Here is a 115,343-nt window from a genome sequence, read left to right on the forward strand (position 1 = left end):
TATTCTTTCAAAAAAACTCATACTCAAACTATTGTGAATTTTTCTAACACGAAGTATTATTGTAGTTAGATTTAACGTGAAGGTTTTCACAAAGTCACGTAATCGTGAGGAGGAATTTTAATGAGTGCAATTCGAGTAGGTATTGTAGGTTATGGAAATTTAGGTCGTGGTGTGGAATATGCTATATCACAAAATCCAGATATGGAACTAGTAGCAGTATTCACACGTCGAGACCCTTCAACAGTAAACGTAGCAAGCAATGCTAGCGTATATGTAGTAGAGGACGCTGAAAAATTCCAAAATGACATTGATGTTATGATTCTATGTGGGGGCTCAGCAACAGATTTACCAGAGCAAGGTCCACATTTTGCTCAATGGTTTAATACAATTGATAGCTTTGATACACATGCGAAAATTCCTGAATTTTTCGATGCGGTTGATGGAGCAGCTCAAAAATCTGGTAAAGTATCTGTCATCTCAGTTGGTTGGGATCCAGGTTTATTCTCATTAAATCGTCTATTAGGAGAATCTGTATTACCAGTTGGTACAACGTATACGTTCTGGGGAGATGGTCTAAGTCAAGGTCACTCTGATGCAGTTCGTCGTATTGAGGGCGTTAAAAATGCTGTACAATACACTTTACCAATTAAAGAAGCAGTAGATCGTGTACGTAACGGTGAAAATCCAGAGCTAACAACACGGGAGAAACATGCTCGTGAATGCTGGGTTGTGCTGGAAGATGGCGCAGATGCAGCAAAAGTTGAACAAGAAATTGTGACAATGCCTAACTACTTCGATGAATATAATACAACTGTCAACTTCATCTCTGAAGAAGAGTTTAAAGCAAACCACACAGGTATGCCACATGGTGGTTTTGTTATTCGAAGTGGTGATAGTGGTGCAAACGATAAACAAATTCTTGAATTCTCATTAAAACTCGAAAGTAATCCAAACTTCACATCAAGTGTTTTAGTTGCTTATGCACGCGCAGCACACCGTCTGAACCAAGCTGGTGATAAAGGGGCGAAAACAGTATTTGATATCCCATTCAGTCTGCTTTCACCAAAATCAGCGGCTGAATTACGTAAAGAATTATTATAATTACAGAACTAAAACCCGATTATCATTGATTTGATAATCGGGTTTTTTATTTATCTCCATCAAAACTATTAAAATATGGTAAACTGTCAATCATTTAATAACCTGAATTTTTGTAACCTTACACTAACGGAGGTTATCGTTTACATGACAGATATTATCATTGAATCTAAATGTATAGCTCCAAATCCATCCAATTATTGTATTAATCGAGCAACTCTTATGAGAACATTAATAAAATGTCATCAGCATACATGCACACTTATTCATAGTGGAGCAGGATATGGCAAGCAACCATCCTCACTCAATTTCTATACCCGAATCTCGACGTTTTTCTTGGTATAGTATTTCCGATGAAGATGATACAGTTTTACCCTTTTTAAGGCATCTTTTTCTCAGTATACAGCAAATTGTACCTAATTTTGGTCAGACATTTGATACATGGGACCAATTATCTCGCTTTCCAAAATGGAGGAGCTCAATCGCTGGTACAAGCTGTTTATCAATTGCTTATGTAACATAGATAAGCCACTCCTAATTGCTCCGTTGTTGGCTATGAGGATGCCTTTCCAATCATAGGAAAATTCCCAAAAGCAACCTTCGCAATATTAGATATGGCTGGTCATAATTTGCAAATTGAACAACCTAAATTGTTTACCAATCTAATAAGTGAATGGTTGGATTGTGTGAAGGGTGGAAAAGGGAGGCGTCACATACAATGATAAAAATAATGAAATAGGACTAGTAGGTGACACAGTAATTTTACGAGAATTCAATGAACATGACTGGGCAGATGTTCATCAATATGCCTCACAAGAAATTGTCTGTCAGTATCAAGTAAAGACGGGGGTTACTGTATTTTAAAGACTATATCTTTAAAAATTCTCCATTAGTAGAAGTTAAAAAAGCCAAGATAGCTGCTTATCGCTTATTAGTGGAACTACCAAACACATCTACTACCTCTTTAGCGAAAACCCGAAAGATATAATCGATTTCCTGTTCTTTTGTGGCAATTCCATAAGCGATCCCACCTTGCTTTGACCCTTGAAGATACCACATATCATTATGGTCTTGGTCTACAGATGAAAAATCACCGTTTTTCCAACGATTCAATACATCCAAATATTGTTCACTATGTTCGTAATCATCCATATTTTCCTCTACCATTTGCAGCAATGTGTCAATTCTTTCAGGCGTAATCATAATAGATGATTCTTTCTCATCAGCCATTATTTTTTGATGCGACATTTGTTGAAGTACTTCTTCTACTAAATTGTCAACAAATGGTTCATCTCCACTTTTCCATTCATCCATCCTTTTGGAGAATACTGGGTTTTCCCAACCGAAGTTCGTATCTACTGTCGATACAAATTCTTCCTGGACCTCCTTTTTGGAACGGTTATCTAATTCGCTGTTAGTACTTTTATTAGAGGTTGCTTGTTTATAATTCTTGTCCATTACTAAATAGGTTCCCCCTATGCTTAACAATGCCGTTACAACAACGATTCCTACTACATGTATCCATCTCATTTATTTTTTCCTCCTTTTACAATTACTACCAACATATCATGTGAATGGTCTTGTGTAAATAAATCGTCAATTAAAGCGTAGTAAAGTCAAGGACGCTTATTTGTCCACATCTCTTCCCATCAGACCAACATATCAGTAAAATAGAGTAGGTTAGGGGGATTGTCTTGTGAAAGATCAACGCTTTAAAATTGCGCATCGAGAGGCACTTATTGGAATTGGACTAGTCCTTGTGAACTTTGCGATTTGGTTTGGCTTTGCATATGGACTAGGTGCAGGGGATCCCGCAAATTATTCGTATGTTTTGGGTTTTCCTGCTTGGTTTTTCTATAGCTGTATCGCAGGGACAGGCTTTATGATCCTGCTCGTCTGGATCGTTATGAAGCTCTTCTTTAAAGAGGTTCCATTTGATGATGGGGAGGAGGAGCGCTAATGCACTGGCAAGTTGTATTTCCATTGCTATTATTTTTAATTATTATTTTTGGAATTGGACTCTGGGCCAATAAACATGTCCGCTCCTCTAACTCGTTTCTACAGGAGTATTTCCTTGGTGGTCGAGAAATGGGTGGATTTATTCTAGCGATGACCATGATAGCTACCTATGGTAGTGCGAGCAGCTTTATCGGAGGGCCAGGAGTAGCTTATACGAAAGGACTTGGCTGGGTGCTACTTGCCATGGCACAGCTACCTGCGGGCTATTTTGTCCTGATGATTTTAGGGAAGAAATTTGCTATTATTGCTCGTCGTTACCAAGCTATTACGCTCATTGACTTTTTACGTGAGCGCTATAAAAGCCATGTCATTGTCATTCTGTCTGCTATTAGTATCATTGTCTTTTTATTTTCAGCGATGATGGCACAGTGGGTAGGGGGAGCCCGTTTAATCGAGTCTTTAACAGGCTTACATTACACGGCAGCATTGTTTATATTTGCGATATCAGTATTAGTGTATGTTATCATTGGTGGCTTCCGAGCAGTTGCTTTAACAGATACTGTTCAAGGTACGATAATGGTCATTGGAACTGTTATTTTATTAATCGGAACTATTATTGCAGGTGGAGGCATCGATAAAATTATGTCCTCGCTGGTCGCAGAAAATCCCCATTTCGTATCTCCATTTGGAGCAGAAGGGGATTTAACGCCTCTGTATGTTTCAACGTTTTGGCTATTAATTGGTGTAGGTGTGGTGGGACTTCCCCAAATTGCCGTGCGTGCGATGAGTTATAAAGATTCTAAAAGTATGCACTTAGCGATTATTATTGGTACGATTGCTATTGGGACCATTATGTTTGGGATGCATCTAATTGGTGTGTTAGCACGACCTGTCCTACCTGGCATCGACATTGGTGATAAAGTCATGCCACTCTTAACATTGAAGGTGCTGCCGCCATTTTTAGCAGGGATTGTCTTAGCAGCGCCAATGGCCGCTACCATGTCCACTGTCAATGCATTACTTATGCTAGTAAGCTCTACGGTTGTCAAAGACATCTATCTAAATTACATGAAGCCACAGGCAAGTGATGCCGAAATTAAACGCGCAAGCTTTATTGTAACGACTGTGATTGGCTTAGCAGTGATCGTCTTTGCACTCCATCCACCTGATTTATTAGTGTGGTTAAATTTATTTGCATTTGGTGGGCTTGAGGCAGTCTTTATTTGGACGGTAGTTCTCGGATTATACTGGAGGAAAGCAAACAAATATGGCGCCATTGCGTCCATGATTTCAGGTATGGCTTTATATATTTTCATCGACCGGTTCTATCCGACGGCCTTCGGTATGCATACCGTTACGATTCCAATTGTAGCTTCCCTTATTATTTTTGTAATCGTAAGTCTTGCTACTAGTCATAAATTTAAGGACGAGCACTTCCTCATATAATGTAAAACAACGCCGCAAATTTTGGACTGTGGCGTTGTTTTTTATTAATGAATCATATAATCGTAGGCATTTTTTGCAAGGAGTGTCATTGTCACAATAATAAAAAGCGTCCGGACAAAGCCGCTTCCTTTTTGAATGGCCATTCGAGAGCCAAGCATAGCCCCTCCAATTTGAGCAACCCCCATGACTAAACCATATACATAATGGATTTGACCTAGGTAAGCAAACATACAAACACCTGCCACATTACTTGCTAGATTTAAAAATTTCGCATTTCCTGCCGCCTTTAAAAAATCAAAGCCAACAAGCAAGAAGCTAAAGATTAAAAATGAGCCCGTTCCTGGACCAAGAAACCCATCATAAAATCCAATAGCAAATAATAGCATCATAAATAAAAATAAGTGGGTTTTCGACAGATTTTTTACCGTTGAGACAGCGCCCCAATCTTTTTTAAAGATTGTATAAATCCCAACAGCTGCCAGCATGATAAGCATTAATGGTTTTAGTAGAGCTGGGTTAATTAAATGAACAGTCCATGCACCACATAAAGATCCAATGAAGGCGAGAGGGAAATATTTCAGCACAGATCGAATTTCAAGCTGACCAGAACGGTAAAAGGAAATGGACGAAGTAAGTGAGCCCATTGCGCCTGCTAACTTATTGGTTGCCACAGCGGCGGCTGGATTTAGGCCAACAAACAATAGAGCTGGTAAGGAAATTAAACCGCCACCTCCAACGACTGAATCGATAAATGCCGCCAGAAATCCAAACGAAATTAAAAGTATTAGAATATGTACATCCACATCAAAAACCATGTCTTACACCTCATTTTAATTAGTTACTACTGAAATAGTAACTAATTTATTTGAAGCTGTAAAGCCTAACTTTTTCATTGGCAAATGTTCACAACAGTAGCCTATAATAAAAATATGGAGGGATGATATGGATGAATTAATCGCCCAATTAAAAGAACTGGGATTGACAGAATATGAGGCAAAGGCCTATACAGCACTCGTACAAAATAGTCATGTCAGTGCCTATCAAGTTAGCAAAAACTCTGGGATTCCAAGAGCTAGAATCTATGACATATTAAATGGTCTTGTTGAAAAGGGATTCGTACTGAAAGAGGAAACGGCGGATCAAACGACGTATTCTTCTATTCCTGTCGAGATGTTTTTGCAGCAAATTCAACAGCGCTGGCAATCGAATTTTACATCGATTAGTGATCAGTTAGAAAAACTAGAAATGAAAGAACAGGAAGCGGAATCTAAAGTATTAATGCTAAAAGGGAAGCAGACGATCGTTAATTATTGTCAAACCTTATTAAAAAAAGCAGAGACAAAAGTCATCCTATCGATGTGGGAAGATATGTACGATACCTTACGTGAGGATATTGAAGAGGTATCTCAGCATGTGGAGGTGCATGGCATCACTTTATATGTCGAGGAACATCTAGCATCTATAGACATGCACAGAGCCACACACTATACGAGAAAGACTTCTACACCTCATTGGTTTATTTTATCGGTTGATGGTCAAGAAATGATTTATGGTCACTCGCCATCCAACCAAGAAACCGCATTTATAACGAATGACCCTGTGCATATTTATTTACTAGAGGATTATATTTGGCATGATGTTCTTATCAATAGACTAGTAAAACGCGATGATAATGAATTGGAGGACTGGATTGCTAAAGAACGTAAAGCATTTTTCTTAGAGTAGTTATAAGGGAAGGGGAGCATCTTGAAAAAATGGATGTTGCCAGTATTACTTTATTTATTAATGATGGGTGGATGTGATTCTGCACCGCTGCCGGTTTTTCCTAAGATTCAAGAGCTAACAATCGTTCCTGACCATATCCAACAACATATTATAGCTACAGACAGAATTCAGTTATTGTATGAAGATGACGTGACGTACTATCTTGTCATGTTTTCAAAAGGAAATGTGCTAGCAAGTGTAGCAGCTAATGAAAATAGGTTAGTCATTCATTTCAAGGAAGGAAGCGAGCAAAAGAAAGAAGCTCTACCCTATGTCTATGCCATCAACAAAAGCGCGGAGCTGACTATTATCGAACTGTATATTAATGGCAAAAGCATGCCGATAGATCGTATTACCATGCTGTAATAAAAAACCGAAATCCCTAAAAAGAGATTTCGGTTTTTATTGATATTAATAAAATACTTTATCTACATTGTATTTGGAGCGGAACGTATTAATCGCATACGTTTCATAAATTTCACGTTCCATAGGATCTTCTACTTCATAGACTTCAATTTTGAAGACCTCGTCACGATAGTTTTTCATCGGAGATACATTGTCTTCAAAATGTTTTTTTATGCGTTGGCGAATTTTACGTGCTTTGCCGACAAATAATAACTCATTCTTTTCATTATAAAATAAGAAAATGCCGCCTTTATCACGTGTGATTTTGTGGAAGTCGATGAAACCAAAGTATGGTGTAATTGGGACATCACCTGGTTTTACATCTTGTTCGCGTTGGCGAATAACTACATCTGGTTTTGGAAATTCAATATTAATCAAAGTATTCACGTTCCTCTCTATTACTAAAGATATATGGTAACATAATAGCGGCATGTTTACCATAAAATTTCATGTAGAATAACCATATACAGCAAGCTTAGTGTTTATCAAATTAATGTAGAACATGCATAGGAATAACAAAATATTCTATGAATTATTGATATTCTAACTAGTCCATGTTACAATTCAAAATAATTAAATAATCTTATCAAGAGAAGCAGAGGGATTTGGCCCGATGACGCTTCAGCAACCTCTAACAAATGTTAGAAAGGTGCTAATTCCAGCAAAGGTTTTTCCTTTGAGAGATAAGAGTGAACGTGAAAAAAATCCTTCTCATTCTATCTCATATGGAATGTGGAGGATTTTTAATTTTTTTAGAAAAAGGAGCAAAAAAGAGAGGGGAATGCTAGATGCCAATTAATATTCCGAAAAATTTACCTGCTGGGGAGCATTTACGTGAGGAGAAAATCTTCGTGATGGAAGAGGATCGTGCGAGAACACAGCAAATACGTCCATTAAACATATTAATTTTAAATTTGATGCCCGAAAAAGAAAAAACGGAGCTACAATTATTACGTTTACTAGGAAATACACCCTTACAGGTCAATATTACTTTTTTAAACACGGCTACTCATGAATCTAAAAATGTCAGTAAATCTCACTTACAATTATTTTACACAACGTTTAACCAAATTCGTCACCGACGTTATGATGGTATGATTATTACTGGGGCACCTGTAGAAAAAATGCCATTTGAAGAGGTTAACTATTGGCAGGAAATTGCTGAAATTATGGATTGGTCTAAAAAGAATGTGACATCCGTGCTACATATATGTTGGGGGGCACAGGCTGCGTTATATCATCATTATGGAATTGGAAAAATAGAGCTTTCTGCTAAATGCTCCGGCGTTTATTCTCATGTGATTACTGATTTAACAGTGGATTTAGTACGAGGCTTTAGTGATTTATTTACAGCCCCTCATTCTCGCTATACATCTGTCTCGATTGACGAGGTTCGCAATCATCCAGACTTACGCTTATTATCCTATTCAGAGGATGCAGGTGTGTTTATCGTGCAATCTAAAGATAATAAAAACATTATGATTACAGGTCATTTAGAATATGATGCGACAACACTGGCTGATGAATACAGTCGCGATGTTGCCAAGGGCATTGATATCAACGTTCCAGTAAACTACTTCCCAAATGATGATCCAGAAAAGGAACCGATGAATACATGGCGTGCCCATACACATTTATTGTTCTCCAACTGGTTGAACTACTATGTATACCAAGAGACACCATATGAATGGGACTTTGTGGACGAAATTGAATATCATATTTAAATAACAATAACAAAGTCTAATTTCTTCGCTAAGTAGCTGAAGGAATTAGACTTTGTTATTCTAAATTCTTCTTGTCAGAAACCGTAATATCTGGTTTAGCCTGATCTTTCTGATTGGAATCTGTAGCAACATCGTTAGTTGGATTATTTTGATTGGTATCCATATTATTAGGTTTCATCTGATTATCTTGGTTGGAATCTGTAGCAGCATCGTTAGTTGAATTATCTTGATTGGCATCCATTTTATCAGGCTTAGTGTGATTATCTTGGTTGGAATCTGTAGCAGCATCGTTAGTTGGATTATCTTGATTGGCATCCCTATTATTAGGTTTTATCTGATTATCCTGGTTGGAATCAGTAGTAACATCGTTAGTTGGATTATCTTGATTGGCATTCATATTATTAGGTTCCATCTGATTATCCTGGTTGGAATCAGTAGTACCATTGTTAGTTGGATTATCTTGATTGGCATCCATTTTGTCAGGTTTAGTGTGGTTATCTTGGTTGGAATCTGTAGTACCATTGTTAGTTGGATTATTTTGATTGGCATCCCTATTATTAGGTTTTATCTGATTATCCTGGTTGGAATCAGTAGTAGCATCGTTAGTTGGATTATCTTGATTGGCATCCCTATTATTAGGTTTCATCTGATTATCCTGGTTGGAATCAGTAGTAGCATCGTTAGTTGGATTATCTTGATTGGCATCCATTTTGTCAGGTTTAGTGTGGTTATCTTGGTTGGAATCAGTAGTAGCATTGTTAGTTGGATTATCTTGATTGACATCCCTATTATTAGGTTTCATCTGATTATCCTGTTGGGAATCCGTATTAGCAGGATTAGGTTGATTTCCTTGATTAGCATCCGTATTACCCACATCAGTTACTTGCCCCTGATTAGCATTCGCAGCCGCATTCCCTTGTGATTTTCGATTACGTATGACGGCTACAATAAGTAGCAGGATAGGTAATAAAATGGTAAAAATAAATGAATAGATAGGCCAAATTTCATTATTATAATTGTCGGAATGGACAATATCAGGATGAATAATTTGTGAAAGACCAATCATAATGATACCCATTGGTAAGATAAGTGGGCGGTGATCCTTCAGTTTCATAATTTGTGCAATTCCCACAACCGTTGTATAGAAGTACATAAAGGTCCGAATAAAAATAGATGTAATCCACATAAAAGCCATGATAATTTCAATACGCTGTAAAAAGTTGCCGATCGAGATTCTCTGTGCTAAAGCATAGCTAGGAAAAGTTCGGGAAGCCGTATTGGCTGCCCCTAATACTAGTATGCAAAGGGTAATCAATGTTACTAAAACAAATCCACCGAGAATCGTGCCTATGTAAAATCCTTTCTTTGAGGATTGCTGGACATTCACACTGGCAGGGTAAATCATTAATAACATAACTAGGGAAAAAGAAAAGACGCTCATAAAGCGAATAATACTATAGAACATGGATGTTTTGGATACTTCCATAATTGGTTGTATATTTTCAAACTTAATTTGTGGAGTAATACAAACAATAAAGAAAATAAAAATTAAGATAAACATAGGGAAAAGTATTTCTGCTGAGCGAGCAAAGGTCTCTAACCCTAAATAGGCAGCATACATAATAATAATGCTAAACAACAAGGCGAATGCCAGTGTGGGTGTTTCTGGCATTACCTCTGTTTTCATAAAAATGCCAATAAAGTATAATAGTTCTCCTCCCGAAAATAGGGTAAGGGACAGAAAACCAATCACTGTAATTTTTCCAAAAAAGCGACCGAAAATTTTTTCATTTGCCTCAATAAAATTCAGTGTGGGTGTTTGGTTGCCTAGCGTCAAAAATAATTTCACCACTAGTAAACTAAGGACAACTCCAATGCTGGCAGCAATCCATGCATCCTGCTTACTGGAGCTTGCAATAGTTAAAGGGATAATTAAAATGGCTGTACCGATAGAAAGGAGTGACGTAATAATTGTAAATTGTCTTGAACTAATGACTTCTTTTTCCATTTAACTGTCCTCCCATACATGTCGATGTGTCTACTATTTTGTGAGTGAAACGATAAAATCCTTAATGGGTGTAAAAATAAAAGTTACCAAATCTAAAGGGCTCGGGATATTTATTTTGAGAGCAATACCCATATTAAGTGCTGTCCCAATTAGTAAAAGAATAGAAAAAACAAGAATGGTCTTGGTTTCTTTTTGTCTTTTGAGCTTTGGGATAAATAGTAATGCAATAATGGCCGAAATAATGAAGACCGCTACCGCTAGTACCATGCTACTATTCCTCCTTTGGCTTTTTTAATAATGAATTTTGCATTGTGCCTAAGCCTTGTGTCGTTACTTTTACACGAACATGGACAGGAAGATCAGGAAAGATAGTTGGCCAATCATTTTTAATTTTTTTCCATTGTTTAGCATCTGCGCGATGAAGGGCATCCCCATAGCCTAAAACATCCACTTGGTATTGCTGCTGAATTTTTTCTAACGTTTTTTCAATACGTTCATCGATGCCTTGTGCTGTTTTTTTATTGATATAATCCATCGTTTTATTTTTTGTGAGATTAATATCACATTCGACCTCACCTACATTTTGCTCCACATCTATTTGGACATCAATTTGCGGTTTCCCATTTTGAAATGACCCCTTTACTTTTGTGGAGGATTGCGTAATCTCAGTCGAAAGAGTACCTTGTTTTGGACAGTTGACGATTTCAATGGTACTTTGTATTTTGTCACTGAGGAAGCTAATACTTTTACTTTCTCCCTCTGAAAGTAAACCAATGTATCGATCTCCTTTAAAGACAGCCAATCCTGCATATTTTAATAACACAGGAGTTTTAACACGTTGGACGTTTGTTTTATCGGCACCTAATCGTTTGTCCCCGTGAATTTCAATGGCAGAAATCAATGCGCCATTATCCTTTTCGTTGAGCCTCGTGACCAATTCGTCTATATTAATAGCAATTGTAGAGCCCCAAACTTTTTCAGAAACATTGAGCGAATTTAAGATTTTATTAGCAGGCACTTTTTCGATAGGGGTAAGAACATTTAACACTTCCTTAGCTGTAGCCTCATGAGACATAATGACATCGAAATCTTTTCTAAACTCATGGTCTCGTGCAATCAAATCCAATGAATCACTAATTCCTTCTTTGGCGAGGTCTTCACCTAAGATAACTACTTGTAAATGAGCAAAATAGGGTTTCCGAGCTGCAATAGTTGTCATTTTACGAATGGCCTCAAAAATTGTTTCCCCTCTCGAATGATAGCTAATAACTGGGGTGCGCTGAGTGGAAGCTTGTCGCATTGAAACCTCACTAGGATCAACGATTTGAACAGTAATTTCAAATTCGTCCTCTACTTTATCTATTCCAAGCGCTACGACAATGGCTAATTCATTTAATTCACGCTTACTCCAGCAGCCACTTAACAGTAAAGGGAGGATGCACAGTAAGCAAATTGTTTTTACTTTTGCCATAATTCATTCCTCACTTGTTCAGTAGTAGTTTTATTTCCTGCCTGTTCTTGTGACATATTTATGCCCTCTGACAACATTTTTCTGATTCACCAAACGTGGACGTTTTAATAAATGTCTGCGTGGGAGTAATAAAAAAGCATCTTTTTGGTCCTGTATAATGAATGGAGCAAATGGGCTTAAATATGGTACACCAAATGAACGAATGCTACATAAATGAAGAATAATAACCATAATGCCGAACATTACGCCAAATAGACCGAACATAGCAGCTAAAATCATTAATGGAAAACGCAGTACACGAATCGTATTGGACAACCCATAAGCAGGAAATAAAAAGCTACAAATGGCCGTCAATGCTACAATAATAACCATAACTGCTGAGACCACACCGGCATCTACCGCCGCCTGTCCGATAACCAATGTACCCACGATGGACACCGCTGGACCGATTGTTCGCGGCATTCGAAGCCCTGCCTCTCTTAGTATCTCAAAGGCAAGCTCCATAATAAGTGCTTCTACTACAGCAGGGAAGGGCACGCCTTCTCGTTGTGAGGCAATACTAATGAGCATGGGCGTCGGTAGCATTTCCTGATGAAACGTCGTAATCGCAACATAGAGAGATGGTGCTACCAATGCCAAACTAATACCAAAGAAACGTAAGATACGAATGAGGGAACTAATCATCCAATGTTGGTAGTAGTCTTCTGCTGATTGCAAAAAGGAAGTAAATAATGCAGGCACCACTAAGACAAAGGGGGTACCATCTACTAGAATCGCCACTTTACCATCTAATAATTCACCAGCTATCACATCAGGACGTTCGGAGTTGTAAACGGTTGGAAACATGGTGTTTTTAGAATCCTGAATAAAATCCTCAATATAGCCACTTTCTAAAATGCCATCGATATTAATGCGGTCTAACCGCGCTAACACCTCGGCCACAATTTTGTCACTGGCGATACCATGTATATACATCACAGCGACGTCTGTTTGTGTCACTTCACCAATGACACGGGACTTAATCCAAAGGTTTGGACTTTTTATTTTGCGCCGAATGAGCGCAGTATTAGTGCGTAAAGTTTCAGTAAAGGACTCCCGAGGACCCCTAATGACGGATTCGGTTGATGGCTCTGTCACAGCTCTATCTTTTGCACTTTTAGTGCTTGTTACAATGCCTTCCGCAAAGCCATCTAATAGAATAACGGTCTCACCATTCAGTATGGCATGATAAAGTGTGGTAAAATGCTCGATATTCATCACGTCACCAACAGTTAGGTAGGAACTTCGCACATATTGATTTATGGTAGTAATTTCTATTTCTTGTTCTTCCTCAATATTCGCCATTAATTTATCAATGACAGAATCCGAAATCATGGTTTTATCAGATAAGCCATCAATGGAAATAATGGCGAGCCGATGGGGTTCAGTTTCACCAATTGTAATTTCTCGTATTATGATGTCATTGCTGTGACCAAGAGTGTTTCGAATGACCTTTATATTTTTGGCAAGGGAAGTATTTAATAAATCGTCCGTTGTAAGGGATGGGGAGGGATCAATCTTATTTGATATGGACATGCGCTTTCCTCCTCAAATGAATGTTCATTATTTATAGAATGGACAACTTTATGCGGAGATAAACGAAAAAAGGAATGAAATTCTAGCTACTATTTTTCAAATAAAAAAACAGTATTTCCTTTCAAAGATTGAAAGGAAAATACTGTTTTATGTACGATACTCGTATTGTAATTCATCTAAACTAGCATCCACGTCCACATGTAAGTTATGATCGTTAAAGAACCATAAATCTTTTTCATCGATGTAATAGGTTACGCCATCTATGACTGCTTCAGCTCCAATAGCAATGGGCTCTTCTCGCGTCATACCTAGTGAAAAGCCTTCGTGAAAAGGACTTGAGCCACCATAGCGTGCATAAAAGCGAATAGTATCGCCTGGTTCTACTTCCATCTCTTGCTTGAACCATTGTAGGGCTTCATTTGTCAGTGCAATTTTCATAGCGAATGCTCCTCTCTTCCTACAGCCATTTTACCTTTGGCTCAGTGCCATTTTTAATACGTGCAATATTGGCACGGTGACGATAAATAATAAAGGTAAATAAAAAGGCTACCAAGATGCTTAATGCAAAGTCACCTGTAACAAAATAATAAACGATTGAATAGATAAGTGCTACTAAAGCGGCTATCATAGATGTTAGGCTGACGATTTTTGTGAGTTTCAATGTCACAAGAAAAGCAATTAGGAGCAAGACAAACAATGGCCATGAGTAGCCTAATAAAACACCTGCAGATGTGGCAACGGCTTTTCCACCACGGAAATTGGCGAAAATCGGAAACATATGACCAATCACTGCAACAAGACCTAGGATTAAGGGATGAATAGAACTGTCTGAGAATATGGGAAGTGCAGCTAGTAAGACAGCGGCAGTCCCTTTTAGAACATCCATCACAGTCACAACAATACCGGCCTTTTTTCCTAATGTTCGAAATGTATTCGTTGCTCCTAGATTACCGCTTCCGTGTTCTCGGATATCGGTATTATAAAAAATTTTACCTATCCATAGCCCTGAAGGTATAGAGCCGATTAGATAAGCACATAAAATAATAAGTCCATTGATCATAGTTGGACTCCTTTCATTCATAGTCCATCACTTGGTACTAATAGTTTGTAACAAGTATTTTACACTTTTTCTTGCTAATCTACAATGTTATGAAGGAGAATTCCTAAGGAGTCTTGAATTCAATACAAAAGAAACTAAATGTAAGTTGGAGATAGGCTTTTAGACATGATTGATGAAGGCACGAAAAAAGTCTTTCTTAAAATCTAGGCAAAATGGCAATTTTGTCAATCGTTCATTCCTTTGGTAGAATAGAAGTCTAACTTTATTCATTTACATGGAATGACGCAGAAACACTATTTTGCAACTAAATAAGCTACGATGCGTCAGGTGTTTACGGATACTAGTGGTTGTCTGTCTTGCTTAAATTCCAATTTTAAGCAACTGTTGAAGATGTTTACTATTGAAATGTTTATTAAAACTGTGAGCAATTTTTAAAAATTTAATTGGACCTGTCGCTAACTATTGACAGGAAATGCTATTATTATTAGGATGAGAACATAAATAGAACATGTGTTTGTTTTTTGGAGGGGAATTTTGTTGACGAATAAACAGTCACCTAGCGTCTATAATGATGACGCTATACAAGTATTAGAAGGATTAGAAGCGGTGCGCAAACGACCAGGCATGTATATCGGTTCGACAGATGGCCGTGGACTTCATCACCTTGTGTATGAAATCGTAGATAATGCGGTGGATGAAGCATTGGCTGGCTTTGGATCTCATATTATTGTCAAGATTCACAAAGACCAGAGTATTAGCGTACGTGATTTCGGCCGTGGAATGCCAACTGGTATGCATAAGATGGGTAAACCTACTCCTGAAATTATTTTTACCGTCCTACACGCAGGTGGTAAGTTTGGACAAGGTGGTTATAAAACAAGTGGCGGTTTACACGGCGTAGGTTCTTCTGTTGTGAATGCGCTATCAACTTTTTTAGAAGTAACCATCCATCGTGATGGGAAAAAATATCGCCAGCGCTTCGAGCATGGTGGACATCCAGTGACAACACTTGAAGAAATTGGTCAAACAAAACAAACAGGAACGCTTGTTCATTTCCTACCTGATGAAACAATCTTCTCTGTCACAAAATTTAATTATGATACATTAGCAGAACGTTTACGTGAGTCGGCTTTTTTATTAAAGGGCTTAAAAATTGAATTAATCGATGAGCGCGAGGAAGGCAAAAATGATGTGTTCTTTTATGAGAACGGCATTGAAGCTTTCGTTGCGTATTTGAATGAAGAGAAGGATGTTCTTCATCCTGTGAAATATGTTGAGGGTATTCAAGATGATATTGAAGTAGAGTTTGCCTTCCAATATAATGATGGTTATTCTGAAACGATTTTATCGTTTGTCAATAATGTACGTACACGAGATGGCGGTACACATGAAACAGGTGCAAAAGCAGCCTTGACGCGTGTCTTTAATGAATACGCAAGAAAAATTGGCTTATTAAAGGACAAGGACAAAAACTTAGAAGGAACGGATATTCGAGAGGGCTTAGCGGCTATCGTATCTGTTCGTATTCCAGAGCACTTATTACAATTTGAAGGACAAACAAAGGGCAAGCTTGGTACGAGTGAGGCTCGTTCAGCGGTAGATAGTGTGGTGTCTGAGCAAATTTTATATGTGCTAGAGGAAAATGCTGAATTGTCAGCGTCTCTTGTGCGTAAAGCGATTCGTGCGCAGCAAGTGCGTGAGGCGGCTCGTAAAGCCCGTGAGGATGCACGAAATGGTAAGAAAAACAAAAAGGGTAGTACGATTCTGTCTGGGAAATTAACGCCTGCACAGTCACGTAATGCGGCGAAAAATGAATTATATTTAGTCGAGGGTGATTCAGCGGGTGGTTCTGCAAAACAAGGTCGTGATCGAACATTCCAGGCGATATTACCACTGCGTGGGAAAGTTATTAACACAGAAAAAGCCAAGCTACAAGATATTATGAAAAACGAAGAAATTTCAACGATTATTCATGCGATCGGTGCAGGTGTAGGTACAGATTTTGCTGTGGAGGATTCAGCCTACAATAAGGTAGTCATTATGACCGATGCTGATACGGATGGTGCGCATATTCAAGTATTGCTACTAACGTTTTTCTATCGTTATATGCGTCCGCTCATCGAGGCTGGAAAAGTCTTTATTGCGTTACCACCACTTTATAAGGTTTCGAAAGGAACTGGCAAAAAAGAAGTGATTGAATATGCTTGGACAGAAAACGATTTACAAAAGGCCATCAAACAAGTTGGAAAGGGTTACATATTACAGCGCTATAAAGGTCTTGGAGAGATGAATGCTGACCAGCTATGGGATACAACAATGAACCCTGACACACGGACATTAATTCGTGTCACTATCGAGGATGGTGCACGTGCAGAGAGACGTGTCACGACGTTAATGGGCGATAAAGTAGAGCCACGTCGTAAATGGATCGAAGCCAATGTAGACTTCGGTATGGAGGATGATGCTAACATTTTAGAAAATGAATTCATCCAACAAGAGGAGGGCCAAGCATGAGTAGTACAGAAAAGTTTCAAGATTTACCTTTAGAAGAAGTAATGGGTGACCGTTTTGGTCGCTATAGCAAATATATTATTCAAGACCGCGCGTTGCCAGATGCACGTGACGGTCTTAAACCAGTACAGCGTCGTATTTTATATGCAATGTTTACGGAAGGTAATACACATGAGAAACCGTTTCGTAAATCGGCTAAGACAGTCGGAAATGTAATCGGTAATTACCATCCGCACGGAGATAGCTCAGTCTATGAGGCGATGGTTCGTATGAGTCAGGATTGGAAAGCTCGCCATATGCTTATAGAAATGCATGGGAATAACGGTTCGGTTGATGGAGATCCACCAGCAGCCATGCGTTATACGGAGGCAAGACTTTCTGCAATTGCTGGTGAAATGTTACGAGATATTGGGAAGAAAACGGTTGAATTCGTACCAAACTTCGATGACCAGGATATGGAACCAACTGTTTTACCAGCTCGTTTCCCTAATTTATTAGTAAACGGCTCTACAGGGATATCTGCGGGTTATGCAACAGATATTCCACCGCATGCATTAGATGAAGTGCTGGATGCTGTTTTGATGCGCTTAGACAAGCCTACTGCGACAGTGGATGAATTGATGACAGTTATCAAGGGTCCTGATTTCCCTACAGGCGGAATTATTCAAGGTGTAGACGGCATTAAAAAGGCATATGAAACAGGGCGCGGTAAAATTATTGTCCGTGCACAAGCTGTGGTCGAACCTATCAAGGGCGGAAAAGAGCAAATTGTCGTTACCGAATTACCATACGATGTGAATAAAGCGAATCTTGTGAAAAAAATTGATGAGCAACGTGTAGATAAACGCCTTGAAGGGATTGCTGAAATTCGTGATGAATCAGATCGTACAGGGTTACGTGTCGTTATCGAGCTGAAAAAGGATGTTCCTGGACAGGGGATTCTACAGTACCTATTTAAAACAACAGATTTACAAGTAGCTTACAATTTTAATATGATTGCCATTCATAATCGTCGTCCAACGATGATGACATTACCATTATTGCTGGATTCCTATATTACTCACCAAAAAGAAGTGGTCACAAATCGTTCTATATATGATTTACAAAAGGCAAAGGATCGCTCCCATATCGTGGATGGCTTAATTAAAGCCCTATCTATTCTAGATGAGGTTATTGCTACGATTCGTTCTTCTAACGATAAGAAGGACGCCAAGCTCAATTTACAGGCGAAGTTCGATTTTACTGAGGTACAGGCAGAGGCGATTGTGAGCCTGCAATTATATCGTTTAACGAATACCGATATTACAGAACTCCGTCAAGAACAGGATGACTTAAACAAATTGATTGCCAAGCTAGAAGGAATTTTACAAAGCGAGGCCAAGCTTGTACGCGTCATTAAACAAGAATTGCTAGATATTAAAAAACGTTTCACAGAGCCACGTCGCTCGAAAATTGAACAAGAAATAGAAGAAATTAAAATTACATTAGATGTCCTTGTTCCAAGTGAAGAGGTTGTAGTGACTGTCACGAAAGATGGCTATATTAAACGTACATCTACACGATCCCATGCCGCCTCCAACGGTCAAGATTTTGCGATGAAAGATTCCGATTACTTATTGTATGAAGCAAACTTAAATACACAACATCATCTATTGTTATTTACAAATAGAGGGAATTATATTTATCAGCCTGTTCATGAATTACCTGATATTCGCTGGAAGGACCTTGGACAGCATATTTCAAGTATTGTGCCAACAAGTGAAGATGAGTCGATTATTGCAGTCTATGGCTTTGAAACATTTGAACAGCCAAATATGTATATTTTAACTGCTACGAAAGATGGCCAAATTAAACGTTCGCCATTAGCAGATTATGCTGTGACGCGTTATTCGAAGCCAATTAAAACAATGAATGTTAAAGCGGGCGATGCAATGATTTATGCATCGTTTATAACTGATGATGCGGAACTGCTCTTAACAACTGATACGGCCTATGCCATTCGTTTCCCTATTGAAGAACTACCAGTTACTGGAGTGAAAACGGGCGGTGTTAAAGGTATTACGCTAAAAGATGGAGAAGCTTTAGTCGGGGTCAATGTCCTACAGCCAGACGAAACACAATATGTCGTTATTGTGACACAACGAGGGGCTGTAAAGAAAATGAATGTTGCAGAGGTAGAAATAGCAAGTCGTGCCAAGCGTGGACTTAAAGTCCTTACAGAATTAAAAGCAAATCCTCATCGAATTGTCGCTGTTATTCAAGCAACAGACGATGAGCAGGTTGTGATTGAAACTGAAAAAGGCATACAAGAGGTTATCGATGTCCAAGCATTGACGCGCGCTGATCGCCATTCTAATGGTTCATTTAAAGTGGACATTGCAACAGATGGAGCCATCTCACATGTTTTAACGGCCAAAAAAGAACAAAAACCAAGCTAACATCATGCCCAGTATCTATAAGTAGAGCTGGGCTATTTGTTTATAGTGGCACAACTATCCAAAATTAGCATCTTGTCATTTAAGATCAACTATGGGTATAATAAACATCGAAAAGTTCATAGCGAAAGAATGTAGGGGGGCTAGTTATGGCTAGCTGAGATTGTGTCCGATAGACACTGACCCTTTGAACCTGATTTGGCTCGTACCAGCGTAGGGAACATCTATTCAAAAAAGCAAATGTTTTGGAGATTGATTGCAATACGTCTGGGAGGAATCCTAGGCGTTTTTTTGTTTTCTAAGCAATATCTTACCAACCGTATAATACGCTTTCTTCTGGTGACAACATTCATTCATGAACACTTTCATATTACAAACTGGGAGGACCTAGCATGAAAAAATGGTTATTTATCCTATTAGCTACTCTATTGACGTTAGTAGGCTGTAGCGACAAGGAGGACAAGCAGTCTGCTGATACAAAGAAAAAGGTATCAGTGGTACTCGATTGGACACCGAATACGAATCATACAGGATTGTATGTTGCGAAAAAGCTCGGTTATTTTGAAGAAGTAGGCTTAGATGTTGATATTATAATGCCAGGAGAGGCAGGAGCCGATCAGCTCGTAGCTTCTGGTAAGGCAGAATTTGGCGTGAGTTATCAGGAGGGCATTACACAGGCTCGTGTTCAGGATGTGCCACTTGTTTCGATAGCGGCCATCATCCAGCATAATACATCTGGATTTGCTTCTGTAGCGTCAAAGGGTATTACCTCTCCAAAGGACTTTGAAGGAAAAACATATGGGGGCTGGGGAGCACCTCTCGAACAAGCGGTATTACAATCATTAATGCAAAAAGAAAACGCTGATATTAATAAATTAGACATTGTCAATGCGGGAGATTTAGATTTCTTTACGATGATGAAAAAGGACATCGACTTTGCTTGGATTTATTATGCATGGACAGGTATTGAGGTAGAGCTTCGTGGGGAAAAAATTAATATGCTGTATTTAACGGACTATAGTGATCAGTTAGATTACTATACACCTGTTTTAGCAACCAATGAAAAAATGATTCAAAACAATCCAGACAGCGTCAAAGCTTTTGTTGCGGCTGCATCGAAGGGCTATGAATATGCCATCGAGCATCCGAATGAAGCGGCTGATATTTTACTAGAAGCGGCACCAGACTTAGATAAGGAGTTAGTGCATAAAAGTCAAGAGTGGTTGGCTGATAAGTATCAGGATGACGCTAATCAATGGGGGGAGCAAAAGCTTTCTGTGTGGGAAAACTATGCTAAATGGATGTCGAGTAACAAAGTGTTAGAGGGCGAATTTGATGCTAAACAGGCGTTTACGAATGAGTTCCTACCGAAAAAGGAGGCCAATTAACATGGCAAATTCATTAATCAGTGTCCAAATCATTCCGAAGACAGAGAAATACGAGGATGTCATTCCTTATGTGGATGCGGCCATTGCGGTTATTGATGCATCTGGTGTGAACTATGAGGTTCATCCCCTTGAAACAACAATGGAAGGTGAGCTTACAACGCTTCTTCAAATCATTGAAAAAATGAATGTTAAGATGGTCGAGCTAGGAGCCATTAATGTCATTACACAAGTAAAAATTTTATATCAACCAAATGGGATTACCATGGCTACATTAACGGAGAAATATCATTCATGAAACGGGCATTACAAAAGGGAAGGACGATAATGTTTATCGCCTTCCTCTTATTCATATGGGAGCTTGTTGTGCATATCGCTGATGTTCCTCCCTGGCTCCTCCCAGCACCAAGCATAATCTTAAAGGAAGGCTTTCAATCATATCAAACGTTTCTGCCACATGCTCTGGCTACTGTGGAATTAGCTTTACTTGGACTTGCTATTGGGGTTGGCTGTGGTCTAACCGTGGCGATTGTTTTGCATCGTTTTACTTTCATTCGGTCGTTATTTTATCCGATTCTCATTATGTCGCAAAATATACCCATTCTTGTATTGGCGCCGTTACTTATTATTTGGTTTGGCTTTGGCTTATTACCAAAGCTCATCATTATTTGTCTAGTATGCTTTTTCCCTATTGTCATTGCGGCAATGGACGGTTTTCGTCAAACAGCACCCGAGTTAAAGCATTACTTCGAAATGATTGGAGCAACGAAGGCCCAAACGTTTTGGAAATTAGAATGGCCACATGCCTATCCGGCAATTTTCTCGGGCGTAAAAATTGCTGCTACCTATAGTGTAATGGGAGCAGTTATTGCGGAATGGCTTGGTGCAAAAAAGGGAATAGGCGTATACATGACCTTAGCACAATCTTCCTTCCGTACAGATCGAGTGTTTGTCGCCATTTTTGCGATTGTCTTGCTAAGCTTATTGTTGTTTAGTAGTATCCGCTTGCTTGAAAAATTAATGGTAAAGGGGAGAGGTTATCATGCTCAGCATTCAAAACATCGCTAAATCGTTTGACAGTCTACATGTACTTGACCATGTTTCCTTTGATGTCAAGGATGGTGAGTTTGTGGCCATAGTAGGACCATCTGGCAGTGGTAAGAGTACCCTTTTTCAATTAATTGGTGGGGTCTCTTTGGTTGATCAAGGGACGATTTTATTAAATGGAGAGGAGATTCAGCAAAAAAGAGGCGCAATTGGCTATATGCCACAGCAGCCTTGTTTACTTCCTTGGCGTACTATTTTAGAGAATGTAACAATTGTCGAGGAATTACAGCAAAATCCAAATGTTGAACGTGCAAAAGGTTGGCTTGAAAAGGTGGGGCTTGCTTCCTTTAGTCAAGCTTACCCATACGAGCTCTCGGGAGGGATGCAACAACGTGTGTCTTTTATCCGTGCCATTGTCAGTGATAAACCTATTTTATGTCTAGATGAACCATTTTCTGCGCTTGATGAATTTACAAGACTGGAAATGCAGGCATGGCTCCTGTCCATTTGGGAAGAGCATAAAAAATCTATCTTATTCGTCACACATAGTATTGAAGAGGCCCTCTTTTTAGCCGATCGTATAATTGTTTTATCGAAACGGCCTGCAACAGTGAAAAAAGAAATAATTGTGCCATTTGAGCGCCCCCGCAAAGAAGAAATTCGTCATTCTGCCACATTCACAGCCTTGAAGCAACAGTTATTCACGTATTTACAGGAAGAAAAGGGGGATTTGAATGTTGATTGATGCCCATATTCATTTAGATCAATATAAGGACGTGGAAATACCTTCATTATTGGCAGAAGTAGAGGCATTAATTGCGGTAAGCATGCAGTTGTCCTCCTGTCAAAAGACGTTGCATTTAGCGAAGGTCTATCCCAAGGTGAAGGCGGCTTTTGGGTTTCATCCTGAACAGCCTTTACTGGATGAAATAGAAGAGAAGGCTTTATTTGATTGGATTCGCGCGCATCGTGATAACATGGTAGCGGTTGGTGAGGTCGGTTTACCCTATTATTTAAGGCAAGAACAAGCCTTGGATGTTCGTCCATATGAGGCTTTATTGGAACGATTTATCGTATTGGCTAAGGAATTGGGCAAACCAATTGTGTTGCATGCTGTATATGAGGATGCTAGCATCGTGTGCGATTTGCTAGAAAAGCATCAGCTTTGTCAGGCTCATTTCCATTGGTTTAAAGGGGACGAGGCAGTCATGAAACGCATGATTCGGCGAGGTTATTTTATCTCTATTACGCCTGATGCCTTGTATGAAGAGGAAATTCAACAGCTAATTCAAATCTACCCGATTGACTTAATGATGGTAGAAACAGATGGCCCATGGTCGTTTGAGGGACCTTTTACAAATAAACCAACGTCTCCGTGGATGATGCATTCGACGATTGAGGTGATTGCAGCCATCAAGGGATTGTCTATTCAGCAAGTGGCTAAAATTATCACTCAGAATACAAAAAACTTTTATCGACTTTAAGGTAACGTGGCAATTGCCACTTATGTTTTCTACAATAATAAAAGCAGTATAGGATATCAATTAGTTATCCGTATACTGCTTTTTATGTTTAGTAAAATCATGCATCAATTTCTCTGTTTTTGTTTTGGTGGTGCGTTCATGTGTGCTGAAGGAATTGGATTGGCGATTTTTCTCTACATCCTTGCCAGCAGTTCTTTTTATATGCATCCGCTTCTTTTTCGCCCTAGATTGAGCCATTTTCATTCCCTCCTTTTAACAATTATAGTAACGAAAATGAATGAAAAAGTAAAACCTCGTAAGCAAGAACTTACGAGGTTTATGAAATCGATTTAGTGAGATACGTCCTGTACAGAAATACCTGTGTTTGCTTTAACGTCAACTTCACGATATTTTGCATCATCAGTTTCTTTAGAAAGTAATGTGCCGATGAAACCACCAAGGAAACCAAGCGGTACAGAGATTAAGGCAGGGTTCGTTAACATAATTAACGGATCACCAACAAAAATCGCCTTGCCTTCAACTGGATTCCATACGTTTGGTGACATAGCTACTAATACTAATGCAGAGATTAAGCCTGTTAACATCGCTGTAACAGCACCAGCTGTATTAAAGCGTTTCCAATAAATTGTGTAAATAATAACTGGAAGGTTAGCGGAACCTGCAATACAGAATGCTAAAGATACTAAGAATGCAACGTTTAATGTTTGTGCACCAAGAGCTAATAGAATAGATATTACAGCGATTGTAATCGAGCCAATACGAGCTGCAAGAACTTGCTCTTTTTCAGTAACTTTACCCTTTTTAATGATTTGACCATAAATATCATGTGATAGGGCAGAGGCACCTGAAAGTACAAGGCCTGCTACTACCGCTAAAATTGTTGCGAATGCTACCGCACAAACGAATGAGAATAGAATGTCGCCTCCTAGTGCTTCTGCAAGAAGAGGGGCTGCCATATTACCTGCAGCGTTAGCCGCAATAATATCTTCTTTTCCAACGAATGCTGCTGCACCGAAACCTAAGAAAATGGTTAAAACGTAGAATATACCTACAATCCAAGTTGCCCAAATAACAGATGAACGAGCCGTTTTTGCATCTTTTACTGTAAAGAAACGCATTAAGATATGTGGAAGACCCGCAGTACCTAATACTAATGCAATTAACATTGAAATTGTGTCAAGTCCCTCTGTATATTTTAGACCAGGATTTAAATAAGCAGCACCATTATCAGTCACTGTAGACATTTCCTTGAACATTGTTGCAATACTGAAGCCAAACTCTTTTAATACTAAGAATGAGATAATCACTGTACCTAGCATTAAAAGACAAGCTTTAATAATTTGAACCCATGAAGTCGCTGTCATACCACCGAATAATACGTAAGTTGTCATCATGAAACCTACGATCAATACAGCTACCCAGTAGTCGATACCTAAAAGTAATTGAATAAGTGCTCCTGCACCAACTAGTTGTGCAATCATGTAGAATAAAACAATGGTAATAGTGCTTAAAGCAGCTGTTCCACGTACTTTCGCATTATTGAAACGCGCTGTAATCATGTCAGCTAAAGTGAACTTTCCAAGGTTACGTAATGGCTCAGCAACGATGTATAATACCACTAAGTAAGCGACTAAATAACCAATAGAGAAGAAGAATCCGTCAAATCCAAATAGTGCTACTGCACCTGCAATCCCTAAGAAAGAGGCTGCCGATAAATAGTCACCTGCGATAGCTAGTCCATTTTGCCAGCCTGTTAAGCCCCCACCAGCTGTATAGAAGTCACTTGCAGAAGAAGTTCGTTTAGATGCCCACCATGTGATAACTAATGTTAAACCAACAATGGCTACAAAGAAGAATATGGCTGTAAAGCTCATTCCGTTATTCATCGGTGGCCACCTCCGTTCTCGTATTCTGCGATAATTGCTTTAGCTTCTCTGTCAAAGCTATTTGCTTTAGCTACATATAAATGACATAACCCCCATGTCATAATGAATAGCCCTGCGGAATAAATCCACACCCAAGTAATTTCCCCAAATGCCTTTTGGTGTAGAATTGTTGTGTACGATGTCAGAATTGGTAACAACATGTAGGCCAATAAAAATATGGCAGTCATAGACCAAAGAAAAGAGTTCTTTCTACGTACAAGAGACTTAAACGATTCTTGGTTTGCAATTGCATCATAGTCAATCACGACACCTTTTTTTGCTTGATTGTTCGCCATTAACATTCCCCATTTTGTGTATATTTTTTCTGCCTTAAGACTTGATTTTGCTAGTTTAGTGAATTCACATTCTCATTTTATGAAAGAGTTCACAAAATTGCAATACATTTCAGAAAAATTATGTAAAAAAAATTTTTCTGAAAATAGTCCTGAAAGAGAAAATAACCTCCTAAATCAAGAATATATAGGGTTTTAGAATATTCAGACAAATAAATGAAGCAAAGAGAAATCTAGATTCTTAACAAAAAAAGAACGATAAATTTATAAAAATGCCTAGATTTTTTATCCATATTTAAATACTATTGCCTTAGTGAAAATTGGTTTTTTTCTGTATTTTGGAAGTCAAATAATATTGTTCGATAAGTAAATTGCTAGTTGTGGAATAACAAAAAAGGCGAAAAACTCGACCAAAAATCGAATTTTTTGCCTATTTTTTTGTATATTTTGAATTTCGGTTCATTATGCATAAGGTGCATAAAAATTAATGTGAAATATCAGATACAGAAACGCCAGTATTCGCTTTTACACGAATTTCTTTATAAATACGCTCGGCCTCTTCAGTCGGTACTTTACTAGATGAAAGGACTGATCCCAAATAACCTGCAATAAAGCCTAATGGAATGGTAATAATGGCCGGAACAGCTAGTGGTACAAGTGGCTTACCAACAAAAATAGCTGCACCTTCAACAGGACTCCATACATTTGGTCCCATCGCTCCTAAGATTAAACAAGAAATTAACCCTGTTAGCATGGCTGCTACAGCACCAGTAGAATTGAATTTCTTCCAATAGATAGTATAAAGAATGACAGGTAAATTTGCGGAAGCACCAATACAAAACGCAAATGACACTAGAAACGAAACGTTTAAGCTTTGTGCAAACAGCGCCAAAACAATAGAGACAATTGCAATGGAAATAGAGCCTGTACGTGCTGCAACTACCTGTTGCTTTTCTGTTAATTTTCCACCTTTCATAATTTCTCCATATATATCATGTGAAATCGCGGATGCTCCTGTTAATACTAAGCCAGAAACGACGGCTAAAATTGTTGCAAAGGCTACAGCCCCAATAAATGCCATTAACACATCACCGCCTAAATAATGTGCGAGTAGTGGAGCAGCTGTGTTACCAGCCTTACTTTCAGCTAAAATTTGATCGAGACCGACAAAGTTTAACGCGCCGAATCCTAAAAATATAGTTAACGAGAAGAAGATAGCTGTAATCCAAGTTGTCCATGAAATAGAAGAACGAGCTGTTTTAGCATCTTTTACAGTAAAGAAGCGCATTAATATATGTGGTAAACCGGATGTTCCTAAAACTAGGGCCATCATCATAGAGACAGAATCAATCGTGCTTGTGTATTTAATTCCTGGTACAAGGAATTCCTCCCCATGATCGACTGCAATTGTGTCAAACATTTTCATTAGAGAGAAATCAAACTTCACTAATACTAATGTTGCTAATAAGCCTGTCCCGAATAATAGTAGACTAGCTTTAATAATTTGCACCCAAGACGTCGCTGTCATGCCACCGAATAAAACATAAGTAGTCATCATTACACCGACAATTAACACAGCAACCCAATATTCAATGCCGAACAGTAGTTTAATCAATGCGCCTGCACCTACAAGCTGTGCAATCATATAAAGAATCACAATAATAATCGTACCTGATGCAGCTACGCCACGAATTCGCTTTTCATTAAAACGAGCCGTTAACATGTCAGCTAGTGTATAGCGGCCTAAATTGCGCATAGGCTCAGCAATAACGTATAAAAGCACTAAATTGGCTACAACATAGCCCACTGAGAAGAAGAAACCGTCAAAGCCAGTTAAAGCAATCGCACCCGACACCCCAAGAAATGCCGCTGCTGATAAATAATCACCAGCAATGGCAAACCCGTTTTGCCATCCCTTTAATCCGCCGCCAGCTGTGTAAAAATCAGCTGCTGAGGAAGTGCGCTTTGCTGCAATATAGGTAACAACGAGTGTTAAACCAACAATAGCTAAAAAGAAACCAACGGATACAATATTCATTTAGTTACCACCTTTCGTTTGATACTCGGCTAACACAGCAGCTGCAGCTTTATCGAATGAAGCAGCTTTTTTTACATATACTGTACAGAGCACGATAGTCATCACAAATAATCCAGCTGAGTACACCCATACCCCTGTAATATTTCCGAAGAATTTTTGTTGTAGTACAGGCTGGAATGCGAGGATTGGAAGTAGGATATAAAGAATAAGAAACAGTGCTGTAATCGAAAAAAGAAAGGTGTTTTTCTTTTTCACAAAACTATTGAACGATTCCATAGCCTCGATTGCATGATAATCAATAGGTTGTGCTTGTTTTTTACTAGAAACATTCGCCATTATTATTCCCCCTAAAGTTATATATTTCTGTTTTAAACGACATATTTCTTTTTCGTTCGTCGTTATATTCACTTATTTTATGGGGGATATTCTTATAATGCAATACTAAATTTTGAGTTTTTATAATTTTTAGTCATTTCATTTTTATGGTAATAACATAGAAATATTAAGGATTTAATAGAGAAATATTGTTTGAAAGAGAGTGATTATTTTTATTGATATAATATTCTTAAAATAGCTTGCTGCTAATAAAAATGATTGCGGGAGAAAATTTGCACTTAAAAGAGAATTTTCTGTATTTTATTATTCTGCTATTAAAATTCCAGATTCATAATAAGGTGAAGAATCGTTTGTTATATAACAATCGTTATTTTCTTTGGGAAATAACGAAAATAATAAAAAAAAGCTATGAAAAAATTTCTGAAAAAGGAGAGCTATTCGGAAGAATAAGTATGATGGAGTTCCAAAATTAGTTAATGTTCACAACTTACACAAAATGCATTGCTTGCGGAAGTTCATTATCTTGTATTTGGTATCTAGAATGCATAAAATAAGGTGAAGAAATGAAGGGATGTGTGCAATACAAATGAAAAAGAAAAGCATACTGCTAGTTTTAGTACTAGCAATCAGTAGCATTTTAGCTGCTTGCGGAAGTTATAAATTTGAGCCATCTTTAAACATTGAGGTTCAAGATTTTAATGTAACCAATCAAAAAAATGAACAGGTAAGCCTGGATGATTTAAAGGGCAAGCCGTGGTTGGCTATGTTTATTTTTACAAACTGTACAACAATCTGTCCGCCCATGACATTTAATATGACAGAGGTACAGCAGGCACTGCAGGATGAAGGCCTTGAAGATTATCAAATTGTTGCATTTAGTGTAGATCCAGAAGTGGATAAGCCAGATGTATTAACAAACTACCTAAATACGTATAACGTTGCAGATGAAAGCAAGTGGCAGCTACTAACAGGTTATCAGCAAAAATTTATCGAGCAATTTGCACGTAAATCATTCAATTCTTTAGTCAAAAATGATCCTAACTCAGACCAAGTCATACATATGTCGAGCTATTATTTAGTGAATGCAGACGGCACAGTTGTAAAAGACTATGATGGCGCGACGAACGTACCAGTTGAAACAATCGTTGGAGATATGAAGGCACTTATTAAGGAGAGCAAGTAACGCAGAGGTCCATGGGACTTCTGTGTTTTTTTGTGGTCTAGGGAGTCTCCTTCAAAAATGCATTCGTCTCCATTTACTTTCTCAATATTGCACAGATTAGTCCATAAAATTTTATATTAATTGTTATGTATATACGCAAGTAAAAGCCCCTCTCGAAATTCGTTTTTGACGACAAATTTTGCTATTAAGAAGCTCTAGTATTATGATGATAATTGACTATCCCATCACATATCCTTATACTGTTCTCATATTTCATTTAGAAAAAAGGATGATTTAAATGAAAAAAGCAGTGAAAATTGCCTCCTAAATCCAATAAAACATTTTAGGAGGCGTAAAAAATGGAATTTAATTTGATTGACCGTGAGAATTGGCACCGCAAAGAGTATTTTGAACACTATTTACAACAACAAACAACCTTTAGTATAACGAATGAAATTAATATTACTGTTTTGATGGAGAATTTAAAGAAAAAGAATTTTAAGCTATATCCCGCGTTTATTTTTATGATGACTAAAATAGTCAATGCTCATCAAGAATTCAGAACTAACTTTAACGAAGAAGGGCAATTAGGTTATTGGACGGAAATGTTACCATCTTACACAATTTTTGAAAAACAGTCGTGCACATTTTCTTGCGTTTGGACATCCAATTTAACTCCATTTTCTGAATTTCACAAACAATACGAGCAAGATGTAGATATGTATAAAGGTACAGGTCGAATGTTTCCAAAAATGCCTGTGCCAGAAAACAATATCCCAATCTCTATGATTCCTTGGTGTTCCTTTACTGGATTTAATTTGAACATTCATAATGGTGGAGATTACCTACTACCAATTATAACCGGCGCTCAGTATACGCGTATAAATGGGGAGTACCACCTACCAATCTCCCTACAATTTCATCATGCCGTTTGTGATGGTTATCATGCAGGTATCTTTATGAATGAGCTGCAAGGACTTGCTGATAATAGTGCGGAGTGGCTATAGTTTTTTTATGAAAGAAGCTGTGATTACAGCTTCTTTTTATTGCCGTAAGCATAAAGCCAAGTCTAGTGAGAGCTTTCTATTTGAATGGAATTTATAGTATGCTAACCAAAAGGGAGGAGAGGAATCTATGATTAAACAACTGATTATCGGCGACACATTGCATGAATTAGCCGCTACACGCCGCATTTTGGAACGTTTGCCTGAGGAGCACCTGTCGTGGAAGCCGCACGAGAAATCGATGACACTTGGTGGGTTAGCCACACATTTAATCAACTTACTGAACTGGCAAATCGCAATACTTCAGCACTCAGAGTTTGATCTTTTGACAGTACCGCTGCGAAGGGAGCCAATAAATAAGCAAGCTTCCATTCTGAATGAATTTGATGAAAACGTAGACAAGCTTGAAAAGTTGCTAGCTGAATGTAACGAGAAGCTGCTTGCTGAAGAATGGACATTACGTCAAGGTGAACATATCATCCGCAGTCAGCCACGAGCCATGGCGTTCCGTACCTTTGGATTAAGCCATATGATTCACCATAGAGCGCAACTCGGAGTATATTTACGCCTTCTCAATATTCCGGTGCCCGGCAGCTACGGTCCCTCGGCTGATGAAGAAGCACCATGAATGAAGTTTCTTAATTCGATAAGAGCAGAATCTTAATCTACCAATGATAAAAAGGAATGTCCAAAACGAATTGTCTTAAAAACGACAAAAAGTTTTGGGCTTTTTATATTTTGCTGGATTAATAGGGTATTAGAAGTATTAGATTTACTTCGATACATGACATACCAGAGATGTTATTAGTACATAAGTGGATGGTCAAAAAAATTTAAAATTGGAGGGTGATAAATAATATAAATCCCTTATCATTGAAAGGTGGATGATAAACATCAATATAGCGTAATTACTGATTAATGAGAAATGAAATTATTAATATAGTAGTAGCTATTAAGAAAAAATAGCTGAAAGAGTTGATAGGATATGACAACGGGATTGATAATTACAATAGTGATTGGATCTATTATTAAATTGTTAATGAGCCCACCAAGTATAGCTGTGGCGTGGCTAGTAAATAAATTTGAGCTTCATAAAGAACTCGACTCAAAAGAGGTTACGATCTCATTTAAGGGAAAGAATTTAGAAGAGAGAGAAAAAATAAGATTTATAGACTTTTTTAACAAAGCTATCTTTTTGAAAAAATATTATATATTTCCGGGCAATGAAAAATTATTTTTACAGCCTGAGACGAATGTTACACCTTTTATCATCAACTTAAAAAGTGGTAAAAAAGATGTGAATTTCTTAATTTTTCCCTACGACAATCATGTGGATGTAGTCAGGAAACGTAAGGAGAAAGTGATTTCATATAGTCTAAGTTCAGAAAGTCTACAAAACTTCACTATTTAAACTTCTAATGCGATTTTCGAAAAAATAGGGATTTGGTCGTACTTCGGTTATCGGTGCGAAATCCCTTTTTTTATACGAAATTATAGAGGGATAGAATAGGACATAGTTTTGTAGTGAATGTACTTGGTATCTTAATGGGTATTCTGGATGATGCGTTCAATGTTGCTTCTATCCTCCAAAGGCTTCTACAAGAAGTGATTCATATAAAATTAGAAAATGATGGGACGGTTTGAGGTAGATGTTATGACTTTTTAAAGAGAAGAGTTAGTTTTAATATATAAGGGCGCTTTCCTGGAAAGTGCTTTTTTAGATTCATTTATTATTACTTAATATGTGAGCTTATTATAATAAGGGTAATTCCCGTAAATAGGCAAATGATTCTCGTCACAGGAATTTTATCAGCTAATCCAAATAATGCAATTGCAGTCGTGACAATTAAAACGGTTGGGCCAAACAAAGCAAGCATTGTATTAATATAGAATGCTTTTTCCAAGTTATTCAGCTTCAGCATTAACAATCCAGCACTAACTTCAATACTTCCAGATAATACACGTAAAATAACCATAGCAAGAAGCGATTTATCAATTATTGTCATCATCCTATCTTTATAGATAATTTTCGCTTATTTTATAATTTCATGATTAGGCTAATAATAGACTCCTGTTTTCAAGCAATATTAAAATCAATATATGTAGGATTCATATTTAATATTCTTTTTATCTGATACTTTAAAGTTATTAAGTTAATAGGTAAATTTCTAGTTTTATTGTAGGTAAGGTTAGAATTTATCCTAATTACAAACAAATTATTAATAGTATAAAAATCTACTTGTTTTCGAGCACAACTTTTGAAGTGATTGATACCCCTGAGAACTTCAATCATACGTCCCTAATACCTACACCCTTTTGAAGCCAAAGAATACGATAATAAAAAACTATTATTGTATTAGTAGAGGTGACTGAAATGGAACAAGATTTTAAGCTTTTAAAAGGATTAACAGGTGAAGTGATAACGATAAAAAATCCTAATTATGATGAAGCACGACAAGAATGGAATCGAGCTAATCAGAAATTCCCGCTGGTAATTGTATATTGTGAAATAAAGCAGGATGTTGTTAACGCCGTTCTTTGGGCACGTAGACATTGCATCGGAATTCGCATTAGGTCGGGTGGACATCATTATGAGGGATATTCCTCTGGTGATTTTGTATTGGTAATTGATATAAGTCGCTTAAATGCAATGAGTTTGGAGAAGAAGGAAGATGTATTAACAATCGAAGCAGGAGCAAAAAATTCAGACGTATATGATTTTATAGGTTCAAATGGATATGTTTTTCCAGGGGGAACTTGCCCGACCGTTGGAGTTTCTGGCTTTACACTGGGTGGAGGTTGGGGATTCTCCAGTCGACTTTATGGTCTAGGGTGTGACAGTTTGATTGAACTTGAATTGGTAGATTTTGAGGGAAGAATCATAAAGGCAAATAAAAATTGCAACTCTGATCTTTTCTGGGCTTGTCGTGGTGCTGGTGGAGGTAATTTTGGGGTGGTTGTAAGCATGACTTTTCAGTTACCAAAACCAATAAAAGGCCCTGTCACATTAATTAGATTCTTTTATGTAAATACTACAAAGGCTAAGCAACTAGAAGTTATGGATATTTGGCAAAACTGGTTACCTGAACTGGATAAACGAATGACTTTGGTTGCAAGCTTTTATAACACGGAGGAAGAAGGGTTAGGTATTTTTGCAACAGGATTTTTTTACGGTTCTTCAAGATTGGCAAAAAAAATTTTACAACCTTTTGCAAAAATAGAGGGATTTCGAATGAACTTAGAAGAATTATCCTTTCTAGAAGCAGTGAGAAGGGTAGAGGCAACTTATCCACCGTTTGAAAAATTTAAATCAACGGGTAGGTTTGTTCAAAGGAGCTATACATCCGATGAGCTCGAAAATATTGGAAGACTTGTGGAAAGCCCTCCCAATGGTTCAGTTTATGCAGCTATATCCTTTTATGCACTAGGGGGAGCAATCAATAACATAGATAAAAATGAAACGGCCTTTTACTATAGAGATGCCAAATATATCATGGGCATTCAGTCTGTATGGATAGACGATAGGTATGCTAAAGGAAATCAGGAATGGGTTCGTGAACGCTTTGACATTATTAAAAAGATGACAAAAGGTTCCTATGTGAACTTTCCCATTAGTCATCTTAAAAATTTTGAGAAAGAGTATTTCGGAGGCAATGCACAGAGGTTGAATCGAGTAAAAAGTAAGTATGATCCCTTGAATGTATTTAGGTTTCCACAGGGGTTAAAGTGAAATAGAAAATTAGGATAGATTTTAAAATGATAATAGTAAAGTGAACACCAAATTAACACTACACCACAGTTTAGTAGTTACTACTAACTGTGGTGTAGTTTTGCTGGGGCCAGTTTAGCCATCCCTCAGCTCTCACTCAGTTCCATTCAATAGCGAATAATGGTTCGATGTGAAACCCCGTATTTCTTTGCAATCTCCTGAGTGGTTCATTATGGATCATAAATATTTTATACATACAATGATTGAAGGAATAAATAGAACTCAATCACCTTCATTATCCTAAATAACAGTAGGTGAAGTTGAATTATTTTTTAGTTACTATATGAATACCTGCACTTGCAGTACCAATTAAATTAACTGGGAAGTTTACCATTATTGATGAGATATAAAATACCATTAATAAACAATCTCCAACTGATATAGATAAGGGTGAAATATTACTTGATGCGAAAGCAATTTGTCCGAAGGTTACTACTGGTAATGTTATAGGGGGAGTTAAATCAACAAAGGCACTTGTACCAGTGAACATATTACTTCCAACGGGTGCATGAAAAATTTGAGCTCGGATTGTAACAGATCCTTCTACTAAAGGTAATGATCCTAATGGAGAAAATGACGCTGAGATAGCTGTAATGTTACCATCACTAGGAACTGTGAAGGCTTCACTCGTGTTTCCATTTAAGTTAATGACATTATTTATAATCGAAACGGTATTTGCAGTACCGAACCCTATACTACTTGCAAGTCCAACTAGAGCTTGAATATGTGATGTTGAATTTCCAGTTGAGAATGCAATTATAGTGTTATCAGTAGGAGAAGAAGGGTTTATACAGTTGGTTTCTGTAGCCATAAATGGTCCGGAGTTATCGCATGCTCTAAATGTTGACAATCTACTATTATACCGACAATTATCCATACAAGAACTTATCCCCTTTCTATTTATAATATGTAGTAAAGAGTATTAGACATGAACAATCACCTTATGTATGGATATTTTAATGTAGTAAAAACACTTTCAAATGGTTCACAAATGAACTACATATACTATAGATAAGAAAGACCACATTGCGCGACAAGTGATCCTTCTTGTTTATACGTCCAATTAATTTATAGGAAACCCAGTTTTAGTCATCGCATGTATATTTAAATTCCGGATTAGTCTGAATAAAATAGCCACTTCTAACTTGCCCTGCCCAATTCTGCAGTGCTTCTTTCCATGCTACACTTTCAAAAAATTCATCTACTGTCGTTGTTTCAGAAAACCAAATTAATGGAGTGAAGGGTGCAAGGGGTCCCGCATCACCCCAAATCCCCCCAGCTTTAATAGTACTTTGTTTCACAAGAAGCAAAGGGAGCCCGTGTTGAAAAGACATGGAAGGTTCTATTTGCATGAAAGGTGAATAGGGCTCTAATTGATCCGTACGACGTGTTGGTTTTAAAAGGGCAGCTATAGTTCCGTAACTAGAGTTTACAATTCTACGGACATTTTCTAAAGTGGTGTTAGGATACTGGTCTGTATTTGGTAGTGTTCTAGGGAAAAGAAGCACCTCTTTTATTTCATTAAACATGCGAATAATGAATCGCTGCTCTTGTGATAATGGTGGTTGCGATGGTCCCAGAGTAAATAGGTTTTGGTGGCTAAAAAAAATGGGTATACGGAAAAAAGCACTCGCTGCCTCATTGAAATCATCTACAGCTTTATAAAATTGATCTATTTCATTATTAGTAGCATTTTTTCTAGTTTTATTCTCACTCAATTTTTTATCAACTCCTCTCCATAACTTATTCATAAGTTGGAAGTGAGGGGTGTGTTTACATACAAAGTTCACTATTCATTTTTGTATTCATGAATAATTTTAAATAGATATTTAATTCTAGAGTTATATTTTTTCATGAAAAAATATAATGAAGCTAATTATTCGTCTGTTCAACATTTTTGTTTCAGAAAAATCTTTATCTGCACATTTTATATTAATTTACATAAATTGTAGAAAGGAGTGTTGTTCTTATGATGAATCATGATCGAATGATTAAGGCTGTTAATATACCTAATCCATTATATCAATCATTACAGGGGAGATATTTTGTAGGACAAACTGAAGCGATTTGTTTCGGACAAGGAAAAAATGCTTGGGGTAGTTTAAGTAACCCCCATCATTCAAATGTAGATCTATTTGTCAATGCGTTTACCATAACGAATCACTCAAATCAACCTTTTGTAGCTGAAATCTGGTTTAACGCAATTCCACCTGGAAATCCAATGGTTTCGAAAAATGTGACACCTTCAAACACAGCCATTTCTCCACTTCCAAAGCCGGAGGTGAACATCAAATTTGCTGAACTTGTTAATGGACTACCTAAGAATGGAATCAATGCGTTTAAGCGAATAGTACCCCCGCAAAGTACTTTAGTTAGTGATGAAGATGGAAAATATATTTTCCCATCGGGTGAATCATTTGTCATTTTTTTAGTTGCACCAGACAATGAATATATTGAGGCAGAAGTTGCATTTGGATGGTTTGAAAAAACGGTTAGGAAAAAGAAAATTATTAACTAAAATTCGAATATTAATATTTACTTAGTTCATATTTTAATAAAAGAGTTCTGACGGTGGATGCTTAACCTTCTTACTTATAGAAGATTTTCCATTAGAAATAACTCCGAAAAAATGGAATAGCCTTGTGTATTCGCACCAAAAAAACAGGTATCTATAGGTTTCGTTTCAGGATGAATATGTACTTTGGTCAGACAGTAATGGAATAATGGTTAAACAAAACAATAATTTTTAATATCTATAAAAATTTTTATTGCAATTTCCAATCAGTGTACATAATATAAGTGTATAGTTATATAAAAATTTATTCACCTGAATTGGTTAGGTGATTTTATTTAAAATAATATATAAGTAAATAGTTATATAAGGAGTGCAGATACATGGAAAATACACTAATTGAAAAACAATTAAAAGCAGCAGCAGATTTGAATCGCATTAAATTACTTGCATGCATGAAAAATGGGGAGGTATGTGTATGTGATTTTGTGGAGGTGTTAGGAATATCACAACCAGCCGTTAGTCAGCATCTACGAAAATTAAAGGAGGCAGGCATTATTACGGAACGAAAAGTAGGGACTTGGAAACATTACCGTTTAGTAGAGGATCAAACGCCATTGATGAAGGGGATTTTAGAACAAATTCAACCTTTAAACGGGTGCAACTGTGGCACAGATTGTTGCCATATAGGAGGGACTGATCATGCGTAATGAATCTTTAACCAAACAGCTTTCTTTTCTAGATCGTTACCTTACCCTTTGGATATTCGTTGCAATGGGTATCGGTGTCGTATTAAGTATCACCATGCCCAATATCGGCGAAGCATTAGAGGCCATGTCTATTGGTACAACGTCCATACCGATTGCAATAGGGTTAATTGTTATGATGTATCCACCATTAGCGAAAGTAAAATATGAAGAAATGTGGCGCGTGTTTAAGGATTGGAAGGTGCTTTTGCTATCCCTTTTTCAAAACTGGTTACTCGGACCGTTCTTAATGTTCTTTTTAGCCATCATCTTCCTGCATGATTATCCTGAATATATGGCTGGACTCATTATGATTGGCTTAGCTCGCTGTATAGCAATGGTCATTGTATGGAACGATTTAGCCCGTGGAGACCGGGAATACGTCGCTGGACTCGTTGCTTTTAACTCCATCTTTCAAATCGTGACATATTCTATTTTTGCTTATTTTTTCTTAAATGTATTGCCTGGTTGGTTTGGTTTAGAGAATTTCCATGTATCCATTTCTATGTGGGAGATTACTAAGAGTGTACTTATTTACTTAGGTATCCCGTTTGCTGCAGGGTTCCTCACACGATGGATAGGGATTAAAACAAAAGGGAAACAGTGGTATGAAGAAAAGTTCTTGCCAAAGATTTCACCACTTACTTTAATTGCACTGTTATTTACGATTATGATGATGTTTGCTTTAAAGGGTGAGCAATTAGTAGAACTGCCACTTGATGTAGTGCGAATTGCTATTCCATTATTTATTTACTTTGTGGTGATGTTTGCTGTGTCATTCTTCTCTTCTCGTAAAGCAGGTGCTTCTTATCCTGTCACAGCAGCTCTTTCTTTTACAGCTGCAAGTAACAACTTCGAGCTAGCGATCGCCGTGGCAGTTGGCGTGTTTGGCCTTCACAGTGGCGTGGCATTTGCTGCTGTTATTGGTCCACTTGTAGAAGTACCTGTTCTCATCGGACTTGTATGGGTTGCCTTACGTTGGCAGAAAAAATACTTTAAAACCGTTGAATTGTAAGGAGCAATTTTTATGACAAATACACTTTATTTCTTATGTACGGGGAACTCATGCCGAAGTCAAATGGCTGAAGGATGGGCAAAAAAATTACTCCCTACTAATTGGACTGTAGAAAGTGCTGGGATCGAAGCACATGGCGCAAATCCGAAGGCCATTAAAGCGATGGCAGAGGTAGGGGTTGATATTTCGGATCACACATCAGATTTAATTGATTTTGAGACATTAAACAATGCCACATTAGTTGTTACGTTATGCGGTGATGCCGCTGATAAATGCCCAATGACTCCACCGCACGTACGTCGTGAGCATTGGGGATTTGAAGATCCAGCGAAAGCGACAGGAACAGATGAAGAGAAATGGACTGTATTCCAAAATGTACGTGATGCAATCGGCAAACGCATTGAGCAATTTGTAGCTGATGAGCTGTAATTGAATGGAGGATTAAAAATGACAGTGAATCATGCTAGCGTATGAACTCTAGACTATTTTATCGCTTATTTAATAGTTATTATGAATAGTAGAGAGCACACATTGAGTCAGGCCAAAGAGTTCGCTTTTGATTTTTTTTGAAGAAGCCTTGGATTGTTACGGCGCTTCGACATGGTTGCAATTTAAAAGTGCTGTAAAAGAAATTGATAAACGATATGTGAAATGTGTTAATTACACATGCAAAGTTTAAACGTCTAGCTAACTGCTAGACGTAAAAAATATATTATATATAAGAGAATGCTTATATAAAGAAAAAGAGGAGAAGGTAATAATGAAAACACTAAATATAATCAACCAAAATGGCTCTTGTTGTACTACTACAAAGGATATTGAAGTACAGAAGAGTGTTAATAAATCCAACAAGAATTTACCGATTGTCATAATTGGCGCAGGTCCTATTGGATTAGCTGCAGCTGCTCATTTAGTGGAACAAAAGCAAGCATTTATTTTACTTGAGGCTGGGCGTGAAATAGCACACAATATTCGTACCTGGGGGCATGTTACACTATTTTCACCATGGCGATATAATATTAATAAAGCGGCTAAAGCTTTATTAGATGACTCCGGATGGGTATCACCTAATTTAGATACGTTACCGACAGGACATGAATTAATTGATCTTTATTTAAAGCCTTTTTCTGAGCTAGTACAAATGAAGCCGAACATTCAGTTGAACGCAAAAGTAGTAGGGATTTCACGACAGTTGAATGATAAGATGAAGACAAAAAATCGAGTTGAACAGCCCTTTACTATTTATATTGAACAAGAGAATGACATCCGTATGATTGAGGCGAGAGCAGTTATTGATGCAACGGGTACATGGGGAAATCCCAACCCAGCAAATTCTACAGGTGTATGGCTACAAAGTGAAAAGGCATTAGCCAATCACATTGAATATGGTATCCCAGACATTGCTACGAATACTAAGAGATATGCCAATAAGAAGATTGCAGTTATTGGAGGTGGTCATTCAGCTATTAATACATTATTGGCGCTTGCGGAATTACAAACAGAGAATCCTGCAACCAAGCTAGTGTGGATTATGCGTAAAAAGTCTGTAGAAGAAGCCTATGGTGGCGAAGAAAAAGATGCATTAGCAGCCCGTGGCACACTTGGTATTCGCATTCATGAATTAGTGGATACAGGTAAGATTGAAGTAATAACACCTTTCTATATCTCACAGGTGAAGAAAGTTGAGAACATCCATATTGTTGGTGCAATGAACGGAGAACAAAAAGTATTAACAGGATTTGAAGAGCTTATTGTCAATGCAGGAAGTAGACCAGACCTTTCAATTAACAGTGAATTACGGCTTTCCATTGATTCAGCAACTGAAAGTGCGCATTCCTTAGCACCATTAATTGATCCAAATGTGCATAGTTGTGGCACAGTAAGAGCACATGGAGAAGAAATTCTACGCCAACCAGAAAAGGACTTCTATATAGTCGGAGCTAAAAGCTATGGACGTGCACCAACTTTTTTAATGGCAACAGGCTACGAACAAGTTCGTTCCATAACAGCTTTTTTATCAGATGATGAAGAAGCTTCAAAACGTGTGGAATTGGAGTTACCTGAAACCGGTGTATGTGGAATAAATCTTGCCGGTCCATCAAATTCATGTTGTTAATGATTCTGACTGTTAGCGAAAGCTAGCAGTCCTTTTAAAATAATAAGGAGGGAATTAGGATGGACACACTCATTATTCGTAAAATGGAAAAGAAGGATTGAAAGAGGAATTACAGATTGATAAAGAAGGAATCGAAACAGGGTTGGCAACCTTTAAAATAATTGTGCCAAGTGAACAGGTAAGGGATGAAAGGCAACATGCAACATTGCGTTTTGTTGCAGAAGAAGACAATAGGGTAGAGGGTTGGATTGGCATTTCCCCTGTCTCTACACGGTCGTCTACGATGCAACATGAAAAGATAAATCGAGGAATGACGTTTATAGAATTAGAATTTCCCTAACATTGTAATGCCGCATTAACTACATCAAGTTGTATGTGTAAAAAATCGCTTGAAAAGTGCAAAATATCTCCTGAAGCAACCTGTCCTAAATTAGAACGGGTTAGCTTTATAGATGATTATAAAAGTAATTAGCTATTCGCTACAGTGTTATATAACCCTTATCAAACTATATGGAGAAAATAATTAAAATGGGTCTTATGCTTAAAGAAGTACTTGTGTAGAAACTTTCTTAAATATAGAGCTGGGTATAGAAATAAAATTACATACAACTACGAGCTTTTAAATGGCTGAAAATTTGGTATTATTTGGTTTGGTGGGCTGTTTTTTTGAAATGAGGAGATGTTATTTTTTTAATGGGTATGGGCGTGATTATTTCAATAGCTGCCGTGATGGCTTGTGGCAAAAATAAATAATGTTTTAAGAAATAGTACTAAATTCACTACATATTCATTTTAGATAAATTTCCAAAACCAAATTTTGAATTCAATGAAATATTCTTTAAACAGCTATTTATGCAATACATAAACAGGTCTACTATAAGTACTTTTCAAGAGTATGCTGAGTGTGTACTCAGCATAGAAACCTGTATATTAGACACTTTAAAACTACATTTTTTTATCGTTCATATACTTTAAATAACAGGCATTACAGCTAAAAGGAGTGGGATGATGTTTTTCTTAACACGTGAACGTCAGGAAGTATTCAACGCAGCACAAACATATCCATTTGAAGAGGAGTTCGATGGCGAATTTGAAGATCATTTATACGAGTATTTAACTGCGTATATAGATGTCTTACCACAAAAGTTTCAATCCGGAATGATTGAACGAACTCTATTTGGAAATGATACTTTAATGAAAGAGTTTCAAGAGTGGTGCAATGTGACAATTGAGCAGTTCATAACTAAGAGTAATGCTATTTATGAAGAGCGTGAAGCAATTGTGGAAAGCTTTCATTCGTCTGCAAAAACTGTTTTTTCACAATCATTGCACGATGGAGAAATTTTGAATGCTGAGCAACAAGGAAATAATTTTATGCTTTTATTAGATATGAGTAACGGGTTTACAGTCGAGTCAATGGTCCAATTAGTTTTTCATGATGCCCATATAGAGGGTGATCTTGAAGGCTATTACGTGTATGACGAACTAATAAAGTTTGAAGGTAGATATGCCTTACGAGTTTTATCTAGCTTTGGTAGCCCTTATGCTGAATGTACGATTTTCTTCAAAGATGTGACAGCAAAATACTTGTATCGTCCTGCAGTTTATATTGAACCAGGAGGAGTCGCTACGTGGGATGATTATGTTATTGCACTAAACCTAGATGATAAACATTATATTGTAAAAGATACGCATTTTGTAGAGATTAATATGGCTAATATTTCGCAATCGGATAATGGGATTTTTGCTGGAGGAGTATTACTAGGTGATACTTTTGAGGAGGCAAGAGAGCGGATTTATTGTGCTACTTATGAAGATCCATATGCTCATTTTAGTGAGCCTATACCGGCTGATGAGCTGTTATCTGCTATGTTTGATTTAGACCAAAATATACGTGTGCGTGCCTTCAACACAATCTTTGCATTAGGAAAGGATGCCGCACATATCGCTAATGATGTGCTTCGTAAAGTCGATATAAACACAGATGAAAATATGTATTTTAATATTATTGCCAACCATTTCAATCAACTCGGTTGTTTAGAGGAGGATGTAAAACTGAAATGGCAAAGTGAATAAGAAGAGTGCTGTTCAAAACGTTCAGTGATTGAACAGCCTTTTTTAGTATTATGGATAGTTGACACAACCAATCCCTCCTCCATGCCAAAAAAGAAATTAAAACATGGTAAAATATAGAATGGTATATAGTTAGTAAATGACGTGATGAATTGTATTCAAAAATCTAATGTGAGGAGGAAAATACATATGGCGAGGAAGAGAAAAACGTTACCGAAAAATTTTAGTGAACTAATTGAAGCAGGTGATATTGCGGCATTACAAGCGGTATTTACCAAATGCGAGCTAGATGCATATGGCGGTTATAGTAAAACAACAGCCTTAAGCTTTTTCGATGTACCGGATGAATTGGTTCGCTGGCTGGCGGAACAGGGAGCAAATATAAATGCGAGAGACAATTACAAAAGAACAGCTTTACATAATCAGGCAATAAATTGGCGGGGGAATATTGAATTGCTTCTTGAGTTAGATGCGGATATAGAAGCCTTGGATTATCAAAATGAAACACCTTTATTTGCTGCGGCTGCTTTTTTTAAACCAAATGCGGTGCGCACATTGGTTTCTAAAGGAGCAAATATAAGAGCGGTAAATATGTTGAATGAGACGCCTTTGGACAAAGCTTTAGCAGTATGCAGAAATATAAATATTGTTGATCTAGTGGAAATTTCTGAGATTTTTTTGAGCGCAGGTATAGCTGTAACGCCGGAAATGAAAAATTCTATTAAGCGAATTGGAAAAGACTTTGAATTTCATAGAGAAGGTTTTAATAAAGAATATTTGAAAGAAACGGATGAGGCACTTTCCCGTCTTTATGAGCTATTTGATGTTTCACCTGTAGAGAAGCGAAAAACGCATGATGGTAAGTCTAAAATAACAGTATGTACAAAGGGCTGGCAGGCACAACATAATGAACTTTGGGATTTACTAATTCCTTCGCAAGGACATGCCCAAACTGTACAAGGAGAGGTTATTCGTATTACTGGTAAAGTCTCATACGAAATTTTACATAATGGCGGCATCAACTGGGATAATGATTTTCGTAAAATGCTCAAAAGTTTGAACCATTACATTAGCTTAGGTACACCATTACATCCCGCTGCACTTCAGGAATCTATCACTTTAGCGAAAGAACTTTACAAAGGTGATGGAGATAAGGAGCCTGCGAGACTATGCGAGTTAGCAGTGCAATGGGTACTTAGCAATCCAAATCCAATTATTTTAGAACAGCCCGAATATAAGCGCTAACATATTTAACGAATCCAATAACCATTTTTATAAACAATACTATCCACTTTTTCTAAGCACTTAACGGCAATGAAGGGCTTTGGAAAATTACCCCTTAGTTGCATAAACGGACCTTTTTTATATTGTAGAAATAATAATGTAAAGCTTATAATTTAATTAGGTGATTAAAATGACGATACGACATAAAAAGATAATCAATTTCTATAATAGGCGTATACGGTTCAATAAATATCGTAAAAATACACCCAGCGTAATCTTTATTGCCGGGTTAGGCGATAGCCATGAAACATGGAAAAAGGTCCAAGATCGAATATCGGAAGAAACGTCAACCTTGTCCTATGACAGGGCGGGTATTGGCAGGAGTCAAGACGTAGCTGTTACGCGAACTTGCTGTGATCTTGTTGAGGAGCTCTCCGAATTGGTACAAGCGCTTGATGTGGAGAAGCCTTATATATTAGTAGGCCATTCCTTTGGTGGATTGGTCGCCAGATTGTATACCAGTCTTTATCCGCTGGACATCTGTGGTATGGTTTTGGTTGACGCTGCACCGGAATATAAAGAACTTGCCTATGAAAAGGTTCTACCAGAAAATCTACTTGCAGGAAATAGGGAATATTTCGAGAACCCTATGTTAAATAGTGAGAAAATTGATAAAATACAGAGTTATAAGCAAATCGTTGATTATTCAAACCAAAGTGATATCCCTCTCTCAATTATTACAAGAGGTTTACCCGATACTAATGAAAATGAAGGTGGATGGCCCTCACAAGAAATATTAGGAATTGAACAAAGTCTACAAGCAGAATTCCAATGGCTGTCAACGTCTAGTAAGTTCCGGATTGCTAGTCGTAGTGGACATTATATACATCATGATGAGCCTGATATTGTAATAGAAGAGATTATATTCATGTTAAAGGAGATGGGAAAATGAGCGACATAAGGTTTAAACTTATGGAGGATTTACAAAGAATTGAGGAGAATGCGTATCAGTTAGGCGAAGGTGAGCAGCATCAAGATTTCTTACCTTTGTTACTTCAATATATCGGTGATCCTCAGCCAGAATTGCGGGATAACTTGATTTATCCGATGTTTTATATGTGGATTAAGGAAGAGAATAGGTTCAGTGAAGAGGAGTTGCGTAGTCTCTTAACTGTTCTGACGGATGAGAACCATTTGTTCTATAAAATTGGCAGTGAGGAGGATCAGTCAGTTTTTACAAGGACGTTTTCTGCCTTGCCTATCGCTTTGATTATACAACGCCACAGACAGAATCCATTTTTAACTCAAGAAGAAATTGAGCAATTAATGCGAGACATGCTCCGTTATTACAAGGAGGAGAAGGATCTGCGGGGTTACCTTTCAGTAGGAGGCTGGGCTCACAGCGCGTCTCACGGTGCAGATGTTTTTGTTGAGCTGGTGCAGTGCGAGGAGAGCAGCGTTGCAATGCTACGTGAGGTGCTTGTCGCTATATCTAGCATGCTCCATAATGGAATACATATTTTTAGTGATGAGGATGATGAGCGGTTGGTCAATATCGTGGATACAATGATTGACAAAGAATTACTTCCACATCAAGAAATTGCTGATTGGATTAGCTGCTTAGCGCAATGCTGCAATTTGCCGAGAAGTCGCAGTCAGGTGATTGCTCGCGTGAACAGCAAGAATTTTTTACGCAGTCTCTATTTCAGAAGGGGACAAGATAGCCGAGGAAATGAGCTTAATACTGCCATACTTGGCACTGAGGCAAAATTAAACAGGTTTTCTATCAGTTAAAGGATTAAGTGGTTGTCCTAATCCATGGATTTTGCTGAGAAGCGCTGTTTTTTGTTACATGGATGGCTAATGGAGTAGAATAATTGAATTAGGCTAAATTGCCACATTCAATTTTAGTATCGAGGAATTACGCTTTGTAGAATTAGAATTTTTCGAACATTGTAATGCCGTATTTTCTAAAATACAACAAGTGGTATGTGTAAAAAATCGCTTGAAAAGTGCAAAATATCTCCTGAAGCAACCCGTCCTAGATTAGAACGGGTTAGCTTTACAGGGATTATAAAATATTACTTCATCTGGTGGTTGTGTCTTTCTCCAGCCATAAAACTGCATATCGTCTTTTGATCATATAAATCATTTCTATTCCCACCTTTCCTGTTTTTTGAAATTACAACATTAATATTGACGAATACGAATATAATTTTCTACTTTTCTTCTGTTCTCTTCAAAGATTTTTTTCGCATTTTCATGTTGAAGTGCTTTTTCAATAGAAATCTCACGTTTTGTAATAGTTATCGTAAGAGCAAAAATGTTTAACATCATTTATTATCACCTCCTTAAATTACCATGAGGAATGAAAAAAACCGCAGAGAGACTCCTCTACGGTGAAAAAAGACACAAAAATACCGCAGGGGCACACTTCTCCCTGCGGTATGGGTATACTTAATTACAAAAAACTTAAGCGATCCATTCCGATCTGGTCGAATGTGTGATTTTCATTTTTACTGAAGTTGTAACTACCAATGACATTAATTTAGCGATAACGAACATTTCATTCGACCTCCTTAAGAATTTTTTACTTTGTAAGTATATCATTTTTTAAGTTGTTTGTAAACAACTTTTACTAAGACTTCCTGATTGTGTAAAAGTCTAGAAAAATTCTTTGCTGCTTTACATTGTTAGTTATCTGATTTTTTGGGGTAGCGAATAGAAGAAATAGTAGTCTTAAAGCCAACAAACATCATTAAGGCATTATCACTAAGGGTAAGGGTCAAGTTGTTGACAATTAAAAACAAAGTAAATAGATAAATTTTTATATAAAAACAATTTCTACTATTCTGAAATATATGGTATAGTAGGGGTATAACTGAATATAGTGTAAGAAATGGTGCCAGATGAAAGTTTGGCTTAAAAGGGAAGTCGGTGCAAATCCGACGCTGTCCCGCAACTGTAATTCGGAGCAAATCACAAATGCCACTGGGAAACTGGGAAGGCTGTGAGACGTGTTGATGAGAAGCCAGGAGACCTGCCAATTTCTAGTACACACCAAATACCTACGTGGAAATAGGTGGTGAATAGTGACCAATAGGCACTGTGCAAAAACAGATGATGTATACGGAAGTTCTTTTTTTTCGTATTGTTTTTGTATTAATAATTTTACTATGCAGCCATTTTCCAAAAAGGAGAATGGCTTTTTATCATGCTAATATTGCAAAGTGAATCCCACTGGTTTTCATATAGGGCAACGAAACTAGCATGTGGATAACCAAATTTGTAGAGCAAGCTAGAAGTAATTTTTTTGATGAAAGGGAGATGAAAGATGACTTATACTAGTACACTCATTGGCTACCCATATATCGGAGATGATCGCGAATGGAAGAAGGCATTAGAAGCATTTTGGCGTCAAGAACTAACGGAAGAGGATTTTCAGGCTACACTAAAAAGTATTCGTTTATCAAGAATTGAAAAGCAGCTACAACTCGGCATAGATGTGGTGACAGTAGGAGATTTCACATTGTACGATAGAATGTTGGATACTGCCTTAATGTTCGGCTTAGTACCGAAGCGCTTTAACTGGCAAGGTGGAAGGGTAGATTTACATACCTACTACAGTGTAGCGAGAGGAAATCATTCAGCAGTAGCTAGTGAAATGACCAAATGGTTTAATACCAACTATCACTACATTGTTCCTGAGTATGAAGGACAACCGTTGCAGCTAACAGAAAATAAGGTATTAGCCGACTTTTTAGAGGCAAAGGAAGCGTTCGGTATTATGGCGAAGCCGACACTTATTGGCCCCTATACATTTTATAAGCTCACTAAGGGCTACAATAAATTAACGCAGGTCGAATACTTATTAGCCTTAATACCTCTCTATGCCCAGATTATTCAAGAATTAGTAGATGCAGGTGCCGAATGGATTCAAATAGAGGAGCCTTCTTTAGTGACGACACTTGACTCAGCAGAACTGAAGCTAGTTCAAGAAATCTATGCTCAATTGATGATGACAGTTCCAGCAGCAAAACTAATGCTACAAACATACTTTGAAGCATTATGCTCCTATGAAACATTAATTACACTGCCTGTACAAGGATTTGGCTTAGATTTTGTACATGGCTATAAAGGGAATATGGAGTCACTTCGACAATATGGTTTCCCTCCAGATAAAGTTTTAGCCATTGGGGTGGTCAATGGTCGTGATATATGGCGTTCAAACCTAGCGGAAGCGAATGCCATGATTCAAGCAATTGAAAAACTAAGTGATGCTAAGGAATTGTGGATTCAACCTTCAAGTAACCTGCAACATGTACCAATATCTACTTCATTTGAAAAGAAGTTGGACCCTGTTCTCAAACAAGCACTGGCGTTTGCCGATGAAAAAATCGAAGAGATTACTGAGCTAACTAAATATAGAAAGGGTCAAAACGGAACTCGACGTCATAATTTCTCAGAAAGTATGAAAGCCATTGAAGCACTAAAAAATCATCCGATTCGTCAAAATAAGATGATCCAGCAAGCCGTTCAATCCGTCTCCACAAAGGATTTTGAGCGACATAGTGATTTTAGTCAACGTCAAAAATTACAGCAGCAGGCGTTAGCCTTACCACTATTCCCTACAACAACAATCGGTAGCTTTCCTCAATCTGATGAGGTGAAGAGAAATCGGAATGCTTGGCGAAAGAAACAAATATCGAATACAGACTATGAAGCATTTATTGAACTGGAAACAAAGCGCTGGATTCACTTGCAGGAGGATATGGATATAGATGTACTGGTTCATGGAGAATTTGAACGGACAGACATGGTCGAGTATTTCGGTGAAAAACTGACGGGCTTTGCCTTTACTGAAAAAGCATGGGTGGTTTCGTATGGTTCTCGCTGTGTGAAGCCTCCGATTATTTATGGAGATGTTGAATGGACTTCATCCATTACCGTGAAAGAGTCAGCGTATGCCCAAAGCTTAACGAAGCGCTTTGTCAAAGGGATGCTGACAGGGCCAGTGACCATTTTAAATTGGTCCTTTGTACGTGATGATATTTCTCGGAAAGATGTGGCCTATCAAATTGCTTTAGCACTTTGTAAGGAAGTGAAAGCACTAGAAACGGCAGGTATCTCCATTATTCAAGTGGATGAGCCAGCACTAAGAGAAGGGCTACCTCTTCGTAAAGAAAATTGGGGGGCTTACCTAGACTGGGCAATCAATGCCTTCAAACTTGCTACCTCGAGTGTAAAAGATACAACACAAATTCATACACATATGTGTTACTGCGAATTTAACGATTTCATAGAACCCATTAGTGCGCTAGATGCTGATGTGATTTCTATTGAAACATCACGAAGCCATGGAGAGCTTATTTCTTCACTTCAAGTGCATCCTTATACAAAAGGGATTGGATTAGGTGTATACGATATTCATAGTCCACGTGTGCCGAGTGAGGGAGAAATGTTAGCCATCATGAGAGATAGTTTACAAGTTTTAGACAAACATCAATTTTGGATTAATCCGGACTGTGGCTTAAAAACAAGGAAAGAGCCAGAAACAATAGCGGCTTTAGCTAATATGGTGGCTGCTACCAAACTATTGCGTCAGGAGGTGAAAGAATCTATATCGAGATAACGAGAGATAAAAGGAGTTAAGCAAAGATCAGGTTATCTGCCTGGTCTTTTTGTATCTGTTTATTATATTCAGAAAATAAAATTGACGTGAACATTTGAGCATGTTATGTTTATTACTAATTTCAAATATTGCATTACAAGTTTGAATGAAATTATTTTTCGTTCGATTAAAAGGAAAATGGGTGTAAATCCCATGCTGTCCCGCAGCTGTAAATGAGGAGTTTTGTTTCGATGACCACTGAGTTTTTTCTTGGGAAGGTGAAGCAAAATGATGATTCATAAGCCAGAATGCCTGCTTGTAAGAAGATTCATTGATGATCTACGAAAGATAGGGAGATGGATGGTAGCTTACGTATTGTAGGTTTATCTGTCCTTATTCTTGTAGAATAAGGTTTTTTTATGCCTTCTTTCTATTCAATTTGTAGATATGAACAGGGAATAGAGATAGGAGATAAAAAATGAGATGGACGAAGTATTTACTGCCTTACATGCTTGTTTTGACCTTCAGTTTTCTTGCAGGTTGTACAAGCACGGAAAAAGACAAAGGAAACTCAGCATCAACTGAACAGACAGATGAAAAAATGATTACGATTGGTTGGCCATTAGATGTAGGCCCATTAAACCCCCATACATATTTACCAAATCAGATGACTGCTCAAGCAATGGTTTATGAATCTTTAGTGGCGTATAACGATGATGGGACAATTACGCCAAAGCTAGCAGAAAGCTGGGTCATCTCAGAGGATAAAACTGCTTATACGTTCCATTTACGCAAGGATGTTAACTATTCGGATGGGACTGCCTTTAATGCTGATAATGTGATTCGCAATTTTGATGCGGTATTAGCGAATCGTGACATGCATTCTTGGATGGGCATGGTCAACCATATAAAAGAGGTCGTCAAAGTAGATGAATCAACAATACGTTTGCAATTAGACGAACCGTATTACCCTGTGTTAAACGAATTAGCCTTTGTCAGACCATTCCGTTTTTTAGGGGATAATGGCTTCCCAGACGGCGATAAGACAAATGATTCCATTCAATCAGCTATTGGCACAGGGCCATGGGTTTTAACCGACTATAAAAAAGACGAATATGCTTTATTTAGCCGTAATGAACATTATTGGGGAGAAAAGCCTCTCGTAGATAAAATAAAGGTTAAAATCATCCCAAATTCGGAATCCATTTCGTTAGCCTTTGAAAATGAAGAATTAGATGTCATTTATGGGCGAGGGGTTATTAGTTTAGATAACTATACGTATTTAAGAGATAGTGGCAAATATAAAACAGCTACATCTGAGCCATTGTCTACGAAAGCATTACTGTTCAATACACAATCTGGACCGTTAGCTGAGCTAAAGGTTCGACAAGCGATGCAATATGCTATCAATAAGGAACAAATGGTAGAAAGCATTACACATGGTACAGAAAAAGTGGCTAACACGCTATTTTGGGAAGCAATTCCATATGCCAATATTGATTTAGCCCCCATTATATATAATCCTGAAAAAGCACAGAAATTGCTAGATGAAGCTGGATGGACGCTACAGAAGGGTGAAAAAATTCGTTCAAAAAATGGTCAACCCCTTACATTAGATTTAATCTATATTGCTACTGATGCCATTCAAAAACCTATGGCAGAGTTAATGCAGGGCGAGCTAGCGAAAATAGGCGTACAGTTAAATATTGAAGGCGCCGATGTGATGGTCGGTCTGCAAAAATTAATGGATGATCAGGTTGATATTAACTTCTGGCGAACTAATGGACCGCCGACTGATCCACATAGCTTTGCAAATGAATCAGCTACACCAAATGCTAGTGGTGTTTATGAAGCAAAATTAGGCTTACCAAATACTCAAGAAATCGATACTAACATACATCAATTATTAGTCGGGACCGATGAAGAAGAACGCGTGCAGCTATACACGGATATTTTAACAATGTTCCACAAACAAGCATTGTTCTATCCAATATCGTATGAAACGAATCAAGTTATTTATCAACCATATATGAAGGATTTTGCACCACGTGCTTCTGAGTATGACATTCCATATGCACAAATGGATAAAGAAAACTAAGTATGAAAGAGAGAGTGTGTCGAACCAGGACAACTCTCTTTTTATCATCGGATGAAATAGGAAGTGACGACATGTACGAATCGACTTGGATGTTTTGTGTAAAAAGAATTCTCACACTTCCATTTGTATTAGTAGGCGTATCTATTCTGACCTTTGTGTTTATTCGTTTCGTACCAGTAGAACCAGCAGAGGTCATTCTTCGACTTGCAAGAATAGCCCCAACACCAGAGGCTATACAAACTTTACGAGAAGAATTAGGGACAGATAAGCCTTTTATCATGCAATATCTGCTATGGGTAAAAGGCGTTTTACAGCTAGACTTTGGGACATCTTTTGTTAGTAAATTACCCGTTGGTGATGAGCTATTTGCTAAGCTACCCGCTACCATCGAATTAGCTTTAGTAGCATTTATCCTTATTTTAACCTTTAGTATTCCATTAGGGGTTGTGAGCGCATTATATAAGCATTCCTTTATCGATAAAATCATTCGATTATTTACAGTCCTAAGTGTTTCCATTCCAACATTTTGGTTAGGGTTTATCCTACTTTATCTATTCAGTTTAAAACTTGGGATTTTTCCGACGAATGGAAAAGGTTCAGGAGCACATTTAGTTTTACCAGCTTTCACATTAGCTTTACCTACAATCGGATTGTTCTCACAGTTTATCCGCTCTGCCATCATTGAAGAATACGAGCAGCCCTATGTAAAATATGCACAGCTTAGAGGCTTAAAAAAATCGGTCATTCTCATCCGACACGTGGGGAGGAATGCTGCCATACCGATATCAACTTTGTTAGGGATGACACTCGGAAATTTGCTAGGTGGGGCTGTCATTGTAGAGCAAGTATTTAGTTGGCCTGGACTCGGTAGATATTTAATAGAATCCATAACGAATCGTGATTACCCCGTTGTACAATGCTATGTGTTGGTGATCGCTGTCATCTATGTGCTCGCCAATCTAGGCACAGATGTATTGCATCGTTTATTGGATCCTCATCTGATGATGAAGAATAGGAGAGAGTAAAGTGAACTTAGAACGTATACATATGAGAAGATTTATGAGTCTCACTATACTAATCATCATTGGTTTACTAGGACTGTTTGCCCCAATCATGATGCCTCATGACCCTTTAGCAGTCGATATTTCTAAGAAATTTTTAGCACCTTCATGGGACTATCCATTAGGAACAGACCAATTAGGAAGATGTGTCTTCTCACGATTGCTTTTAGGGATTCGGTATTCTTTAGGTGCGGCGCTCGTCATACAAATAGTTGCTATTGTAGTAGCGATCCTGTTGGGCGCATGGGTCTCTTTAAAAAGAGGTATAATAGATGCGCTATTTATTCGGATATGCGATATTTTATTAGCTTTTCCAACACTTGTACTAGCATTTGGGCTTTTAGGTGTATTAGGGCCAAGCTTAAAAAATGTGTTAATCGCACTTATTTTGACACAGCTTATTTATTATTCAAGACTAATTCGAAGTTTATTTATCGGCATGAATGAAAAGGATTTTATTCTAGCGGCAAGAATAAGCGGTACTACAGGTGTGAAATTAATTATTCGTCACTATCTCCCTCATGTTTGGCCTCCTATTGTAACGATTGTTGCATTAGATATGGGAAAGGTTATTTTAGAGATTGCAGGCTTTTCCTTTATAGGGCTTGGCGTGCAGGCTCCCACTCCTGAGTGGGGAATGATGGTAAATGAAGGGAAGCAATATATCCGCCAACATCCCGAATTAATGCTATATCCTGGGCTTACTATCGTTCTAGTTGTCCTAGTATGTAATGTTTTGGCAAGTAGTTTAAAGACGCCTGACCAGTAAAGGGGAAGTTATGAAAAAAGTTTTAGAAGTGAAAGACTTATCGGTCAAAATTGGAGAACAAAATATTTTAAACGCCATTCATCTGACAGCCTATCAAGGCCGCGTTTTGGGGATTATTGGCGAAAGCGGTAGTGGGAAAACCATGCTTTGCCAAGCTATCATGCAAGCCTTACCGTCTAGAGCGCAGATTATCAAAGGGCACATATTCTACCATCAACAAGATTTATTGAAGATAAATGCTGCTCAAATGAGAGCTTATCGTGGAAGACATCTATCTATTATTATGCAAAATCCTTCGACTGCCTTTGACCGTGTGCAAACCATTGAAAGTCATTTTCGTGAATCATTAAAGGCTCATTTTGTTATAACTAAAAATGAAATTAGACAAATTGCTATGGAAAGCATGTCAAAAGTTAATTTACCTAATCCCGAGAAACTTTTACACTATTATCCATTCCAATTAAGTGGGGGAATGCTACAGCGTGTAATGATTGCTTTGTCACTGGCAATTCAAGCCTCGGTATACATAGCTGATGAGCCAACGACAGCTCTTGATACAGTCAACCAAAAACAGGTATTGACATTATTTGATCGGATTCGCCTGGAAACACAGGCAGCCATACTTCTTGTGACGCATGATTTAGGCGTTATTGCTGAACTAGCTGATGATGTAGCCGTGATGTATAAAGGGGAACTAATTGAACAAGCAAATGTCTATGATTTTTTTGATGCACCACAGCATCCTTATACAAAGAAACTATTACAATCCCGAATGATGTTTTAGAGGTGAAAAAATTGAAGCTACTAGAAGTGAGAAATATTGAGAAGAACTATGCACATAGACCGTTCATATTCAAGCGAAGACAGGATGCTCCTGTATTACAGAAAGTATCATTTTCACTTCAGGAGGGGGAATGCTTAGGGATTGTTGGACAAAGTGGCTCAGGAAAAAGCACATTGGGCCGAATTATATTAGGAATGGAAAGGCCAACAGCCGGTGAGGTTCTATTTCAAGGGGTTAATCTTTATGATGCCACTAGCCAACAGAAAAAAATGATACGGAGAGATTTACAAGCAGTCTTTCAAAATAGCTATCATTCATTAAATCCAAAGCACACTATTTTTCAAATTTTAGAGGAACCGTACCTAAATTTCGAGCATTATAGCTCAGCTGAGAGACACTATAAGGTAAAGGAATTACTTAATCATGTAGAGTTAGAAAAATCTATTGCCGAAAAGCATCCTTCCCAGCTTAGCGGTGGGCAACAACAGCGGGTAAACATTGCAAGAGCGCTTGCCTTACATCCAAAATTAATTGTTTTAGATGAAGCCATTAGTAGTTTAGATATGATTTTGCGAAAACAAATCATTCAATTACTACAGACACTACAAAAGGATTTGCAACTTGCATACATTTTCATTTCTCATGACTTACAGGCTACACGCTTTATTTCAGATCGCATCCTCGTCATGCAAAATGGTCAGCTAGTAGAGGAAATCATGAAAGGTGAACCATTTAAGCATTCCGCATCACTTGAGCTATACAACGCGATTTTGCCCAGTCACCCTCGCGAAAGAATTCACAAGAATACTAGTTTGGAATGATCTGAAATGTCTTTGCGAAGAAAGTCCTTATTAAAATTCTTACATTGTTATTTGGAAAGCTTCGTAAAGGAGCTTTCGAACCCCCATATTTTGCCCTCTAGGTTGTTTAAGAGAGCGACCGTCCTCTGTTCCATATTATTCGGAAGTTCTTCCTTACTGAAATAAGTGAGGCTTAAGCTCTCACCATCCTTCATTTCCAATACACCCCTTACATGTTTAGCTCTATAAAGGTGAATGACTGTATAGATTTCATCGCCATTCGGATAACAGTAGTAATAATCAGGTCCTGAAAAAACACCGATAAACTCAAACTCTTTAGCCACGAGACCAGTTTCCTCATAAAGTTCACGAGCAGCAACCTGCTCTAATGTTTCGTTTATTTCCATTGAACCGCCAGGTAATCCCCAATCCAACGTATCTGAACGATGTTGAAAGAGTATTTTCTTATCATCATTAACAACAAGAACTGTCGAACCAACGCTTATAATTGGTCTATTACCGATAAGCTTTCTTAATTCAGTTATATAGCCCATCCCGTCACTCCTCGTTTCATCGTAATGCAAAACAAATCGCTTTTTTAAAGCAGGCTTCATAAATATAGCTCCATTGGGATTGATTAACAATCTTTTTTTGAGCGAAATAATGCTTAAATATGCAGAATAGTTCGTCAAAAATGAAAAATAGCTTTTTATAATCAGTCTTTTCTGAATTTTACCTATATTGATTGTTTGGAAACCTCTATGTTAAGGTAAAAAGACAAATTGAATATGCTAAATTTTGGTGGTTCAAATGGGTTTGATTCCATTTGATTAAAAGGGAAGTTGGTGTGAGTCCAACACTGTCCCGCAACTGTATGTAGGAGTTCCATAACGAGACCACTGTTTTGTTCTTCAAGACGGGAAGGTGTTATAGGAATGTTGATGATAAGTCAGGAGACCTGCCACTAAATAAGCATCAATTGACCTACGAGGATAGGGAGGTGTTAGCTACTGTATGATGATTGTGAATGGATGTAAGTTCACTGTTTTTTGTTCTGTCATACTTTTGTAGATTAACAACTTCTAAAGGATAGAAGTTGTTTTTTTGTTGTTCTTTCGAGTTTGAATGGTAACGCTTACAAGAATGATTAAACAAAGGGGTTGTAATCTATGGAGTTAACGTATTCACCAGGTCTTGATGGAGTTATTGCTGCGGAAACAAAACTGTCTTTCTTAGACGTAGTAGGCAGTCAAATTGTTATACGTGGCTATGATTTGATTGAACTATCTCAGCGATACGCCTATTTAGATATTGTCCATTTATTATTGCACGGAAACCTACCAACTACTGAGCAACAAGCTGACGTACAGGATAAATTGAAAGAAAACTATCACGTTCCACAAGAGCTTTTTCAAATTTTCAACTTATTACCAAATGGGACACATGCGATGGACGGCCTTCGAACTGGAATTTCAGCGTTAGCAGGGTATGATCAGCACATCCATGATCGTTCGACTGAAATGAATGTAACACGAGCATATCGACTTTTAGGTGGAATGCCCAACATCGTTGCGAATAGCTACCGTGTATTAAATGGTCAAGATGTTGTAGAACCGGATAGTCAGCTTTCTTATAGTGCTAATTTTTATTACATGATTACTGGAAGAAAACCAACACCATTAGAAGAGGGAATTTTTGACCAATCACTTGTTTTATATAGTGAACATGAAATGCCGAATTCGACCTTTGCTGCTCGTGTTATTGCCTCCACACAATCCGATCTGTATGGTGCTCTAACTGGTGCTGTCGCATCATTGAAAGGAAATTTGCATGGTGGGGCGAACGAGGCAGTCATGTATATGCTGCTTGAAGCTAAGACTGTGGAGGGCTTTGAAGCGATGCTGAAAAACAAGCTCAAAAATAAAGATAAAATAATGGGCTTTGGCCATCGTGTCTATATGAAAAAAATGGACCCAAGAGCGCAGATCATGAAAGAAGCTTTGTATAAACTATGCTTGGAGCAAGGGGATGACTGCTTATATCACATGTGCGAAGCCGGTGAAAAAGTGATGGTGGAGGAAAAAGGCTTGTATCCAAATTTAGATTATTATGCTGCGCCCGTGTACTACATGCTGGGCTTACCAATTGAATTATATACGCCTATTTTCTTTGGCTCTCGAACGATCGGTTTATGTGCACATGTGATCGAACAACATGACAATAATCGATTATTTAGACCTCGTGTTCATTATATAGGCGAGCGTCATAACCTTGAAGAATTGTCGGTATAATCAAGTTTTAACAACTCGCCATAGAGCTGATGGACATTCTGACCAATGCCCATCAGCATACAGTATATCAAATTCATACCTTGAAAGGAAGATATAGATGATTAAAACGAATGAAAAAACGATGACAGACCAGCTTCTTATTGATATTGCGGATTACGTATTAAACACAAAGATTACGAGCGAAGAAGCTTACGAAACGGCTCGATATGTTTTATTGGATACGTTAGGTTGTGGCATTTTAGCTTTACAATATCCTGAATGTACAAAACTTCTAGGTCCTGTAGTACCAGGTACAGTCGTTCCAAATGGTACTCGTATTCCAGGAACATCCTATGTCCTTGATCCAGTTAAAGGTGCCTTTAATATCGGTTGTATGATCCGTTGGTTGGATTATAACGATACATGGTTGGCGGCAGAATGGGGGCATCCTTCTGATAATCTTGGTGGTATTTTAGCTGTAGCTGATTATTTGAGTCGTGTACGAGTTGCAGAAGGGCAAGAGCCTCTCCAAATGAAAGATGTTTTAGAAATGATGATTCAAGCCCATGAAATACAAGGAATACTTGCACTCGAAAATAGCTTAAATCGTGTTGGCTTAGATCACGTTTTATTTGTCAAAATAGCGACAACAGCTGTTGTTACAAAGGCTTTAGGGGGCACTCATCAAGAGATTGTCAATGCTTTATCAAATGCTTGGATTGATAATTCAAGTTTAAGAACCTATCGACATGCTCCTAATACGGGATCAAGAAAATCATGGGCTGCTGGCGATGCTACAAGCAGGGCCGTACAACTAGCAATGATGGCTGTGAAAGGGGAAATGGGCTATGCAACTGCATTATCTGCACCAGGCTGGGGATTCCAAGATGTGCTCTTTCATAAGCAAGAATTAAAGCTTGCGAGACCACTTGCATCTTATGTTATGGAAAATGTCCTCTTTAAAGTTTCATATCCTGCAGAGTTTCATGCTCAAACGGCTGCAGAATGTGCCGTTCATTTGCATGCTGAAGTAAAAAATCGCCTAGCTGATATTGACCGCATAGAAATTACAACACATGAATCAGCCATGCGAATTATCGATAAAGAAGGGCCTCTTCACAATCCTGCAGATCGAGATCACTGCCTTCAATATATTACAGCGATTGGTCTTATTTATGGTGACATTACCGCAAATCACTATGAAGATGAGGTGGCGGCAGATCCACGAATCGATGACTTGCGTAATAAAATGGTTGTTGTGGAAAAAGGCCAATATACAATCGACTATTTAGACCCTGATAAACGATCCATTGCGAACGCTGTTCAAGTTTATTACAAAGATGGTACATCAACTGAGCTAATTGAGTGTGAATATCCTTTAGGACATCGTTTCCGCCGTAAGGAAGCATTCCCTCAGATTATTGATAAATTCCAGCAAAACCTTCGTACGCATTATGCTCAAAAACAACTCAATAAAATAAACGATGTTTGTGTAAATAAAGAGCTGCTTGAACAAATTGCTGTTCATGAATTTGTTAATCTATTTATTTAATTTAGATGGATTCCGAACGCAATAAAGAGGAGGTATTTAAAAATGACATGGATTGTCCAAGAAGCAAAGACACAAAAACAATTAGCTGAACAATTTAAAGCTCATATCGCTCGTTCAGCTATTTTGCAAATACCAGGGGTACATGATGCAATGGCTGGTTTGATGGCTAAAAAAGTTGGCTTTGAGGCATTATATCTTTCTGGTGCCGCTTATACAGCGAGTAGAGGTTTACCAGACTTAGGGATGATTTATTCAAATGAGATAGCCCAGCGTGCTAGTGATATTATTCGGGCTACAAATTTACCGATGCTAGTGGACATTGATACGGGCTTTGGTGGCGTATTAAATGTTGCCCGTACTGCTCGTGAAATGCTAGAGGCAGGGGTTGCTGCCGTACAGCTAGAGGACCAAAATCTTCCTAAAAAGTGTGGACATTTAAATGGCAAAACTCTTGTTCCAAAGGAGGAAATGATTCAAAAAATAAAAATGATTAAACAAATAGCCCCTACATTAATGATTGTTGCTCGCACGGATGCAAGGTCTGTTGAAGGCTTAGAGCAGGCTATACTAAGAGCCAAAGCATATGTTACTGCTGGTGCAGATGTTATTTTTCCAGAGGCATTACAAACTGAAAAAGAGTTTAAACAATTTGCCAATGAGTTAGATGCCCCCTTATTAGCCAATATGACTGAATTCGGTCAAACTCCTTATTATACCGCTAAGGAATTTGAAAAAATGGGTTACTCGATGGTCATTTATCCCGTTACATCTATGAGAATTGCAGCAAAAGCATACGAGCGCGTATTTGAATTAATAAAAAATACTGGAACACAACAAGAAGCAATTGAGGATATGCAAACAAGAAGCGAATTGTATGAAACGATTTCCTATTATAAATTCGAGGATTTAGATAGTGAATTAGCAAAAACCATCTTACCGAAGGAGGAAATAAAGTAGGAGAGGTAAATGGCTTTTCTCCACTTTCTTTCAAGGAGGGCTTATATGGATCGACTAAAAAACAACATGACGATCTTTACACCTGAGGATTTCCACGATGAAGAAGAGCTCATTGCAAAAACTGCTGAGCTCTTCATTAAACAGGATGTCTCACCGAATATCTCATCCATTGAACAGCAACAATATGAGATCACCCGACAATTGTTCCAAAAAGCAGGTGATCTTGGATTACTGGCCATTGAAATACCCGAAGCTTATGGAGGACTTGAGCTCAATAAAAAAATTTCTGGTCTGGTAGCAGAAAAAATGGGTTTTGGGGGTTCTTTTAGTGTCTCCTACAATATTCATGCAGGGGTGGGCACATTACCCTATATCTATTTTGGAAATGAGGAGCAAAAGCTGAAATACTTACCAAAGTTGGCTTCTGGAGAATGGATTGGAGCTTACGCCCTTACAGAGTCCGAAGCGGGTTCTGATGCACTGCGCCCCAAAACGAATGCTAGATTAACAGAAGACGGGAAAGCATGGCTAGTAAATGGAGAAAAGCAATGGATTACCAATGCTCAGCTAGCAGACGTCTTCGTTGTATTTGCCCAGACGAATAGGGGGATGACTGCGTTGATTGTCGAACGTTCCATTAAAGGGGTATCCGTGGGTCAGGAAGAAGAGAAGATGGGCATTAAAGGCTCTTCAACGGCCACGCTCATTTTAGAGGATGTTATTGTGCCAATCAATTGTGTTCTTGGAGAGGTTGGCAAAGGACATATAGTCGCTATGAACATTTTGAATATGGCACGTCTAAAGCTTGCCTTTTCTAATATAGGAACGGCCAAACAAGCATTTCAAATAGCCGTGAATTATGGGAAGGGACGGAAACAATTTGAACGACCTATCGTTGACTTTACATTGATTCAGGAAAAGCTTGCTGACATGGCCGTTCTGATTTATGGAGCAGAAAGCGGTGCATACCGAACGGCTGGGAAAGTTGATGAGGCTATTGCATCAGCAAGCAATGAAACGATAGTTCAGAAAATATCTGAATTTGCTCTGGAATGCGCACTTCATAAAGTACATTGTTCCGAAGCACTTGGAAGAATAGCTGATGAAGCTGTTCAAATACATGGTGGATATGGCTATATGCAAGATTATGAAGTGGAACGTTTGTATCGAGACGCAAGAATTAACCGTATTTTCGAGGGTACAAATGAAATCAATCGCCTTACAATGGCTAAAATGCTGTGGAAAAAATATGTACAAACAACTGCAATAGAGGGTGATTTTATTCACGCTCAACCATTAGAAAAAAATCACCATTACATCCTTCTCTCCAAGCATTTAATGCAACTAGCTATTCATGTCATTGCAAATGCACAAATTCAACTCGAACAGGAGCAAGAATTTATGCGTTTGTTGGCGGATATGGCCATGGAAACGTATGTCATGGAATCAGCCTGGCTCAGGTCGAAAAAAACTGCACATGTCCAAACAAAACAATTAATGACTGACATATTATGCCAGGATGGTTACCGCAAAATAGAAGAAAGTGCGATTACTATCATTACGGCCGCTGAAAGCAATGAACAAAAACGAGTAAGCTTGCTAAATAACATTCGACAATTAAATATTCCGCTACAGCAAAATCTCTTTATGAAAAAACGGGCACTTGCGAGAACATTCATTGACAACCCAAAAATGATTAGTTAGGAGGAGCAGCATGATCGATACATTTGTCAACGTTAGTAAAGAGGATTCTATTTCAATTATTCATTTAAATCATCCACCTGCAAACACTTTGTCATCAGCCACTATTGAAAACCTACGTCTCATTTTCCAAGAGCTAGCAGAGGATGAAGACACAAGTGCCATTATTATTACAGGCACTGGCCGATTTTTTGTCGCTGGGGCTGATATAAAGGAGTTTGTTTCAGCCTTTGGCCAACAGGAAAAAGCATTGCAAATGGCTCAAGCAGGGCAAGCGCTATGCGATGAAGTAGAAGCCATGAAAAAACCAGTTATTGCTGCCATTAATGGACCGGCTCTTGGAGGAGGGCTTGAACTAGCGTTAGGATGTCATTTCCGAATTGCTTCGAATCAAGCCATTCTCGGCTTACCAGAATTAAAGCTTGGGCTACTCCCAACATTCGGGGGGACTCAACGACTTAGCAGAATGACGAATCAAGCAACAGCGCTCCAATTAATTTTAACAAGTAAACAACTGAGTGCAGACGAGGCATTACAGCTAGGTATTATTCAACTCGTAACAGAACCTGAGGAACTTTTGACGACGGCTAAAGCTGTTGCACAGTCCTTTGTTGCGGGTAAAAGTATGATATGTGTCTCTCGTACAATTGAATGTGTGATTCAAAGCACGAAGGATAACTTACAAAAAGGACTTGAACTTGAACGAACGCGTTTTGCTGAGTTATTTTTAACAAATGATGCCAAAGAAGGTGTGCAGGCATTTATTGAAAAAAGACAGCCACACTTTAAACACTGTTAAAGGAGGGGGCCAACATGGCAAACGAAGTTTTATTTTCGGTGGAAGATGGAGGAGCAGCCTTCATTACGTTGAATCGTCCTAAAGCTTTAAATTCTCTTTCCACTAACATGCTTAACCTCATTAGAGAAAAATTAAAAGAATGGGAAGCGAATGATCAAATCTGTCTTATTGTACTACAAGGGGCAGGGGAGAAGGGGTTTTGCGCTGGAGGTGACATTAAAACACTTTATCAAGCACAATCCAGTCAAGAAGCATTTAAAGTAGCTGAAAACTTTTTTGAAGTAGAGTATAAAGTGGATTTAGAAATCTATCATTATTCTAAACCAATTATTGCTTGCCTTGATGGCATAGTCATGGGTGGTGGAGTCGGATTAACCTATGGAGCAAGCCACCGAATCGTTACAGAGCGTACAAAATGGGCGATGCCGGAAATGGATATTGGCTTTTTTCCAGACGTTGGCGCGGGCTATTTCTTAAACAAAGCGCCAGGATTTATTGGTTACTATCTGGCATTAACTGCGTCCATTATTAAAGCAGCAGATGTCCTTTTTGCGAACGGAGCAGATCATTATATGACGAGCGATAAGCTATTTGATTTCCTTCAAAGCGTTATACAGACAGATTGGCATTCTAACAATATAAACGCAACCTTACACCAACTAATTAAGAAATATTCTAGTAATCCATCCACGAACAGTGAACTTGAGAAGGTTCAAACAGTAATAAACCATCATTTTTCAAGAAATACAGTCGAGGAAATCATACAATCCTTAAACCATGACCCAAGCGAATTTGCCCGTGACACGAAGAACTTGCTTTTGTCGAAATCACCTTCCTCTTTAAAAATTACGTTACAGCAGCTTATTGACGCTCGTGAAAAAACAGTAGAGGAATGTTTGAATACAGATTTCATGTTGGCAAGAAACTTTTTAAGACATAAGGATTTCTATGAAGGTGTACGATCTGTTGTGATTGATAAGGATCGTAATCCACGCTATATCTATCAAAACCTAGAAGAATTTACAGAAGAGGAGAAGAAAAAGTTTTTTCAAGAAAATAATGTTACATGATAGACTTCATTTAAAAATCCTGTTCGTAGCAGGATTTTTATCTTTATAGAAGAAAGGGGGAAATGACATCACCCCATTCTAAGCAAGAAACAGAATATTTGGGTTTATACTAGCTTTCAATCTCTTCATTTTGATCATTTAGAGTGGTATTAGAGTGCTGTAGGAGGTTATCTAGTATTCTGCCAGTAATAGGCATAAAGAAATGGAGGATGAGCCCTCCCAAACAAACCGTTATGATTGTTCCAAAGCCAATTGGGCCTTTCCATAGTAACGCCAGCGCTAAAAACAGGAGATAAATAGTGGTTCTTGCAAAAAAGATGCTCCTTTTCGTGAGCTCTTTAATTATTAAGGTTAATCGATCAACAGGTATCGGTGCAAAATTCGTATGTAAATAGGTGGCAGTCCCTAACCCAATCACCATTAAACCTACACCAAAACTAACAACTTGACTATACCAAGCTACAGGCGTTATCCAATTGTGTAACACAAATAACCACATATCAATTCCAATTCCCGTAATAAAGGCTGTCATCAAGCCCAAGAATTCGGGCCTTTGCTTGGTTAACATAGAATTACCAACTATTAAAATAATAGCTATAATAATTTCCCAGCTACCTACAGTCAGCCCTATATTTTTAGATAAACCCACTAAAAGGGCATCGAAGGGGGAAGTGCCTAGATTAGATTGAATAGTTAAAGAAATGCCCAGTGTTAAAATGAAAATGCCTAAGACATAAAAAACATATTTCACTTTTATTACCTCCCTCCACTTTTTATTGCATATACAACAAAAATAAGTTACATTCAATATATATTCTTTTTATTGCATTTGCAATATAAAATACATAAAGAGTTCTGAAGGAGTGTAATCAATGTCAATCAAATTATCAAAATGTAGCATAGGTGATTTAAAAAAACTCCAAGAGGTGAGTATCGAAACATTCAATGATACCTTTAAAGATCATAATTCACCTGAAAATATGACCGCTTACTTGGAGAAAGCATTTACAGAGTATCAGCTGGAAAAAGAATTATCTAATAAAGCTTCAGAATTTTATTTTATCTATAACAATGATGTCATTGCTGGTTACTTAAAGGTGAATGTCAATGATGCTCAGTCTGAACCAATGGGGGATGAGACACTTGAAATTGAACGTATTTATATTCGACAGCCATTTCAAGGAAGAGGTCTTGGCAAATATCTCATCAACAAGGCAGTCGAATTAGCTGAAGCTCAAAACAAAAGCAGCATCTGGTTAGGAGTTTGGGATAAAAATGACAATGCCATAGGCTTTTATAAGAATATAGGCTTTGTGCAGACCGGGGCACACAGCTTTTATATGGGTGAGGAAGAACAAATAGATGTAATTATGACAAAAATATTAATATAAATTTTTAAATAGCAGAAATGTTGCGGTATCAACGTTTTTGCTATTTTTCTATACTTATTTTTCTACAGGTACATCGTTTGTGAAATGGCACGTCTTTCAAACCATAAGAACCTTTGTTTCATTAAACAACTATTCTTGTTTTCTTGTAATATTTAAGCTTTTTAATCCATTAAATATTAAAAATCTCTAATATGTGATGCGGAAAACGCCAACTTTTTCTATACTTTTACCTATTTCAATGGTTTGTATTGTCATATAGGTCTTTAGACAGTTGAGTCATTTCCATATTACCTATAAAATGTAATTATTAATGAAAACGATAATCATTATCAATTGTTAACAACACCTCATTTGTTTCGATTTACTTTTACTTCTCAGTCTTTCTAATAAGGGAGACTTATTTTTTCAACAGTGAGTGATAATCATTATCAATTAATAGTAAAAAGGTTCTGTGAAAGGATTGGTTTATTTCATGCAGCAGATTGCTAAACAGATTGCAAAGAATGCAACGTTTCAGGCGTTTATGAATTGTTATATACGAGAGGTGAGAAGCGGGCATTGGGTCAAAAAGGAGGAATGGATTAAGGAACAACGACTATCAGCCCTGATTACCGAGGCATATATATTAGAGCTTGAGTTACCAAGACAAAACATACGTTTTGCATTTGGCGTGGAATATAAATCTCTTGTTGGAAGACAGGTATTTGGTGCATCGTTGAAATATTGTACAAAACAAAAACAATGGCTTGTTGAGGATAAATTAACGATTCTCATCACGCTTATTCAGGAACTACATTGTACGACTAAAATGGATGGCTGTCTGAAGCTTTCTTCCCATTTTGACGAACTCATTCTTCGCATAATTGAGAGCTATCAAACAATGGCCCATTATATTGAAAAGAGTTTTGAAGGTGACAAGCAACACCGAGCTAGCGATACGTTTATTGAAGCAGAGCAGTCCCTTCTACTTGGTCATTGGCTCCATCCAACACCTAAAAGTAGACAAGGGATGGCAGATTGGCAACAAACCAGTTTTGCTCCAGAGTTACAAGGTTCTTTCCAACTTCACTACTTTCGAGTCGACCGTAAAATGGTGAACGAGGCCTCCGTATTAGAAATAAGTGCTAGTGAACACATTGCTCGATCTTTAATCAAATCACAGCCTGAATTTGTTAAGTCAGAGAATGTCTGTTTCATTCCGGTACACCCCTTACAAGCACAATGGCTTCTACAGCAACAGTATGTCAAAAAGGCGATTGCTGAAGATTTAATAAAATACGAAGGAGCACTAGGGGCATATTATACAGCAACCTCTTCAATCAGAACGGTTTACAACGCCCAGGAAGAAATGATGTATAAGTTTTCAATTCCCGTAAAAATAACAAATTCATTGAGGGTCAATAGAACTCATGAACTTAAAGCGGGGATTGCTATGGCTCGATTAATGAAGAAGATAGATTTCTTACAAAAGCATTCATCCTTTCAAATGATGAATGACCCTGCGTATATGACTATAGAGTTTCCAAATCAGACGGAATCAGGATTTGAGGTTATTTTTCGTTCAAACATATTTCCTAAGGGGCATGATGAAGGAATCTGCATGATCGCTACGCTTGTGCAAGAGCCCCTGCTAGAAGAAAAATCAAAGCTATGTCAGCTCATCATGAAAATCGCTCAATCTGAATTCCGGTCATTAGAGAGCGTCAGTTTAGATTGGTTTAAAGTCTATTGGACAAATGCTATTGAACCATTATTAAGATTATACGATGAGCATGGGATCGCTCTTGAAGCCCATCAACAAAATAGTCTGTTAAACATCTCTTCAGGTTATCCAACTACATATTATTACCGCGATAACCAAGGTTATTACTTATCAAAAGCATATAAAGATGTACTTCTTTCAATAGAACCATCTTTACATGAAACGGAGGAGCTATTTTACGAAGATGCCCTTATCCATGATAGATTTACCTATTATTTATTTATGAATCAATTGTTCCCTGTTATTGCTCGATTTGGAGCAGATCAGTTAATTAATGAAAATGAACTTTTGAAGTGGTCTATGGATCAACTGCACTTATTAGAAAAAGAATTTACAGGTTTTGGAAAAATATTCGTTCGTAACATTCTAAATCAAGAGGAGCTTGCCTTCAAAGCAAACCTATTAACAAGGTTTCATGATGTAGATGAACTGGAGGCCGAACTGGAACAAGCCGTATATACTAAAATTCCTAATCCATTTGTTATTCAGTTTGAGGAGGCAGAGTATGCAGCAGCTACAGCCTTTAGCTAAACAAGGAGAACTTCGTGTAAGGCGGCAGCTTGTAGAAGCAATGATCTTTGAAGGACTAATCAAATATGAAGAAACACGTCTAGATCAAAGGACTATAATTTTTACACTTATTGGACAGAAATACACCTATCGTTGTGAAGGTAGAAGGATGGCATTTGATCGCATTCGAATAAAGGAAGATCATATTTTTTTAGTAAGCGAAGATGAAACGGTACATGAGGCAACGCTTGAGGAGCTAGTCGATGAGTTACTGACGAGTCGTCAAGACAAAATTCGATTACTGAAAGAACTTCATGGAACGAATAAGCTTTGTGAATGGAATGAACGACATCTCCAAATGCCCATGTCGAGAAGAAAATCAATCTATGAAGAATTAGAATCGGAAATTATGGAAGGACATCCCTATCATCCTTGTTTCAAATCCAGAACCGGCTTTACAATTGACGACCATGCAGCCTATGGCCCTGAGGGAAAGCAAGCATTTACTCTTCAATGGGTTGCAGTGAGAAGAAGCTATGTACGAATCGCTGTACTTGAGGATGAAGCGAATTTTTGGAAAAGAGAGCTAGGGCATTTACTGTGGGAAACCATTCTTGACAAGCTTGCAGTATTCAAAGGAACATTTGAGGACTATACGTTCTTACCTATTCACCCATGGCAATGGCGTACCATGAAACAGGAACTTGCTGAATTAATAGAACAAAAAGATTTCATACCTCTTGATGTGAAAGGAGATTACTATAGGGCAACTCAATCAGTGCGAACATTATGGAATTCTTCAGATCCAAAAAAGGCACAATTAAAATGCTCCATGAATATGGTGAATACCTCTTCATTACGAAGGTTACATTCTCATGCTGTTTGTGCTGCTCCTCATATTTCTGCATGGCTTAAACAGGTCATTGAATCCGATGCCTACTTACAAAAGAGCGTTATTGTACTGGAAGAATATGCAGGCATTATTTTTGAACCGGATGCCACAATGCATAGTAGAAAATTAGAAGGTCAGTTTGGCACCATATGGCGAGAAAGTGTGCGCTTGTACATGAAGGAAGAAGAGAAAGCAGTACCGTTTACGGTACTCATGATGACGGAGTTAGATGGGCGTCCTTTTATTGATGACTGGCTATGCCGATATGGAACCGAGGCGTGGATAAAACGATTGATTGAAGTGAGTGTTATTCCTGTTTGGCACTTACTTGTTGCTCACGGAATTGCTGTAGAGGCCCATGCGCAAAATATGATTTTATTGCATCAAAATGGGTGGCCGACACGAATTGTATGGCGGGATTTTCATGACAGTATCGAATATACGGAAGAATTCATTGCCGATAGAAAACTCGTTCCAGATTTTGAAATGATACATGAACGCTTTAAAGATGCACCTGCCGATCAATATTATTGGATGTCTTCTGTAGAGGGTTTACGAGAGTTAGCTATGGATACACTCTTCGTGTTTCATTTAAGTGAGCTATCTTATTTGCTAGAAGAGCATTATGGATACGAAGAAACACGCTTTTGGAGTCAAGTTAACGACGGAATACAGAAGCACTTTGACCGCTTTCCATCTTTATGCCCAAGAAATGAACAGCTTCAGTTTACTAGCACACATATTTATGTTGAATCTTTACTAAAAAAGAAACTGCAAAATCAAGAAGAAGGAAATTTTCGACATATCGTCAACAATACGTTGGCACAAGCAGATGAAAAGGGGAAATAATGATGTTTTATGTTAACGATCAATTTTATACAGTAGAAAATATTGAACAACAATTTGATATATATGAAGGCTTATCTCATCTAAAGGAGTGTAGCAATCGCAGGATAGCGATTTGTACGGATGATGTTTTTCAATATATGACTCTTTGTTTATACATTCGTGAAAATGGAGGATCAGTTGTCCCAATCCATCCGGCTACGCCCAAAGAGGGGGCCATAAGGATTGCTTCTACTGCGGGTAGTCATCTGTTGTTGTTCCAATCGATTGATACGTTTATTGAACTATCCAATCATTCCAATAACCAAGAAGGGGTATTGGTTCAAATGAGCTCAGGTACAACAGGAGCTCCGAAGTGCATTGAACGAACGTGGAGCTCAGTGGAGGAGGAGATTGAAAGTTATGTAAAAGCGTTACCTGTTGATGCCATGACAAATTCTGTTGTTGCTTGTCCAGTTACTCATTCTTATGGATTTATTTGTGGGGTTCTAGCCTGCATAAGAAGAGGAGCAAAGCCGGTTATTATTACGAATAGTAATCCTAAATATATATTGAAAAAGCTAAAAGAACATCCTCAGCACATACTCTATGGAGCTCCAGCGTTACTGTATACATTAAGCCGATTATTACCGATTGATCAACAATTTGATCGTGTGATGACGTCAGGAACTGTGATGCCACATAGCTGGTTAACATCATTAAGAGAAAAATCTAACCAAGTACTACAGCAGTATGGATGCTCCGAATTTGGCTGTGTTGCGATTCACCCTCATGTGGAAGATCCAAAAGAGATGGGATATCCTCTACCTCATGTAAAGGTGACAGCTGGTGACAAACAAAGACCTAGCGAGATTATCATTGAAACGTCTACACAAACGATTTATACGAAAGACCTTGGCTATATAGAACATAATATTCTTTCTTTTCTTGCAAGAATCGATGACACAATTAATGTAGCAGGCTTGAATGTGTATCCGCAAGAAGTAGAAAGCGTGTTAATGGATGAGCCAAGAATAACAGAAGCCGTCGTATATAAGAAACAGGATAGTTTATCAGGAGAGCGAGTTTGCGCACTCTATGTGTCTTCTGAACCAATCGATACTATAGAACTTAGAGAATGGTGCCGGAAATTTCTTGCCCCCCATCAAATTCCGATTGAGTTCATATTTGTTCATGAAATCGAAAAGCTACCTAATGGAAAAGTAAGTAGAAAAAAACTTGGAGGCATCCCTGTATGAGTCGGCAACAATTGATTAAGAGCATCTATGATATTATGGAAAATTCATTAGAGTTGCAGACACTGTCTTCTTTTAATGAAGATGCCCGATTAAATGAGGATTTATATATGGATTCAATTATGGTTCTTCAACTCATCCTTCATATAGAATTGGATCTTGGCATTTCCATTCCCGATGAGGGGCTCGTTCCGAAAGATTTCAAAACAGTAGGGACTCTAGCAAGCTTCTTAGAAGAACAGCAAAAGATAGATTAATCGGAGGCTAAAAATGATAAAAGTTCATTGTTTTGTAAGCTGTGTTTGTGAGGTTATTAAGAAGACAAAGGGTGTCGATCATAGGCCTTACTATTTTGGGGTATGGGATGCAGATTTCGATGTGCTTGATAATGGTGTGCTCACATACCATTCTGAACAAATAGATCATTATTTCTTTCAAACATGGTATGAAATGCTCTATGGCATCAAGCTTTACAAATGGTATGACGAAAAACAAACCAAACAAGAAAATATCAACAAGCTACTAGGGTTATTAGCGCATAAATCTCCCCAGCAACATGTAATGGTAATGTTAGATTTATCGAAGCTTCCAGAACGAGAGAATAAATTTCATCAAAGTCCATTCCCTCATTATGTGATGCTAGAATCGACAGAAAATGAAGAAGAGTGGTTCATGTATGATCCTGATTTTCGCTGGGAAGGGTTATTACCGAAGGAAAGAATTTTAGCTGCTATCCAAGAGCCATCTGTAGGAGGAGGCTATTACTTTGATTCGGAGACAATCATTGCTCCAACTACCGAGACGGTGGAAGCCTATTTTAATACATGTATCAAGCTTCATTGTAATCCATTGACAGATACCATTGCTGAAATTATTAAAGAGCATACTGCTGGGAATGACAAAGAAAGTATATCAAAACTTCCAGATGCAATAAAACAATTGCCAGTTATAGCGATTAGAAAGTATGCATATGAGCATGCGTTTGCATTTTTTTGGGAAGCACTTGGCCGCGCTGAAGAAGGCTTTGATAAATGGTGTGATGATATTGAGCGTTTAGTGAATGGCTATACTACGATTCAGTATCGGGTGATGAAACTTGCGATGACGCAAGACCCGCTAGTAACAGAAGATATTTTTGCGAAGTTAGCAAAACAAAATCTTCTTGAGTTCAACATAAAGCAAGGATTACATGAATGTTTTCAAGCATGGTTAACACTACAGCATAAGAAAGAGGTCCAGTTATGAAACTATCTATTTGTACAATTTCGTTTCGCCACTATCTTCACTCAATAGATCAATTGGCTGACTTTGCCAAAGCTCAAGGCTTTCAAGGGATCGAGCTCTGGGGTGTTCATGCAAAGAACTTGGCTGATGACCTTCATTATGGAGCGGATTGGTTAAGATCTTTCGGTTTGGAAACGAGCATGCTTAGTGATTATTTACCATTAGATGCTCCTATTTCTGAGATGATGGCTGAAACGGAGAGGTTATCTGCACTTGCGGAACGCTGGGGAACCAATAAGATTCGTACATTTGTCGGAAAGAAGGGCAGCTCAGACACAAGTAAGAAAGAAAGAGAGGAACTTACTTTCAGACTAGAATTGCTCTGTGATTATCTTGAGTCAAAGGGACAATATTTACTTGTTGAAACTCATCCGAACACTTTGACAGATAATTTACCATCAACCATGCAGCTACTCGAAGAAACGAATCACCCAAGGCTACGAGTAAATTTTGACGTATTACATGTATGGGAATCAGGGATAAACCCTATTATCGCTATGGAGCAACTTCGTGCTTATATTTTACATTTCCACTTTAAAAATATTGCCTCCCGTACACAACTTGATGTTTTTGCACCACATAATGTTTATGCTGCATCAGGGTCTAGAGAAGGGATGGTTCCATTATTTGAAGGAGTCATTGATTATGGAGAATTCCTAGCGGAAGTAGATTCAACCATGGAGATAGATGCCTCACTGGAATGGTTTGGATCGAATGTGAAGAGTGTTTTAACAAAAGATATTCACGATGTTAAGAAGGCTTTGCAGCTGGTGCAAATATAATAAGTATAAGGCTATAGAGAATCCCAAGGAAAAATATGTATCATCTTTTCCTTGGGATTTTGTCTTTTTATTAGGGAGATACGCTTAGAGAGCTATTGATTTACAAACGTTCAGTTTTTATAGTTTCCTACTTAGCTACATAGAAATAATTTTGGTTGCCACGGTTTGCTGAAATGCCTGGTCATGCTCTACAAACACCATTGTAGGATTAAAGCTTTGGATGAGCTCTTCAATTTGCAGACGGGAATAGATATCTATAAAATTAAGTGGTTCATCCCAAATATATAAATGTGCTTTCTCACATAAACTTTTGGCAATAAGTAGTTTTTTCTTTTGTCCACCTGAATAATGAGCAATATCCTTCTCAAATTGGATTCGATCAAAATCCATTTTACGAAGGATGGATTTAAACAATGTTTCATCAATGCCGTTATCTTCAATAAAATCCGATAACGATCCCTTCAAATGGGAAGTATCCTGTTGAACATAGGATATTATGAGACCCGAGCCTACATGAATGTTGCCCGTATGCTGTATGTCGTTTCCAAGAATGAGTTTTAAAATACTACTTTTTCCGCTTCCATTTTTTCCATCAAGGACAATACGATCACCTTGCTCAACTTTAAAGCTTAATGGCTGATTAATCATTTGGTCATCATATCGAACAGATACATCGGTCAACGTCATTAGTTGCTTTGACTGAAACGTCAATGGCTCTAATTTTAATGACTCCGTCTTTTCTACATTTTTTAGCAATTTTGATTTTTCATCAATCGCTTTTTGTTGTCTTGATTCAATGTGCTTCGCTCTCTTCATCATCTTAGCCGCCTTATGTCCGACAAAGCCTTTATCTAGCTTAGAACCTGAATTCGTCGTCCCATTTTTGGAAGCCTCGACTTGGTTGGACCAGCCTGCTGAACGCTTCGAGGAATGTTTTAATCTTTCTATATCCTTTTGTAGACGATGGTTTGTTGCTTCCTCGTGCTCCTGCTGTCTATCAAAATTTAACTTCCATGAAGAATAGTTACCACTTTGAACGTCAATATTTGCTCGATTAATGGATAGGATATGGTCCACACAGCCATCTAAAAACGTTCTATCATGCGAAATCAAAATAAATCCTTTTTTCTTCTTCAAATAGTTAGCAACCATTTTTCGCGCATCTGTATCTAGATGGTTAGTCGGCTCATCAATTAATAGAAATTGGCCCTCCGTCAAGAAAAGGGCAGCAAGCAATACCTTCGTTTGTTCTCCGTTCGATAATGTATTAAAGGGGCGATACATAACCTCCGCATCTACATGTAGATACGATATTTCGCGAAGATACTCCCAATCCTCTGCCTGCGGGCAAATCTCCTCAAATATTTCATACGTAAATTTGTTTCGATCAGCAACAGGGTAGGGGAAATAAGTAAAGTCTACCGAAGCATTAATTTTCCCACTATACTCATAATGCCCTAATAATAAATGAAAGAATGTTGTCTTCCCTCGACCATTTCTACCGATAAATCCTAGTTTCCAATCCGTATCTAATTGAAAGTTAACACCTTCAAAAATAGGATCAAAGCTACCTGGATAGGAAAATGTTAAATTTTGAACTTGTATCATTGACATGATAATTCCTCCTTTGTATAGCAACACGTTTTTCTTTCTTATATACAAAGTCGGCATATCCATCTGGTGTTCATGTCTCCGCATAAGTAGGATGGATATTAACGACTTATACGGAGATTTACATGTGTAACAATTGTGTCTAAATCGCTCATTTTCCACACTCCTTTTTTGAATTTTGATGTAACTATGAGAGAATAAAAAAATCCCCCCAATTTCATTGGAAGGATTAGTCGGTTACAGGTAATAATAAAGGACCTTTTTGCCATAGGAAAATGGCGAAAAAAGTATAAACTGATTGATAAAAATGGACAGACTAATCCTATATTTTGTAGTTTGAAGTGATTGATTTCAACTTAAAATATAGATTAGTTCATCATTGTTCATCCATCAGTCCTCTCATAATTGTATATTCATCGTACCAAATTTTTTCATGAATGACAAATCAGCCTATTGTTCGCGTAACAGTAAATGAGGCACAATACGAATGTACATGATTTCTCCTATAATTTCGACAATCGTTTGTGTAACGATAATAGCAACCACAACTGTATGAATTGAATCCGGTAAAGATAAGGCTAAGGGCAGAACGACAAGTGAATTGCGTGTTGAACCACTAAAAATTAAAGCTCGACCAGATGCAAGATCAAGTTTGAAACGTTTGCCGATGTGTTTTGAAATAAATGGCATGATAAGCATAAAGGCAATATAAATTGGAATGACCTTTACAATCAAATCAATGGACGACGATAGTTTTCCAATTTGTGAAGCTACAACAACAAACAATGTTAACGCCATAAACGGAACAGGTAGCCATGCAGAAAATTGAATAATTTTTTGACCAATTATTGATTTTTTAGCTAGTAGTTGAAAAATAATAGCAATGACTAATGGGATGACGATCAGCTCTAAAAATGCCTCTAGGAAAGGACCTTTTTCAACTATTTCCGATGCTTCATGACCAATGAATAACCACAAATAGAAGGGGAGTAATAGCATTTGGGTAATGAAAAGAATAGGTGTGGAAATCAGCATAGCTTTTTCATTACCACCACCAAGTGCTGTAAAAACAATGACATAATCAATACAAGGTGTCAGTAATACTAAATAGACACCAAGTAATAAAGGCGGGTGGTTTGGTAAAAACAAAGTTAGTAGCCAAACAACAATGGGTACCGCTATATAGTTGACCGTTAGCAGAGCTCCCAAAAAACGACGGTTAGAAAAGGATTCTTTTAATGTAGTAAAAGGAATTTGTGAAAACATGCTATACATTAAAATAGCTATGACAAATGAAATGGTAATGTCTAAATGGATGCCCATCTCAGGGGCGAATAACCCTATACCTCCTGCCAACAATAAAACGAATACATACAGGGAAATCTGATTTCTTTCTAATGTTTCTCTTGCAATCATCATCATTGAACTCCTATTTTTTTAACCCCGTATATTTACTAGGGGAATTCCTCTATAAAAGTATCATATAATAGGACCTTATTGGATGATATAAGCAAATTCCTTCATAAAAACAGATTTTTAATCGCAAGAAAATACCTATCCCCATTCGGGTGGGGGTACGGAGTCAGTAGAAATCAGCTAATAGAACGACTCCATATCATGAAAGTTTGACAATGGTAGAAGCTGAAGCGCGCTTTATGAAGGAGAATCGACCAACTTCTATTATACAACGACTTATTCGCCCAGAGGAAATTGCTAATTTCGTCACGTTTTTATGTAGTCCACTGTCATCTGCCATCAATGGCTCTGCATTAAGTATTGATGGTGGATTAGTACGCAGTGTATTTTAAGAAAATTTCCATCATATAAATACAATCATTAGCCTTGGAATACTATTAAAACATAAATATTAAGAACAAAAACGCGGGTTTAGCCTCCGCGTTTCTTTAACATTAAGGATTATTCTGCTGGTCTTGGTCCTCTATTGCCCTTTGTATTTTCAGAAGTTAGAATGGGGCGAACAGTAATATCACTAATGACACGGATTTGACAAGATAGTCGTAAGCAGTCGTCATATAAATTCTCATCTATATTTTTTAAAGCGAAGGCTGTTTTTTCTACTTTTGAAATATCTTTATACTCACCAGCTAAAACCTCCACTCTACAAGTGGTACATTTAGCTTTTCCGCCACATTGATGATAAATTTCTATCCCATTTTCCTCAAGTGCTAGCACTAGTTTTTTTCCTTCCTCAACTTCAAAAGTTTTTCCTCCAAACACGGTGACAAATGGCATCTAATAATACTCCCTTCATTTTTTCCTTATGGGGTTAACGAAGTAAATGTTTTTATCAGTTTGTATGGATGCTGCTATTTTTATACAAAAATCAATTTGAACAATAATACCTAGCGAGGATACTTGTATGGTGGAAATCCTTCCAATTCATATGCTGGGAAAACCACTCTATTTAAAGGATTACGCCCAAATCCGCCGTACATGGGGGATATATTTCCCTTGGATATGGGGAAATTTTCTTGTCACTTTCTAACCTTCTATCGGTGGCAAGCACTTAAAATTGGGTTAAGTGCCTACTTTACTACTACTATTTCAGTATCTTGGATTGAAATCGATGAACGAAGGCGAATTTTTGTTTTCCCATATTGCCCCTACATACTCCATTTCTATATAGTCTCTTCACTTTATATTAACGTTTTTTGTAAAAATTAATTATTTTAAACTACATATTAATATTTTTAATTTTTTTGGATAAATAATTAAACTTAATTATTTATTTTTTAAATTATTTGTTATATAATCAAATCAACCTAAAGAAAGGAATTTCATTATGGCCTATCAAGTAATCACAAATTGTCCTGTTTGCAGTCAAACATTGAAAATTACAAAGTTGCAGTGCTCTCATTGCCACACTATAATCGAAAATGAGTTTGAATTATCGAAACTGGCCTCCTTATCAAAGGATCAGCTTCATTTTGTGGAAGTATTTTTAACTTGTAGAGGGAATATTAAAGATGTTGAAAAAGAACTTGGGATTTCATATCCAACAGTTCGAGGAAAGCTAACAGATATTATTTCATCTCTCGGACATGTGGAGAAGAAGAAGAAAAATGAAGTAGACGAGAAAAATGTTGTTACGCTGCTAGAAAAGGGTGAAATCACAGCGGAAGAAGCCATTAAGCTTTTAAAAGAGGAATAGGAGGAAATGATCATGAAAGAGGAAATTGCACGAGTGTTAACGATGGTTCAGGAAGGAAAAATCGATGCAGAAAAAGGTTCAGAACTTATTCAAGTACTGCAAGAGAAAGATGAAGCAGGAAATAAGCTAATAGATAAACCAGCTAAGTATTTAGATAAAACTTTAAAAGTTCGTATTGTCTCAACTGAAAATGATAACGTAACAGTCAATTTACCTATCAAGCTGGTCAAGGTGGTATTAATGGCTGGACATAGTATCGCAGCTAGTATTCCTCAATCGGAAAAATACGTGAAAGATCTAGATATTAATCTTATAATGGAAGCCATCGAAAACGAATTAGATGGCCAAATCGTTGATATTAAATCGGCAAACGGGGATTCCGTTTCTGTGTTCATTGACTAGTGACTGATGATACATGTCAAAGTGAAAACAAAGGATGTTCGGCTTACCATCCCAATCCCATATGCTATGTTAAATATTGTTATTTCCATTTTGTCTTCACCATTATTTCAGCGGAATATAAACAAATGGACAAAAGAATACTTTGAAAGAAAAAAACTGAACTTTACTTTGCCGCCACTAGACAAAAAAACACTCAAGCCCATTGTCCAGGAGCTCAAGCATTATAAAGGCATCGTGCTAGTTGATGTCAAAGCACAGGATGGTACAGTAGTAAAAGTTAAATTATAATTTATTGACATACAACCACTTACATCTGAAATAGTAGGTGGTTTTTTTTACATATTCGCTACCAATAAACACGTCAAAAAAAGTTTAATAGAACCACTATCCAATTCGTCCATGAATTTGTACCTATATAGGTTTTTCTGCGAAATCACCACGCTAGATGTCAGATAACCATTAAAGTGTTCTACATCTATTATCAATCATAACTTACATCTAGCTACTAAATGGCTACCGAAAATCATTGTGGAAAAATGAGTATATAAGTTGAAATAACTTCAAAATTGAACTATTCTAAAGGCGGTGATATGAATGGCAGAGATACAAGCACATGAAGCAATTTTATTTAACTCCATAATTTCTACCGCAGTACAAGATGAATTAAAACAAGAGTTAAAACGATTAGGCTACACGGACTTAGCCCCAAGCCATTTCATGCTGTTATACGTTGTGTACAAAAATGGGGGACGCATACAAATAAAATGTATTTGTGATACAATGCAAAAACAAAAATCAACGATTACTGAAATGATTCTCCGTTTAGTCAAGTCTGGTTATCTTGTAAAAGAGGGACATAGCCAGGACAAACGAGTCATGTATGTGGTTGCAACTAAAAAAGCACTGGAGGTCCAGAAATATTTTGAAGAAATCTTTGATCATCTGACAACCAAAATGTTTCATGGATTTAGTGAGGAGGAGAAAGCTACTTCTTTTACTCTACTTCAAAAAGTGTTAGGTAATTTGAGTTAGAGCAGCTATGTTCTAACTTTTATTCCCTCTAATAGTTCATAATTGAACTATTTGTATAGAATTTGTCCTCTCAACACGTAGATGTATATTAGACATAGTGAAATAAAGGACTCTTGGACTAACGAATTTTTCCCACTATGTGCTTTACAATACGTAGGCTGTTTATTGGCTATGTAGAAACAGAAGCCCATGCCAATAAAAGAGAAATGACAACATGTATTTTTACAGACGGCACTCATACGCAACTGAGGTCTTTGTGACATGTATAACACAATCATTAGATTATTGAATCGTCGATGGGCAAATTGTTGGGCTTGTGGCGTAAAAAGGCGATGATGTATGATGCAGATTCATCTTTTAATAAAATGAAGAAAAGAGAGATAATAATGAAGGATTATTTAGTAAAAGGTTTAGCCTATAACGGACAGGTTCGAATAATAGCAGCAAGGACAGTCGATACAGTAGGTGAAGCACAACATCGTCACTATACATGGCCGACTGCATCAGCAGCGTTAGGACGTTCAATGACTTTCGGCGTGATGCTTGGTTCTATGTTAAACAATGAAGATAAATTAACCATTCGAATCAATGGTGGAGGCGATTTAGGTACAATCCTTGTAGACGCTAACGCGAATGGAAAAGTACGAGGATATGTTACGAATCCGCAAACACATTTCCCCCTCAACAGTATTGGCAAATTAGATGTTAGAAGAGCCGTAGGAACAGATGGTATGGTAACGATTTCAAAGGATATTGGTCTACAACAACCCTTTGTAGGACAAGTACCTATTATTTCAGGGGAGTTAGGGGAAGATTTCACATACTATTTAGCACAGTCAGAACAAATTCCTTCTTCAGTGGGGGTAGGAGTGATCGTGAACCCTGATAATACAATCCAAGCAGCAGGCGGCTTTATTATTCAAGCATTACCTGGTACAGCAGTAGAAATTATTGAAGAAATTGAAAAGCGTTTGGACAGAATTCCTACCATTTCAGCAATGGTACGTGATGGCCTAACACCGGAAGAAATTCTAACTATGGTTGTAGGAGAGGGGAATGTAAAAATTCTCGAAACACAAGAAGTACTATTCCAATGTACTTGCTCAAAAGATCGCTCTACTAAAGTGCTAGTTAGCTTAGGAAGCGCAGAACTCCAAGATATGATTGAAACAGATGGTCAAGCAGAAACACAATGTCACTTCTGTAATGAAACGTATCAATTTAACAAAAGTGAATTAGAAGCCATGTTAGAACAGGCCGTTTAATCTTTAAAATAAGTAACCAAAATTTATACCCACATTGGTAAAATGAATGCACGCTAAAGGAACTGACTTCCGTTCTTTTTAGCGTACATTCATTTTTTTGGTTACACTTAATCATGTTCTTTATTAAGAAAAGCATTTTATTATATGATTAGCTAATAGATTTGAACTTTAGCTGAAATTAAATCTATTCAGATACCTTTCAATTAAAATCTTTTTCACAAGACATGGACTGAATAAGCAAGGATTTAATCCCCGCAACAATCCAACATAATAGCGATAGTTAAACATGTATATCGAAGCTTCTTTAAAAGGGTTTACCATAGAAATGGAGAATAACTATTGTAAACATTTGTTAGGAGAGAAGCTATGCAGAACTTATTAGGACAGGTTGTTCTCATCACAGGCGCAAGCTCCGGTATTGGGCTTGCTACCGCAGAGCTGATGGCATCTAAAGGCGCTAAAGTAATTATTCATTATCATACAAATGTGAATGGAGCCATGGAAGCTGTCCAACGTATTCAAGAAAAGGATGGAGAGGCTATGGCCATTCAAGCTGATGTTACGAATAAAGAAGAAGTGAATGCAATGGTTGACCAAGCTATTTCCTCCTTTGGTGCGATTGATGTTTTAGTTAATAACGCTGGAGGAGGTATCCAACAAAGCACATTTATGGATATAAGTGAAAGACTATTGGAAGAAACGTTCAACTTAAATGTTACTAGTGTTCTCTTATGTTCCCAAGCTGTATTAAAGTATATGATTCCTAAAAAATCCGGAAAAATTATCAATATCTCTTCGGCGGCTGCACGAATTGGAGGAGCGGGAGAAAGTATTCATTATGCATCTGCTAAAGGAGCGATAAATACAATGACGATTGGTATGTCACGAGAGCTAATTGACTATGGGATTATTGTAAATGGGGTAGCGCCAGGAATGGTAGAAACACCTTCGTATGACTTCAACTGTACCTATTAAACGGCCTGCAACCCCTGAGGAAATAGCAGAAGTAATTGCCTTCCTCACTTCTGATGCCTCCAATTATATTCTTGGTGAAATTATAAATGTTAGTGGTGGGAGATAAATAACATTGTAGAACGTGTATTTCAGGCTTTGTTGCTGCTAATAAACATGGCATAGATATCGAAATAATAGAGTTTCACCAAGAAAAACCTGCTCAAACTCGCATACCATGATGTTCAAGAATGTTTAAAGAAGAATTGGATGGCCTATTCGCATTGTAGGGCTATGAACAAGCCTGCTGTGGCTATTGTAGAAAAGATAGGGTTCCAGAAATATATGTGGTACTAGGCATTCAAGCCATTTTAATAGTAGATCATTTAAGGACTGTCAAAAGCAGTCCTTTTACTTTTGTCGTGATGAATGTACCTGTAACGAAAAAACTATTTTTAAAGCGGTGCATTGATAATGACTATACAAAATTGAAAGCTAATAATACGCAACATGAAAATTTGAATGGTTTAATAGTTTAGTTATTAAAAAGGAACTAAATTATATAGTATCTTATTATTATTTTGCTATTCCTCCAAAATCGTTAGTCTTTTTATTCGTAATATTCTAAACCTTTAATATACAAAAAATTGAAAAAATATCCACAAAGCATTATCATAGTAATCTAAAGACTTTCACATTGAAGAAGCTAGGAGGATGACCGTGTTAAAAGCATTAAAAGTAGGTCTAGTGATAGAGCGAGCGAATCGACGAAATTTAGTTGCACTAATAGCTGTTGTCATGATCGTTTTTGGCTTTATGTTTTATATAAAGGCGCAAGCCGTTGGTAATCAGCTTATTGAAAAAAAGGGTGATTATTATTCAACACAGGCCATACTATCAAAGTTTCAGGTGAAGGATGCCTCGGAAACAGGTGATGGCAGCGATATATTTAAAAATTTAACGAAGCAAAAAAGTAAGATTGCATTGCAAATAGCCACATTAACGATGGACAGACAATCCATGTATTATGAGGCGTCACTTCAGCTTGCTGAATTAAGACAAGAGGCATTCCAATTAGAAGGATACCATGATATCGCAGAATTATTACCCTCTAAATTACAAAATTCGATGGACTATCTTTATTTTAAATGGATGAATGATGCGGGAAGGGATAAAATAACTGACTTATTTCAATACATACCTTTCTTATTATTTTTCTTTAGTTACGTAGGTGCAGGCTGGTACATATTTATTAGCTTCCAAACAAGTTCTATTTTGCTAGATGATTTTGAGCATTCTAGTTTAATTCAAGGCTTTCCTGTTCGTTTTGATTCTTATATTTTATCCAAATGTATGATTTCTTTGTTCACCATCATCACAAGCTTTTTACTCATTTTTATTTGCGCTAGTCCATTGTGGGTATTAAATGGACTTGGCAACCCACAAGATCCAGTAGGCATATACGTAGGAGATGCTGTATTAATCTCTTCCATCCAATATATCGCGATGAGCCTTGGCTATATGTTCGTCATTTCCATTTTCGTCATGCTATTGTCGATTATATTAAATGTGTTACTGAAAAATATGTATTTAACATTATTTATACACTTTATTTTGTTCTTTTTACCGATGATTTTTCCATCACTAATTAGTGTATTTCCCTATAATCCTTTTAATTTCATGAACTTCAATGATATTTTACGAGGCGTACCAGTTGATTTAGCACAGCCTGTTGAGATTACGATGAATCTTGGCTTACTTATTTTGTTTATCTGTATTATTTTAATGTTGTTCACTATTAAAACGTTTTTCTCAACAGGGAAAATCAAAAGGGCATAGGGGAGGTACTCATAAGCATGTGGAGTTATTTCAAATTTGAATTCAAACAATTTTTTACGAATAAGAAAAACTTAGCCATCTATTTTTTGCTTGCTTTTGCAACCTTTTTTTATGTATTTAAATTAGCACCCGCATACGATCCGATTGAGCAAGTCGAATATGAAGAAATTGAGGCTCGCTATTTAACACGGCAAGAGTTTTTAAATTCGATGGAAGGTCGCAACTTATATAGTCTACATCCTGCCATCATTTATGCTGTTGAGATATTTGGGCAAATTAATCCACTAGATAAAGCAAGATTAGAAGCATTAGAGGAGGGGGACCTAAAAAAATATGCCGAGGTAACTCGTGATTGGTACTACTTTACGAATGCGATTACATACAAAAGTGATTCATTCTCCTATAACTCAAAGTATTTTATAAAAAATAATGATTATGCAGAAGATGATGCCTTTTATGCTTATTTAGAGCAGGCAGCCCGTTATGATACTTACGCGGAAGCAAAGTATGAATTATCCATGGACATATTCGAACAGCGGACAGCCCTTCAAACGTTAGAGCGTTTATTAAAGGGATTACTACCTGTTATTTTAATTGTGTGTGTACTACTTTTAGCTATTGATATCGTGACAAAAGATCGCCGTCATCCATCTATTATCAAAGGATTTCCTATTAGCGATTGGAAAAAGCTATTGATGAAAATGATCGTTGCACTACTAGGTAGCTTCGTATTATTTGTACCACTTTTTGCTGGGTTCATTATTATAGGCTTACAATCCGGCTTTGGAAATTTCAATTTACCATCACCCATGTATGCTCCTCATCTCGATTGGCGTCAGGAGGGTAAATTTGAACCGATGACTTTAGGGATGTTTTTAGGACAAACCCTCATTCTGCTTTTAACTTGGTTTATGGTCATCATCAACGTTGTATTATTGTTCAGTATCCTATTCCGTAACGAGATGATGAATGTCGCCATCGGCTTACTCCTTATTTTTGGGGAGAAGTTTTATTTCAGCCGATATGTTGGCTACTTTTGGGATATTCAAATTTATCCAACCTCGTACATTCAAGTCGGACAAATTGTATCAAAACAACGAAATTTTTATTATATGAACGATTATTTAGATTTCAATTTAGGATTACAGTTGTTACTAGTCTTAGCTGTAGTCGTCATTTTATTCATGCTGCTTATTGTTATGAATAGACGGTATAAGCTAATAAAATAGGAGGGACACAGGTGATTGACATTCAAAATATTACTGTGCAATTTGCGGAAAATAAAGTGTTAAATGATATCTCAATGACATTTGAGCAAGGTGAAATGATTGGACTTGTTGCACCAAATGGAACAGGAAAATCCACATTTATGAATGTGTTGATGAATTATGTAAAGCCTATGAAAGGGAAAGTAGTATTTAAAGATGGTCTATGCTACTCGAATAAATCAAATGAAGTAAAAATTCATAGTTTTGTGTCGATGATGCCAGACCAAAGTGACTTGTATAATCACTTAAGCGGGCGCGAACATTTAAAAATATTTGCAACCATGTGGCAATCCGATTTAAAACTTATAGATGAAACCATTGAAATGTTAAATATGGGGCATTATGTGAATAAAAAAACAGGCACGTATTCTCTGGGTATGCGCCAGCGCCTTTGCTTTGCTATGCAAATAGTGACGGATACGGACATTATGATGATGGACGAGGTGATGAACGGACTTGATCCAAATAATGTAGAAATTATTTCGAAGATATTAGTAGAGAAAAAGGCGGAGGGAAAGGTTATTATTATTGCCTCACATTTACTCGATAATTTAGAGAAATATGCAGATCGAATTTTCTTGTTTAACGAAGGAAAACTAGTGGATACCAATGAAATAATAGAAGGTTTCAGTCAAGCACATATTAAAACAATTCGCGTAAAAAATATGGAGCATCCTACTGAAAAACAGTTGTATGAGCTGTTTCCAAACATCAAACTTCAAACTCTTACAAATGGAATCACATTAATTCATTTACCAAGCTCTGAAGCCGCTTTATTAAGTTCGCTTACATCTTTTTTAGTGGAGAGAAATGTAGTGGATTTTGCATTTGGAAAAGTGACATTAAATGATTTGTATTCTATGTATTATCATGAGTATAAAAATGTGACCTAGTTTTTTTCAATTTTATGCTAGATTATATTAAAGGAAGATTTGAGTGAATGACGATAGATGTAGAACAATATTTAAATAAGACTTTTCCTGGACTCACGTTAACACCTAGCCTTTTTCAGCAATGGGATATTGGTATTCACGTTGAATTTGGGACTGGATTTTATCAATGGAAAAATAATGGTCGTCTAAATCTAGCCATGTTTAATGATGTATACCATCAAGCTTTGGCCGTTTTCAACGAAATTTTTTCGTATTCGGATGAGATTTTACTTGTGACAAATGTTTATCAGTATAAGCCTGCTGAAAGTAAGAAAAAGCGCATAAAGGTTTATCATCGTTATATAAAAAATAAAGAGTTAAAATACCATTTAAAACAACAAACCTTGCCGTATGTATTGGATGATGAGGATGTTTATATTTCACAATTTTCCTTAAAGTGCCGCAAACAAGATATTCACTATGTATTACTTATCCAAGCAGCCTGTAATGAAGATTTCCACTTAAAGCCTAAATTTGGTACAGGCTATAGCTATCCAGATGTATTTTTTATTAATTTGACGAAAAATGTTATCTTGTTTATTTATGATGATAGAGGTTGTGAGGTCATCGCGACGAATAAAGAAACGATAAAACCTGTAGGTCTAAAATTTAGGAACTGGATAGATAATTGCAAATGAGATGACAGCGTTACACATTCTCAATGGAATGAATAGATGCAGGAATTAATCAACATAAGCTTTTATGCTTTTGCATCCATTTCGTTATGACAAGCAAAGGGTAGGAAAAATATTTCATTCAAAATCATGGAGTTGCACCAGCAGCTCTTTTTTTATAGGGCTTACAAGGCCGTTTAATGGAAATTATGCGCTATCTCTTGAGTATGGACGAGGAGGAAACAGAAAATTGATGATGATTACTGAAAATATAAGGGGGGAACGCTATTATCAGCTTATTGATATACTAGCGAAACGATGTAGCCGCTTTGCCTTTGTTGAGAACAGACAATTGATGGAAAATGAAGAATTACGCTTAGCCGCTGTCGATGAGCTAATAGCACCTATTGAAAACCTGCTTATCGAAAGAAAGGTTCAAAATGAATGGGAGACAACAACGCTTGGCGAGCATACAGCCTTTGTTTTTTACTTTCTATTAAATGATACGACTGCTCAATTCTTGAAGGAGCATAGCGATTCACTTTTTGGTTGGATTACGCCAGAATTACCAGAGGATTTAATGTTTTATGAAGATGAACAATGTTTATTAGCAGCTTGTTCGCACGAAGGTTTTTTCTGGGTGGATGAAAAGGTATGGGACCGTTTTTTATTAAGCTAAAGATGTCGCTTATTTGATTATTTTGTGAGGCAATTCTTAATGAAAAAGGGGGTTTACGTTATGTTATTTATACGTTGTTTGTCATACCAGTATTAGGAGTTTTATGTTTTTTAAATTTCACTACTTTTTTAAAGGAACTAATAAATGGGAAAAATACGTATAACCAAAAAGGTTTAAAGCAAAAAAAGTATAAAAACGAACTATTAATCAAATACATATTTAAAATATTCGTATTTTAACCTATGAAATGCGCTTTCTCCATCGACTGGAGACCGTCCATTTTGGATTAAACACGAACATTTAATGATTATGAAGATGTTTCTAACATTCAACGATGAAAACAGTAATTTTAACAGAAAGCATTTCAATAAATGATCTGCTTATACATTTAAAGAAATAGTTTCCATTATTGATAAATAAATGTATAATACGAAATGTCAATGGGATAGGTACTAAATAGAAGGAGGCTTATGGTTAGTTGCATTCACTTTATACACCAAGCTTAACTGGTAAGAAAGTAAGAAGGACAAAAAGCTTTAGCATACATAATTTAGTCATCGTTGCCTTTATTGGAGGTCTACTTGCCATTACGATCGTTGGGTTTATAAATGCCAACGCCCTTAAACTAGAGAAGCATTACATCAGACTACTAATAGTAAGCAGTGTATTTCTCCATACGGCTACTATAATCTTTTATGTTTTCCTTCCTTTTTCCGCTGAAATGGATTTGCTAATCAATCGGTTACTGGCTGGAGTAAGTTATTTTATCTTTTTGGTGATTTTGAAAAGACCTTATAAAGAACATTTAGTATTTGTGGGGGAAACAAAATCCCTGTACTGGATAGGGATTATCTATTGTTTAATTTCCATCTTTATAGATGGTTTTCTTAGAAATAGTGTCCTAGCTAATTAGGGAAGGAATTTATGTGCATGAACAGTGAAAAAGAAAATACACCTATGGCTCTTATTGAACACTATTTTGCGATTGGAAGATACACAAATGTTATTTCCTTAGTGAAGCAACGGATGGCTGAAGATATGGAAAATAAGGAATTATGGTATATGCTAGCTGTCAGTCATTATTCCATAGGTCAATATGAAGAAGCATTTGAGCCATTTCTTAAAGCATTTCAGCTAGGATATGATAAAGGCGTCATTTACTATTTTTTAGGCGGCATCTATATGGCAACGGAACAGTGGCAAAAAGCAGAAGAATCTTTTTTGGAAGCATTACATAATAATCCAAATGATGCATATGTTTATTCAGCGTATGCAATTTTGATGAAAATGACAGGTCATAGAAAAAAAGGCAGTTTATTAGTAGAAAAAGCTCTAGCATTAGATCCTAACAGCACAGCCGTTTTATACCACTATACCCTTACTGAAATGGCTGCAAAAAAGGAAAAGCACAATACTGCACTAGCTCTTTATATGAATTCAGCGGATAGTGAGTTTGCAAAGTTAATTCATCTGGGCTGGAGTGCTGCCTTTAATAATCGATTTAAGGAAGCTAAAGAATATTATCGACAAGCTTTTCTTATAAAACCTGAGGATAAAAGAATTTTATCGAACTTAGAGGAATTGGAAATTAAAACTCACCCGCTTTTGCTTCCTTACCGTATAGTAGAGCGAATAGGCGGCATTGGATTTGTATTCATAATGTGGCTTATACTTTGCCTGCTTCTTGACAAGCTTATTTCCAATGATAACTTTGTCAATCACCTTCTTCGCTTTTCTATTTTTTTCACACTTTATTATTTTATATCTATTCCCATTGTAAAAGGCTTAAGAAAATGGAAGAGCCCTAAATAAGGAAGGAACAAAATTGAAAAGGAGACAACTAAGGAATAATGGAACATATTTATCAACCTAGTTTACTAAACGAAAATGAGGATCGAACACGAAGTTATGTTGTAAACAATTTATTTTTCGTCGCTTTTTTTGGTGGAATTTTTGCCATTGTAGTATTAGGTATGCAAAATGCTAAGTGGTTAAAGCTTGAAAAAAAATATATCCGAATACTAACGATTCTTAGTGGTTTACTAATTATAGGAAAACTAATCATGGTTTATGCCATTGGACAAGGAATCTTAGCGATTGATGAAGACTACATAAAGGTTTTTGGACGAATTATTGCAGTGGCGGGCTATTTTATTTTTTTCGCCTTTTTAAATAGGCCCTATAAAGAACATCTAGTTGTTGGTGGACAAACTGAGTCCTTATGGATGCCAGGCTTTCTAGCATGTATTGTTTCTGGATTTATCGAATTTATCGCTATAGCATTCCTATTAGCGCTTTAAAAAGGAGCTTTACTACAGAATGATTGAACGTGAAGATATTGAAATGAATGAAAACTATGAAGGGGCAACATTTGAAGTAATAGAACACTATTTTCAAATAGGGAAATATGCACAAACGATTGAACTTATTCATGAGGTGATAGCTGATCACCTTGAAAACAGTCGACTATGGTTTATTTTAGGCTACAGTTATTATCTTATGGGAGATTACAATAGAGCTGAATTGCAATTAAAGGAAGCCTTGCATTTGGGGTATAGTGAAGAAATAATTTTCTATTTTCTTGGATTTATTTATATGAAAAAGGAGCGTTGGAAGGAGGCTGAGGAAGCTTTTCTAGAAGCATTACGAGCCAATCCAGATGATGCTGAAAACCACGCTGCTTATGCAGTTCTAATGAAAAAAATGGGGCATCGAAAAAAAGCAAAGCAATTAATTACTAAAGCACGTGAGATGGCTCCTGAAAATAGTTTTGTATTGCGTAACTATTTTATATTAGAGGAGATTAATAGCCCTAAAAAACAACGAGTCCTTGCATTAGAGCAATATATGAATTCAAGTGATAGTGAATTATCTAAACTATTACACTTGGGAATCCATGCTGCCTTTCATAACAAAGAAAAAGAAGCACAAGAATATTTTAGACAGGCCTTTCTACTTAACCCTGAGGATAAAGAATTGTATGAATTATTAGAGGAGTTTGAACTGTCAGGACACCCGCTATTAATACCTAATCACCTCGTTGAAGTTGTAGGTGGTACTGCTGGTATTTGGCTGATAGGGGTGGTCATTTACTTTTCATTAATAGGTTTAGATTTTAATACGGCAGCGGTTCTATTTATAAAATGCTATATTGCATTAGCTCTATATACATGGATATCACTTCCTCTTGTAAAGGGATTAAAAAAATTAAGGGGCTACAAGTATGGATAAAATAAAATGGTTACAACAAATGGTAGATCAAAATGCTAATGATCCACAAGGTTACTTATGGCTTGGCAAAGAACTAGCTGATCAGCATCGTTGGCTTGAAGCGGTTCAAACTTATTCATTGGGTCTTTCTTTTTGCTCGGACGATGAGCTACGAAATAACATCATTCAGGAATTAACAAAGGCTAGTTTACAAATTCAACACTCTCCAAAGGATGCTAGCGCCGTTGGAATTGACGATGAAGATAAGGCTGAATTAGCTATCGTAGATCATTGTCTAGACACAGTAGCAGAGGTGGAACTGGATAATCAAGATAACATTCCTGACATACAGTTAGACGATAGAAAAGTAAAAAACCTTGAACCGAAGTTTAGGGTGATTGATGGGGATGCACCTAAAAAGGCTATAAAAAAAATCGAGGAAATAGTAACTTTTGCGGATGTTGCTGGTCTTGAGGATTTAAAGAAAACGATCAACTTACGTATTATTAGTCCATTTTATAACAAGGGATTGTTTGCAAAGTTCCGTAAAAAAGTTGGGGGTGGCGTTCTTCTTTATGGACCACCTGGCTGTGGGAAAACCTATATTGCTAAAGCGACAGCGGGAGAATGTAAGGCTAATTTTTATCCCGTTCATATCACAGATATTTTAGACCCTTATATAGGAGTAAGTGAACAGAATTTAAAAGCCATATTCGATAAGGCTCGCTTCCAAAAGCCTAGCATTATGTTTTTTGATGAAGTAGATACTATTGGCATGAGTCGTTCACAAACGTCCTCCCATGTTCGTGGCATAATCGATACGTTTCTAACCGAGATGGAAGGTGTGGATACAAACAATGATGAGGTTCTTGTGATGGCTGCTACCAATACACCATGGGATGTTGATAGCGCTCTAAAAAGACCTGGTAGATTTGACCGGCTCATCTTTGTAGCGCCACCAGATGAAAAAGCAAGAGAGCAAATTTTTAATTTGAAATTAAAGGGAAGATTTGTTGAAAATGTTGATACAGCCGTATTAGCAGCCAAAACGCCATTTTTCTCAGGCGCTGATATAGCAAATGTAGTGGAATTAGCTACTGAGTATGTGCTAGAAGAAATATTACTTTCAGGTAATGAAAGACCCATTACTACCGATGACTTAGTAAGGGCACTACATGAACTTCAGCCTTCTACATTAGATTGGCTTCGTACAGCAAAAAATTATGTTAAATACGCAAATCAATCAGGGTTGTATAATGACGTAGAAAAATATCTTCGAGCACATGCACGGTATATATAAAATGGCTATCTCCAAATATTGATAGCAAAACATGAAAAAAACCTTTTAAACATTCAAAGTTTAGAAGGTTTACTTTTTATATAAATAGTCGTTACTTTAATCGCGTGTCTTTGCAAATTACAAGTGGCTCAGGTTTGAGCATGAGCATTGCTAAATAACAAACAGTAGCCCATGGTTGAGAGAGTACTGTAATTGTATTTTAAATTTTATTCATGATGGCGTTTAATTAATTCCTCAAGAAGAGAGAAAGAATGGAAAAGCCAACAACTAATATAAGGTCTTATTTTTGTGTATTTGGAGATAATTTTCCACTAGAGGAATTCACACAAAAAATAGCAATAACACCAACAGAAACACGTACAAAAGGTGCACTCTATACAATCGGAAAAACACAACACGAAAGTTATACTTCATCGTGGACTTACGAAATAGATGATCAACGAACAAGTGATCCTACTTTACAAATAAATGAACTAATAGATATTTTCACGAATAAGGTAAACATTATCAATCACTTTAAAAAGAAATATAAGTTACAATGTAAAATAGCAGTGATCCTTGTTTTTCCTGAAACTTCCGGTCTTTTTATAAATCAAAAACTTATTAAATTTGCTTATGACACCGACTCAGAATACGATATTGATATTTATCGCGATGAAATATAAATTGCAAAAAGTAAAAAGCCTTTTATTTCGTACTACAAACAGAACTTATTTATAAAAGCAGGTAATAATGACGGAGGTACACATGAAAACACACTATTATTTAGGGTGGTTTAATGATTTTTTTCCAGAGAATCTAGGCAGGGTGTTACAGGAGGATATAACTGATAGAAAATCGCTTGCTATGATTAGCTCGAATCCACTTTTGTATGAAGAGGCGGGTGCTACTGAACGCTCATGGCTTGACCAAGCAGGTATCCTATTCGATGACTATCATTTAATTAATTATCACGTACAGAAGGAAGATGCCCAAACCTTTATTCGAAATGCGTCAGCCATTTTTTTGTTAGGTGGAGATACGCTGAAACAAAATGAGTTTTTACTAGACTATGAATTGTCGGATTTAATCAAAAAAAGCACAGCGGTTGTGATGGGAGCAAGCGCAGGAGCAATCAATATGTCCGCTAAATGGTTATGCTCAAAAAACTTTGGCTATCCAGTTGAAAAAAGCTCTTTATACGATGGAATCGGTCTTGACAATTTTTCCGTCCTCTCGCATTTTGATCTTGAAAATAACATAGAGTTGGTGCAAGACGAGTTGTCTCCCTTATCGGAAGAACTAAATATTTATGCGTCGAACAAAGATTGTGCAGTACGTGTAAAGGGAGACAGCATCGACATTTTAGGTAATGTATATGTAATTTCCCAGTCAAAAATTAAGAAGTTGGATGAGACGCTCTAGATAGGGCGAATGGCAATAGCTTACCTGAATTATTGGAAATAAGAAGAGCGTATTTGGATTTATCTTTTTCCAAAACACGCTCTTTCTTTGTTCTCCTTTATACCAGATTAGGTGTTAATATTGTAGTGAGTTTAACAGTTAGTGCGTTTACAAGAAAATTTTTCATGAAGCATGATGGGGCTTCCAACGAGGAAATCGTGGAAAGTTTACCATAATAACATTATTGATGGATTGTAGGATAGATTTACATTTATAATAGAGCCTGTGATTAGATAGCTCGCAAAGAATAGTTGAAAAAGAGCATGTTTTTGATTCATTTGTTTCAAAGCATGCTCTTTATAATTGTTCTCATCTTAAACTTTTTTTAGTAAAGGACACGCCATAGATAAAAGGTAGCGTAGGATTCCCAGTTTTTCCATGATATCGATAATTCTAGAATCTCATCTTTCGTCGGCTTTTGATTCATGTTCAGTAATATTTTGATTGAATTGATAAGACCCACATCATCGATTGGAAAGGCGGTTCGGAACCTGAGGCAGCGCATTAGCACATAATTGGCTGTCCAAGGACCAATTCCTCGTATTTTAATTAAGCTTTTTTCAGCATCTTTAAAGTTCATCTTCATTAATTTTTCCCTCGATAATTCTCCACTTGCCATTAATTTCGCAATGCCAATGATATATTCACTTTTTCTTACCGTCATTTTAATATCTGCAAGGTCAGAGGGTGTTAACTGTGCAATTCTTTCGTACGATGGGAACACCCAAAATTGCTTACCATTCCATTCGATGAAATCGCCAAATTTTTCAACAAATTGCCTCTTTAAGGTGTACGCGAAGGCTAAGTTAATTTGTTGGCCTAAAACTCCCCAGCATAAAGCTTCAAATAAATCAGGAATGCCAATAACTCGCAATCCATAGAAGCTTTCAGCAGGTATTTTTAATAAAGGATCTGCCTTTGCCATTTCATAAAAGGGTGTTAAATCGTTATGAAGATCAAACCACTCATGAATATATTTTACAACCTGTTCTCGTTGCCAGCTTTCAATAGGTCTTGTTTCATTTAAGAATTGAACAATCATTTGTTTATTCTTCATGACGTTTACCTGTACCAGAGACCGAATTTCTCCAATAGCAATCACTTTTGTAATACTATCGTTCTCTATTTCATACATGCATTCATTCTTTTCTCTTGTTAGATAGCCTAGATTGGCATTCATGTTGAAATGTTTAGGTAGGGTAATGACAATATCATTATTGACTTCATGCCATTTCATTTTTTCATTCTCCTTTACAAAATACACTGATGTCATTTTTACTTTATCACATCATCATCTTTACTAATTTTGTTATCTTGCTCTTACATTCTAAATACCTTATTTTTTTCGATTGATGAGGTTATAGTGTTAGTTATCAACAATGCTAAATAGGAGGGATAACATGGTGCAAGACATAAAGACACGTGTCGAAAGCTTAGATTGGGAGTGCATTCAAAATGAATTAGATGAGCAGGGTTTCGCAAAGCTTCCAACAATTTTAACAAAAGAGGAATGTGAATCTTTCATGGAAATGTATGGGGAGGAAGAGCTATACAGGACGACAATCAATATGACAAGATATCGTTTTGGGAATGGGGAGTACAAATATTTTTCTTATCCATTTCCTGATATCATCCAACATTTAAGAGAGTCCTTTTATTCGGAATTAGCGAAAACTGCTAATCGATGGCTGGGCTATTTGAAGAAAACAGAACGGTATCCACAACATCTTCAAGATTTTTTAAACACCTGTAAGGAGTTTAATCAAACGAGACCGACACCTTTACTATTAAAGTATGAAGCAGGCGGGTTTAATTGTTTGCATCAAGATTTATATGGCGACTTATTTTTTCCGTTTCAAGTAGTGTTTGTATTAAATCAGCGAGATCAAGACTATTACGGTGGAGAATCTCTATTAGTAGAGCAAATTCCACGTGCGCAAAGCAGGGGTCATGTCATTACGTTAGAACAAGGTAGTGCCCTTATTTTCCCCACTAACCACAGACCCGTTCTCGGTAAAAAAGGCTATTATAAAAATACAATTCGTCACGGTGTAAGCACCGTTACTTCTGGGGAACGATACGGACTTGGAATCATTTTTCATGATTCTCAATAATATTACATTTCAATATTTTGCTATTCCATTCTTTGAGATATCCATTCGAATGGATAGGGAGTATATTATAAGGTGAGGTGAGAAAATGTCAGATAGAATGGATCACGGCTACAAAGAGAGCTATGCTCAAAGTCATTTGAATGATGGAGAAATGATAACTGATGAGAAGTGGCAAGCCATTATAAATAATGATATTGCATACAATAATCAATTTTTCTACGCTGTCAAGTCAACAGGGATATTTTGTAAGCCTTCTTGTAAATCACGCGTCCCCAAAAAAGAAAATGTATGTATTTTTCTAAATGCAGAACAAGCTCTCCGTGCTAATTTTCGCCCATGTAAACGATGTAAGCCGACAAATGAAAATCTACCTGATAGTGAGTGGGTCAATTTAATTACGGAATACATTGATAAAAATTTCACAGAAAAATTAACGCTAGAATCGTTAGCATATATTTGTCATGGAAGTCCGTATCATATGCAGCGGACATTTAAAAAGATTAAAGGCATTACGCCAGTAGAGTATATACAGCAAGTTAGAGTTCACACAGCTAAAAGGTATTTGATTCAGACGAATAAATCAATTGGTGATATCGCCATATGTGTAGGTATGGCTAACACGCCTTATTTTATTACTTTATTTAAAAAGAAAACGGGCCAGACACCAGCGCAATTTCGTCAAATGAGGAAGATGGAGGAACAGTGCAATGGAAAAAATGAATAAACCAACCCTTTATTGGTCTTTACTAAAGTTTAAAGAGTGGAAATTCTATGTAGCTTCAACATCAAAGGGGCTTGTGTTTGTTGGGTCACAGAACAATCCATTCGAGGAATTATTAGAATGGGCTTCGAAACACTTTCCAGGAAGTCCGCTTGTGGAAGATGCTGAAAAGCTTGAGCCCTTTGTCGATGAAATCACTCAGTATCTAGAAGGAACGCGGAAAACCTTTACGATTCCATTTGAGTATGTAGGTACACCATTCCAGCTAGCAGTCTGGCAGGCACTTTGTGATATCCCTTATGGCGAGACGAAATCCTATTCTGATATTGCCAATGCTATCAATAATCCAGCAGCTGTGCGGGCAGTAGGCGCAGCGATCGGGGCTAATCCGGTATTGATTACTGTGCCATGCCATCGCGTAATAGGAAAGAACGGCTCATTAACTGGCTATCGAGGTGGATTAGAAATGAAGACATTGCTCCTTGATCTGGAAAAGCGAGCTTTATCAAGCATTATGTAATCTAGTTATTGCTGTACAACAAATGGAGGTACCGTCATGAGTAGTGAATTATTCTATAAAAATCCGAAAACCATTCTGAATAAAGGGACAGGCTTCCTCTCTGGCTATACGCATTCACTTAATCCCTATACAGGCTGTTCTTTTGGGTGCTCCTATTGTTATGTCCGTGAAATGCCTGTATCTCTGTTTCGGGAGGGTGAATGGGGAAATTGGGTGGATGTTAAAAATGGAGCTGCAAATTTATTAAAAAAAGAACTTTATCGAGCCAAAGCTAAAGGGAATGTAACTATTTTTATGTCATCAAGTACAGACCCATATCAACCTATAGAGCAAAAGGAAAAGGTCACGCGATCTTTACTAGAAGTAATGGTAGAAGATCCACCTGATTTTCTATTAGTACAGACTAGAAGTCCACTTGTAAGTCGAGATATCGATTTGCTGCAACAATTGAAGGACAAAGTTCGAGTAAGTATGACGATTGAGACCGATTCGGAAACGATACGAAAACACTTTACTCCGAAGGCCCCTCCCATTCAGGCACGCTTTAAAACATTGGAAAAATTAGCAGCCGCGGGCATACCCATCCAAGTGGCTATAGCTCCCATATTGCCAAGTGGGGATGATTTTCCGTTAAAGCTAAAGTCTTATGTCGATCGGATATGTATAGATGACTACTTCATGGGCGATGGTAGTGGTGGTAAACGCACACGAAAACTCGGTATTGACAGCAAATACGCCCAGCTTGGTTTAGAGGAATGGTACGGATCGGATGTTCTTAGAAAAGTATATAAAAGATTTATTGAAGTCTTTCCCGAAAATCAAGTTTATGTGAGCCAGGCTGGGTTTGTGCCCTAAAGATAGCATTTTTAATAATGAATAGAGGTAGTAAGCTACTTGATTCAGCTGTATTAAAAAATGATAGAATAATAATATAGCATATACATGAAATAGATAATAACTTTAGCTAGTTGGAATTAATAACGATTTAAAAAACATATTTAATGTTTTTTCGGGAAGATTACTAAAAAGGAGAAACCATGATACCCAAAATTCTTGTTATAGATGATGATAATGATATTAGAAATTTGATTTCTGTTTACTTAGAAAATGAAGGGATGGAGACCATTAAAGTAGCCGATGCGATAAAAGGGCTAGAATTTTTAAAATCAAATGATGTAGATTTAATAATCCTCGATATTATGATGCCAAAAATGGATGGTATTCAAGCCTGTTTAAAGATACGAGAAGAAAAAAGTATGCCTATAATTATGCTATCAGCAAAGTCAGAAGATATAGATAAGATTCAAGGACTGACTTCTGGAGCTGATGATTATTTATCGAAACCATTTAACCCATTAGAGTTAATTGCAAGGGTTAAATCGCAGCTAAGACGCTCCAGTAAATATAATGTAAACATGAAAAACAATAAGAAAATTATAGAAATAGGAAATTTAGTTATAAATACAGATACTCGACAGGTTATTGTACAAGAAAAAGAAATTAGATTAACACCTAAAGAATTTGATATTTTAGAACTTCTAGCATACAACAAAGGTATTGTACTCAGCATTCAAAAAATATATGAAGCTGTATGGAAAGAAGATTATTTTAAGTCAGACAACACGGTTATGGTTCATATCACTAATATAAGGGAAAAGATAGAACAAGATCCTAAACATCCAATATATATTAAAACCGTTTGGGGTGTGGGATATAAGATATGAAAAACATTAAGCTTAGGAACAAACTTACTGTCAGATTACTAAGTTCATTTGCAATCAGTTTATTCTTTTCATTGTTTATTTCTTTACTTACATCGCAATTATTTTTATACTATATAACTTATAAAAATATAGAAATGAACACTACTAATGCAAGTTTTTTTATTACATTCCAATTTCTAGTTATAATTTTTTCGTTTATAGCTTGTTTTTTATTTTTGATAAGAAATAAACTAAAATATTTAAAGCATATTTCTGATAGTGTACAACAAATTGCTAATGGAAACCTAGGGTTTAACATTAATATAATGGGGAAAGATGAGTTAACCTTACTTGCACAAAATATTAATTTTATGTCAAATGAATTAGAAAACCAATTCCAGCATGAAAGAGAAATAGAAAAAGGAAAGAATGAACTCATAACAAATGTCTCTCATGATCTAAGAACACCCTTGACATCATTAATCGGGTATTTAGATTTATTGAAAAAAGGGAACTACAGTGATAGCGAAAAATATAATGAGTATTTAGAGATAACCTATTTAAAGTCACAGAGACTCAAATTATTAATTGATGAATTGTTTGAATATACTCGTTTATCGAATCCAAATATAAATCTGAATTTATGTGAAGTAGACATGAGTGATTTGTTACAACAAATCGTAGGAGAGTATATCCCCATTTTTGAAAAAGAAAAATTAAATGTTATAAAGTCAATTGAAGTGAAAGCTCCTGTACTCATTGATATAGAACAGGTAGTAAGGGTTTATGAAAATCTTTTCACAAATGCAATAAAATTTAGTTTGAAGCCCTCAGAATTACAAATATCTCTACAGGCAAAGGGAAATTACGTAATTTTTAAAATTATGAATCAGGTTGAAGAAAAGCCGAGTAAAGATTTAAATAGTTTATTCGAGCGGTTTTATACTGGAGATAAGGCTCGCGTAAGTAATCAAGGGGGAGGTTTAGGACTGGCCATTTCTAAAAGGATTGTGGAATTACACAATGGGAAAATTTATGCAGAATATGATAATGGGTTTTTGAGTATTACTGTCGAATATCCTTTAAAAAAATAAAAGGCTCTTGGAATATATAAATTCCAAGAGCCTTTTTCTTAAGAATTCTTAAGGAATTTCATGATAACTACTTAAGGTTTTAAGTTTAGATTTTAAGTAGAAATAACTTTAACGCAATGGAGTGTTATCATGAAAAACCTATCTTTTATTTTTCAATATATGTTTAACCCTAGATCAGTGGGAGCAATTCTTCCAAGTTCCAAGTATCTTAGTAAAAAAATGGTTAAAGAAATCGATTTTGAACAAGCAGAATATATAGTTGAGTTTGGCCCAGGTACCGGAGTATTCACAGAGAATATTCTAAAAAAGAGGAAACAAACAACTAAAGTTGTTTTAGTAGAAAATAATAAAGAATTTTACACATTATTAAAAGCAAGATATATAAAAGAAAAAAACTTTGTAATTATAGATAGTTCTGCTGAGTATATTGAAGATATTTTAATCGAAAACGATATACCTTACGCAGACTATATAATTTCAGGGTTACCATTTGCAAGTTTGCCTAAAAATGTATCAAGTAATATATTACGAAACTCTTTAAAAGTCCTTAAAGAAGATGGGCTCTTTATAACGTTTCAATACACCAAATTTAAATTAACATTTCTAGAAAGCTATTTTTCTAAAATTGATATTAATAGAGAAATTAGAAATTTCCCACCTGCTTATATAATGAGCTGCAAAAAGTGAGAGCGGTTAGTTGTAAAAAAACTCTCTAAATAGCTTTAGTTGGAAATAATACAAAGACAGGTAATTATTTTTAATCTTACAAAAGATACTTATATGGATTTTTTATATGAAAATTATTTTCAAACAAGCTAGGTTTTTAACCCTGCTTGTTTTTTAATACGGATAGTTTGTTCATATTTATTGTTTTTTTCACGATATATACACCTATACTGAAACTCTTGATTTAGTAAAGTGGCGACAATTATAAAAAAGTTACGATTAATAACCCTGAATATTGGCTCAGTGGGCCACGTCCGAACGATGCCAGATACGTGCTTTCCTTGTAAGTCGCCGTTTACAAATGGCCTTTATTAGCTTCAGGATGCGTTTGGAAGAGTATCTGCAACCTTATTCCGGAAAGTTTCTCATCTTGTTCAAGAGCTGTTACTAGAAGATGAATTGCTTTACAGTGAGAGAACGCTTGAAAAGCGCTTTGGTAGACCTCAAGTGAAAGTAAAACATGCCCAAACGACGAAAAGAATATGAAATTGAAGTAATTTTAGAAATTACATAAATTTTTATACAGTTTCTTCTTTACTTTTAAATAATTATTTTGTAAGATAAAGCCAATTCAAAAGTGGCCAGACCACTTTTGGATTCATTCAGTAAGAGACGCCACCATCTGGAGGTGGTGGATTTTGTTTCTTTATAGTAGGTATCCAAACACCTATTGAATGAAGATAAAGCCTTAGGATGTATTGTTTATCTGCGCGAAAGGAAAGCGACAGCGATAATTATTCCACGGCGAATAGATTGACCCAGGAGTTAATCGTATGGATAAAAAAAACGAACAAAAGAAAGTGTTTTTAGATATCGTCCAACAATTACGACAACTTATTAAAATGAAAAAAACACAGGCTGGTGAAAAGGAACCTTCCGAATGAGTCCTTTCAGAACGTCTGGGTGTCGGGCGATCCTCTGTGAGAGAGGCATTGCGAAGTTTAGAGTTGTTAGGTCTTATTGAAACGAGACATCTAGCTTTTATACAAAAGCATCCGCTCGTAGAAATAAGATAAAGCCTTAGGATGCATTGTTTACCTGCGCGAAAGGAAAGCGACAGCGATATATTCCAAGGCGAATAGATTGACCCAGGAGTTAATCGTGTGTATAAAAAAACGAACAAAAGAAAGTGTTTTTAGATATCGTCCAACATTACGACAACTTATTAAAATGAAAAAACACAGGCTGGTGAAAAGGAACCTTCCGAATGAGTCCTTTCAAAACGTCTGGGTGTCGGGCGATCCTCTGTGAGAGAGGCATTGCGAAGTTTAGAGTTGTTAGGTCTTATTGAAACGAAACATCTAGCTTTTACACAAAAGCATCCGCTCGTAGAAATAAGATAAAGCCTTAGGATGTATTGTTTACCTGCGCGAAAGGAAAGCGACAGCGATAATTATTCCAAGGCGAATAGATTGACCCAGGAGTTGATCGTATGGATAAAAAAAACGAACAAAAGAAAGTGTTTTTAGATATCGTCCAACAATTACGACAACTTATTAAAATGAAAAAAACACAGGCTGGTGAAAAGGAACCTTTCGAATGAGTCCTTTCAGAACGTCTGGGTGTCAGGCAATCCTCTGTGAGAGAGGCATTGCGAAGTTTAGAGTTGTTAGGTCTTATTGAAACGAGACATGGGGTAGGTACGTTTCTAGCTTCTACACAAAAGCATCCGCTCGTAGAAAAATTGTCGATGTTTATATTAGAAGATGAAAAATCAAAAAAAGGATGTCGAATTAACGCGACAAATTCATGAAATGGAAGCCATTCGCGTTATAAGTTGTACAGTGACTCTGCGAACACTACCTATGTGGGACAGTTTTTTGTAAGCTAGAGATAGAGGTACGATTAATTGTCTGCATGTTTTACGAGAAATAGTCATCATGTCAGAAATCGTTTTTTACTTAAAGTCTGGTTTCAATTAGCAGTTAATGCCGGTGATGTTTAAATCGAAACTCAACAGAAGAAGAGAAATTAATCATTCAAACTATGTTGAAATCGATGCAGCTTGGCTATGAAAAAGAAGCATTAAAAGCTTACGAACATAAATGCTGAACAAGGCATTTAGACAAACATAGGAGGAGTAAAACATGGCAATACGTAGCTTATTTAGAAAAAAGAATGAGGACGGACAGGAAAAGGGATTTCCGGAAGGACTTATGACAAAATGTCCAGAATGCCGTCACATTCTGTTAACAAAGGAGTTAGAAAAAAATCATAAAGTGTGTACAAAATGCGACCATCATTTCAAAATGACTGCACAGGAGCGCGTAGCATATTTCATAGATGAAGGTTCATTTGTTTCAATGGATGATCATTTACAAACAAGTAATCCACTTAATTTCCCTGATTATGTAGAAAAAATTTCAGTGGCTAAACAACAAACGGGATTAAGCGAAGCTGTACTGACTGGGGTAGGTACTCTTGATGGAGAAGAAATTGTTGTAGCAATTATGGATTCTCATTTCCGTATGGGCTCAATGGGCTCCGTTGTAGGAGAAAAAATCACACGTGCCGTTGAAAAAGCTATTGAATTACGTGTACCTGTTATTATCTTTACTGCTAGTGGTGGAGCGCGCATGCAAGAAGGTATTCTATCATTAATGCAAATGGTAAAAACGAGTGTGGCATTAAAACGTCATAGTGAAGAAGGACTATTATTTATTTCGATCATGACGCACCCTACATACGGTGGCGTTTCAGCAAGCTTTGCTTCTGTTGGAGATATAAATATTGCAGAACCGCAAGCATTAATTGGCTTTGCTGGTCGCCGTGTAATCGAAGAAACATTAAGAGAAAAATTACCAAATGATTTCCAAAAGTCAGAGTTCTTACTAGCGCATGGTCAGCTTGATGCAGTTTTCCATAGGAAGGATTTACGAAACCAAGTAGCAATGCTTGTAAAAATGCATACAAAAGGCGGTGTGCAACATGTCTAAAAATTTTGCTTTTGAAGAACCAGTAGTACAATTACGAGAAAAAATTGATGAATTAAAAACGATTGCTACAGAGGCAAATGTAGACATGACAGGCGAAATCGAAAGGCTTGAAACACGTCTAACACAGCTAGAACAATCTATTTATGCCAATATGAAGCCATGGGATCGTGTACAGGTTGCTAGACATCCAGAACGACCAACAACTTTACAATATATAGAAGCTATGTGTGAAAACTTTATTGAGTTACATGGAGATCGTAAATTTGGTGATGATGCAGCTATTCTTGGAGGAATTGCTCTCTTTGAAGGACAGCCCGTAACAATTGTTGGACATCAGCGCGGAAAATCAACTAAAGAAAATATTCGACGAAATTTTGGTATGCCACACCCTGAAGGATATCGTAAAGCATTACGCTTAATGAAGCAAGCTGAGAAATTTAAGCGCCCAATTATTTGTTTTATTGATACAAAAGGAGCCTATCCGGGTAAGGCAGCCGAGGAACGCGGCCCAAGTGAAGCCATTGCTAGAACTCTCTCAGAAATGGCGATTCTAACAGTACCAGTTATTAGCATTGTTATTGGGGAAGGCGGAAGTGGGGGTGCAATTGCATTAGGGGTAGCTAATCGCGTCTTTATGTTAGAGAACTCAACGTATTCGGTTATCTCGCCTGAAGGGGCTGCATCGATCTTATGGCGAGATGGTAGCCTAGGGAAGCAAGCTGCAGAAGCAATGCGGATAACAGCACCTGACTTAAAAGAGCTTGACGTTATTGATGGAATAATCCCTGAAATAACGGGTGGAGCACACCACAATGTTGTGAAGCAAGCATTTTATATAAAAGAATGTATAAGCGTCACACTAAAAGCATTGAATTCCCTAAATGGCGAACAATTAATTGAAGATCGCTATGAGAAATTCAGAAAGATTGGACAATATACAGAAGCTTAAATTCATTTTTAGGTTTTTGGACATGTGAATTTGTTCGTAAAGAGAGAAAAATTGTTTCTTAAATAAATTAATATCCCAATGATGGATTTCGCATTTAAATAAAACCCATTCATTTTGATAAAAGTTTGATCAAAATGAATGGGTTTCTTCTATTTTTATAAAATCAACGTTTGCAACAAACTTTTAATCAAACTTTATTCCAATTAGAAAATCGTGATTGAAAGCCTAAAATATACAAAAGTTAATTATAATAATTCGATATTAAAATAATCGTTAAGTTTAGACTTTGATGTCTATGTACAAATTTCATCTCACTATTATTAGTATACTCTTAATTGATACATAACTTCCTATAATTTATATTATGTAAACTAAAATTATTTGGGCGTGGAGGAGGGCTTGGATTCGTCAACTACCCATAATATCTGTACATGTACATGGACAAGAACTTACATACACTTTAGACAAGAACTTCCGGACACTTTTAATAATAAAAAGCGTTCAAAAAACTCCTCCTTTAAATGCCAAAATGAATGACTCATTTGGTTTCCCATCCAATACATCATCCCCGTTACCGCCTATTATTTCAGCAGGTCCTCTGGGGGTTGAAAATCCACCAAGCAATTCCGGGCATACAGGTATTGTCTTATTCTCTACTATTAGTTTACTGATCTTAAGATCTAAACTATGCGTACCGTTATATCTTACCTGTAATCCTGCTAAACAAGAACTCACTAATATCATTAGTATCATCCTTTTTTTATTAGTTAGTGGAAAATTACAACTTAATTTCATACTCCATTCGTTTTACTGTCTCTACAGCTACATCTTTTCCATGCAGTCGAGATATCAGATGAAACGACATATTAATTCCTGCTGAAATTCCTCCAGATGTTGAAGCTGGATCGTACTTATTTAACTCTCGCACTCGTTGTTGAATCAGAAAAGGTTATTGTTAATCAACACTATTATAGGTATTTATAAATTAACTATTCACAAAGTTTCCTTTTCTCCTTTTATCTAATCCAAACGAAATAGATGCAGTTAATAACGCTAGTAATACTGTTAATTTTTCTGTTCCTTCATTGCACACGGGACAGTAGGGAGTAACACTAGTTAATTTTCTTTCCCAGTAGTCGATTGTGTGAATTGTGTTATCTTTTTATTAAGTGCTTTATAACTCATTCGGAACGTCAAAACAAACCGAGAAAGTTATTGATGCTCAACAATTTTCAAAAAATAGTCCATCGATTTAGTCATATATGCATCTTTTCGGCGTATAAAGACGGTTGAAATAATGCCGTATTTATCAGGAATTGGATGACAATAAACCTTGCCAGTAGTAGTAAGATGTTCAGCAGCTGATCGCGGAACAATCGTAGCTCCTAAACCAATTGCAACACTTTTTAAAATCGTTTCTAATATGTTAAATTCAATAATCCTTTTAGGGAGTAATCCCTCATCTTTGAGCCATTGCTCTAGCTTCGCTCGATAACCGCATCCTTGATTAGACATAAGAATTGGTGTAGTCATAAACTCCTCTATATGAAAAGTTTTTTTGGGGGTTATCAGAACGAGTTCTTCATTACATACATCATATTGTTCTAAAAGAGGGTGTTTAATTGGCCCGGTGATAAAAGCCCCGTCTAAATGGTGTTCTGTTACTTCTTTAATGAGTTCTTCCGTTAAACCAGCTTGCAGTATTAAATCGACATTGGGACACTCTTTATAATAAGAAGCAAGAATATCTGGTAATATATTCACCGTTTCAACTGTGCCAATTTTTAAAGTACCCGCTGGTGAATCACTATCTAAAAATACTTGTTTCAATTCTTCGACATCCTGCAAAATTTTATTGACATACACAAGCATTTTTCTTCCTTCTGCATTTAATGTCATCCCCTTTTTATGGCGGTAAAAAAGCGATGTTTTAAGCTCCTTTTCTAATAGCTTTATACGCGCTGTTACATTAGATTGAACATAATTTAATTCCTTTGCTGCATGACTCACACTTCCATGATTTGCAACGCTTTTAAAAATCAACAAGTCTCGTAGTTCCATTAAGTGTTCCTCCTATAAAGTATCATTTTAAATGATGTTATTATTCATTTTCAATCATTATACGTGATGAATATTCTTTTTTATAATGGCAATTGCGGAATTAAAAAAGAATAAAGATACATGGAGTGATAAATATGAAAAATATTCAATTATTAAAAGGCGCGGTGGCGTGTTTAATAGCAAGTATGTCATGGGGAGCAATGTTTCCAGTCGCAGATCATGCTTTGGCTTATATAGATCCATTCTATTTCTCAACTATACGATATGGAGCAGTAGCTATTATACTTGTCATTTTCTTATGGCTAAAAGAAGGAAGGCAAGCATTTCGTTTTGAAGGAAAAGGAAAGCTGCTCGTGTTCTATGGGACGATGGCGTTTACTGTATATAATGTTCTAATTTTCTTTGGCCAAATGTTAATGGGAAAATCAGGAGTTATGGTAGCTTCTATTATGGAGGCGCTCATGCCCATGATTACAATTGGCGTTTTATGGGGATTTAAGCATGTGAAACCGAAAAAATATATGTTGATCAGTATGGTTATGGCGTTTATTGGGGCCATTTTTGTCATTACAAAAGGTGATATAAACTTCTTTCTTACACTTAAGTATAATCTGTTATCACTCTCATTTATCCTAATTGGTGTTGTTGGATGGGTGATTTATACGATGGGGGGATCATCTTTTAGTGATTGGTCTACACTTCGCTATTCAACATTGACATGTGTTTTCGGAACGATTGTAACAGGTATTTTAACAGTGTTATTTACAATCAATGGGTATGTGTCTATGCCACACATAGGAACAATTTCTGCAGTTAAGTATGATTTATTATTCATGATAGTTTTACCAGGTCTTGTGGCATTACTTAGTTGGAATTATGGCGTAAAAATTTTATCGTCCGTAAATGCAATTTTATTCATTAACTTCGTCCCAATTACAACATTAGTCATTATGATGATCCAAGGATATGAAATAACAATTTTTGATGTTGCAGGGACACTACTTGTTATTCTCGCCCTCATACGAAACAATATGTATCAACGTAAAGAACAAAGCGAGCATCAAAAGAATTTATTAAAGGAACAGTTGAGTAGAGTTGTTTGATTTAAATGTTTGGAGGTTTTTATATGTATGAAAGTTTATTATTCTTCTTTGCTGCTGCAATTGGCTTAGAGCTTGTTGCAATTAATCGAAATGGTCGTAAAAAAATAGAACAACAGGCTGAAATGATACAGCTTTTAAAAGATTTACTTAGAAAATAATTAAGATTAGCAAAGGCTTTATTAGGAACATTGTTTTAGATGTTATTCTAAATAAAAAAAATCCAATTTTTCAACATTTGAACTGCTCCCTGTCAAGTAGAAAGTGGAAATAAGAAAAATGATTTAAGCGGTTTGAACCCTGTACCCTAAGGGGCTCAAACCGTTTAATATTTCTTGGTAACGTTCGTTATTATAGAACAAGATGTACGTATCGATGGCATGTTTTAACGCTTCTAATGAATCGAATTTATGTAAATAATACTTCTCTATTTTTAATGTGCCCCAAAACGCTTCAATCGGTCCATTATCAGTTCTCGTGCTACAGGTCCAATCAGCTTCATTTTGCCCACCTATTTCTAATTTTCAGTTGAAGCTCGGTATCTAACTTACTAAAGGCTCTTCTAATAATAGTAAACGAGGGTTAGTGGCAGGCGCTCTTGCAATTGCGATACGTTGTTGCTGACCGCCACTTAACTGATGAGGCATCTATTTTTTCATATTCCTTCATTTCACCAGCTCTAACACTTCCTTTAATCTTTTACGGCAATCTTCTTCTGTTAGATCTGTATAACCGAATAATATATTCTTATCGACTGTCATATGCGAAAACAATGCATAGTTTTGAAACACCATCCCGATATCACGGTTTTCTGGTTTAACAAATGTTTTACTGTCGAATATCACTCATTTATACAGAAAGAGCCTTTTCTAGCATATTCTAACCCTGCTAAATCCTCAATATCGTACTTTCACCACTGCCACTTCTATCAGGCTATGAACTATACAAACTACGCTATCACCGCATATTGATAGTAAAGTATAGCTATTTTAGCCTTACACCTCAGAATTTTGTTACTTAGGGTCACTCCTATCCCAAGTGACCTTTTTTTTCCTTAAAGTGTTCATTAACACTTGTTTAAATTTATTTACATGAATCTAGGCTGCTTCGCTTTTGTCTTTTATTAGATTTTGCAAGATCATAATCAACACCTATTTTAAATACTTTTGAGTATCAAATTTATTACTTGTCGCTACTTTCAATCCTTTAGTAATCTTTTATCAGTCAATTCAACAATATAAAAAAAATTATCCATAGATTCTATATAATGTGTAAAAAGAGTCGAACATACAAATTTGTATGTTCGACTCCGCTTTAGAATCTCAATATATATTTTCTTATGAACTTTAATCGTGATTCTTTAACAAAAATAAGTTCATCTCTCTTAGAATAATTTTTATGAATATTGGCCAAATCTACATTAAACGATCATTAACATTATTTAAACGAGTAATCCCCTTTTGAACGATAAATTATGAGAAACATCCGATAATTTTAAAGTTGTGACTCAGGTATTTATATTATGTAAAAATAATTATTTTCAATTAATAAAAATTCGATAAACGTTATTAGGGTTATTTATGTAAAAGTTATAAATCCTTGTTTCAATAAAGCCTCCGTTACTTTAAGTACATTGCTTTACAATCTTTAAGGAAGCTTTAGCTTTCTTTGTGTTTCAAAACTACCCATAACGCACCCTGATAGATTAAGAAGTTTTTAGTTTTGTCCCCATTTATTTTCAAAAATAAGATGTTCTAAAGAACGCCTTTTTTCCCAATTAGCTAACTCTAAAATGGGCTTTTCTGGGTAATTTTCAGTATAACCGATTGATATAAGAGCAATGGGATCGATGTGTGGTGGTATTTCTAAAATGTCTCTAATATCATTTTTTTTATAAAAACTTACCCACCCCATTCCAAGTCCTTCAGCACAAGCAGCTAACCACATATTTTGAATAGCACAAGCTGTTGATAATATATCTGTTTCAGGAATTGAATTTCGTCCTAATACATGGGAACCTCCTCTTGTAGGGTCACATGTAACACAAATAGTTATAGGAGCTTCTTTTAAACCCTCAATTTTTAAATCAAGGAATTTCATTTTTTTCTCCCCATCATAATGAACAGCTAATGCTCTGCTTTCTTTTTCTGCTGCCCAGGCCAATTTTTCTTTAATTTCGTCAGTGGAAATCAAAATAAAGTTCCAAGGTTGCATAAATCCTACTGAAGGTGCATGATGAGCTGCATTTAATATTCTATGTATAATGTTTTCAGGGATAGGAGTTGATAAAAAACTTCGAATATCTCTCCTATTATAAATAACTTTATAAATAGACTCTCTTTCTTCATTAGAAAACATAAATTTTTCCCCTTTTCTTTACAAAAATATTTATTTTTAATATTAACTAATTTTTCATTATTCTGCCACGTAAGTGAAGTAAAAATACATCAAAAAGCGTGGTTTGGATATGTTGTCCTTATCGTTGTATCCGCATAAATCTGACTCCACCTCTTCTTACTTCGGATTAACATTCGTCAAATCGATTACCACAATTCCTTTCAGTTTCATATATGGATAATGGCATCATTAATAATAGACCTGTTTAAAGACACCTTATGCAGATTTCACAATTGCCTTTGGCTGATGAATCGATAGTCGTTCAAATAGCCAACGAAGCTCTTGCTGTGAGAAAGTTCATACTTCAGCGTTTCTTCTACAACATAAACAAAATGTACCCTATAAGATGACCTCTTTGAAAGTGTCTATCTTATAGAGTACATTTTAAAACGTAAACTTCACGTTTTCTCTAATATTTTTACGCTAACTGCAGCATACGTAATAATTACTTTTTTAATCCTTTTTTCAATGAACCCCCACAATGGATAAGCTACTTCTATTCTTCTTGTAAACTTATTCCTTAGCGTTCAGATTTAGCCTCTATGAAGATTATCTCAAGGAAAATTATTAGCAGTTATACTATTGCGAATTTCACGCTTATTTTTCCGGTGAATAGATAGTATTACTATTTCCATCAATAATTAACACCGATTTTCCTGGTATTGTCTTGCCTTGATAGTTACATTCATCTTCAGAAAAATTTGCGACTACTCTTAATGCTTCACCATATTCCGTCATTTGAACGAGTCTATCATCTGATATAATTTTAAAATCTGTCATTTCTTTCGTTATTGCTTTTTTGCTAAAATTTGACCATACCTTTGAATGCCTTACAATTGTTTCTTTATGTTTTTCCCACTCGTGTTTATCTATATGATATAAAGGAGGAACATTATAAAGTATCTCATACAACATTCTATTTGTTATTTCGTCTTTAAATTTTAAGGTTCCCCACCCCCACCAATGGGTTGTGATCACTGAATCGTTGTAAACCAACTTATACAAGGGGATCGTGTAGTTTGAATCCAAAAATAACTTCTTGTACTTATCCTTTAGTGGTATTTGTTTAGAAAACATTTCGGGAACTCCACCATTGCTCGAATAGTATCTCCCTACGTAATACTCACTTTGTTTGTTTTTTGCCATATCCTCGTCCATCCAAGAAAATGATGGCGTTTCTATTCCATGTGCAAAGGCAATCGATTTGCTAGCAAAATCATTTCCGCCCTCAGTTCCTACTACCATATCCCATTCTTTTTGCAGATACTCCATTCTCTTAATCCTAGCCTGGATATCTTCCTTTTCAGTAGTAATATGTTCTGGAGAATAGTCATCGAAGATTTCTCCAGTGCCATCTGTGTCTAAAAACCATGAGTTAAATGCTAAGCCGGTATTTAAAATCGAAGTTACTCTTTCTTTTACACTAGGCATTGCAAGCGTTGGATTCAACTTTCTACCTGCACCTTGGAATCCTTCAATCTTTTCTCCATTTTTATTTGTTACAGTTGCATTCTCGTAAAGTAAAGCATTCTTAAACTTAGCAGTTTCCCACTTCTCTTTACCTGGTTCATGGATTGAATGATATGAATCATAGGTACCAAATAGATAGCCGAATTCTTCTGCATCTTTTACTAACTCAGGTTTAATGAAGCCTTCCTGCCAATCATCCAAGCCGATCCACATATGTTCTAGCCCAGAATCCTTCATGTCCTTTATCACATCTACAGTATTAGCATCTGCCCACTTCTTTATTGGGTCAACTACATCTCCAAGTATGCTTTTTAATAATCTCTTATTTAGGTCAATTAATTCAACGGGATTTAATTTTTCTATTCCTTTGTTTAACAGCCTCTGAGTATCTTTATCTATTTCAGTAAATACTTCCGGATTATAGAATTCATTTAGTTGCATTACTGCACTTAAGGATTTTATTATTCTTTTCTTATTGTATTTATCTACATAATCTAAGCTTTTTAACTCTTCAAAAGCTGATGAAAGCTCTGATCCATCCTCAACATTAGTAGTTAATAGCCTCTGAATCCATAATTTCAGTTTTTCGGGAAAAATGTCTCTCAGCTTTGCCCATTTAATATTTTCTTCTGAAATCACAGTTCTGTCCCAAAAATAAGCATGAGGTGCTCCATAAAGCTTTTCAATATTACTATTTTCTTTAGCCTTATCCGCCAAGCTTTTGAAGTCCCCCTGTTCAATCAAATAATTTTTATAGGTTTTTGCAACATCTACTGGATTTTTTTTCGTTATATATATTCTGAAACCATATTCCTTCTCTTTATTTATAGTTGGAAACTCATGATTAAAAGTAAACTCAATATCGTTTTCTGTATGATAAACAATTTCACTATTATAAGGGTTTTTAATTATATATACTAGTGAATACCCACTTTTATCAACTGCAAAAAATTGCATAGATAAAGCCTCAATTACCTTCATTTTTTCTTCACTTAAGTAATTTTTCCAAATTGAATCATCGCTTGGAATATACTTCCCTTGATTTAATGGGAGCATATATCCGTCACCTTTCACTTTTGGCCATGCAAACATGTTGTCTTCATCCTTGCTGGATTTTATGGTTACATCAACATACTTATCTTTTTTTTCGATATCAACCTTAATTCCCTGTTCCGAATAGGTCCAGCTAATGTTATCTTCACTGTCTTTTAAATTTGACACTCTCATTTTCTCCAATGGTTCAGATAATTTCTCAGTAATTCCATTGGATTCCACCTCAAGCGCAAATGTCTCAGGATTCACACTAAAGTTAAAGTCTAAATTATTTATTTGTGGCTTACTCTCTATACCTGTATTCATTTTTTCTTTCTTACATCCCGTAAGAACGCTTGTTAATAGTGCAGCAATTAACATGATTGATAGAATTTTTTTCATGTAACACACCTCCATAACTAGTGTAATATCGGTTTGTTACACGAATGTCACAAAAAAATCTAACTTATTTTTTAAAAATTCAAAAAAAGGCAAGACCAAATCCTTAGTAGCAAGCTCCCTATTAGAAATCTCGTCAATCAGATTTTGGTTGACCGTCATATCTTCCCTCATTCAGGGTCAGTTTAACTCAGTGACCCCTTTTATAATTTCTATTCTCAGATAAAGAATAAAGACCCAGTTCCAAAATCCACTTCAATTATTTCCGATATGAAAAAATAGTGATTGCCATTAAATTTAACTTCTGCGTTACAATCCTTGCCCCTTATTACCTTTACACCTAACTCTTCTAGCGCTTCTCTACTACATCTGTTGGCTTAGATTAGATTATTGTCTGACAATTGGAAGTGCAATTAATTGTGACGATGAATATTTTATTCGTCTTAAGGAGAATCCAGCTTAAACGATAATTAGTATTATTTGAACGAATAATTCCCTTTTGAACGATAAATTATAGGAAGCTTTTAATAATAAGAAAGTAGTGACCAAGGTATTTATACGAGGAGGAGAGCTTGGACGTCACCCTAACAGTCTCAACAGAAATACGATTAATGGTAATAACTCGATCCAGCTAATGGATCGAGTTTTACTTTTTGATTATTGAATAACTTTCTTCTTAAAAATAGACGGTATTACCTCTAACAACCGTTCATGTGTAATGGGATCACAATGATTCCATGTAAAATCTATAAAATGAGTCTTACCAGGGGCTAGCTCGATTAACGTGGCGATTTGTGGACAGTGAGTAATGGTTAGTAATTCTTGGGGGGAAGCCAAGATAAAATTACGCTCTCCAGCATAGTGATTTATTTGATGCTGCTGAATTTCTATCCATGCTTGACCTTGCTCCATTAGCTGCATTACCTTGAGAGTAGGACGAAAGCCAAGAGATTCATACAAGCTGGCAGCCAATCCAGTCTGACACATAACATAATATTTAGTTTCTAACTTGAGATAAACAGTAGCCGTCTCCCCAGCAACATAAACATCTGCTAATTGCCTACGTACTAATCTTACTTTGTTCTCATATGTTGTAATCCACTTCTCCGCCGCTTTACACCGTCCAAATAGTTTAGCGATATATCGTAACCGCTCAAATAGACTAAACTTGCTATTCAGTATAATAGTAGGAGCAATCGCATCTAGTTTCTGCAAGTCATGTTCAGGATGAAAATAGCTAAGCAATAATAACTCTGGCTGCAGCTGTGCTATTTTATCCGGATCTACCCAATGCCCGATACTATGAATGTTCCTTAATTGATTGTGATAAACCACGTTATCTTTCATTATTGAGATGGCCGCTCCTATAGGGGGTATACCTAGAACAAGCAATTCCCCAAGTGTAAATTTGCCATCAGTCACAATACGTGTTACATCTTTAGGAACATGAATCTTTCTACCAAATGAATCAATAACTGTTCTTTCTGGAGTATAAAGATGACTGTTTGTATATTCACGTGGGGTGTTTCCAGTTAATTTATGAAAGCATCGACTAAAATAATATTCATCCTTAAACCCAATTTGTCGAGCTATTTTTCTCAATGGCTCTGTGGAATTACTTAGAAGTTTTTTTGCCTGATTTATACGTACCTGAGTCAAATAGTCAGTCGGTTTTTTACCGGTCAATATTTTAAACTTTTGACTATATTGCCATCTTACCATTCCAGCCATGGTAGCTAATTGTTCAACTGTCAAATCCTCATCATAATGCTGTTCTATGTACTGTACAGTTTGTTGAACCAATTGTGTCTTTTCTTCGTTCTGTAGCTGGTTAGCTTGTTCATCTAACTGAACCATCATAGCTAGTAATTGCTGAAGTTTACCTTGCAGCATGGCCATGGAACTAAATCGATTATTTATCATTGCTTCATTTCCTAATACCTGCTTGACTTGAGAAAATAACAGATGATAGGGATAACCATAAAGCAAGGGTGGATGAGCAATTCGGTTCAAAGTGATTCCTTCTACTTCAAAGGTTTCAAAGGTAAAGCGAGCAAGCTGTGCCTCTTTATTACTTGACTCTACCGTGTAGCTTTGTACAGGTAAAATGAGAGCGCAGCTTCCTTGTCGTAGATCGATTGCCATTTTGTCTACATACAGTCGTATGTCATGACTGAGAGCTATCAATAATGTGCATACATTTGTTTCATAATTATTTATTCCCTCTTTATGGCTATTAGCTGACATGATTCGATCAACTTGAAATCGGTCAAAGTGTTGTAGTCTAATATATAAGGATGCCAGATTCATAAGCAACTCTCCAACTATTGAAAATGATTATCATTATCATTATCGTTATTGTAACATAGAATGACCCACTATCAACTATTGTTCGAATATGTGCTATTTAGCATACTAGCCGTTTAAAAATTGATGGGACGGATACAATTTTTACTGTTTGCGTATCCACTCTGGTAGCTTTTGGAATAATTGCTCCAAAGCTAATAAATTATCTGTATTCCATTCATTAGGAACAACATAAACTGTTCCCTTTTTGACCGCAGGCAAAGTTCCCCATATCGGGCTTTGTAGCAGCCGATCAGCTTCTGCTTCACTTTCACTATCCTCTTGTACAATTACAAACAAATGATCACCAGCAAACTCAGGAAGCACCTCTTCGGAAACCTCAAGGAAAGATACCCCTTCTACATCAATAATATTTTTTTGTACTGCTGATGGGACGGCAAAGCCATTTTTTCCATAAATAATAGCACCTAGGCTACGATCCCCCATAACATAAAGCGTCTTACCTAGCTGATAGAAAACTGTTGCGGTCTCTCTTTTTGTTAAATGAAACTTATCAAACATTTCATTAGATTTTGTTTCATACGTAGCAAGCAATTGAGCTACTTCTTCCTGCTTACCTAGGATATTCCCCATCTCTTTTACTCGTTCTGTATAAGGAAGAGCAGGGTTAAAGGGAATCGTAGTAGCAATTTTTGACAATTCTTCGTTAAGATTTGGATCCGCCTTGTAATAGCCATTAATAATAAGATCAGGTTTTAAAGTCAGAATCGTCTCTAAGTCAGCAGGGTTTCCAATATCAATGATTCCTTCAAGCTTGCCTTCATAGTAACTTGGAGAATCTTTGGGAAGATTATTACCAACAACCGGAATATCCATCGCCAAGAAATCACCAACTGTCTGACCAATATAAACAACTCGTTTTGGATCTGCAGGTATTTCAATCTGTTCACCTGTAATCGTTGTATATGGAACAGTTGTCTCACTTTTCTCTGCTTGCACATCAGATTGAGCTGTTTTCTCGTTTTCCTTTTCCTTCGCATCAGATGTGTTGCTACTAGAACTACATGCCACTAATACCACTAGCAACAGGAGGAAACTCCCCCATAGCATAATTCGTTTTTCTATATACTGCTTCATATTTGTTACCCCTTTCCGATTTACCCTTAATTGAAAATGATTATCATTTACAGGGTTATTATAGATGTTATGAAAGGGCGAAACAATGAAAAAAACGCAATAATTTATTTGGATAAATGTCAATAATCAGGATTATGAAAGCCATTTGGTTTTTTATCTTCATGTTTAGTGAAGAAGCATAAGGATTATCTCGCTATAGAAAAAAGAAACCATTTTAGTGATTTCTTTTTATATCAACAAGCTGTTGATTAGCTATCTATTTGATTTCTCCAGCGAGCTCCACGAACGTAGCATAATTTATAAGCGTGTAAGTTCTGCGCCCGTCTTTATCGTGACAATATTTGAAAATTTCTTTTTTCAACTCCGTTAAACAATCCATCGGAATGAGGATTTGTTTATCCTTTTATCGATATTACTGTAGTTTTGGAATAAAGATTGATTAAAAATATCCCTCAATCCTTATCTAATAGCAACTTCAAAAACTCCATTTTGAATAAAGTTTGTTCAAAATGGAGTTACTCCTTTTATATAAGTATAAGATTTTTATAAAAAAGTTTGATTATTTTCCAGCTATGTTGTTCAATAATAGCGCCCTTTAACGGAATAAAACATGGGCTTCTATTTGGCTCTACTACTTAGTAGAAGGTGATTGGCAGCCATAAGAGTATGCAAGACATAGAAAACCGCACTTTTCTAGGATAGGTCTACTCATTGGACTGGCGTCAACAGTAAGGAAAGGATGCCCATTTTCATAAGCCTTTTTTGCTCGAGTAGCTAAAAGTGCTGTATAATAACCTTTTCCTCGGGACAACGGTAGCGTTGAACCTCCCCATAAGCTAGCAAAGGAGGAGTTTTTCTCTAAGTACATCCAAGCAGCACTTACAAGCAGACCATCTTCATAAATTCCATAAAGGTATAGGGAGTCAGGATTATTCTGTTTATCTCTCCAAAGTCTTTCTCCCAGCTCAGCGTGCGATGCATTCCAGATGGTATCTTCTAGAACAATAATGTCTTGAATACCTTGTTCATCCGTTATTTCCTTAATGTCGATGTGTTGGTCATGAATAAGCAAGGGATGCTGATTATCTAACTTCAGGACCATTAGTGCTTCAGGATCCTCTATTGTGAATCCTTCTTGTTTAAGAATATCTTTTAAACTATCAGGCTTGTCGTAGCTATACACTTTCCACTCAAAATCCT

General features: G+C 36.8%; 113 protein-coding genes, 5 pseudogenes and 5 riboswitches (1 of these 123 only partly in view). Of the genes and pseudogenes, 83 read left to right on the forward strand and 35 right to left on the reverse strand.

From position 1 onward, the window contains the following. The first annotated feature begins 120 nt into the window (after window positions 1-120). From ACP3VS_RS10500 to ACP3VS_RS10515, 4 genes and pseudogenes are all read left to right on the forward strand, one after another. Window positions 121-1,101: a diaminopimelate dehydrogenase gene (locus ACP3VS_RS10500; RefSeq protein WP_012294638.1), complete on the forward strand. Its 981-nt coding sequence runs from the start codon at window positions 121-123 to the stop codon at window positions 1,099-1,101. A gap of 280 nt (window positions 1,102-1,381) precedes the next feature. Continuing rightward, window positions 1,382-1,621 (forward strand): hypothetical protein, encoded by a 240-nt coding sequence (locus ACP3VS_RS10505; protein ID WP_426388646.1) that lies wholly within the window; start codon window positions 1,382-1,384, stop codon window positions 1,619-1,621. Between the two features lie 25 nt (window positions 1,622-1,646). Then, window positions 1,647-1,820 (forward strand): annotated as a pseudogene (locus ACP3VS_RS10510) (alpha/beta fold hydrolase); the annotation flags it as partial. Next, window positions 1,792-1,962, forward strand: coding sequence for a hypothetical protein (locus ACP3VS_RS10515; RefSeq protein WP_155273058.1), 171 nt, complete (start codon window positions 1,792-1,794; stop codon window positions 1,960-1,962). The pseudogene ACP3VS_RS10510 and the gene ACP3VS_RS10515, both read left to right, overlap by 29 nt. A 57-nt stretch (window positions 1,963-2,019) precedes the next feature. On the opposite strand, the gene ACP3VS_RS10520 is transcribed toward ACP3VS_RS10515, so the two are convergent. After that, window positions 2,020-2,628: a DUF6241 domain-containing protein gene (locus ACP3VS_RS10520; RefSeq protein ID WP_051889519.1), complete on the reverse strand. Its 609-nt coding sequence runs from the start codon at window positions 2,626-2,628 to the stop codon at window positions 2,020-2,022. 166 nt (window positions 2,629-2,794) lie between these two features. On the opposite strand from ACP3VS_RS10520, the gene ACP3VS_RS10525 reads away from it, so the two are divergent. Together ACP3VS_RS10525 and panF are read left to right on the forward strand one after the other, a co-directional pair. Continuing rightward, complete coding sequence (locus ACP3VS_RS10525) at window positions 2,795-3,058, forward strand: YhdT family protein (RefSeq protein WP_012294636.1); 264 nt, start codon at window positions 2,795-2,797, stop codon at window positions 3,056-3,058. Beyond that, complete coding sequence (gene panF / locus ACP3VS_RS10530; protein WP_036161783.1) at window positions 3,058-4,503, forward strand: sodium/pantothenate symporter; 1,446 nt, start codon at window positions 3,058-3,060, stop codon at window positions 4,501-4,503. The genes ACP3VS_RS10525 and panF overlap by 1 nt, the downstream gene beginning before the upstream one ends. 44 nt (window positions 4,504-4,547) lie before the next feature. On the opposite strand, the gene ACP3VS_RS10535 is transcribed toward panF, so the two are convergent. Then, entirely contained in the window at window positions 4,548-5,318 is a 771-nt protein-coding gene (locus ACP3VS_RS10535; RefSeq protein WP_008178734.1) for a TSUP family transporter, read from the reverse strand. A 127-nt stretch (window positions 5,319-5,445) separates the two neighbouring features. On the opposite strand from ACP3VS_RS10535, the gene ACP3VS_RS10540 reads away from it, so the two are divergent. Beyond that, entirely contained in the window at window positions 5,446-6,228 is a 783-nt protein-coding gene (locus tag ACP3VS_RS10540) for a TrmB family transcriptional regulator (RefSeq protein WP_012294634.1), read from the forward strand. A 21-nt stretch (window positions 6,229-6,249) separates the two neighbouring features. Beyond that, a complete protein-coding gene (locus tag ACP3VS_RS10545; RefSeq protein WP_230584417.1) occupies window positions 6,250-6,633 on the forward strand; it encodes a hypothetical protein in 384 nt (127 codons plus the stop codon). A gap of 45 nt (window positions 6,634-6,678) precedes the next feature. On the opposite strand, the gene ACP3VS_RS10550 is transcribed toward ACP3VS_RS10545, so the two are convergent. Next, a complete protein-coding gene (locus ACP3VS_RS10550; protein WP_025116318.1) occupies window positions 6,679-7,050 on the reverse strand; it encodes a nucleotide excision repair endonuclease in 372 nt (123 codons plus the stop codon). Between the two features lie 202 nt (window positions 7,051-7,252). Then, window positions 7,253-7,362, forward strand: a riboswitch (SAM riboswitch). A gap of 98 nt (window positions 7,363-7,460) precedes the next feature. On the opposite strand from ACP3VS_RS10550, the gene metA reads away from it, so the two are divergent. After that, window positions 7,461-8,396: a homoserine O-acetyltransferase MetA gene (gene metA, locus ACP3VS_RS10555; RefSeq protein WP_012294631.1), complete on the forward strand. Its 936-nt coding sequence runs from the start codon at window positions 7,461-7,463 to the stop codon at window positions 8,394-8,396. Between the two features lie 55 nt (window positions 8,397-8,451). Here the strand turns inward: metA and ACP3VS_RS10560 are convergent, their stop codons facing one another. The 6 genes from ACP3VS_RS10560 to plsY form a co-directional block, all read right to left on the reverse strand. Further along, window positions 8,452-10,404, reverse strand: coding sequence for an endospore germination permease (locus ACP3VS_RS10560; RefSeq protein WP_426388650.1), 1,953 nt, complete (start codon window positions 10,402-10,404; stop codon window positions 8,452-8,454). A 33-nt stretch (window positions 10,405-10,437) separates the two neighbouring features. Then, window positions 10,438-10,671, reverse strand: a complete 234-nt coding sequence (locus ACP3VS_RS10565; protein WP_426388652.1) for a hypothetical protein — start codon at window positions 10,669-10,671, stop codon at window positions 10,438-10,440. Between the two features lie 4 nt (window positions 10,672-10,675). Next, window positions 10,676-11,875 carry a Ger(x)C family spore germination protein gene (locus ACP3VS_RS10570; protein WP_012294628.1) on the reverse strand — a complete coding sequence of 400 codons (1,200 nt, stop codon included), beginning with the start codon at window positions 11,873-11,875 and terminating at the stop codon, window positions 10,676-10,678. 30 nt (window positions 11,876-11,905) lie between these two features. Continuing rightward, the gene (locus ACP3VS_RS10575) at window positions 11,906-13,450 is read right to left on the reverse strand and encodes a spore germination protein (RefSeq protein ID WP_426388654.1); all 1,545 of its coding nucleotides are present in this window, start codon (window positions 13,448-13,450) and stop codon (window positions 11,906-11,908) included. Between the two features lie 147 nt (window positions 13,451-13,597). After that, entirely contained in the window at window positions 13,598-13,888 is a 291-nt protein-coding gene (locus ACP3VS_RS10580; protein ID WP_031416033.1) for a HesB/YadR/YfhF family protein, read from the reverse strand. Window positions 13,889-13,907: 19 nt separating this feature from the next. Then, complete coding sequence (gene plsY, locus ACP3VS_RS10585; RefSeq protein WP_031416032.1) at window positions 13,908-14,510, reverse strand: glycerol-3-phosphate 1-O-acyltransferase PlsY; 603 nt, start codon at window positions 14,508-14,510, stop codon at window positions 13,908-13,910. A gap of 537 nt (window positions 14,511-15,047) precedes the next feature. Here plsY and parE point away from each other — a divergent pair. From parE to ACP3VS_RS10620, 7 genes are all read left to right on the forward strand, one after another. Beyond that, entirely contained in the window at window positions 15,048-17,024 is a 1,977-nt protein-coding gene (gene parE / locus ACP3VS_RS10590) for a DNA topoisomerase IV subunit B (protein WP_031416030.1), read from the forward strand. Then, the gene (parC, locus tag ACP3VS_RS10595; RefSeq protein ID WP_289448959.1) at window positions 17,021-19,459 is read left to right on the forward strand and encodes a DNA topoisomerase IV subunit A; all 2,439 of its coding nucleotides are present in this window, start codon (window positions 17,021-17,023) and stop codon (window positions 19,457-19,459) included. The genes parE and parC overlap by 4 nt, the downstream gene beginning before the upstream one ends. 123 nt (window positions 19,460-19,582) lie before the next feature. Next, a riboswitch (TPP riboswitch) is annotated at window positions 19,583-19,693 on the forward strand. A 155-nt stretch (window positions 19,694-19,848) separates the two neighbouring features. Beyond that, the gene (locus ACP3VS_RS10600) at window positions 19,849-20,844 is read left to right on the forward strand and encodes an ABC transporter substrate-binding protein (protein ID WP_426388658.1); all 996 of its coding nucleotides are present in this window, start codon (window positions 19,849-19,851) and stop codon (window positions 20,842-20,844) included. A 1-nt stretch (window position 20,845) separates the two neighbouring features. After that, window positions 20,846-21,139 (forward strand): thiamine-binding protein, encoded by a 294-nt coding sequence (locus tag ACP3VS_RS10605; RefSeq protein WP_426388660.1) that lies wholly within the window; start codon window positions 20,846-20,848, stop codon window positions 21,137-21,139. Beyond that, on the forward strand, window positions 21,136-21,909 hold the full coding sequence (locus ACP3VS_RS10610; protein WP_031416026.1) for an ABC transporter permease: 774 nt from the start codon (window positions 21,136-21,138) through the stop codon (window positions 21,907-21,909). Before ACP3VS_RS10605 ends, ACP3VS_RS10610 begins: the two co-directional genes overlap by 4 nt. Continuing rightward, a complete protein-coding gene (locus tag ACP3VS_RS10615) occupies window positions 21,884-22,633 on the forward strand; it encodes an ABC transporter ATP-binding protein (RefSeq protein WP_281486433.1) in 750 nt (249 codons plus the stop codon). Before ACP3VS_RS10610 ends, ACP3VS_RS10615 begins: the two co-directional genes overlap by 26 nt. Further along, on the forward strand, window positions 22,623-23,372 hold the full coding sequence (locus tag ACP3VS_RS10620) for a TatD family hydrolase (protein WP_036161772.1): 750 nt from the start codon (window positions 22,623-22,625) through the stop codon (window positions 23,370-23,372). The genes ACP3VS_RS10615 and ACP3VS_RS10620 overlap by 11 nt, the downstream gene beginning before the upstream one ends. A 60-nt stretch (window positions 23,373-23,432) precedes the next feature. Here the strand turns inward: ACP3VS_RS10620 and ACP3VS_RS10625 are convergent, their stop codons facing one another. From ACP3VS_RS10625 to ACP3VS_RS10645, 5 genes are all read right to left on the reverse strand, one after another. After that, window positions 23,433-23,609 (reverse strand): hypothetical protein, encoded by a 177-nt coding sequence (locus tag ACP3VS_RS10625; protein WP_227256847.1) that lies wholly within the window; start codon window positions 23,607-23,609, stop codon window positions 23,433-23,435. A 92-nt stretch (window positions 23,610-23,701) separates the two neighbouring features. Beyond that, window positions 23,702-25,246: a solute symporter family protein gene (locus ACP3VS_RS10630; RefSeq protein WP_036163773.1), complete on the reverse strand. Its 1,545-nt coding sequence runs from the start codon at window positions 25,244-25,246 to the stop codon at window positions 23,702-23,704. Between the two features lie 8 nt (window positions 25,247-25,254). Continuing rightward, window positions 25,255-25,593 carry a DUF485 domain-containing protein gene (locus ACP3VS_RS10635; protein WP_031416022.1) on the reverse strand — a complete coding sequence of 113 codons (339 nt, stop codon included), beginning with the start codon at window positions 25,591-25,593 and terminating at the stop codon, window positions 25,255-25,257. Between the two features lie 481 nt (window positions 25,594-26,074). Further along, entirely contained in the window at window positions 26,075-27,628 is a 1,554-nt protein-coding gene (locus ACP3VS_RS10640; protein ID WP_031416021.1) for a solute symporter family protein, read from the reverse strand. After that, on the reverse strand, window positions 27,629-27,964 hold the full coding sequence (locus ACP3VS_RS10645; RefSeq protein ID WP_012294615.1) for a DUF485 domain-containing protein: 336 nt from the start codon (window positions 27,962-27,964) through the stop codon (window positions 27,629-27,631). Between the two features lie 586 nt (window positions 27,965-28,550). Between ACP3VS_RS10645 and ACP3VS_RS10650 the strand changes: the two genes are divergently transcribed. From ACP3VS_RS10650 to ACP3VS_RS10665, 4 genes are all read left to right on the forward strand, one after another. Further along, a complete protein-coding gene (locus tag ACP3VS_RS10650; protein ID WP_012294613.1) occupies window positions 28,551-29,147 on the forward strand; it encodes an SCO family protein in 597 nt (198 codons plus the stop codon). 338 nt (window positions 29,148-29,485) lie between these two features. After that, complete coding sequence (gene catA / locus ACP3VS_RS10655) at window positions 29,486-30,133, forward strand: type A chloramphenicol O-acetyltransferase (protein ID WP_036163740.1); 648 nt, start codon at window positions 29,486-29,488, stop codon at window positions 30,131-30,133. A 127-nt stretch (window positions 30,134-30,260) separates the two neighbouring features. Beyond that, a complete protein-coding gene (locus tag ACP3VS_RS10660; protein WP_289448960.1) occupies window positions 30,261-30,758 on the forward strand; it encodes a DinB family protein in 498 nt (165 codons plus the stop codon). Window positions 30,759-31,115: 357 nt separating this feature from the next. Beyond that, the gene (locus ACP3VS_RS10665; RefSeq protein WP_031416018.1) at window positions 31,116-31,541 is read left to right on the forward strand and encodes a YfmQ family protein; all 426 of its coding nucleotides are present in this window, start codon (window positions 31,116-31,118) and stop codon (window positions 31,539-31,541) included. A 322-nt stretch (window positions 31,542-31,863) separates the two neighbouring features. Here ACP3VS_RS10665 and ACP3VS_RS10670 read toward each other — a convergent pair whose 3' ends face one another. Beyond that, window positions 31,864-32,139: a YqhV family protein gene (locus tag ACP3VS_RS10670; RefSeq protein ID WP_012294608.1), complete on the reverse strand. Its 276-nt coding sequence runs from the start codon at window positions 32,137-32,139 to the stop codon at window positions 31,864-31,866. Between the two features lie 365 nt (window positions 32,140-32,504). Here ACP3VS_RS10670 and ACP3VS_RS10675 point away from each other — a divergent pair, with 365 nt between their 5' ends. After that, window positions 32,505-33,860: an FAD-binding oxidoreductase gene (locus tag ACP3VS_RS10675; RefSeq protein WP_426388666.1), complete on the forward strand. Its 1,356-nt coding sequence runs from the start codon at window positions 32,505-32,507 to the stop codon at window positions 33,858-33,860. 304 nt (window positions 33,861-34,164) lie between these two features. Here ACP3VS_RS10675 and ACP3VS_RS10680 read toward each other — a convergent pair whose 3' ends face one another. Together ACP3VS_RS10680 and ACP3VS_RS10685 are read right to left on the reverse strand one after the other, a co-directional pair. Further along, on the reverse strand, window positions 34,165-34,776 hold the full coding sequence (locus ACP3VS_RS10680; protein ID WP_012294606.1) for a hypothetical protein: 612 nt from the start codon (window positions 34,774-34,776) through the stop codon (window positions 34,165-34,167). A gap of 208 nt (window positions 34,777-34,984) precedes the next feature. Next, a complete protein-coding gene (locus ACP3VS_RS10685) occupies window positions 34,985-35,617 on the reverse strand; it encodes a hypothetical protein (protein WP_004229970.1) in 633 nt (210 codons plus the stop codon). A 251-nt stretch (window positions 35,618-35,868) separates the two neighbouring features. Between ACP3VS_RS10685 and ACP3VS_RS10690 the strand changes: the two genes are divergently transcribed. From ACP3VS_RS10690 to ACP3VS_RS10735, 10 genes are all read left to right on the forward strand, one after another. Further along, a complete protein-coding gene (locus ACP3VS_RS10690) occupies window positions 35,869-36,417 on the forward strand; it encodes a DUF6143 family protein (RefSeq protein ID WP_012294604.1) in 549 nt (182 codons plus the stop codon). A 377-nt stretch (window positions 36,418-36,794) separates the two neighbouring features. Continuing rightward, window positions 36,795-37,121, forward strand: coding sequence for an ArsR/SmtB family transcription factor (locus ACP3VS_RS10695; RefSeq protein ID WP_012294603.1), 327 nt, complete (start codon window positions 36,795-36,797; stop codon window positions 37,119-37,121). Next, complete coding sequence (gene arsB / locus ACP3VS_RS10700) at window positions 37,114-38,172, forward strand: ACR3 family arsenite efflux transporter (RefSeq protein ID WP_036161760.1); 1,059 nt, start codon at window positions 37,114-37,116, stop codon at window positions 38,170-38,172. Before ACP3VS_RS10695 ends, arsB begins: the two co-directional genes overlap by 8 nt. A 12-nt stretch (window positions 38,173-38,184) precedes the next feature. Beyond that, entirely contained in the window at window positions 38,185-38,601 is a 417-nt protein-coding gene (arsC, locus tag ACP3VS_RS10705; RefSeq protein ID WP_426388669.1) for an arsenate reductase (thioredoxin), read from the forward strand. Between the two features lie 331 nt (window positions 38,602-38,932). Further along, window positions 38,933-40,288, forward strand: coding sequence for an NAD(P)-binding domain-containing protein (locus tag ACP3VS_RS10710; protein ID WP_426388670.1), 1,356 nt, complete (start codon window positions 38,933-38,935; stop codon window positions 40,286-40,288). Window positions 40,289-40,385: 97 nt separating this feature from the next. After that, window positions 40,386-40,628 carry a hypothetical protein gene (locus ACP3VS_RS10715; protein ID WP_012294599.1) on the forward strand — a complete coding sequence of 81 codons (243 nt, stop codon included), beginning with the start codon at window positions 40,386-40,388 and terminating at the stop codon, window positions 40,626-40,628. Between the two features lie 668 nt (window positions 40,629-41,296). Beyond that, on the forward strand, window positions 41,297-42,364 hold the full coding sequence (locus tag ACP3VS_RS10720; protein WP_426388672.1) for a DUF4085 family protein: 1,068 nt from the start codon (window positions 41,297-41,299) through the stop codon (window positions 42,362-42,364). A gap of 186 nt (window positions 42,365-42,550) precedes the next feature. Further along, window positions 42,551-43,606 (forward strand): ankyrin repeat domain-containing protein, encoded by a 1,056-nt coding sequence (locus ACP3VS_RS10725; protein ID WP_332291879.1) that lies wholly within the window; start codon window positions 42,551-42,553, stop codon window positions 43,604-43,606. 169 nt (window positions 43,607-43,775) lie between these two features. Further along, a complete protein-coding gene (locus ACP3VS_RS10730; protein WP_012294595.1) occupies window positions 43,776-44,537 on the forward strand; it encodes an alpha/beta fold hydrolase in 762 nt (253 codons plus the stop codon). Next, complete coding sequence (locus ACP3VS_RS10735; protein WP_426388675.1) at window positions 44,534-45,379, forward strand: DUF2785 domain-containing protein; 846 nt, start codon at window positions 44,534-44,536, stop codon at window positions 45,377-45,379. Before ACP3VS_RS10730 ends, ACP3VS_RS10735 begins: the two co-directional genes overlap by 4 nt. A 396-nt stretch (window positions 45,380-45,775) precedes the next feature. On the opposite strand, the gene ACP3VS_RS10740 is transcribed toward ACP3VS_RS10735, so the two are convergent. Next, a complete protein-coding gene (locus ACP3VS_RS10740) occupies window positions 45,776-45,922 on the reverse strand; it encodes a YrzI family small protein (protein ID WP_080695201.1) in 147 nt (48 codons plus the stop codon). Window positions 45,923-46,468: 546 nt separating this feature from the next. Further along, window positions 46,469-46,647, forward strand: a riboswitch (cobalamin riboswitch). Between the two features lie 272 nt (window positions 46,648-46,919). Between ACP3VS_RS10740 and metE the strand changes: the two genes are divergently transcribed. The 6 genes from metE to ACP3VS_RS10770 all read left to right on the forward strand — a co-directional run bounded on the left by metE (window position 46,920) and on the right by ACP3VS_RS10770 (window position 54,729). After that, window positions 46,920-49,217, forward strand: coding sequence for a 5-methyltetrahydropteroyltriglutamate--homocysteine S-methyltransferase (gene metE, locus ACP3VS_RS10745; RefSeq protein ID WP_036163729.1), 2,298 nt, complete (start codon window positions 46,920-46,922; stop codon window positions 49,215-49,217). A gap of 120 nt (window positions 49,218-49,337) precedes the next feature. Then, a riboswitch (cobalamin riboswitch) is annotated at window positions 49,338-49,530 on the forward strand. A gap of 144 nt (window positions 49,531-49,674) precedes the next feature. Beyond that, window positions 49,675-51,294 carry a nickel ABC transporter substrate-binding protein gene (gene nikA / locus ACP3VS_RS10750; protein ID WP_036161748.1) on the forward strand — a complete coding sequence of 540 codons (1,620 nt, stop codon included), beginning with the start codon at window positions 49,675-49,677 and terminating at the stop codon, window positions 51,292-51,294. Window positions 51,295-51,365: 71 nt separating this feature from the next. Continuing rightward, window positions 51,366-52,319: a nickel ABC transporter permease gene (gene nikB / locus ACP3VS_RS10755; RefSeq protein ID WP_031416012.1), complete on the forward strand. Its 954-nt coding sequence runs from the start codon at window positions 51,366-51,368 to the stop codon at window positions 52,317-52,319. 1 nt (window position 52,320) lies between these two features. After that, window positions 52,321-53,124 (forward strand): ABC transporter permease subunit, encoded by an 804-nt coding sequence (locus ACP3VS_RS10760; protein WP_281486439.1) that lies wholly within the window; start codon window positions 52,321-52,323, stop codon window positions 53,122-53,124. A gap of 10 nt (window positions 53,125-53,134) precedes the next feature. Beyond that, window positions 53,135-53,908 carry an ABC transporter ATP-binding protein gene (locus ACP3VS_RS10765; RefSeq protein WP_012294587.1) on the forward strand — a complete coding sequence of 258 codons (774 nt, stop codon included), beginning with the start codon at window positions 53,135-53,137 and terminating at the stop codon, window positions 53,906-53,908. Window positions 53,909-53,910: 2 nt separating this feature from the next. Continuing rightward, window positions 53,911-54,729, forward strand: a complete 819-nt coding sequence (locus ACP3VS_RS10770) for an ABC transporter ATP-binding protein (protein WP_051889516.1) — start codon at window positions 53,911-53,913, stop codon at window positions 54,727-54,729. Window positions 54,730-54,776: 47 nt separating this feature from the next. Here the strand turns inward: ACP3VS_RS10770 and ACP3VS_RS10775 are convergent, their stop codons facing one another. Beyond that, window positions 54,777-55,262, reverse strand: coding sequence for an NUDIX hydrolase (locus ACP3VS_RS10775; protein WP_031416007.1), 486 nt, complete (start codon window positions 55,260-55,262; stop codon window positions 54,777-54,779). 231 nt (window positions 55,263-55,493) lie between these two features. Further along, window positions 55,494-55,688: riboswitch (cobalamin riboswitch) on the forward strand. Between the two features lie 189 nt (window positions 55,689-55,877). Here ACP3VS_RS10775 and mmgD point away from each other — a divergent pair. From mmgD to ACP3VS_RS10805, 6 genes are all read left to right on the forward strand, one after another. Further along, window positions 55,878-56,999 carry a citrate synthase gene (gene mmgD / locus ACP3VS_RS10780; RefSeq protein ID WP_012294584.1) on the forward strand — a complete coding sequence of 374 codons (1,122 nt, stop codon included), beginning with the start codon at window positions 55,878-55,880 and terminating at the stop codon, window positions 56,997-56,999. Window positions 57,000-57,096: 97 nt separating this feature from the next. Then, the gene (locus tag ACP3VS_RS10785; protein WP_426388680.1) at window positions 57,097-58,530 is read left to right on the forward strand and encodes a bifunctional 2-methylcitrate dehydratase/aconitate hydratase; all 1,434 of its coding nucleotides are present in this window, start codon (window positions 57,097-57,099) and stop codon (window positions 58,528-58,530) included. A 42-nt stretch (window positions 58,531-58,572) separates the two neighbouring features. Then, window positions 58,573-59,487: a methylisocitrate lyase gene (gene prpB, locus ACP3VS_RS10790; protein ID WP_426388681.1), complete on the forward strand. Its 915-nt coding sequence runs from the start codon at window positions 58,573-58,575 to the stop codon at window positions 59,485-59,487. Between the two features lie 9 nt (window positions 59,488-59,496). Further along, window positions 59,497-61,191, forward strand: a complete 1,695-nt coding sequence (locus ACP3VS_RS10795) for an acyl-CoA dehydrogenase family protein (RefSeq protein WP_426388683.1) — start codon at window positions 59,497-59,499, stop codon at window positions 61,189-61,191. 10 nt (window positions 61,192-61,201) lie between these two features. After that, on the forward strand, window positions 61,202-61,987 hold the full coding sequence (locus tag ACP3VS_RS10800; protein WP_200990351.1) for an enoyl-CoA hydratase-related protein: 786 nt from the start codon (window positions 61,202-61,204) through the stop codon (window positions 61,985-61,987). A gap of 14 nt (window positions 61,988-62,001) precedes the next feature. Further along, window positions 62,002-63,057, forward strand: a complete 1,056-nt coding sequence (locus ACP3VS_RS10805) for an enoyl-CoA hydratase/isomerase family protein (RefSeq protein WP_426388685.1) — start codon at window positions 62,002-62,004, stop codon at window positions 63,055-63,057. 109 nt (window positions 63,058-63,166) lie between these two features. On the opposite strand, the gene ACP3VS_RS10810 is transcribed toward ACP3VS_RS10805, so the two are convergent. After that, complete coding sequence (locus ACP3VS_RS10810; protein WP_012294578.1) at window positions 63,167-63,808, reverse strand: YczE/YyaS/YitT family protein; 642 nt, start codon at window positions 63,806-63,808, stop codon at window positions 63,167-63,169. A 121-nt stretch (window positions 63,809-63,929) separates the two neighbouring features. Here ACP3VS_RS10810 and ACP3VS_RS10815 point away from each other — a divergent pair, with 121 nt between their 5' ends. From ACP3VS_RS10815 to ACP3VS_RS10845, 7 genes are all read left to right on the forward strand, one after another. After that, the gene (locus tag ACP3VS_RS10815) at window positions 63,930-64,448 is read left to right on the forward strand and encodes a GNAT family N-acetyltransferase (RefSeq protein WP_012294577.1); all 519 of its coding nucleotides are present in this window, start codon (window positions 63,930-63,932) and stop codon (window positions 64,446-64,448) included. 472 nt (window positions 64,449-64,920) lie between these two features. Next, window positions 64,921-66,741 carry an IucA/IucC family protein gene (locus ACP3VS_RS10820; protein ID WP_426388688.1) on the forward strand — a complete coding sequence of 607 codons (1,821 nt, stop codon included), beginning with the start codon at window positions 64,921-64,923 and terminating at the stop codon, window positions 66,739-66,741. After that, on the forward strand, window positions 66,716-68,461 hold the full coding sequence (locus tag ACP3VS_RS10825) for an IucA/IucC family protein (RefSeq protein ID WP_198695650.1): 1,746 nt from the start codon (window positions 66,716-66,718) through the stop codon (window positions 68,459-68,461). Before ACP3VS_RS10820 ends, ACP3VS_RS10825 begins: the two co-directional genes overlap by 26 nt. Next, window positions 68,461-69,696: an AMP-binding protein gene (locus tag ACP3VS_RS10830; RefSeq protein WP_426388690.1), complete on the forward strand. Its 1,236-nt coding sequence runs from the start codon at window positions 68,461-68,463 to the stop codon at window positions 69,694-69,696. Before ACP3VS_RS10825 ends, ACP3VS_RS10830 begins: the two co-directional genes overlap by 1 nt. Then, entirely contained in the window at window positions 69,693-69,950 is a 258-nt protein-coding gene (gene asbD, locus ACP3VS_RS10835) for a petrobactin biosynthesis protein AsbD (RefSeq protein ID WP_031415996.1), read from the forward strand. Before ACP3VS_RS10830 ends, asbD begins: the two co-directional genes overlap by 4 nt. A 13-nt stretch (window positions 69,951-69,963) precedes the next feature. Then, a complete protein-coding gene (locus ACP3VS_RS10840; RefSeq protein ID WP_198695654.1) occupies window positions 69,964-70,938 on the forward strand; it encodes a DUF6005 family protein in 975 nt (324 codons plus the stop codon). Next, complete coding sequence (locus ACP3VS_RS10845) at window positions 70,935-71,759, forward strand: sugar phosphate isomerase/epimerase family protein (RefSeq protein WP_426388693.1); 825 nt, start codon at window positions 70,935-70,937, stop codon at window positions 71,757-71,759. The genes ACP3VS_RS10840 and ACP3VS_RS10845 overlap by 4 nt, the downstream gene beginning before the upstream one ends. 135 nt (window positions 71,760-71,894) lie before the next feature. On the opposite strand, the gene ACP3VS_RS10850 is transcribed toward ACP3VS_RS10845, so the two are convergent. After that, a complete protein-coding gene (locus tag ACP3VS_RS10850; protein WP_099805866.1) occupies window positions 71,895-73,373 on the reverse strand; it encodes an Lsa family ABC-F type ribosomal protection protein in 1,479 nt (492 codons plus the stop codon). A 447-nt stretch (window positions 73,374-73,820) separates the two neighbouring features. Then, window positions 73,821-74,786, reverse strand: a complete 966-nt coding sequence (locus ACP3VS_RS10855) for an arsenic resistance protein (protein WP_426388744.1) — start codon at window positions 74,784-74,786, stop codon at window positions 73,821-73,823. Between the two features lie 203 nt (window positions 74,787-74,989). Between ACP3VS_RS10855 and ACP3VS_RS10860 the strand changes: the two are divergent. After that, window positions 74,990-75,178, forward strand: a pseudogene (locus ACP3VS_RS10860) (SDR family oxidoreductase); the annotation flags it as partial. 109 nt (window positions 75,179-75,287) lie between these two features. Here the strand turns inward: ACP3VS_RS10860 and ACP3VS_RS10865 are convergent. Further along, a complete protein-coding gene (locus ACP3VS_RS10865; RefSeq protein WP_031415986.1) occupies window positions 75,288-75,623 on the reverse strand; it encodes a 2Fe-2S iron-sulfur cluster-binding protein in 336 nt (111 codons plus the stop codon). A 550-nt stretch (window positions 75,624-76,173) separates the two neighbouring features. Between ACP3VS_RS10865 and ACP3VS_RS10870 the strand changes: the two genes are divergently transcribed. The 19 genes from ACP3VS_RS10870 to ACP3VS_RS10960 all read left to right on the forward strand — a co-directional run bounded on the left by ACP3VS_RS10870 (window position 76,174) and on the right by ACP3VS_RS10960 (window position 91,438). After that, the gene (locus ACP3VS_RS10870) at window positions 76,174-76,542 is read left to right on the forward strand and encodes a DUF2089 domain-containing protein (RefSeq protein ID WP_426388694.1); all 369 of its coding nucleotides are present in this window, start codon (window positions 76,174-76,176) and stop codon (window positions 76,540-76,542) included. A 12-nt stretch (window positions 76,543-76,554) separates the two neighbouring features. Beyond that, on the forward strand, window positions 76,555-76,944 hold the full coding sequence (locus ACP3VS_RS10875) for an SHOCT-like domain-containing protein (RefSeq protein WP_197223921.1): 390 nt from the start codon (window positions 76,555-76,557) through the stop codon (window positions 76,942-76,944). A 6-nt stretch (window positions 76,945-76,950) separates the two neighbouring features. Then, window positions 76,951-77,232, forward strand: coding sequence for a hypothetical protein (locus tag ACP3VS_RS10880; protein ID WP_031415983.1), 282 nt, complete (start codon window positions 76,951-76,953; stop codon window positions 77,230-77,232). Window positions 77,233-77,538: 306 nt separating this feature from the next. Then, complete coding sequence (locus tag ACP3VS_RS10885) at window positions 77,539-77,976, forward strand: MarR family winged helix-turn-helix transcriptional regulator (protein WP_012294563.1); 438 nt, start codon at window positions 77,539-77,541, stop codon at window positions 77,974-77,976. Between the two features lie 386 nt (window positions 77,977-78,362). After that, a complete protein-coding gene (hslO, locus tag ACP3VS_RS10890; RefSeq protein WP_041658874.1) occupies window positions 78,363-79,241 on the forward strand; it encodes an Hsp33 family molecular chaperone HslO in 879 nt (292 codons plus the stop codon). Between the two features lie 366 nt (window positions 79,242-79,607). Next, the gene (locus ACP3VS_RS10895) at window positions 79,608-80,216 is read left to right on the forward strand and encodes an SDR family NAD(P)-dependent oxidoreductase (RefSeq protein WP_426388695.1); all 609 of its coding nucleotides are present in this window, start codon (window positions 79,608-79,610) and stop codon (window positions 80,214-80,216) included. Then, complete coding sequence (locus ACP3VS_RS10900) at window positions 80,194-80,322, forward strand: SDR family oxidoreductase (RefSeq protein ID WP_426388697.1); 129 nt, start codon at window positions 80,194-80,196, stop codon at window positions 80,320-80,322. Before ACP3VS_RS10895 ends, ACP3VS_RS10900 begins: the two co-directional genes overlap by 23 nt. 584 nt (window positions 80,323-80,906) lie before the next feature. Then, a complete protein-coding gene (locus tag ACP3VS_RS10905) occupies window positions 80,907-82,031 on the forward strand; it encodes an ABC transporter (RefSeq protein ID WP_031415978.1) in 1,125 nt (374 codons plus the stop codon). A 17-nt stretch (window positions 82,032-82,048) separates the two neighbouring features. Continuing rightward, window positions 82,049-83,260, forward strand: a complete 1,212-nt coding sequence (locus tag ACP3VS_RS10910; RefSeq protein WP_012294557.1) for an ABC transporter permease — start codon at window positions 82,049-82,051, stop codon at window positions 83,258-83,260. 11 nt (window positions 83,261-83,271) lie between these two features. Then, window positions 83,272-84,192, forward strand: coding sequence for an ABC transporter ATP-binding protein (locus ACP3VS_RS10915; RefSeq protein ID WP_200990348.1), 921 nt, complete (start codon window positions 83,272-83,274; stop codon window positions 84,190-84,192). Between the two features lie 47 nt (window positions 84,193-84,239). Next, complete coding sequence (locus ACP3VS_RS10920) at window positions 84,240-84,869, forward strand: DUF3885 domain-containing protein (RefSeq protein ID WP_426388700.1); 630 nt, start codon at window positions 84,240-84,242, stop codon at window positions 84,867-84,869. A 229-nt stretch (window positions 84,870-85,098) separates the two neighbouring features. Then, complete coding sequence (locus ACP3VS_RS10925; protein WP_036216296.1) at window positions 85,099-85,524, forward strand: hypothetical protein; 426 nt, start codon at window positions 85,099-85,101, stop codon at window positions 85,522-85,524. A gap of 478 nt (window positions 85,525-86,002) precedes the next feature. Then, entirely contained in the window at window positions 86,003-86,437 is a 435-nt protein-coding gene (locus ACP3VS_RS10930; protein ID WP_031415973.1) for a hypothetical protein, read from the forward strand. A 17-nt stretch (window positions 86,438-86,454) separates the two neighbouring features. After that, entirely contained in the window at window positions 86,455-87,336 is an 882-nt protein-coding gene (locus tag ACP3VS_RS10935; protein ID WP_012294553.1) for a tetratricopeptide repeat protein, read from the forward strand. A 38-nt stretch (window positions 87,337-87,374) separates the two neighbouring features. Further along, the gene (locus tag ACP3VS_RS10940) at window positions 87,375-87,824 is read left to right on the forward strand and encodes a hypothetical protein (RefSeq protein WP_012294552.1); all 450 of its coding nucleotides are present in this window, start codon (window positions 87,375-87,377) and stop codon (window positions 87,822-87,824) included. A gap of 19 nt (window positions 87,825-87,843) precedes the next feature. Continuing rightward, the gene (locus ACP3VS_RS10945) at window positions 87,844-88,755 is read left to right on the forward strand and encodes a tetratricopeptide repeat protein (RefSeq protein WP_197148415.1); all 912 of its coding nucleotides are present in this window, start codon (window positions 87,844-87,846) and stop codon (window positions 88,753-88,755) included. Beyond that, complete coding sequence (locus tag ACP3VS_RS10950) at window positions 88,748-90,034, forward strand: ATP-binding protein (protein ID WP_325881469.1); 1,287 nt, start codon at window positions 88,748-88,750, stop codon at window positions 90,032-90,034. The genes ACP3VS_RS10945 and ACP3VS_RS10950 overlap by 8 nt, the downstream gene beginning before the upstream one ends. 251 nt (window positions 90,035-90,285) lie before the next feature. After that, complete coding sequence (locus tag ACP3VS_RS10955) at window positions 90,286-90,699, forward strand: DUF4279 domain-containing protein (RefSeq protein ID WP_426388704.1); 414 nt, start codon at window positions 90,286-90,288, stop codon at window positions 90,697-90,699. 82 nt (window positions 90,700-90,781) lie between these two features. Then, a complete protein-coding gene (locus tag ACP3VS_RS10960) occupies window positions 90,782-91,438 on the forward strand; it encodes a Type 1 glutamine amidotransferase-like domain-containing protein (RefSeq protein WP_171821091.1) in 657 nt (218 codons plus the stop codon). 364 nt (window positions 91,439-91,802) lie between these two features. Here ACP3VS_RS10960 and ACP3VS_RS10965 read toward each other — a convergent pair whose 3' ends face one another. Next, window positions 91,803-92,714, reverse strand: a complete 912-nt coding sequence (locus ACP3VS_RS10965; RefSeq protein ID WP_426388706.1) for a DNA glycosylase — start codon at window positions 92,712-92,714, stop codon at window positions 91,803-91,805. 163 nt (window positions 92,715-92,877) lie between these two features. On the opposite strand from ACP3VS_RS10965, the gene ACP3VS_RS10970 reads away from it, so the two are divergent. The 11 genes and pseudogenes from ACP3VS_RS10970 to ACP3VS_RS11020 all read left to right on the forward strand — a co-directional run bounded on the left by ACP3VS_RS10970 (window position 92,878) and on the right by ACP3VS_RS11020 (window position 102,240). After that, the gene (locus ACP3VS_RS10970; protein ID WP_012294545.1) at window positions 92,878-93,591 is read left to right on the forward strand and encodes a 2OG-Fe(II) oxygenase; all 714 of its coding nucleotides are present in this window, start codon (window positions 92,878-92,880) and stop codon (window positions 93,589-93,591) included. An 85-nt stretch (window positions 93,592-93,676) separates the two neighbouring features. Next, on the forward strand, window positions 93,677-94,315 hold the full coding sequence (locus tag ACP3VS_RS10975) for a bifunctional transcriptional activator/DNA repair enzyme AdaA (RefSeq protein ID WP_012294544.1): 639 nt from the start codon (window positions 93,677-93,679) through the stop codon (window positions 94,313-94,315). Beyond that, complete coding sequence (gene adaB / locus ACP3VS_RS10980) at window positions 94,299-94,832, forward strand: methylated-DNA--[protein]-cysteine S-methyltransferase (protein ID WP_031415949.1); 534 nt, start codon at window positions 94,299-94,301, stop codon at window positions 94,830-94,832. Before ACP3VS_RS10975 ends, adaB begins: the two co-directional genes overlap by 17 nt. Window positions 94,833-94,868: 36 nt before the next feature. Next, on the forward strand, window positions 94,869-95,687 hold the full coding sequence (locus ACP3VS_RS10985) for an SPL family radical SAM protein (protein WP_012294542.1): 819 nt from the start codon (window positions 94,869-94,871) through the stop codon (window positions 95,685-95,687). 182 nt (window positions 95,688-95,869) lie between these two features. Continuing rightward, entirely contained in the window at window positions 95,870-96,556 is a 687-nt protein-coding gene (locus ACP3VS_RS10990; protein ID WP_012294541.1) for a response regulator transcription factor, read from the forward strand. Continuing rightward, complete coding sequence (locus ACP3VS_RS10995) at window positions 96,553-97,629, forward strand: sensor histidine kinase (RefSeq protein ID WP_031415947.1); 1,077 nt, start codon at window positions 96,553-96,555, stop codon at window positions 97,627-97,629. Before ACP3VS_RS10990 ends, ACP3VS_RS10995 begins: the two co-directional genes overlap by 4 nt. A gap of 129 nt (window positions 97,630-97,758) precedes the next feature. Further along, window positions 97,759-98,316, forward strand: a complete 558-nt coding sequence (locus ACP3VS_RS11000) for a class I SAM-dependent methyltransferase (protein WP_012294539.1) — start codon at window positions 97,759-97,761, stop codon at window positions 98,314-98,316. Between the two features lie 812 nt (window positions 98,317-99,128). Then, a pseudogene (locus ACP3VS_RS11005) lies at window positions 99,129-99,365 on the forward strand (FadR/GntR family transcriptional regulator); the annotation flags it as partial. A 569-nt stretch (window positions 99,366-99,934) separates the two neighbouring features. Further along, a complete protein-coding gene (locus ACP3VS_RS11010; protein ID WP_230586096.1) occupies window positions 99,935-100,108 on the forward strand; it encodes a hypothetical protein in 174 nt (57 codons plus the stop codon). A 334-nt stretch (window positions 100,109-100,442) separates the two neighbouring features. Then, window positions 100,443-101,291 (forward strand): acetyl-CoA carboxylase, carboxyltransferase subunit beta, encoded by an 849-nt coding sequence (gene accD / locus ACP3VS_RS11015; RefSeq protein ID WP_012294537.1) that lies wholly within the window; start codon window positions 100,443-100,445, stop codon window positions 101,289-101,291. Further along, a complete protein-coding gene (locus ACP3VS_RS11020) occupies window positions 101,284-102,240 on the forward strand; it encodes an acetyl-CoA carboxylase carboxyltransferase subunit alpha (protein ID WP_036163689.1) in 957 nt (318 codons plus the stop codon). The genes accD and ACP3VS_RS11020 overlap by 8 nt, the downstream gene beginning before the upstream one ends. 546 nt (window positions 102,241-102,786) lie before the next feature. Here the strand turns inward: ACP3VS_RS11020 and ACP3VS_RS11025 are convergent. The 3 genes and pseudogenes from ACP3VS_RS11025 to ACP3VS_RS11035 all read right to left on the reverse strand — a co-directional run. Beyond that, window positions 102,787-102,984: pseudogene (locus tag ACP3VS_RS11025) on the reverse strand (2-thiouracil desulfurase family protein); the annotation flags it as partial. 34 nt (window positions 102,985-103,018) lie between these two features. Then, window positions 103,019-103,135 (reverse strand): annotated as a pseudogene (locus tag ACP3VS_RS11030) (DJ-1/PfpI family protein); the annotation flags it as partial. A gap of 317 nt (window positions 103,136-103,452) precedes the next feature. Further along, a complete protein-coding gene (locus tag ACP3VS_RS11035) occupies window positions 103,453-104,301 on the reverse strand; it encodes a LysR family transcriptional regulator (RefSeq protein WP_031418216.1) in 849 nt (282 codons plus the stop codon). 134 nt (window positions 104,302-104,435) lie between these two features. Between ACP3VS_RS11035 and ACP3VS_RS11040 the strand changes: the two genes are divergently transcribed. Both ACP3VS_RS11040 and ACP3VS_RS11045 read left to right on the forward strand, forming a co-directional pair. After that, the gene (locus ACP3VS_RS11040) at window positions 104,436-105,404 is read left to right on the forward strand and encodes a DMT family transporter (protein ID WP_207889097.1); all 969 of its coding nucleotides are present in this window, start codon (window positions 104,436-104,438) and stop codon (window positions 105,402-105,404) included. A 23-nt stretch (window positions 105,405-105,427) separates the two neighbouring features. Beyond that, window positions 105,428-105,562 (forward strand): YrzO family protein, encoded by a 135-nt coding sequence (locus tag ACP3VS_RS11045; RefSeq protein WP_080709367.1) that lies wholly within the window; start codon window positions 105,428-105,430, stop codon window positions 105,560-105,562. A gap of 123 nt (window positions 105,563-105,685) precedes the next feature. Here the strand turns inward: ACP3VS_RS11045 and ACP3VS_RS11050 are convergent, their stop codons facing one another. The 8 genes from ACP3VS_RS11050 to ACP3VS_RS11085 form a co-directional block, all read right to left on the reverse strand. Further along, window positions 105,686-105,916, reverse strand: a complete 231-nt coding sequence (locus ACP3VS_RS11050; RefSeq protein WP_207890068.1) for an IS3 family transposase — start codon at window positions 105,914-105,916, stop codon at window positions 105,686-105,688. 27 nt (window positions 105,917-105,943) lie between these two features. Beyond that, window positions 105,944-106,048, reverse strand: a complete 105-nt coding sequence (locus tag ACP3VS_RS11055; RefSeq protein WP_426388712.1) for an ATP-binding cassette domain-containing protein — start codon at window positions 106,046-106,048, stop codon at window positions 105,944-105,946. Window positions 106,049-106,066: 18 nt separating this feature from the next. Next, the gene (locus ACP3VS_RS11060) at window positions 106,067-106,246 is read right to left on the reverse strand and encodes a hypothetical protein (protein WP_426388714.1); all 180 of its coding nucleotides are present in this window, start codon (window positions 106,244-106,246) and stop codon (window positions 106,067-106,069) included. Window positions 106,247-107,117: 871 nt separating this feature from the next. Further along, window positions 107,118-107,759, reverse strand: a complete 642-nt coding sequence (bluB, locus tag ACP3VS_RS11065; RefSeq protein WP_012294531.1) for a 5,6-dimethylbenzimidazole synthase — start codon at window positions 107,757-107,759, stop codon at window positions 107,118-107,120. Window positions 107,760-108,395: 636 nt separating this feature from the next. Next, a complete protein-coding gene (locus tag ACP3VS_RS11070) occupies window positions 108,396-110,702 on the reverse strand; it encodes a glycoside hydrolase (protein ID WP_426388716.1) in 2,307 nt (768 codons plus the stop codon). A gap of 654 nt (window positions 110,703-111,356) precedes the next feature. Continuing rightward, the gene (locus tag ACP3VS_RS11075; protein WP_426388718.1) at window positions 111,357-113,009 is read right to left on the reverse strand and encodes a helix-turn-helix domain-containing protein; all 1,653 of its coding nucleotides are present in this window, start codon (window positions 113,007-113,009) and stop codon (window positions 111,357-111,359) included. Window positions 113,010-113,150: 141 nt separating this feature from the next. Next, window positions 113,151-114,143: an ABC transporter substrate-binding protein gene (locus ACP3VS_RS11080; RefSeq protein WP_031415941.1), complete on the reverse strand. Its 993-nt coding sequence runs from the start codon at window positions 114,141-114,143 to the stop codon at window positions 113,151-113,153. 631 nt (window positions 114,144-114,774) lie between these two features. After that, window positions 114,775-115,343: the 3' portion of a GNAT family N-acetyltransferase gene (locus ACP3VS_RS11085; RefSeq protein ID WP_031415939.1), read on the reverse strand. The gene runs 208 nt beyond the window's last position; 569 of the gene's 777 nt are visible here — the last part of the coding sequence; the start codon falls outside the window, past its right edge; it ends in the stop codon at window positions 114,775-114,777.

Origin of the sequence: Lysinibacillus sp. VIII_CA (genome assembly GCF_049943995.1) — a bacterium.
Classification (GTDB): Bacteria; Bacillota; Bacilli; order Bacillales_A; family Planococcaceae; genus Lysinibacillus; species Lysinibacillus pinottii.

Coding starts and splice junctions, on each gene's coding strand:
- ACP3VS_RS10500 (WP_012294638.1), top strand. CDS start 121: ATGAGTGCAATTCGAGTAGGTATTGTAGGTTATGGAAATTTAGGTCGT.
- ACP3VS_RS10505 (WP_426388646.1), top strand. CDS start 1,382: ATGGCAAGCAACCATCCTCACTCAATTTCTATACCCGAATCTCGACGT.
- ACP3VS_RS10520 (WP_051889519.1), bottom strand. CDS start 2,628: ATGAGATGGATACATGTAGTAGGAATCGTTGTTGTAACGGCATTGTTA.
- panF (WP_036161783.1), top strand. CDS start 3,058: ATGCACTGGCAAGTTGTATTTCCATTGCTATTATTTTTAATTATTATT.
- ACP3VS_RS10535 (WP_008178734.1), bottom strand. CDS start 5,318: ATGGTTTTTGATGTGGATGTACATATTCTAATACTTTTAATTTCGTTT.
- ACP3VS_RS10540 (WP_012294634.1), top strand. CDS start 5,446: ATGGATGAATTAATCGCCCAATTAAAAGAACTGGGATTGACAGAATAT.
- metA (WP_012294631.1), top strand. CDS start 7,461: ATGCCAATTAATATTCCGAAAAATTTACCTGCTGGGGAGCATTTACGT.
- ACP3VS_RS10560 (WP_426388650.1), bottom strand. CDS start 10,404: ATGGAAAAAGAAGTCATTAGTTCAAGACAATTTACAATTATTACGTCA.
- ACP3VS_RS10565 (WP_426388652.1), bottom strand. CDS start 10,671: ATGGTACTAGCGGTAGCGGTCTTCATTATTTCGGCCATTATTGCATTA.
- ACP3VS_RS10570 (WP_012294628.1), bottom strand. CDS start 11,875: ATGGCAAAAGTAAAAACAATTTGCTTACTGTGCATCCTCCCTTTACTG.
- ACP3VS_RS10575 (WP_426388654.1), bottom strand. CDS start 13,450: ATGTCCATATCAAATAAGATTGATCCCTCCCCATCCCTTACAACGGAC.
- ACP3VS_RS10580 (WP_031416033.1), bottom strand. CDS start 13,888: ATGAAAATTGCACTGACAAATGAAGCCCTACAATGGTTCAAGCAAGAG.
- plsY (WP_031416032.1), bottom strand. CDS start 14,510: ATGATCAATGGACTTATTATTTTATGTGCTTATCTAATCGGCTCTATA.
- parC (WP_289448959.1), top strand. CDS start 17,021: ATGAGTAGTACAGAAAAGTTTCAAGATTTACCTTTAGAAGAAGTAATG.
- ACP3VS_RS10600 (WP_426388658.1), top strand. CDS start 19,849: ATGAAAAAATGGTTATTTATCCTATTAGCTACTCTATTGACGTTAGTA.
- ACP3VS_RS10605 (WP_426388660.1), top strand. CDS start 20,846: ATGGCAAATTCATTAATCAGTGTCCAAATCATTCCGAAGACAGAGAAA.
- ACP3VS_RS10610 (WP_031416026.1), top strand. CDS start 21,136: ATGAAACGGGCATTACAAAAGGGAAGGACGATAATGTTTATCGCCTTC.
- ACP3VS_RS10615 (WP_281486433.1), top strand. CDS start 21,884: ATGCTCAGCATTCAAAACATCGCTAAATCGTTTGACAGTCTACATGTA.
- ACP3VS_RS10620 (WP_036161772.1), top strand. CDS start 22,623: ATGTTGATTGATGCCCATATTCATTTAGATCAATATAAGGACGTGGAA.
- ACP3VS_RS10625 (WP_227256847.1), bottom strand. CDS start 23,609: ATGGCTCAATCTAGGGCGAAAAAGAAGCGGATGCATATAAAAAGAACT.
- ACP3VS_RS10630 (WP_036163773.1), bottom strand. CDS start 25,246: ATGAGCTTTACAGCCATATTCTTCTTTGTAGCCATTGTTGGTTTAACA.
- ACP3VS_RS10635 (WP_031416022.1), bottom strand. CDS start 25,593: ATGGCGAACAATCAAGCAAAAAAAGGTGTCGTGATTGACTATGATGCA.
- ACP3VS_RS10640 (WP_031416021.1), bottom strand. CDS start 27,628: ATGAATATTGTATCCGTTGGTTTCTTTTTAGCTATTGTTGGTTTAACA.
- ACP3VS_RS10645 (WP_012294615.1), bottom strand. CDS start 27,964: ATGGCGAATGTTTCTAGTAAAAAACAAGCACAACCTATTGATTATCAT.
- ACP3VS_RS10650 (WP_012294613.1), top strand. CDS start 28,551: ATGAAAAAGAAAAGCATACTGCTAGTTTTAGTACTAGCAATCAGTAGC.
- catA (WP_036163740.1), top strand. CDS start 29,486: ATGGAATTTAATTTGATTGACCGTGAGAATTGGCACCGCAAAGAGTAT.
- ACP3VS_RS10660 (WP_289448960.1), top strand. CDS start 30,261: ATGATTAAACAACTGATTATCGGCGACACATTGCATGAATTAGCCGCT.
- ACP3VS_RS10665 (WP_031416018.1), top strand. CDS start 31,116: ATGACAACGGGATTGATAATTACAATAGTGATTGGATCTATTATTAAA.
- ACP3VS_RS10670 (WP_012294608.1), bottom strand. CDS start 32,139: ATGATGACAATAATTGATAAATCGCTTCTTGCTATGGTTATTTTACGT.
- ACP3VS_RS10675 (WP_426388666.1), top strand. CDS start 32,505: ATGGAACAAGATTTTAAGCTTTTAAAAGGATTAACAGGTGAAGTGATA.
- ACP3VS_RS10680 (WP_012294606.1), bottom strand. CDS start 34,776: ATGGATAATTGTCGGTATAATAGTAGATTGTCAACATTTAGAGCATGC.
- ACP3VS_RS10690 (WP_012294604.1), top strand. CDS start 35,869: ATGATGAATCATGATCGAATGATTAAGGCTGTTAATATACCTAATCCA.
- ACP3VS_RS10695 (WP_012294603.1), top strand. CDS start 36,795: ATGGAAAATACACTAATTGAAAAACAATTAAAAGCAGCAGCAGATTTG.
- arsB (WP_036161760.1), top strand. CDS start 37,114: ATGCGTAATGAATCTTTAACCAAACAGCTTTCTTTTCTAGATCGTTAC.
- arsC (WP_426388669.1), top strand. CDS start 38,185: ATGACAAATACACTTTATTTCTTATGTACGGGGAACTCATGCCGAAGT.
- ACP3VS_RS10710 (WP_426388670.1), top strand. CDS start 38,933: ATGAAAACACTAAATATAATCAACCAAAATGGCTCTTGTTGTACTACT.
- ACP3VS_RS10720 (WP_426388672.1), top strand. CDS start 41,297: ATGTTTTTCTTAACACGTGAACGTCAGGAAGTATTCAACGCAGCACAA.
- ACP3VS_RS10725 (WP_332291879.1), top strand. CDS start 42,551: ATGGCGAGGAAGAGAAAAACGTTACCGAAAAATTTTAGTGAACTAATT.
- ACP3VS_RS10730 (WP_012294595.1), top strand. CDS start 43,776: ATGACGATACGACATAAAAAGATAATCAATTTCTATAATAGGCGTATA.
- ACP3VS_RS10735 (WP_426388675.1), top strand. CDS start 44,534: ATGAGCGACATAAGGTTTAAACTTATGGAGGATTTACAAAGAATTGAG.
- ACP3VS_RS10740 (WP_080695201.1), bottom strand. CDS start 45,922: ATGATGTTAAACATTTTTGCTCTTACGATAACTATTACAAAACGTGAG.
- metE (WP_036163729.1), top strand. CDS start 46,920: ATGACTTATACTAGTACACTCATTGGCTACCCATATATCGGAGATGAT.
- nikA (WP_036161748.1), top strand. CDS start 49,675: ATGAGATGGACGAAGTATTTACTGCCTTACATGCTTGTTTTGACCTTC.
- nikB (WP_031416012.1), top strand. CDS start 51,366: ATGTACGAATCGACTTGGATGTTTTGTGTAAAAAGAATTCTCACACTT.
- ACP3VS_RS10765 (WP_012294587.1), top strand. CDS start 53,135: ATGAAAAAAGTTTTAGAAGTGAAAGACTTATCGGTCAAAATTGGAGAA.
- ACP3VS_RS10775 (WP_031416007.1), bottom strand. CDS start 55,262: ATGGGCTATATAACTGAATTAAGAAAGCTTATCGGTAATAGACCAATT.
- mmgD (WP_012294584.1), top strand. CDS start 55,878: ATGGAGTTAACGTATTCACCAGGTCTTGATGGAGTTATTGCTGCGGAA.
- ACP3VS_RS10785 (WP_426388680.1), top strand. CDS start 57,097: ATGATTAAAACGAATGAAAAAACGATGACAGACCAGCTTCTTATTGAT.
- prpB (WP_426388681.1), top strand. CDS start 58,573: ATGACATGGATTGTCCAAGAAGCAAAGACACAAAAACAATTAGCTGAA.
- ACP3VS_RS10795 (WP_426388683.1), top strand. CDS start 59,497: ATGGCTTTTCTCCACTTTCTTTCAAGGAGGGCTTATATGGATCGACTA.
- ACP3VS_RS10800 (WP_200990351.1), top strand. CDS start 61,202: ATGATCGATACATTTGTCAACGTTAGTAAAGAGGATTCTATTTCAATT.
- ACP3VS_RS10805 (WP_426388685.1), top strand. CDS start 62,002: ATGGCAAACGAAGTTTTATTTTCGGTGGAAGATGGAGGAGCAGCCTTC.
- ACP3VS_RS10815 (WP_012294577.1), top strand. CDS start 63,930: ATGTCAATCAAATTATCAAAATGTAGCATAGGTGATTTAAAAAAACTC.
- ACP3VS_RS10820 (WP_426388688.1), top strand. CDS start 64,921: ATGCAGCAGATTGCTAAACAGATTGCAAAGAATGCAACGTTTCAGGCG.
- ACP3VS_RS10825 (WP_198695650.1), top strand. CDS start 66,716: ATGCAGCAGCTACAGCCTTTAGCTAAACAAGGAGAACTTCGTGTAAGG.
- ACP3VS_RS10830 (WP_426388690.1), top strand. CDS start 68,461: ATGATGTTTTATGTTAACGATCAATTTTATACAGTAGAAAATATTGAA.
- asbD (WP_031415996.1), top strand. CDS start 69,693: ATGAGTCGGCAACAATTGATTAAGAGCATCTATGATATTATGGAAAAT.
- ACP3VS_RS10840 (WP_198695654.1), top strand. CDS start 69,964: ATGATAAAAGTTCATTGTTTTGTAAGCTGTGTTTGTGAGGTTATTAAG.
- ACP3VS_RS10845 (WP_426388693.1), top strand. CDS start 70,935: ATGAAACTATCTATTTGTACAATTTCGTTTCGCCACTATCTTCACTCA.
- ACP3VS_RS10850 (WP_099805866.1), bottom strand. CDS start 73,373: ATGTCAATGATACAAGTTCAAAATTTAACATTTTCCTATCCAGGTAGC.
- ACP3VS_RS10855 (WP_426388744.1), bottom strand. CDS start 74,786: ATGATTGCAAGAGAAACATTAGAAAGAAATCAGATTTCCCTGTATGTA.
- ACP3VS_RS10865 (WP_031415986.1), bottom strand. CDS start 75,623: ATGCCATTTGTCACCGTGTTTGGAGGAAAAACTTTTGAAGTTGAGGAA.
- ACP3VS_RS10870 (WP_426388694.1), top strand. CDS start 76,174: ATGGCCTATCAAGTAATCACAAATTGTCCTGTTTGCAGTCAAACATTG.
- ACP3VS_RS10875 (WP_197223921.1), top strand. CDS start 76,555: ATGAAAGAGGAAATTGCACGAGTGTTAACGATGGTTCAGGAAGGAAAA.
- ACP3VS_RS10880 (WP_031415983.1), top strand. CDS start 76,951: ATGATACATGTCAAAGTGAAAACAAAGGATGTTCGGCTTACCATCCCA.
- ACP3VS_RS10885 (WP_012294563.1), top strand. CDS start 77,539: ATGGCAGAGATACAAGCACATGAAGCAATTTTATTTAACTCCATAATT.
- hslO (WP_041658874.1), top strand. CDS start 78,363: ATGAAGGATTATTTAGTAAAAGGTTTAGCCTATAACGGACAGGTTCGA.
- ACP3VS_RS10895 (WP_426388695.1), top strand. CDS start 79,608: ATGCAGAACTTATTAGGACAGGTTGTTCTCATCACAGGCGCAAGCTCC.
- ACP3VS_RS10900 (WP_426388697.1), top strand. CDS start 80,194: ATGACTTCAACTGTACCTATTAAACGGCCTGCAACCCCTGAGGAAATA.
- ACP3VS_RS10905 (WP_031415978.1), top strand. CDS start 80,907: ATGACCGTGTTAAAAGCATTAAAAGTAGGTCTAGTGATAGAGCGAGCG.
- ACP3VS_RS10910 (WP_012294557.1), top strand. CDS start 82,049: ATGTGGAGTTATTTCAAATTTGAATTCAAACAATTTTTTACGAATAAG.
- ACP3VS_RS10920 (WP_426388700.1), top strand. CDS start 84,240: ATGACGATAGATGTAGAACAATATTTAAATAAGACTTTTCCTGGACTC.
- ACP3VS_RS10925 (WP_036216296.1), top strand. CDS start 85,099: ATGATGATTACTGAAAATATAAGGGGGGAACGCTATTATCAGCTTATT.
- ACP3VS_RS10935 (WP_012294553.1), top strand. CDS start 86,455: ATGAACAGTGAAAAAGAAAATACACCTATGGCTCTTATTGAACACTAT.
- ACP3VS_RS10940 (WP_012294552.1), top strand. CDS start 87,375: ATGGAACATATTTATCAACCTAGTTTACTAAACGAAAATGAGGATCGA.
- ACP3VS_RS10945 (WP_197148415.1), top strand. CDS start 87,844: ATGATTGAACGTGAAGATATTGAAATGAATGAAAACTATGAAGGGGCA.
- ACP3VS_RS10950 (WP_325881469.1), top strand. CDS start 88,748: ATGGATAAAATAAAATGGTTACAACAAATGGTAGATCAAAATGCTAAT.
- ACP3VS_RS10955 (WP_426388704.1), top strand. CDS start 90,286: ATGGAAAAGCCAACAACTAATATAAGGTCTTATTTTTGTGTATTTGGA.
- ACP3VS_RS10960 (WP_171821091.1), top strand. CDS start 90,782: ATGAAAACACACTATTATTTAGGGTGGTTTAATGATTTTTTTCCAGAG.
- ACP3VS_RS10965 (WP_426388706.1), bottom strand. CDS start 92,714: ATGAAATGGCATGAAGTCAATAATGATATTGTCATTACCCTACCTAAA.
- ACP3VS_RS10970 (WP_012294545.1), top strand. CDS start 92,878: ATGGTGCAAGACATAAAGACACGTGTCGAAAGCTTAGATTGGGAGTGC.
- ACP3VS_RS10975 (WP_012294544.1), top strand. CDS start 93,677: ATGTCAGATAGAATGGATCACGGCTACAAAGAGAGCTATGCTCAAAGT.
- adaB (WP_031415949.1), top strand. CDS start 94,299: ATGGAAAAAATGAATAAACCAACCCTTTATTGGTCTTTACTAAAGTTT.
- ACP3VS_RS10985 (WP_012294542.1), top strand. CDS start 94,869: ATGAGTAGTGAATTATTCTATAAAAATCCGAAAACCATTCTGAATAAA.
- ACP3VS_RS10990 (WP_012294541.1), top strand. CDS start 95,870: ATGATACCCAAAATTCTTGTTATAGATGATGATAATGATATTAGAAAT.
- ACP3VS_RS10995 (WP_031415947.1), top strand. CDS start 96,553: ATGAAAAACATTAAGCTTAGGAACAAACTTACTGTCAGATTACTAAGT.
- ACP3VS_RS11000 (WP_012294539.1), top strand. CDS start 97,759: ATGAAAAACCTATCTTTTATTTTTCAATATATGTTTAACCCTAGATCA.
- accD (WP_012294537.1), top strand. CDS start 100,443: ATGGCAATACGTAGCTTATTTAGAAAAAAGAATGAGGACGGACAGGAA.
- ACP3VS_RS11020 (WP_036163689.1), top strand. CDS start 101,284: ATGTCTAAAAATTTTGCTTTTGAAGAACCAGTAGTACAATTACGAGAA.
- ACP3VS_RS11035 (WP_031418216.1), bottom strand. CDS start 104,301: ATGGAACTACGAGACTTGTTGATTTTTAAAAGCGTTGCAAATCATGGA.
- ACP3VS_RS11040 (WP_207889097.1), top strand. CDS start 104,436: ATGAAAAATATTCAATTATTAAAAGGCGCGGTGGCGTGTTTAATAGCA.
- ACP3VS_RS11045 (WP_080709367.1), top strand. CDS start 105,428: ATGTATGAAAGTTTATTATTCTTCTTTGCTGCTGCAATTGGCTTAGAG.
- ACP3VS_RS11055 (WP_426388712.1), bottom strand. CDS start 106,048: ATGCCTCATCAGTTAAGTGGCGGTCAGCAACAACGTATCGCAATTGCA.
- bluB (WP_012294531.1), bottom strand. CDS start 107,759: ATGTTTTCTAATGAAGAAAGAGAGTCTATTTATAAAGTTATTTATAAT.
- ACP3VS_RS11070 (WP_426388716.1), bottom strand. CDS start 110,702: ATGAAAAAAATTCTATCAATCATGTTAATTGCTGCACTATTAACAAGC.
- ACP3VS_RS11075 (WP_426388718.1), bottom strand. CDS start 113,009: ATGAATCTGGCATCCTTATATATTAGACTACAACACTTTGACCGATTT.
- ACP3VS_RS11080 (WP_031415941.1), bottom strand. CDS start 114,143: ATGAAGCAGTATATAGAAAAACGAATTATGCTATGGGGGAGTTTCCTC.